The 115343-nt window shown below is 44.6% G+C and carries 97 protein-coding genes and 2 tRNA genes (1 of these 99 cut by a window edge); 34 read left to right on the top strand and 65 right to left on the bottom strand.

Features of this window, described 5'->3' with window-relative positions; all coding sequences use genetic code 11:
• Positions 1 to 303: 303 nt before the first annotated feature.
• The 4 genes from CLV42_RS03445 (at position 304) to CLV42_RS03430 (ending at position 3220) form a co-directional block, all read left to right on the top strand.
• The gene (locus CLV42_RS03445) at positions 304 to 621 is read left to right on the top strand and encodes a carboxypeptidase-like regulatory domain-containing protein (protein WP_106600479.1); all 318 of its coding nucleotides are present in this window, start codon (positions 304 to 306) and stop codon (positions 619 to 621) included.
• 154 nt (positions 622 to 775) lie between these two features.
• Positions 776 to 1534 carry a head GIN domain-containing protein gene (locus CLV42_RS03440; protein ID WP_106600478.1) on the top strand — a complete coding sequence of 253 codons (759 nt, stop codon included), beginning with the start codon at positions 776 to 778 and terminating at the stop codon, positions 1532 to 1534.
• 20 nt (positions 1535 to 1554) lie between these two features.
• Positions 1555 to 2226 carry an RNA polymerase sigma factor gene (locus tag CLV42_RS03435; RefSeq protein WP_106600477.1) on the top strand — a complete coding sequence of 224 codons (672 nt, stop codon included), beginning with the start codon at positions 1555 to 1557 and terminating at the stop codon, positions 2224 to 2226.
• A gap of 4 nt (positions 2227 to 2230) precedes the next feature.
• Positions 2231 to 3220, top strand: a complete 990-nt coding sequence (locus CLV42_RS03430; protein ID WP_106600476.1) for a FecR family protein — start codon at positions 2231 to 2233, stop codon at positions 3218 to 3220.
• Between the two features lie 64 nt (positions 3221 to 3284).
• On the opposite strand, the gene CLV42_RS34250 is transcribed toward CLV42_RS03430, so the two are convergent.
• From CLV42_RS34250 to CLV42_RS03390, 7 genes are all read right to left on the bottom strand, one after another.
• A complete protein-coding gene (locus CLV42_RS34250) occupies positions 3285 to 4529 on the bottom strand; it encodes a 2'-5' RNA ligase family protein (RefSeq protein WP_245901442.1) in 1245 nt (414 codons plus the stop codon).
• A gap of 9 nt (positions 4530 to 4538) precedes the next feature.
• The gene (kynU, locus tag CLV42_RS03415; protein WP_106600475.1) at positions 4539 to 5804 is read right to left on the bottom strand and encodes a kynureninase; all 1266 of its coding nucleotides are present in this window, start codon (positions 5802 to 5804) and stop codon (positions 4539 to 4541) included.
• Positions 5805 to 5920: 116 nt separating this feature from the next.
• On the bottom strand, positions 5921 to 6706 hold the full coding sequence (locus tag CLV42_RS03410; RefSeq protein WP_106600474.1) for a TIGR00266 family protein: 786 nt from the start codon (positions 6704 to 6706) through the stop codon (positions 5921 to 5923).
• Positions 6707 to 6880: 174 nt separating this feature from the next.
• Positions 6881 to 10441 (bottom strand): efflux RND transporter permease subunit, encoded by a 3561-nt coding sequence (locus tag CLV42_RS03405; RefSeq protein ID WP_106600473.1) that lies wholly within the window; start codon positions 10439 to 10441, stop codon positions 6881 to 6883.
• Between the two features lie 17 nt (positions 10442 to 10458).
• Entirely contained in the window at positions 10459 to 11565 is a 1107-nt protein-coding gene (locus CLV42_RS03400) for an efflux RND transporter periplasmic adaptor subunit (RefSeq protein WP_106600472.1), read from the bottom strand.
• A 35-nt stretch (positions 11566 to 11600) separates the two neighbouring features.
• The gene (locus CLV42_RS03395; protein ID WP_170117373.1) at positions 11601 to 12968 is read right to left on the bottom strand and encodes a TolC family protein; all 1368 of its coding nucleotides are present in this window, start codon (positions 12966 to 12968) and stop codon (positions 11601 to 11603) included.
• A gap of 13 nt (positions 12969 to 12981) precedes the next feature.
• On the bottom strand, positions 12982 to 13593 hold the full coding sequence (locus CLV42_RS03390) for a TetR/AcrR family transcriptional regulator (RefSeq protein WP_106600470.1): 612 nt from the start codon (positions 13591 to 13593) through the stop codon (positions 12982 to 12984).
• Positions 13594 to 13922: 329 nt separating this feature from the next.
• Here CLV42_RS03390 and CLV42_RS03385 point away from each other — a divergent pair, with 329 nt between their 5' ends.
• The 7 genes from CLV42_RS03385 (at position 13923) to CLV42_RS03355 (ending at position 21985) form a co-directional block, all read left to right on the top strand.
• Entirely contained in the window at positions 13923 to 14561 is a 639-nt protein-coding gene (locus CLV42_RS03385; protein WP_106600469.1) for a DUF502 domain-containing protein, read from the top strand.
• Between the two features lie 77 nt (positions 14562 to 14638).
• Positions 14639 to 15583, top strand: coding sequence for a zinc dependent phospholipase C family protein (locus CLV42_RS03380; RefSeq protein ID WP_106600468.1), 945 nt, complete (start codon positions 14639 to 14641; stop codon positions 15581 to 15583).
• A gap of 183 nt (positions 15584 to 15766) precedes the next feature.
• Positions 15767 to 16837, top strand: a complete 1071-nt coding sequence (gene serC / locus CLV42_RS03375; protein ID WP_106600467.1) for a 3-phosphoserine/phosphohydroxythreonine transaminase — start codon at positions 15767 to 15769, stop codon at positions 16835 to 16837.
• A gap of 142 nt (positions 16838 to 16979) precedes the next feature.
• Positions 16980 to 18221 (top strand): DUF1015 domain-containing protein, encoded by a 1242-nt coding sequence (locus CLV42_RS03370; protein WP_106600466.1) that lies wholly within the window; start codon positions 16980 to 16982, stop codon positions 18219 to 18221.
• A 307-nt stretch (positions 18222 to 18528) separates the two neighbouring features.
• Positions 18529 to 19608, top strand: a complete 1080-nt coding sequence (locus CLV42_RS03365) for a tetratricopeptide repeat protein (RefSeq protein WP_170117372.1) — start codon at positions 18529 to 18531, stop codon at positions 19606 to 19608.
• 40 nt (positions 19609 to 19648) lie between these two features.
• Positions 19649 to 21307: a phenylacetic acid degradation protein PaaN gene (gene paaN / locus CLV42_RS03360; protein ID WP_106600464.1), complete on the top strand. Its 1659-nt coding sequence runs from the start codon at positions 19649 to 19651 to the stop codon at positions 21305 to 21307.
• A 15-nt stretch (positions 21308 to 21322) separates the two neighbouring features.
• A complete protein-coding gene (locus tag CLV42_RS03355) occupies positions 21323 to 21985 on the top strand; it encodes a YceI family protein (RefSeq protein WP_106600463.1) in 663 nt (220 codons plus the stop codon).
• Positions 21986 to 22039: 54 nt separating this feature from the next.
• Here the strand turns inward: CLV42_RS03355 and CLV42_RS03350 are convergent, their stop codons facing one another.
• Positions 22040 to 23860, bottom strand: coding sequence for a serine hydrolase (locus CLV42_RS03350; RefSeq protein ID WP_106600462.1), 1821 nt, complete (start codon positions 23858 to 23860; stop codon positions 22040 to 22042).
• Positions 23861 to 23936: 76 nt separating this feature from the next.
• A complete protein-coding gene (locus CLV42_RS03345; protein WP_106600461.1) occupies positions 23937 to 24305 on the bottom strand; it encodes a winged helix-turn-helix transcriptional regulator in 369 nt (122 codons plus the stop codon).
• 204 nt (positions 24306 to 24509) lie between these two features.
• On the opposite strand from CLV42_RS03345, the gene CLV42_RS03340 reads away from it, so the two are divergent.
• The 3 genes from CLV42_RS03340 (at position 24510) to CLV42_RS03330 (ending at position 27291) form a co-directional block, all read left to right on the top strand.
• On the top strand, positions 24510 to 25637 hold the full coding sequence (locus CLV42_RS03340) for an alpha/beta hydrolase (protein ID WP_106600460.1): 1128 nt from the start codon (positions 24510 to 24512) through the stop codon (positions 25635 to 25637).
• Positions 25638 to 25763: 126 nt separating this feature from the next.
• On the top strand, positions 25764 to 26513 hold the full coding sequence (locus CLV42_RS03335; protein WP_106600459.1) for a carboxypeptidase-like regulatory domain-containing protein: 750 nt from the start codon (positions 25764 to 25766) through the stop codon (positions 26511 to 26513).
• Between the two features lie 28 nt (positions 26514 to 26541).
• Entirely contained in the window at positions 26542 to 27291 is a 750-nt protein-coding gene (locus tag CLV42_RS03330; RefSeq protein WP_106600458.1) for a carboxypeptidase-like regulatory domain-containing protein, read from the top strand.
• Between the two features lie 43 nt (positions 27292 to 27334).
• Here CLV42_RS03330 and CLV42_RS03325 read toward each other — a convergent pair whose 3' ends face one another.
• Complete coding sequence (locus tag CLV42_RS03325) at positions 27335 to 27697, bottom strand: cupin domain-containing protein (protein WP_106600457.1); 363 nt, start codon at positions 27695 to 27697, stop codon at positions 27335 to 27337.
• A gap of 401 nt (positions 27698 to 28098) precedes the next feature.
• Here CLV42_RS03325 and CLV42_RS03320 point away from each other — a divergent pair, with 401 nt between their 5' ends.
• Positions 28099 to 29259: an iron-containing alcohol dehydrogenase gene (locus CLV42_RS03320; protein ID WP_106600456.1), complete on the top strand. Its 1161-nt coding sequence runs from the start codon at positions 28099 to 28101 to the stop codon at positions 29257 to 29259.
• Positions 29260 to 29332: 73 nt separating this feature from the next.
• On the opposite strand, the gene CLV42_RS03315 is transcribed toward CLV42_RS03320, so the two are convergent.
• The 3 genes from CLV42_RS03315 to CLV42_RS03305 are packed head-to-tail and all read right to left on the bottom strand — an operon-like array spanning position 29333 to position 34841.
• A complete protein-coding gene (locus CLV42_RS03315; protein WP_106600455.1) occupies positions 29333 to 32734 on the bottom strand; it encodes an ATP-binding protein in 3402 nt (1133 codons plus the stop codon).
• Between the two features lie 29 nt (positions 32735 to 32763).
• A complete protein-coding gene (locus CLV42_RS03310; RefSeq protein WP_106600454.1) occupies positions 32764 to 33357 on the bottom strand; it encodes a DUF4194 domain-containing protein in 594 nt (197 codons plus the stop codon).
• 14 nt (positions 33358 to 33371) lie between these two features.
• Positions 33372 to 34841: a DUF3375 domain-containing protein gene (locus CLV42_RS03305; protein ID WP_106600453.1), complete on the bottom strand. Its 1470-nt coding sequence runs from the start codon at positions 34839 to 34841 to the stop codon at positions 33372 to 33374.
• Positions 34842 to 35032: 191 nt separating this feature from the next.
• Here CLV42_RS03305 and CLV42_RS03300 point away from each other — a divergent pair, with 191 nt between their 5' ends.
• Both CLV42_RS03300 and CLV42_RS03295 read left to right on the top strand, forming a co-directional pair.
• The gene (locus CLV42_RS03300) at positions 35033 to 35572 is read left to right on the top strand and encodes an SRPBCC family protein (RefSeq protein ID WP_106600452.1); all 540 of its coding nucleotides are present in this window, start codon (positions 35033 to 35035) and stop codon (positions 35570 to 35572) included.
• A 182-nt stretch (positions 35573 to 35754) separates the two neighbouring features.
• Positions 35755 to 36669 (top strand): glycosyltransferase family 2 protein, encoded by a 915-nt coding sequence (locus CLV42_RS03295; protein ID WP_106600451.1) that lies wholly within the window; start codon positions 35755 to 35757, stop codon positions 36667 to 36669.
• Positions 36670 to 36777: 108 nt separating this feature from the next.
• Here the strand turns inward: CLV42_RS03295 and CLV42_RS03290 are convergent.
• The 3 genes from CLV42_RS03290 to CLV42_RS03280 all read right to left on the bottom strand — a co-directional run bounded on the left by CLV42_RS03290 (position 36778) and on the right by CLV42_RS03280 (position 38300).
• Positions 36778 to 36849 (bottom strand) — tRNA-Arg (locus tag CLV42_RS03290).
• Positions 36850 to 36933: 84 nt separating this feature from the next.
• Complete coding sequence (locus CLV42_RS03285) at positions 36934 to 37509, bottom strand: MarC family protein (RefSeq protein ID WP_245901440.1); 576 nt, start codon at positions 37507 to 37509, stop codon at positions 36934 to 36936.
• 140 nt (positions 37510 to 37649) lie between these two features.
• Positions 37650 to 38300, bottom strand: a complete 651-nt coding sequence (locus CLV42_RS03280) for a tetratricopeptide repeat protein (protein WP_106600450.1) — start codon at positions 38298 to 38300, stop codon at positions 37650 to 37652.
• Between the two features lie 156 nt (positions 38301 to 38456).
• Here CLV42_RS03280 and CLV42_RS03275 point away from each other — a divergent pair, with 156 nt between their 5' ends.
• The 5 genes from CLV42_RS03275 to CLV42_RS03255 all read left to right on the top strand — a co-directional run bounded on the left by CLV42_RS03275 (position 38457) and on the right by CLV42_RS03255 (position 43042).
• On the top strand, positions 38457 to 39131 hold the full coding sequence (locus CLV42_RS03275; RefSeq protein WP_106600449.1) for a FadR/GntR family transcriptional regulator: 675 nt from the start codon (positions 38457 to 38459) through the stop codon (positions 39129 to 39131).
• A gap of 6 nt (positions 39132 to 39137) precedes the next feature.
• Positions 39138 to 40370, top strand: a complete 1233-nt coding sequence (locus tag CLV42_RS03270; protein ID WP_106600448.1) for an MFS transporter — start codon at positions 39138 to 39140, stop codon at positions 40368 to 40370.
• A 371-nt stretch (positions 40371 to 40741) separates the two neighbouring features.
• Positions 40742 to 41032 (top strand): 2TM domain-containing protein, encoded by a 291-nt coding sequence (locus CLV42_RS03265; RefSeq protein ID WP_106600447.1) that lies wholly within the window; start codon positions 40742 to 40744, stop codon positions 41030 to 41032.
• Between the two features lie 69 nt (positions 41033 to 41101).
• On the top strand, positions 41102 to 42910 hold the full coding sequence (locus CLV42_RS03260) for an AMP-dependent synthetase/ligase (RefSeq protein WP_170117371.1): 1809 nt from the start codon (positions 41102 to 41104) through the stop codon (positions 42908 to 42910).
• A gap of 60 nt (positions 42911 to 42970) precedes the next feature.
• A tRNA-Arg gene (locus CLV42_RS03255) sits at positions 42971 to 43042 on the top strand.
• 238 nt (positions 43043 to 43280) lie between these two features.
• Here CLV42_RS03255 and CLV42_RS03250 read toward each other — a convergent pair.
• Entirely contained in the window at positions 43281 to 43631 is a 351-nt protein-coding gene (locus tag CLV42_RS03250; protein ID WP_106600445.1) for a winged helix-turn-helix transcriptional regulator, read from the bottom strand.
• 69 nt (positions 43632 to 43700) lie between these two features.
• Here CLV42_RS03250 and CLV42_RS03245 point away from each other — a divergent pair, with 69 nt between their 5' ends.
• The gene (locus CLV42_RS03245; RefSeq protein WP_106600444.1) at positions 43701 to 44561 is read left to right on the top strand and encodes an SDR family NAD(P)-dependent oxidoreductase; all 861 of its coding nucleotides are present in this window, start codon (positions 43701 to 43703) and stop codon (positions 44559 to 44561) included.
• 416 nt (positions 44562 to 44977) lie between these two features.
• Here CLV42_RS03245 and CLV42_RS03240 read toward each other — a convergent pair whose 3' ends face one another.
• Positions 44978 to 46693 carry an FAD-dependent monooxygenase gene (locus CLV42_RS03240; RefSeq protein WP_106600443.1) on the bottom strand — a complete coding sequence of 572 codons (1716 nt, stop codon included), beginning with the start codon at positions 46691 to 46693 and terminating at the stop codon, positions 44978 to 44980.
• 92 nt (positions 46694 to 46785) lie between these two features.
• On the opposite strand from CLV42_RS03240, the gene CLV42_RS03235 reads away from it, so the two are divergent.
• Positions 46786 to 47745, top strand: coding sequence for a helix-turn-helix transcriptional regulator (locus CLV42_RS03235; RefSeq protein WP_106600442.1), 960 nt, complete (start codon positions 46786 to 46788; stop codon positions 47743 to 47745).
• 26 nt (positions 47746 to 47771) lie between these two features.
• Here CLV42_RS03235 and CLV42_RS03230 read toward each other — a convergent pair whose 3' ends face one another.
• A complete protein-coding gene (locus tag CLV42_RS03230) occupies positions 47772 to 47906 on the bottom strand; it encodes an SDR family NAD(P)-dependent oxidoreductase (RefSeq protein WP_245901438.1) in 135 nt (44 codons plus the stop codon).
• 226 nt (positions 47907 to 48132) lie between these two features.
• On the bottom strand, positions 48133 to 49992 hold the full coding sequence (locus CLV42_RS03225; RefSeq protein WP_106600441.1) for a hypothetical protein: 1860 nt from the start codon (positions 49990 to 49992) through the stop codon (positions 48133 to 48135).
• A 102-nt stretch (positions 49993 to 50094) separates the two neighbouring features.
• Between CLV42_RS03225 and CLV42_RS03220 the strand changes: the two genes are divergently transcribed.
• The 3 genes from CLV42_RS03220 (at position 50095) to CLV42_RS03210 (ending at position 52536) form a co-directional block, all read left to right on the top strand.
• A complete protein-coding gene (locus CLV42_RS03220; protein ID WP_106600717.1) occupies positions 50095 to 50748 on the top strand; it encodes an alpha/beta hydrolase family protein in 654 nt (217 codons plus the stop codon).
• A gap of 105 nt (positions 50749 to 50853) precedes the next feature.
• The gene (locus CLV42_RS03215; protein ID WP_106600440.1) at positions 50854 to 51663 is read left to right on the top strand and encodes an SDR family oxidoreductase; all 810 of its coding nucleotides are present in this window, start codon (positions 50854 to 50856) and stop codon (positions 51661 to 51663) included.
• A gap of 69 nt (positions 51664 to 51732) precedes the next feature.
• Complete coding sequence (locus tag CLV42_RS03210) at positions 51733 to 52536, top strand: helix-turn-helix domain-containing protein (protein ID WP_106600439.1); 804 nt, start codon at positions 51733 to 51735, stop codon at positions 52534 to 52536.
• 69 nt (positions 52537 to 52605) lie between these two features.
• On the opposite strand, the gene CLV42_RS03205 is transcribed toward CLV42_RS03210, so the two are convergent.
• The 6 genes from CLV42_RS03205 to CLV42_RS03180 form a co-directional block, all read right to left on the bottom strand.
• Positions 52606 to 53394: a carbon-nitrogen hydrolase family protein gene (locus tag CLV42_RS03205; RefSeq protein ID WP_106600716.1), complete on the bottom strand. Its 789-nt coding sequence runs from the start codon at positions 53392 to 53394 to the stop codon at positions 52606 to 52608.
• Between the two features lie 108 nt (positions 53395 to 53502).
• Complete coding sequence (locus CLV42_RS03200; protein ID WP_106600438.1) at positions 53503 to 54294, bottom strand: ester cyclase; 792 nt, start codon at positions 54292 to 54294, stop codon at positions 53503 to 53505.
• 321 nt (positions 54295 to 54615) lie between these two features.
• Complete coding sequence (locus CLV42_RS03195; RefSeq protein WP_106600437.1) at positions 54616 to 55404, bottom strand: PhzF family phenazine biosynthesis protein; 789 nt, start codon at positions 55402 to 55404, stop codon at positions 54616 to 54618.
• A gap of 71 nt (positions 55405 to 55475) precedes the next feature.
• Positions 55476 to 55757 carry a hypothetical protein gene (locus CLV42_RS03190; protein ID WP_106600436.1) on the bottom strand — a complete coding sequence of 94 codons (282 nt, stop codon included), beginning with the start codon at positions 55755 to 55757 and terminating at the stop codon, positions 55476 to 55478.
• 167 nt (positions 55758 to 55924) lie between these two features.
• Positions 55925 to 56338 (bottom strand): MarR family winged helix-turn-helix transcriptional regulator, encoded by a 414-nt coding sequence (locus CLV42_RS03185; protein ID WP_106600435.1) that lies wholly within the window; start codon positions 56336 to 56338, stop codon positions 55925 to 55927.
• A 23-nt stretch (positions 56339 to 56361) separates the two neighbouring features.
• Positions 56362 to 57357, bottom strand: a complete 996-nt coding sequence (locus CLV42_RS03180) for an AraC family transcriptional regulator (protein WP_106600434.1) — start codon at positions 57355 to 57357, stop codon at positions 56362 to 56364.
• A 104-nt stretch (positions 57358 to 57461) separates the two neighbouring features.
• Here CLV42_RS03180 and CLV42_RS03175 point away from each other — a divergent pair, with 104 nt between their 5' ends.
• A complete protein-coding gene (locus CLV42_RS03175; RefSeq protein WP_106600433.1) occupies positions 57462 to 57860 on the top strand; it encodes a nuclear transport factor 2 family protein in 399 nt (132 codons plus the stop codon).
• A 42-nt stretch (positions 57861 to 57902) separates the two neighbouring features.
• The gene (locus tag CLV42_RS03170) at positions 57903 to 58379 is read left to right on the top strand and encodes a hypothetical protein (protein ID WP_106600432.1); all 477 of its coding nucleotides are present in this window, start codon (positions 57903 to 57905) and stop codon (positions 58377 to 58379) included.
• Positions 58380 to 58486: 107 nt separating this feature from the next.
• Here CLV42_RS03170 and CLV42_RS03165 read toward each other — a convergent pair whose 3' ends face one another.
• The 6 genes from CLV42_RS03165 to CLV42_RS03140 all read right to left on the bottom strand — a co-directional run bounded on the left by CLV42_RS03165 (position 58487) and on the right by CLV42_RS03140 (position 67432).
• The gene (locus tag CLV42_RS03165; RefSeq protein ID WP_106600431.1) at positions 58487 to 59902 is read right to left on the bottom strand and encodes a PKD-like family lipoprotein; all 1416 of its coding nucleotides are present in this window, start codon (positions 59900 to 59902) and stop codon (positions 58487 to 58489) included.
• A gap of 15 nt (positions 59903 to 59917) precedes the next feature.
• Positions 59918 to 60748, bottom strand: coding sequence for a DUF4843 domain-containing protein (locus CLV42_RS03160; protein WP_106600430.1), 831 nt, complete (start codon positions 60746 to 60748; stop codon positions 59918 to 59920).
• A gap of 15 nt (positions 60749 to 60763) precedes the next feature.
• Positions 60764 to 62227 (bottom strand): RagB/SusD family nutrient uptake outer membrane protein, encoded by a 1464-nt coding sequence (locus CLV42_RS03155; RefSeq protein ID WP_106600429.1) that lies wholly within the window; start codon positions 62225 to 62227, stop codon positions 60764 to 60766.
• 11 nt (positions 62228 to 62238) lie between these two features.
• Positions 62239 to 65661, bottom strand: coding sequence for a SusC/RagA family TonB-linked outer membrane protein (locus CLV42_RS03150; RefSeq protein WP_245901436.1), 3423 nt, complete (start codon positions 65659 to 65661; stop codon positions 62239 to 62241).
• Between the two features lie 65 nt (positions 65662 to 65726).
• Positions 65727 to 66725: a FecR family protein gene (locus tag CLV42_RS03145; protein WP_106600427.1), complete on the bottom strand. Its 999-nt coding sequence runs from the start codon at positions 66723 to 66725 to the stop codon at positions 65727 to 65729.
• Between the two features lie 98 nt (positions 66726 to 66823).
• On the bottom strand, positions 66824 to 67432 hold the full coding sequence (locus CLV42_RS03140; RefSeq protein WP_106600426.1) for an RNA polymerase sigma factor: 609 nt from the start codon (positions 67430 to 67432) through the stop codon (positions 66824 to 66826).
• 124 nt (positions 67433 to 67556) lie between these two features.
• On the opposite strand from CLV42_RS03140, the gene CLV42_RS03135 reads away from it, so the two are divergent.
• Positions 67557 to 67892 carry a hypothetical protein gene (locus CLV42_RS03135; RefSeq protein WP_106600425.1) on the top strand — a complete coding sequence of 112 codons (336 nt, stop codon included), beginning with the start codon at positions 67557 to 67559 and terminating at the stop codon, positions 67890 to 67892.
• A gap of 59 nt (positions 67893 to 67951) precedes the next feature.
• Here the strand turns inward: CLV42_RS03135 and CLV42_RS03130 are convergent, their stop codons facing one another.
• From CLV42_RS03130 to CLV42_RS03015, 24 genes are all read right to left on the bottom strand, one after another.
• Positions 67952 to 69853: an ABC-F family ATP-binding cassette domain-containing protein gene (locus CLV42_RS03130; protein WP_106600424.1), complete on the bottom strand. Its 1902-nt coding sequence runs from the start codon at positions 69851 to 69853 to the stop codon at positions 67952 to 67954.
• 98 nt (positions 69854 to 69951) lie between these two features.
• On the bottom strand, positions 69952 to 71526 hold the full coding sequence (locus CLV42_RS03125; protein WP_106600423.1) for a hypothetical protein: 1575 nt from the start codon (positions 71524 to 71526) through the stop codon (positions 69952 to 69954).
• Positions 71527 to 71690: 164 nt separating this feature from the next.
• A complete protein-coding gene (fcl, locus tag CLV42_RS03120; RefSeq protein ID WP_106600422.1) occupies positions 71691 to 72620 on the bottom strand; it encodes a GDP-L-fucose synthase in 930 nt (309 codons plus the stop codon).
• Between the two features lie 3 nt (positions 72621 to 72623).
• A complete protein-coding gene (gmd, locus tag CLV42_RS03115; RefSeq protein WP_106600421.1) occupies positions 72624 to 73736 on the bottom strand; it encodes a GDP-mannose 4,6-dehydratase in 1113 nt (370 codons plus the stop codon).
• A 34-nt stretch (positions 73737 to 73770) separates the two neighbouring features.
• A complete protein-coding gene (locus CLV42_RS03110; RefSeq protein WP_170117370.1) occupies positions 73771 to 75099 on the bottom strand; it encodes a glycosyl hydrolase family 28-related protein in 1329 nt (442 codons plus the stop codon).
• 10 nt (positions 75100 to 75109) lie between these two features.
• Positions 75110 to 76192 (bottom strand): DUF1972 domain-containing protein, encoded by a 1083-nt coding sequence (locus CLV42_RS03105; protein ID WP_106600419.1) that lies wholly within the window; start codon positions 76190 to 76192, stop codon positions 75110 to 75112.
• Between the two features lie 24 nt (positions 76193 to 76216).
• Positions 76217 to 77362, bottom strand: a complete 1146-nt coding sequence (locus tag CLV42_RS03100) for a glycosyltransferase family 4 protein (RefSeq protein ID WP_106600418.1) — start codon at positions 77360 to 77362, stop codon at positions 76217 to 76219.
• A gap of 16 nt (positions 77363 to 77378) precedes the next feature.
• Positions 77379 to 78299: a glycosyltransferase family 4 protein gene (locus tag CLV42_RS03095; protein WP_170117369.1), complete on the bottom strand. Its 921-nt coding sequence runs from the start codon at positions 78297 to 78299 to the stop codon at positions 77379 to 77381.
• A gap of 113 nt (positions 78300 to 78412) precedes the next feature.
• A complete protein-coding gene (locus CLV42_RS03090; RefSeq protein WP_106600416.1) occupies positions 78413 to 79486 on the bottom strand; it encodes an EpsG family protein in 1074 nt (357 codons plus the stop codon).
• Positions 79486 to 80532, bottom strand: coding sequence for a glycosyltransferase family 4 protein (locus CLV42_RS03085; RefSeq protein WP_170117368.1), 1047 nt, complete (start codon positions 80530 to 80532; stop codon positions 79486 to 79488). Before CLV42_RS03085 ends, CLV42_RS03090 begins: the two co-directional genes overlap by 1 nt.
• Positions 80533 to 80573: 41 nt before the next feature.
• Positions 80574 to 81725 carry a hypothetical protein gene (locus tag CLV42_RS03080; protein ID WP_106600414.1) on the bottom strand — a complete coding sequence of 384 codons (1152 nt, stop codon included), beginning with the start codon at positions 81723 to 81725 and terminating at the stop codon, positions 80574 to 80576.
• On the bottom strand, positions 81722 to 83008 hold the full coding sequence (locus CLV42_RS03075) for a lipopolysaccharide biosynthesis protein (protein ID WP_106600413.1): 1287 nt from the start codon (positions 83006 to 83008) through the stop codon (positions 81722 to 81724). Before CLV42_RS03075 ends, CLV42_RS03080 begins: the two co-directional genes overlap by 4 nt.
• A gap of 8 nt (positions 83009 to 83016) precedes the next feature.
• Positions 83017 to 84216 (bottom strand): sialidase family protein, encoded by a 1200-nt coding sequence (locus tag CLV42_RS03070; protein WP_106600412.1) that lies wholly within the window; start codon positions 84214 to 84216, stop codon positions 83017 to 83019.
• A 17-nt stretch (positions 84217 to 84233) separates the two neighbouring features.
• The gene (locus CLV42_RS03065; protein ID WP_106600411.1) at positions 84234 to 84923 is read right to left on the bottom strand and encodes an acylneuraminate cytidylyltransferase family protein; all 690 of its coding nucleotides are present in this window, start codon (positions 84921 to 84923) and stop codon (positions 84234 to 84236) included.
• Positions 84924 to 84933: 10 nt separating this feature from the next.
• Positions 84934 to 85986, bottom strand: a complete 1053-nt coding sequence (locus CLV42_RS03060; protein WP_106600410.1) for a nucleotidyltransferase family protein — start codon at positions 85984 to 85986, stop codon at positions 84934 to 84936.
• The gene (neuC, locus tag CLV42_RS03055; RefSeq protein ID WP_106600409.1) at positions 85987 to 87144 is read right to left on the bottom strand and encodes a UDP-N-acetylglucosamine 2-epimerase; all 1158 of its coding nucleotides are present in this window, start codon (positions 87142 to 87144) and stop codon (positions 85987 to 85989) included.
• Complete coding sequence (gene neuB, locus CLV42_RS03050) at positions 87141 to 88145, bottom strand: N-acetylneuraminate synthase (RefSeq protein ID WP_106600408.1); 1005 nt, start codon at positions 88143 to 88145, stop codon at positions 87141 to 87143. The genes neuC and neuB overlap by 4 nt, the downstream gene beginning before the upstream one ends.
• Before the next feature lie 29 nt (positions 88146 to 88174).
• A complete protein-coding gene (locus tag CLV42_RS03045) occupies positions 88175 to 88810 on the bottom strand; it encodes an acetyltransferase (protein WP_211303378.1) in 636 nt (211 codons plus the stop codon).
• A 43-nt stretch (positions 88811 to 88853) separates the two neighbouring features.
• Complete coding sequence (locus CLV42_RS03040; RefSeq protein WP_106600407.1) at positions 88854 to 90002, bottom strand: LegC family aminotransferase; 1149 nt, start codon at positions 90000 to 90002, stop codon at positions 88854 to 88856.
• Between the two features lie 6 nt (positions 90003 to 90008).
• Complete coding sequence (locus CLV42_RS03035) at positions 90009 to 91007, bottom strand: NAD-dependent 4,6-dehydratase LegB (protein ID WP_106600406.1); 999 nt, start codon at positions 91005 to 91007, stop codon at positions 90009 to 90011.
• A 55-nt stretch (positions 91008 to 91062) separates the two neighbouring features.
• Positions 91063 to 92139, bottom strand: coding sequence for a GumC domain-containing protein (locus CLV42_RS03030; protein WP_106600405.1), 1077 nt, complete (start codon positions 92137 to 92139; stop codon positions 91063 to 91065).
• Between the two features lie 50 nt (positions 92140 to 92189).
• On the bottom strand, positions 92190 to 94682 hold the full coding sequence (locus CLV42_RS03025; RefSeq protein ID WP_106600404.1) for an SLBB domain-containing protein: 2493 nt from the start codon (positions 94680 to 94682) through the stop codon (positions 92190 to 92192).
• A gap of 375 nt (positions 94683 to 95057) precedes the next feature.
• The gene (locus tag CLV42_RS03020; protein ID WP_146154300.1) at positions 95058 to 95930 is read right to left on the bottom strand and encodes a hypothetical protein; all 873 of its coding nucleotides are present in this window, start codon (positions 95928 to 95930) and stop codon (positions 95058 to 95060) included.
• Positions 95931 to 95947: 17 nt separating this feature from the next.
• Positions 95948 to 96577 carry an NAD(P)-binding protein gene (locus CLV42_RS03015; protein ID WP_245901434.1) on the bottom strand — a complete coding sequence of 210 codons (630 nt, stop codon included), beginning with the start codon at positions 96575 to 96577 and terminating at the stop codon, positions 95948 to 95950.
• 406 nt (positions 96578 to 96983) lie between these two features.
• On the opposite strand from CLV42_RS03015, the gene CLV42_RS03010 reads away from it, so the two are divergent.
• Positions 96984 to 97472 carry an RNA polymerase sigma factor gene (locus tag CLV42_RS03010; RefSeq protein ID WP_106600402.1) on the top strand — a complete coding sequence of 163 codons (489 nt, stop codon included), beginning with the start codon at positions 96984 to 96986 and terminating at the stop codon, positions 97470 to 97472.
• On the opposite strand, the gene CLV42_RS03005 is transcribed toward CLV42_RS03010, so the two are convergent.
• The 6 genes from CLV42_RS03005 to CLV42_RS02980 form a co-directional block, all read right to left on the bottom strand.
• On the bottom strand, positions 97469 to 98635 hold the full coding sequence (locus tag CLV42_RS03005) for a sterol desaturase family protein (RefSeq protein ID WP_245901432.1): 1167 nt from the start codon (positions 98633 to 98635) through the stop codon (positions 97469 to 97471). The genes CLV42_RS03010 and CLV42_RS03005 overlap by 4 nt on opposite strands.
• Positions 98636 to 98853: 218 nt before the next feature.
• On the bottom strand, positions 98854 to 99915 hold the full coding sequence (locus CLV42_RS03000) for an AAA family ATPase (RefSeq protein WP_245901430.1): 1062 nt from the start codon (positions 99913 to 99915) through the stop codon (positions 98854 to 98856).
• Between the two features lie 722 nt (positions 99916 to 100637).
• On the bottom strand, positions 100638 to 101267 hold the full coding sequence (locus tag CLV42_RS02995) for a DinB family protein (protein ID WP_106600399.1): 630 nt from the start codon (positions 101265 to 101267) through the stop codon (positions 100638 to 100640).
• 805 nt (positions 101268 to 102072) lie between these two features.
• Positions 102073 to 103155, bottom strand: a complete 1083-nt coding sequence (locus CLV42_RS02990; protein ID WP_106600398.1) for a PA0069 family radical SAM protein — start codon at positions 103153 to 103155, stop codon at positions 102073 to 102075.
• Between the two features lie 50 nt (positions 103156 to 103205).
• Positions 103206 to 104987 carry a MutS-related protein gene (locus CLV42_RS02985; RefSeq protein ID WP_106600397.1) on the bottom strand — a complete coding sequence of 594 codons (1782 nt, stop codon included), beginning with the start codon at positions 104985 to 104987 and terminating at the stop codon, positions 103206 to 103208.
• Between the two features lie 99 nt (positions 104988 to 105086).
• Entirely contained in the window at positions 105087 to 106520 is a 1434-nt protein-coding gene (locus tag CLV42_RS02980; RefSeq protein ID WP_106600396.1) for a glycoside hydrolase family 125 protein, read from the bottom strand.
• Positions 106521 to 106694: 174 nt separating this feature from the next.
• Here CLV42_RS02980 and CLV42_RS02975 point away from each other — a divergent pair, with 174 nt between their 5' ends.
• The 3 genes from CLV42_RS02975 (at position 106695) to CLV42_RS02965 (ending at position 113502) form a co-directional block, all read left to right on the top strand.
• Positions 106695 to 110021 carry a methylmalonyl-CoA mutase family protein gene (locus CLV42_RS02975; protein WP_106600395.1) on the top strand — a complete coding sequence of 1109 codons (3327 nt, stop codon included), beginning with the start codon at positions 106695 to 106697 and terminating at the stop codon, positions 110019 to 110021.
• 908 nt (positions 110022 to 110929) lie between these two features.
• Positions 110930 to 113053 (top strand): NAD-dependent DNA ligase LigA, encoded by a 2124-nt coding sequence (ligA, locus tag CLV42_RS02970; RefSeq protein WP_106600394.1) that lies wholly within the window; start codon positions 110930 to 110932, stop codon positions 113051 to 113053.
• 8 nt (positions 113054 to 113061) lie between these two features.
• Positions 113062 to 113502, top strand: coding sequence for a nucleoside deaminase (locus tag CLV42_RS02965; protein WP_106600393.1), 441 nt, complete (start codon positions 113062 to 113064; stop codon positions 113500 to 113502).
• A gap of 65 nt (positions 113503 to 113567) precedes the next feature.
• Here the strand turns inward: CLV42_RS02965 and CLV42_RS02960 are convergent, their stop codons facing one another.
• The 3 genes from CLV42_RS02960 to CLV42_RS34125 all read right to left on the bottom strand — a co-directional run.
• Complete coding sequence (locus CLV42_RS02960; protein WP_106600392.1) at positions 113568 to 114494, bottom strand: SPFH domain-containing protein; 927 nt, start codon at positions 114492 to 114494, stop codon at positions 113568 to 113570.
• A gap of 145 nt (positions 114495 to 114639) precedes the next feature.
• Positions 114640 to 114849, bottom strand: a complete 210-nt coding sequence (locus CLV42_RS02955) for a hypothetical protein (RefSeq protein ID WP_106600391.1) — start codon at positions 114847 to 114849, stop codon at positions 114640 to 114642.
• A 153-nt stretch (positions 114850 to 115002) separates the two neighbouring features.
• Positions 115003 to 115343 carry the final stretch of a LuxR C-terminal-related transcriptional regulator gene (locus tag CLV42_RS34125; RefSeq protein ID WP_106600390.1) on the bottom strand. The gene runs 364 nt beyond the window's last position, so only the last 341 of its 705 coding nucleotides appear in the window; the start codon falls outside the window, past its right edge; the stop codon is at positions 115003 to 115005.

Below are 115343 nucleotides of genomic sequence, written 5' to 3'. Positions count from 1 at the left end.
AATAGATAGATAGTTCAAAAAGCCCGCACAAATGTGCGGGCTTTTTGTTGGCAGGATGCGCCATTTTGTTGTCCCGTTTCTCCATTCTGACATGACCATTTTGCACGGGTTGTCAGGCATTTGTTAAGGCTGGCCTTTTTACTGTTAAAGCCTTCGTAAAGGAATGTTAAAAACTGCCACATAATTTTATTACAGCGCCGGTGGCATGGTAATTGATTTTTAATACACAGTTCTTTAGATCATATATCTCAAGCAATATGCTTCGCACCACAGACCATTGTATCACCTTATAAATCTGATAAAATGAGATCAGTCAGAGTAAGCATATTCGCCCTGGCAGCTGCAGCTGTGGCAGTGCTCGCCTTCCGCAATACGGATGGAGGCACCATATCCGGTAAAGTAGCTCCTCTCGATGGAGCCAGTATGGTCTGGGCCATCAGGGGCGCGGATTCACTGAAAACGGACATAGCTGATGGAACATTCAGTGTGCAGGGCGCAGAGGAAGGCACTTACACAGTGATCATTGATGCGAAACAGCCTTTTAAGAATGTGACCATCTCTAATGTGAAAGTAGAAGTAGGAAAAGTGACCGACCTGGGCGAGATAAGATTAGAACAATAAACAATAAATAACGAAAGCAATAGTTGGTTTTCATAGGGGTTAATCAAAAAGCCGGTTCCATACGTCTGTATGGCCGGCTCTTTTTTATGTCATATTTCACCTTTCTAGGGGTAGCTGCTCCCTCCACCGTTATAATGTAAAGCCCCTTTGACATATGAAAAAGACCAATAATAGAAAAAGTGTTCTCCATGATAGGTGGAAAACGATCGGATGGGAATTACTCCTGCTGGCAGTCTTTAATATTATGCTGGCATCATGCGACAGAGAGCGGTTGTCCGGCTCCGGATACGTGATCAGTGAAACCCGGGAAACAGGTGTGTTCACTGATGTAGAAGTGGATGGTCCCATGCATGTACATCTGCAGCAGGGCCCTCCTACCCCGCTACAGATCACGGCAGAAGACAACCTGATACGCGTCATCGATACCTATGTGAGTGGTACCACACTGCATATACGCATTAAAAGTGGCGTAAGCGTGCATAGCACCAGGGACATTGACATTTATCTTAAATCCGCTACCTACAATTCCGTATTTTTCGCCGGTTCAGGTAGTGTCGAGAGTCTGGATACTATCAGAACAGAGCGGTTTGAATATAAACTGGCAGGTAGTGGTAATGCCCGGTTTCCGATTGTGACCAACAGGCTGGAAACAGAGATTGAAGGAAGCGGTAGTGTACAGTTAAACGGCAGCGCCCATACTTTCTACAGTAATATCGACGGCAGCGGAGACGTACGCGGGATGGACTTTTATTGTGAGGACGCCGATATATCCGTCAAAGGTTCCGGCGGACATACACTGAATGTATCCAACTCCCTCGATGTCAGCATACGAGGTAGTGGAGAAGTGAAATACAGAGGTACCGCAGTTGTCAGAACAGATATCTCCGGATCAGGAAAAGTCATTAAATTATAATTTTTTCGAAAGCGTCACACATGCAGGCTAGCTACATAGCAGCATTTTCAGGTACTGCCAGCAGTTTTGTGAGCAGGAATAAGGACAAAACCTATTTTTGTACTATGCCAGAAAATGCACAACTACAAAAACTTTTACAGGAGAATGAAGAGGCATTCATGGAAGCCCTCTTCAGGACCTATTTTTCCTTTGTCTGTAAGACAATTTACCGCATTGTTCAGGACAATGCAACCGCTGAAGATCTTGCACAGGATGTGTTTATCAAGATCTGGAACCGCCGCTCAGAGCTTCAGCAGGTTTATTTTAAAGCTTATTTGCATAGAGCAGGTATTAATATGGCACTGGATTATATTGACAAGAACAAACGCAGAGGTGTTCATATGCCGATAGAGGACTATATGGAACCTGTTCAGGCAGCCCCGACGGGCGGCAGTCTGCAGCAAACCACCCGGCATATACAGCAGGCTATTGATAAGCTTCCTGAGAAATGCAGGGAGATATTCATACTCAGCCGTTATGAAGAACTTTCCTACAAAGAAATTGCGAGCACACTTAATATATCAGTTAAAACAGTGGAAAACCAGATGATCACCGCTTTAAAGAAACTCAGGGTATCCTTACAGGACTACCTGCAGGTGATTGTGCTATTCCTGGCAGGCGCCGCTATTTATCCTTTACTTTTACAATTTTAAGAGCATGTCGTACACCTTTGACCATATAGAATCGTTGATCGTGCGCTCGCTGGAAGGCGGTATTACTCCGGCAGAGCAGGAAGAGCTGCAAAGCTGGCTGGAGGAAGATGACGCCAACCGCCGGTATTATAGTGAGCTGCAAAAGACCTGGGACCTGACCGGTACCGCAGACGCGGACATCGCACCAGATATCGAGGCCAACTGGGCCAGCTTCAACAGTAAGTTGCAGACCAACATCAGCAGCCAGCCAACCGGTATTGTTCGTAGTTTCCGCTGGTATGCGCTCCGTGCTGCAGCTGCCGTTCTTCTACTGGGAGGCGCCTCCACCGCCTGGTACATGTTGAATGCTCCCAGGCAGATCACAGTGCAGACGGCTGCTAATGAAACCAACATCATTGTCCTGCCCGATGGTACCAAAGCATTTATCAATAAGAACAGCAGCCTGCGTTATGCCAGCAACTTCAATAAAGGAGAAAGAACCATCCACCTCGAAGGAGAAGCCTATTTTGATGTTGTAAAGGACGAGGCCCATCCGTTTGTAGTATATACCTCCCGAACAAGAACACAGGTATTGGGCACCACTTTCGATGTAAAGGCTTATGCTGTTCAACCAGTAGAAGTGTTTGTGCTCAGTGGAAAGGTGGCTGTATCAGACCAGGAAAAGGAGTCAAAAGAAGTTGTGTTGACAGAAGGCAGGAAAGTGACCTTGGGCAAAGACCAGCAACTGGCAGAAGATGCCATTTCCAATCGCGATTTCATTGCATGGAAGGATAATATCATGGTCTTTAATGATGAGCCTATCCGTAATGTGATCAGGAAAGTAGAAGCTTTATATGGGGTAAAGATCGTTGCGGAGGAAAGTGTAGCTGATTATTCCATCAAGACGAGGATAACGCCTGATGAGCCGCTGGAACAGATACTGGATGTAATTGCAGCGAGTGCTTCAGCCAGCTGGGAGAAAGAGGGCAATGTATATAAGCTGAACAGAAAATAAAGAAAGCAGTAAATAAACGAAATAAAAAAGGTGGTCTATCAAACAGACCACCTTTTTTATTTTATCAGGCTCCTCCCAGTTTGCATTTCTGCAAAACTTCCCAGGATTTGCCATTATGACGGAGGAAGTACAGGTTATTCACCTTGAAGGTTGCTTTATACTCCTGATTTTCGTACTCAGGCCATGCTTTTTCAAACTGCGCATCTTCCAGGTCTTTGAAGGCCACGGTTACGTGCGGAGTGAAGCCGGTACGTGCCAGCATAGTACTGAAACCAAATTCCTTACGCAGGAAGTTGATCAGCTGTCTGTGCAGGGCGCTCATGGTTTCGCTCTTCTCCACGTTAATGAACAGAACGCGGTTCTGTTTATTCGGGAAGGTACCGAAACCATTGAGGGAAACCTCAAATGGAGCTTGTGATTTGGCAAATTCTGCCAGTTCATCACAGAAAGCTTTTTCCAGTGCCGGATCTGCTGTGAAAGGAACCTGGAGGGTGATATGCGGCAGTACTTTCAGCGCATATAATGGTCCGTATTTCTCAGCAAACTCCTGCTTTATTTTAATGATCTCCTTACCTACTTCAGCAGTAGGGAGTAAGGCGATAAAGTAAATCTTGTTATCAGGTTTTGGTGTAAACGGTTTTCTACCGCCACCAAAGGCCGGACGGCCGCCACCACGGTTGTAGCCACCGCCACCACCGCCGCCGCGATTGTAACCACCGCCGCCGCCGCCACGATTGTAGCCGCCACCACCGCCACCGCGATCGTAACCACCACCGCCGCCGCCACGATTGTAGCCGCCACCACCGCCACCGCGATCGTAACCACCACCGCCGCCGCCGCCACGATTGTAGCCGCCACCACCGCCACCGCGGTCGTAACCACCACCGCCGCCGCCACGGTCGTAACCGCCGCCACCGCCACCGCGATTGTAACCACCGCCACCGCCATCACGGTCGCCATAGCCACCTCCACGGTTGTAGCCGCCACCACCGCCACCGCGGTCGTAACCACCACCTCCACCATCACGGTCGTAGCCACCGCCACCGCCGTAGCCACCATTATCGCGCGGGCGATATCCACCGCCACTGCCGCCATCACGATCCCCACGATTGTAACCGCCGCCGCCTTCACGGTCAGAGTTAAAAGGTCTATCATTATCCCGGTTATAACCGCCGGGTCTACCCTCTCTTTCACTATTAAAATCGGGTTTGAAGTAACCGCTTGGTCTCTCCTTATTGGGATCTTGGTCTTTGTCTGCACCAGGAGGAGAGTAGGGCCTGCGGGGGCGTTCGTTTCTCTCAAAAGTCATCTTACTTAATTAAGCGTTTGAATCAATATTAGCTATGATTTCATAAAAATGAAATACGTCTCCATAAGAGTTATATAAGGGCGCCGGTGAAATGCGAATTACTCCGGGTTCCCGCCAGTCGACGATTATACCGGCGTCAGTCATCTTTTGTTGGATTTCTCTCCCTTTATCATGGAAAAGCAAAGATAATTGAGCACCGCGTTCCTTACAATTTTTTGGCGTAATTATTTCAAATTTTATGTTTTCTATATGTTTTAACAGGAATTCAAGATAATTGGTGAGTTTAATGCTCTTATCTCTTAAAGCTGCCATCCCAGCGGACTCAAAAAGTTCCAGTGAGGCTTTTAATGCTACCATGTTAAATACCTGAGCCGTGCTAATTTGCCAGCCTTCTGCACGGCTTTTGGGTTTAAAACCCTTCTCCATTTTAAAACGGGTACTTTCTTCGTTGCCCCACCAGCCACCTAGTCGTTGCCGGTTTGTATCTCGGGCATGTCTTTCATGTATAAATGCTCCACCTACAGCGCCGGGGCCTCCATTTAAATACTTATATGAGCACCAAACGGCAAAATCTACTTCCCAGTCGTGTAACTTCAAAGGTACGTTTCCTACTACGTGCGCCAGGTCGAACCCGGCTACAGCCCCAACTCTATGGGCCGCTTTCGTAATGGACTGCATATTAAACAATTGGCCGGTATAATAGTTTATTCCCCCCAATAATATTATTGCTAAGCTACTACTTTCCCGCGCAATAATCTCAAAAATATCTTCCTCTCGTATTAAATATTCACCTGCCCGGGGAGCTACTTCTATTATCGCCGTTTCCGGATCAAAACCATGCATCCGTACCTGTGTTTCAACAGCATATTGATCGCTGGGAAAAGCCCCAGCCTCCATCAATACTTTAAACCGCTGCTTTGTCGGACGGTAAAAACTCATCAGTAACAAATGTAAGTTCACTGTAAGTGTATTCATTACTGTCAGCTCTTCCTGGCTGGCTCCAACTATATCAATTAACGGTTTACTGCAATATTGCTGATAATAAAGCCATGGATTCTCCGCATTCCAATATCCTTCTACTGCATGATGTTGCCAATCAGTCAATTCCTGTTCTATGGCTGGTCTTACTTTTTTGGGCTGTAATCCTAAAGAGTTTCCGCAAAAATAAATCGCATCCTTTCCATTTCTCTGGGGAAAATAAAACTGTTCCCTGTGCGTCTTTAATGGGTCCGATTGGTCCTGCTCTTCAGCAAACTGCCTTGATAGTTCAAACATATTTCAAAATTCCAGGTTTCTCTTACCTGATCCCGTTAATTCCTGTACTCTACTTAAAAAAATGAGTACTTTTCCTGCCTTGTGGCAAACGGAACCGTTATAACGTGCCTATCAAATCAATCTCCGTCCAGTAAATTGCCTAAGCCTCCCAGTATACTACCTTCTTCCTTGCGTTTTCCTGTACCGTAAGAAACCAGTCTTGCGGCCATTCTGCTGATAGGTAAGGATTGTATCCAGACTTTACCCGGACCTCTTAATGTGGCAAAGAACAAACCTTCGCCGCCGAAAACCATATTCCTGATGCCTCTTACAAATTCAACGTCAAATTGTACCCCTGAAGTATATGCTACCACACATCCGGTATCAATTTTTAATACCTGTCCCGGCAGTAACTGCTTCTCTATCACCATACCCCCAGCATGCACAAATGCCATACCATCTCCTTCCAGCTTCTCCATAATGAAGCCTTCCCCGCCAAAAATGCCGGTTCCTAATTTTCTCTGCCACTCAATGCCAATACTAACACCTTTCGCTGCACATAGGAACGCATCCTTCTGACAAATCACCCTACCGCCCATCTGCGCCAGGTCCATTGGGATGATCTTACCGGGATAAGGAGCCGCAAAACTAACTTTCTGCTTGCCATTGCCCATATTGGTAAACGCAGTCATGAACAGGCTCTCACCCGTCAATATCCGCTTACCGGCTGACATTAATTTACCTAAAAGTCCCTGATTAGATTGTGAACCATCCCCGAACATTGTTTGCATCTGAATCTCCTGGTCCATCATCATAAAACTGCCGCTTTCAGCAATGGCAGTTTCCTGTGGGTCCAGCTCTATCTCGACAATCTGTATTTCTTCGCCATAGATACGGTAATCTATTTCATGGTTGCGTCGCATAGCGTATTGATATAATTTATCAGGTTAACAATAATGGTTCTCGTACATCAAAAATAAGTAATTGAAGCCGCAGTCAATTGTTAAAATTTGTTAAGGTGAAAAAAAAGAAACCGTCCCGTGGATACGGGACGGTACCTGTTAAACCTACAACTGTTACACTGTATATAGTGTGAACTAAACTCTTTCGTGTATCTTCTTGTCTTGATGATGCCTGTGCGCCTGCTTTTCTGTCTCATCATTCCCGTTCGGGAAGAAGTGATAAGGCTTTGGCGATACATATGTTGGATCGTGCAGCTTGCGTACCTGTTCCTTCCCCATCACCACCTTCAGCACCAGCACCAGGAAAGGCACGTATTTCAGCGCACGTGGCATTTTATAATAGTCCAGTACGTCAATGGAACGCTTATTCATGGCATACATCACCGGTACCAGGATCAGGGTCAGGAAAGTGGCAAACACCAGTCCATACACCATCGTCCAGGCCAGCGGGCCCCAGAATGCTACGTTATCACCTCCGAAGAAGATATGTGGTTCAAATGAGGAGAATAAGCTGGCAAAGTCAATGTTGAACCCTACCGCCAGCGGTATCAGACCCAGAATCGCTGCAATAGCGGTCAGCAATACCGGCGTCATGCGGGTTCTTCCTGCTTCCACTACCGCCTCATATACCGGCATCTTCTGTTGTACCAGCAGGTCAGTGAACTCTACCAGTACGATACCGTTACGGACCACAATACCCGCCAGCGCCATGATACCCACACCGGTCATTACTATCGAAATATCCATTCCAAAGATGGCAAAGCCCAGGAACACACCAATGATCGAGAACAATATCTCCATGAAAATAACAAGCGGACGTCCAATAGAGTTGAACTGGGTCACCATGATCATCAGGATCAGACCAAAGGCCCCCACCATTGCAAGCCCCAGGAAGTTGGAGGTTTCCTGCTGGTCTTCCTGCTCACCCGTCATTTTCACCGTAATACCCGGCGATTTCGGGAAGTCGTTCAACGCTGTCTGGATCTGCTGTACTACCTCATTGGTATTAAAGCCTGTCAGTACATTGGAATATAATGTCACAACACGCTTCTGATCGATACGTTTGATACTTGCATAAGTATTGGAGTATTTAATATCTGCTACCGCGGATAATGGCACCTGGCGGATCGCTCCCGCCATATTCATATCGCGGTATACGAGGTTCAGGTTCATCAGGGTATTGATATTATTACGCTGATCTTCTTTGAACCTTACCATGATCTTGTAATCATCTTCCGGATCACGGAACTTGGATACTTCCTGTCCATACAACGCGGTACGCAATGCCATACCGATTGTAGTCGTGGAAATACCTTCCCTGTTGGCGCGCTCACGATCAATATTCACCAGGATCTCAGGCTTATTGCTCTGGAAATCTGATTTCAGCTCCTCTACTCCTCCTATCTGCAGAGAGTCCAGGTAACGTTTTATTTTGGTAGATGCTGCCGTCAGCTCTTCAAATTCATCGCCGGCAATTTCAATGTTGATCGGTTTACCTGTTGGCGGACCGCCCTGCTCCTGTTCCACTGTAATATCAACACCCGGAATACCTCTCACCGCTCCGCGGATCTTATCGAGATATTGTACGGTTGATTGTCCGTTACGTTTACCAAATTCCACAAAGGCTACTGTTACCTTACCCTTATGTGGCTGCACACTCATATCCATCTGTGAAGGATCGCCTGCACCTACTGCTACGTTGGAGATGATAGACTCTACGATCGGGTTCTTCTGCCCTACTACAGCAATGATCTTATTCTCAATGATGTGTGTGACAGAGTCCGTATACTTCTGATCAGTACCCATCGGCAGCTCGATATAGGTATAGATAAAGTTCGGATCTGCCTGTGGGAAGAACACTACTTTGGGGCTGCGGATCACAGTCAGCATAATACTGAACACCAGCAATCCGAAAGTACCAACTACTATCCATATAGGACGCCATCCTACAAGACACCACTTGAGGATACGTTTATAACGTTCCTGCACACGTGGCCATACATTGCTCTGGAAACGACGGGCTACGCCGCCCAGCCAGAAGCGCTCGAGCACGATCATCAGATACAGGAATATCGTGAAGTTGCCAACACCGGTATTGCCACCCGCATACCCCATGAGGGCGATAAAAGCGAATACGATGCTAAGTATCGTGAACTTCCTGCTGAATCGCGGCTTAGGATGATTCTCTCCTTCATGACGGTCCATGAAGTCAACCGCAAACACAGGATTTATAATATAAGCTACTATCAATGAAGCACCCAGCGTAGTGATCAGCGTTACCGGCAGGAAGAACATAAATTTACCGATAATGCCAGGCCAGAATAGCAGTGGGACGAACGGTGCCAATACTGTCAGCGTTCCAGAGAACACCGGCAGGAATACCTCACCTGCGGCTACCTTGGCAGCTTTCACAATACCCAGGTCTTTCCTTTCATAGAAGATACGATGTACGTTTTCAATCACCACGATCGCGTCATCCACCACAATACCCAATGCCAGCAGGAAAGAGAACAACACCATCATGTTCAGTGTGAAGTCAAATGCAGGCATCAGCAGGAACGCGATAAACATAGAGATCGGTACTGACATCGCCACGAAGATCGCATTCACAGCACCCATGAAGAACATCAGGATCACTGTTACCAGCAAGAAGCCGATGATGATCGTATTGATCAGATCATGCAGCGTAACACGTGTGGAGTTAGACTGATCTGCCGTGATCGTCACATCAAGTCCGGCAGGCAGATAATCCTTCTTCATTTCGTCAATGATCACACGGATCTTATCTGAAGCATCGATCAGGTTCTTACCGCTTTGTTTGATCACGTTCAGCGTGATCACATTCTTTCCATCCAGACGCGCATAACTCTCCTGTTCTTCAAAACCATCCACTACTTCTGCGATGTCTTTCAGATATACTACGGCACCGGACATACTACGTATAACGATATCACGGATCTTTGATGCATCCTTGTATTCACCTTTTACGCTCAATGTACGCTTCTGTCCATCCATAGACACCAGACCACCGGAGATGGTACGGTTCTCCATTGCAACAGCGTTCGCGACATCATCAAAACTGATCCTTGCCGCATCCATTTTGTATTTGTCTACATTGATCTGGATCTCTCTTTCCAGCGCACCAACGATGTCCACACGGGTGATCTCATTCAATGCCTCGATACGGTCCTGCATTTCGTCTGCATACTTCTTGAGCGACTGCAGGTCAAAATCGCCGGACAGGTTCACGTTCATGATAGGTATCTGCGATACATCTATCTTGATGATCTGTGGCTCCTGTGTGAGAGGATTAGGCAGGTCCTTCTTCGCATCATCTACTTTCTCACGCACTTCCTGCCGTGCCGTTTCCATATTCTCACTGGCTTCAAATTCAATGGTGATGGCAGAGTAATCCTGCATGGATGTACTCTTGATAGATTTCACACCAGAGATTCCTCCCAGTTGTTTTTCGATGGGTTTTGTTACCAGTGTCTCCATATCTTCAGGAGAAGTACCACTATAAACAGTACTGATATAGAACTGGGGGAACACTACCTCCGGAAATTGTTCCTTCGGCAGGCTCTGATAAGATAGTATACCAGCAAGGGCCAGGATAAAGGTGGCAACATAAATGCTCACCTTATTATCTATCGACCAGCTGGTGGGTTTAAATTCTTTATTCAGGTTGTCTTGCATAAACCAGTTTTAGAGTATTAAAGCTGGATAAGGTCATTGTCGTTCAATCCCTGGTAACCGATAGTTACTATCTGTTCACCAGCCTGCAGTCCGCCCTTGATTTCAGCCTTATCATTATAAGTGCGTCCCATTTCGATCTCTCTTCTTTTAGCGATCAGCTTACCGCCCTTATTCTCGGCGAGGATCACATAAGGTTTACCCAGGGAATACTGGATAATGTTCACAGGTATTACTACCGCCTTTGGCGCTACATAATCCACTATCTTCAAACGTGCGATCATATTCGGGCGCAGCTCAGGATCATTCTGTAATGGTATTTCCACTTTGATGGTACGGCTTACAGGATCAATTGTTTTTGAAGCAAAGCCAATTCTTGTACGAGTCTGTTTATTAATATCAGGAAAATCCAGTATCACCTGGTCGCCGGTTTTCACTTTACTGGCGTAGCCTTCAGCAACGTTTGCCACTACACGCAGGTTACTGCCATTTACCACACGGAAGGCCGCGCTGCCTGGAGCCGCATTATCACCCAGCTTAATGATCACCGCATCTACAGTACCATTGATTGGGGATATTATCCTTGCTTGTCCCATCTGGTCCTGCAGGGTAGCGATTCTCCTTTCGAGTGATTCCTTCTGGTTTTTTGCATTCAGGTACTGTACTTCAGAACCGATCTTCTGATTCCACAGGTTCTGCTGTTTCTGGAACATGGTCGTAGCCAGGTCCAGCTGCGTATGCAGTTCCGCCATATTGGCTCTCAGTATCTGATCGTCTACCTGTGCCAGCGCCTGCCCTTTGCTTACAGACTGGCCTTCTTTCACATGTATGGCAGTAATGATGCCAGGCACTTTGGAAGACACATTCACATTTTCTCTTGCGTCAATGCTTCCTTGTACATCTATGTAGTGTTCAAATAGCGTATCATCGACAGGAGTTACTACCACTGCTTTCTTTTTCTGTTCGGTAGTATCTACTTTCTTTACAGTCTTTTCCAGTGTAGCGATCTGTTGTTTCAGATCAGCTTCCTTTTTTTTCAGTTCCGCCAGTTTGGCCTCAGGCGTAGGCTCGCCACAAGCGGCCATAAGAGCGACGATCAAAAGAGCGGGACGATATATCTTGGACATATAATAAAGAGTTAATAGTTAGTTGTAGTATTCGCTTACAGTTTGCCGTACGCTTTAAGGTAATCCACTTTCGCGATCGCGGCATTGTACAGCGCGTTGAAGTAATTATTCTGTGCTGTGAGCAGTTCATTTTCTGCGGTGCTCATTTCCAGACTGGATCCAACCCCTTCACGATATTTGATCTGTGTGGTATTGTATACTTCCTGTGCCAGCTGCATATTACTTTCCTGCGCTTCCAGTGTCAGGATATTATTCCTGAGATTGGAAGTCGATTGTGCCTGTTCCATATCAATGCCCAGCTTAGTATTCTCCAGACTGATCTCAGCTTTCTTTACCTGCAGGAATGCCTGATCTTCTTTACGTCTGCGCTGCAAACCGCCGAAAATAGTGAACGACAGGTTTACCCCATATCCGACATAACCATACCAGGTCTGACGGTCAAAATAGTTGAACACATCACTTGCGCGGCTCATACCGGCTGTACTGAAGAGGGACAGTGTAGGCAGTACCTGCATCTTATAACGTTTCAGATCATATTCATACGCCTTCCTTTGGTCCTGCAGTAACTGGTATTCGATGCGTTGTGAATAATCAAAGTGTTCAGATGCTACGGCAGATTTGATCTCTGTCGTTGTGAGCGTATCTGTGAGCGTGATAGGCTGCTGAATAGGCATGCCCATCTGATATTTCAATGCAGCAATACCTACTTCTGTTACATTACGGAGCTTTGTTTCTTCTGTGCGGAGATTGGTGAGCTGTACTACCAGCCTGTCTACATCCAGCTTTTCAGCAAGGCCGTTCTTATATATCTCCCTGGTTTCACTCAGCAGTTTATCCAGGTTGGTGATGTTATTGGTAAGGATGTCCAGGGCACGACGCGCGGAAAGTACATTATAATATGCCTTGTACACGTTCACCTTTACATCGATCTCGGATTTCTGTACGCTTTTAGCGGCCAGCTGTTCCAGTGTTTGGCGAGCCTGCAGGGCAACCAGTACGCTGGGATCGAACAACACCTGTTTCAGTGTTATTTCACCGATCACATTGAACTTCAGTCCGAATGAGAACGGCACCAGCGTGCCTTTTGGTACAGTGTCACTGAAGTTGGATGCATCGATCAGTTGTTTCTGTACAATAGGATTATGCTGGAAAGTTCCTGAACCAGCCAGGCTGGGAAGAGCCATGCCGCTTACTTCTTTATTCTTTGCCAGTTGGACGAGTTCATCCAGTTTGGCGGTACGCACAGTCGCCTGGTTGGCAAGCGCGTAATCAACTGCCTGTTTTACAGACAGCGGGACATTTTCCTGCAGAGGGGGTTTTGCCTGCTGCTGGGCCGTCCCATAGTGAAAGATCATCAGCAGCAGGAGCCCGGTCAAACTCACGTGCTTTTTGTCGAGTTGCATAAAGGTCATTGGTTTATTTCTGTAGTTGTAGTTTGTTCTCTTCTACGCGTTTATAGCCTTCAGGCGATACCAGGCCATACAGGAAATGTTCCAGCACAATGCACTGCACTTTACTCATATCATATTTCCCATAAGGAAATATGTCTGGCTGAAAACATAACATAGAGGTAGCCATGCGATACTGTGTCATAATTCCAATGTCGAAGTCTGACCGGTACAGCCCTTCACGCACACCTCTCTCAAGATTTTGTCTTACGGTTTTCTGCATATTGGTGTTCATATACTCCTGGAACACCTGGTAAGCTTTGGTATGAAACTTTTGAAGATCGAACAGGATAATCGGGTTCATGTTACGGAAGCTCTGGTCCATCATTTTCATGACCAGGAACAGTTCATCAATTGCATTTGAGGCCAGCTCCTGATTTTCAATACACTCTTTATCCATTCTGTTGAGGTAACGGCTAATGGCGTGTACCACCAGTTCATCCTTATCAGCAAAATGTGCATACAGGGTCTTTTTTGATACACCCATGCGCTGGGCGATATCATCCATGGTAATTGAGCGTGTTCCGAATTGACAGAACAGACTGAATGCAGTATCCAGAATACGTTCCTGTATTTCCATTTTGTGATTGTATGTGCGTTCTTGGTTTTGTCTTTAAGTCCTGATAATGGCGGCTAATTATTCCATTCTGGCTTCATAGTTTCCGGTGGTCTCCAACTGATTTGCGATGCTGGAACAAAACTATGGAAACTTTTTAAACCACAAAAGTTTCCAACGTAATTATTTTTAATATAGTTATCCAGTACAAGTCCCTTTATTCGATAAGGCATTGTTTTACAGGTTTGTACAGATCCACTCCAAAGGATAAAATAAACGATGTAACTTTGACGCCGTCAGATATTCAATTTCCTGGGGTTCCCGGATTATTCACGTATCTACATTTAAACAATATGTCTCCTAAAAAACGTTTTAGGCTTCTGGCGGCCCGCATATTACGGTATTTCTTCCAGGGCTTACTGATATTGGCCCCCATTGGCGTTACCGCGCTGACACTGTACTGGGTTTTTATTACCATCGATAATATCATTCCCAAAGACATCGTACCCTTGGAAACTCCGCTGAAATACCTTCGTTATAAGGGGGTAGGCTTTGTGTTGGTACTGGTATTGGTCGTTACGGTCGGCTATCTTAGCTCCTCCTTTATTGTAAGCCGTATTTTTTCATTGTTTGACCACCTGCTGGAAAGGACGCCATTCATTAAATATATATACACCTCTGTCAAGGATGTCTTTGATGCTTTTGTAGGCGAGAAAAAGAAATTTGACCATCCTGTATTGGTACAGATCTATGGTGTGGACGTCTGGGAAATGGGTTTCATTACCCAGGCAGATGTATCCAGCCTGGGCCTGGAGGGATATACGGCTGTATATGTACCTCATGCCTACGCCATTACGGGGAAGGTATTTATGGTGCCTGTCAGCAAGGTAAGGCCGCTGACAAATATCTCAGCAGGCGAGGCGATGAAGTTTGCTGTGAGTGGCGGTGTAACGAACATTGATGTGCACGAGAAAAAGGAAGCACACGCTTAATATCAATATTTTTATCTAATATTATAACGGAGCCACACAGGCTCCGTTTTTTGTTACCCAAATATTAAAAAACAATCATGCACCAAATCTGCTGGACGATCAGTCTGTTGACCATCCTTTCTCTGCCTGCTCATGGCTGGGGTTTCTTTGCACATCAGCGTATTAACCGGCTGGCGGTATTTACATTACCTCCGGATATGCTGGTATTCTACAAACCCAACCTGGAATACCTGGCCACACATGCCACAGATGCAGATAAAAGAAGATATATCATCCCGGAAGAAGGCCCGCGGCATTATATAGATATCGATCATTACGGGCAGGCACCTTTTCCTGAATTGCCCCACTCCTGGCAGGAGGCAGTATTGCGTTTCACAACTGATACACTCAACAGGTATGGTATCCTGCCATGGTATATTTCACAGATGATGTCCAGGCTGACAAAGGCTTTCCTGGACAATGATGCAGACAGGATCATCAAACTTAGTGCTGATATTGGCCATTATGTAGGCGATGCGCATGTACCACTGCATGCATGCTCTAATCACAACGGGCAACTGACAGGACAACAGGGCATCCACGGGTTGTGGGAATCCAGCATCCCCGAATTGATGGCAGATAGAACCTTTCGGTACTGGACAGGGAAGGCACATTATGTAAAAGATATCAGTGTCAACACCTGGCAAATTGTGCTTGAAAGCGCCATGGCAGCAGATACTGTGCTGCAGCTTGAAAAGATATTAAGCAACAGGTATACATCCGGCAGGAAATTTGCGTACGAGAAGCGCAATGGAAAACTTGTAAGAAACTACGCAACAGCTTATGTCAGGAGTTATCACTCCATGTTAGGGGATATGGTAGAACGCCGTATGAGGGACGCAATCAACACTACAGCCAGCTATTGGTATACCGCCTGGGTAAACGCAGGCATGCCAGCCTTAAACAAGCTTCAGCACTGCAAAGTAGCCGATGAGCCTATTGGCCGTATGGCAACGGATATGATTGGCCGACAGGAGGATTAAAAACCTGTCCCAATTAATTTCGATTTTAAAAAAATATAAATTATCTTTGTTAGTACTATCTTTTTAGCCTTATCCTACACGCGTTCAGCATCATAAGTGAAATGCCATACTTTTTTTTCCATTCCTCTGACAAAACCAAACAAAGTGGAACAAGCAAACAATTTATTTAACTTAGAACGACCTATGAAGGTGCACAATTTTAACGCAGGGCCTTCCATATTGCCGAATGAAGTGCTGTACAAGGCCAGTAAAGCTTTGATTGACTTTGAAGGTTCAGGGATGTCAATTTTAGAAATAGGGCATAGAACACCGCTGTTTCAGGCTGTACTGGATGAGGCAAGAGAGCTTGTAAAAGAGCTGATGCAACTCGATGACGACTTCGAGGTGCTTTATCTTCACGGGGGGGCGAGTACGCAGTTCATGCAGATACCCATGAACCTCCTTGAAAATGATAGTACGGCATCTTACATCGATACCGGTGTATGGAGCAATAAGGCAATCAAAGAAGCCAAATTATATGGCTTCGTGGATATAGCTGCCAGTTCTAAAGACAGCAGTTATAATCACATCCCCAAACAGTTTAATATTTCCCCGAAATCTTCGTATCTGCACATTACGACCAATAACACCATTTATGGTACGCAGTGGCACAAGATCCCGGAAACAACTGTTCCTCTCATAGCGGATATGAGTAGTGATATTCTGAGCCGTCCCATGGACTTTAATAAGTTCTCACTCATCTATGCAGGTGCGCAAAAGAACATGGGTGCTGCAGGTACTACACTCGTTGCTGTTCGTAAAAGCATATTAGGTAAGGTAAGTCGTAAGATCCCTACCATTCTGGATTACCGCAACCATATTGAGAACGGTTCAATGTTAAACACCCCTCCTGTATTTGCAATCTATATCTCCATGCTCACTCTCCGCTGGCTGAAAGACCAGGGTGGTGCAGTTGCTATGGAGAAACAAAATGAAAAGAAAGCAGCACTGCTCTATAACGAGATCGATCAGAACCCGCTGTTCCGTGGTACTGTACAGAAAGAAGACAGGAGCCGTATGAACGTATCGTTCATTATGGATAAACCTGAGCTGGAGGAAGAGTTCCTGAAATTCTGCAAGAAAGAAGATATAGTAGGCATCAAAGGACACCGCCTGGTAGGTGGCTTCCGCGCCTCTCTCTATAATGCACTGCCTTATGAAAGTGTGGAAGTACTGGTGGAAGCCATGAAGTACTTCAGCCTCAAAAAGGCATAGTAACTTAGTAGATAGTAATATCATATAAACAAAGGGTCCTGTTCAATACAGGGCCCTTTGTTTATTCTCCAAACTAAACACAGACAAGTACTTAGACGGGAAAAATTAATTAATTACTTTTGCGGCCTAACAATCTAATATCATGGCAATCATCAGACCGTTCAGAGGACTAAGACCTACTCCGGAACTTGCAGACAAAGTTGCTGCACGCCCTTACGATGTGCTTAGCGCAGCAGAGGCCAAAGCAGAAGCTGCCGGTAACCAGTACTCGTTTTACCATGTTTCCAAATCGGAAATTGACCTTCCGGAGGGTACCGATGTATACAGCCAGGCTGTATATGATAAAGCCGCAGAAAACCTGCAGAAATTTATCAAAGAAGGAACCCTTTTCCAGGATGATGCTCCCTGCTATTATATCTACCGTCTTATCATGCATGGTCGCACGCAGACAGGACTCGTATGTGCATCTTCCGTGTCTGATTATAACATGGGCATTATTAAGAAGCATGAATTTACGCGTCCTGACAAAGAACTGGACCGTATCAACAATATCAAGACCACCCGCGCGCAGACAGGAAATGTATTCCTGGCCTATAACGATGTTCCTGAAGTGAACGCCCTCATAGACCATTGGATACATGCTCATACACCGGCATACGACTTTACTGCTGCTGACGGCATCCAGCATACCGTTTGGGTAGTGAACGATCCTGCCGCTGTAAATGAGATCACTTCTCTGTTCTCCTCCAAAGTTCCTCACACCTATATTGCCGACGGCCATCACCGTGCTGCATCTGCTTCCCTGGTACAGAAGGAATTTGAAGAAAAGCAGAAGATCTCTATGGATGACCCTGCCAATTACTTCCTGACCACTATCTTCCCCGCCAGCCAGCTGGTTATACTGGATTATAACAGGCTGGTAAAAGACCTCAACGGGCTATCCAAAGAAGCACTGCTTTCCCGCCTGGAATATGACTTTACAGTAGAATCTATCGGTCACCTGCCACAACAGCCTGCCATGCTGCATGAATTCAGCATGTACCTGGAAAGCACCTGGTACCGCCTGGTAGCCAAAGAAGGTACCTACACTACAGATCCTATCGGTATCCTGGATGTGACCATCCTGTCCAATAATGTCCTGGATAAGATCCTGGGTATCAAAGACCAGCGTACCGACAAGCGTATCGACTTCGTAGGCGGTATCCGCGGTTTGCAGGAGCTGGTAAAAAGAGTGGATAGCGGTGAAATGAAGGTCGCTTTTGCCCTGTATCCGGTTACCATTCAGCAGTTGTTCGACATCGCCGACAGTGGCAACGTAATGCCTCCGAAAAGCACCTGGTTCGAACCTAAACTGCGTGATGGACTGATCTCCCAGATGATTTAAGTTTCTTTACCATACATTATAACGCCTGCCGGGAAGTCTCCATCTTCCTGGCAGGCGTTCCTGTTTCTAACCTTATCATAGCTTGAGGATAGTATAGAGGTTCGGTGGAGGCTATAGGACTCCGTCAGGAGTCCCAGTGTTTGTAGCCCGGGGTGATAACCCCGGGGAGACGGAAATGGATGCCCCTTCCCGGGGAACAAGCAGAGAATAAGCAGAGAAGACGTAGAGAAGAAACAAGGTATTCTCCCCTCCCTTCTGAATGTTTGGCACATTTTTTCTTTATTTTTACAGCAAACGTCTGACAGGCATGAATATGAGGGCATCTTTATTGAAAATGGGCTTATTTACGGCCATATTATTTTCATCTGTAATAAGTGCATCTGCCCAGAATGCACAGGAATTGTATACTACAGCGACTGGATTTATACGCGATGGCGACTATTCTAATGCTATTTTGGTCCTGAACCAGGCATTACAACAGGAACCGGATAATATTGAGTTCAAGAAACAACTCGGTTTTGCCTATTATCTCCAGGGAGATATGAACAAGGCGAAGAACATAATAGAGCCCTTGCTGAACAAGAAAGAAGCCGACGAACAAACTTTCCAGATAGCCGGGAATATTTATCAATCCAGGCAGGAATGGAAAACAGCTCAGAAGCTGTATGAAAAAGCATTACGTAAATTCCCGGAAAGCGGGGAGCTGTATAATGACAACGGACAATTGCTCATGTTCCTGAAGGTATTTGAAGGAGGTATGGGCAGTTACCTGAAGGGCATTGAAAAAGCCCCTAATTTCTCCAGTAACTACTATAATGCCATCAAGGCTTATACGTACATGAATAACCCGGTGTGGGTGATCATTTACGGGGAAATATTTGTGAACCTGGAAAGCTACACCGCCCGGACGGCAGAAGTAAGGACCCTTTTGCTGGATGCTTATAAATCTTTGTACAACGACCCTACCCTGTTGTCAAAGGCGATAGAAGACGAGAACGATCAGAAAAGCAGGAAGAAATCAGTTGCTGACTTCATCAACTCTTACAAAGCGTCCATGGGTAAACAAGCCAGTGTTGTAATGTCAGGAATAGATCCGGAAACGCTGATCATGCTGCGTACGCGTTTTCTCCTGGACTGGTACAACTTTGCCGGTGTAAAGTTCCCGTACGCACTGTTCGACTTTCAGCGCAGCCTGTTGAAACAGGGTATGTTTGAAGCTTATAATCAGTGGATCTTCGGCCCGGTAGCCAATCAGCCGGCCTACAGAGCCTGGACCACCATGCATAAAGCAGAATACGATACTTTTCTGCAATATCAACGCAATCACCCATTGAAGCTAAGACCGGACGAGTATTACAATGACAACAAGTTTTCATTGGTGAGGTGATTGGGCCAATAGCAGGTTAATCAATCCACAAATTCCACATATGTTTAACATCAAGCACCAAAACACAATTGAAAGCGCCGTAAAGGCGAATCATGAACGGGCATTCTATTCCCAGTACCCGGAACACCCCAAAGCCTATGGTGAAAATGCAGCAGAACAGGGCGAAGCCCGTTATAAAGACCTGCTGCAGAAACCTTATGGGCAATTGCTGCAAACAGGAGAAACTACCTGGGCAGGAGAAGAAGTGTCTCCCTTTACCCAGGAAGCCCTGGGCATTACTTATCCACTGTTCACGGCAGATGAACTGGTAAGCAGAGCAATAACAGCCGCCCCACAGTGGCGTAATACGCAGGTAGACGTACGGGCCGATATTCTGGTAGAAACCCTGGAAAATATTAAAGAGCGTTTCTTTGATATCGCTTATGCCACTATGCATACCACCGGTCAGAGTTTCATGATGAGTTTCCAGGCATCCGGACCGCATGCTAACGACAGGGCATTGGAGGCGATTGCCATGGGGTATCATGAAGGCAGCCGTTACCCCGCTTCCCTGATCTGGGAAAAACCTATGGGCAAAACATCCCTGCAACTGAAAAAGAATTTCCGGGCTATTCCGAAAGGCGTAGGACTGGTGATCGGGTGTTCCACTTTCCCGGTGTGGAACTCACTACCAGGCATATATGCCGACCTGGTAACCGGCAATCCCGTGATCGTAAAACCTCATCCCAAAGCCATCCTGCCAATTGCCATAGTGGTAAGCGCTATCCAGCAGGTTTTACAGGAAAAAGGCTTTAGTCCTAATCTCTGCCAGCTGGCGCCAGATATTGCTGCAGCTCCTATCACCAAGGCGCTGTGCGAACATCCTGGCATTCAGCTGATAGACTATACCGGCAGCAGCCAGTTCGGGAATTATGTGGAATCCCTGGCCCACAAGACCGTTTTCACGGAAAAGGCCGGAGTGAACTCAGTCATACTGGACAGTGTGGCAGATGTTGACGCTGTAATGCAGAACCTGGCATTTTCTGTATCTCTCTATTCGGGGCAAATGTGTACCGCTCCGCAGAACTTTTTCATCCCCGCACAGGGTATTAACACTGCTGGAGGAAAACTGTCCTTTGACGAAGTGGTACAGAGATTCAAAGATGCTGTTGTAAGCCTCGTAAACAACCCTAAAATGGGAGCAGGTACACTTGGTGCCTTACAGAATGAAAACACGCTGGAAAGGGCGCATAATGCCGGTAAACTGGGTGCAAAAGTGATCCTCGAAGGACAACCACTGATAAATGAAGAGTTTACCCATGCACGTGGGTACACACCTGCAATACTGGAAGTAAGCAGTGAAGACAGACCTATCTTCGAACAGGAATTATTTGGCCCGGTTTTATTGCTCATAAAAACGAAGGATACCAATGAATCTATTCAGCTGGCCCGGCAAATGGCGCAGCAGCATGGAGCTATTACCTGCGCGGCCTATACCACCAGTCCTGAGGTGAAAGAAAAGATAACTGAGGAGATGAATAGTGTATTTACACCAGTATCATTTAACTTTACCGGATTCATCTGGGTAAACCAACACGCTGCATTCTCTGATTTTCATGTGACAGGAGGTAATCCTGCGGGAAATGCGAGCTTCACTAACCCGGAATTCATACTGAGAAGATTTGTATGGGTAGGGAACCGGGAAGTGGCCGGTAGCTGATCGAATAATTTGTTTATGAAATATATACTTTCCATCATGCTGATCATTTTTGTGGCTGCCTGCGAACAGGCCCCCAAAGCTGATAAAGCAACTATTACAGAAGCTCATCCGGTAAAGGAGAGCGTAGGAAGCCCGTACCTGGTAGATACAGTTAACAGCGAGTTACAGTGGATCGGCACCAAACCTACCGGTAAACATGTCGGCCATTTTAAGATACAGGAAGGAAAGCTGTTGGTAAAAGACACCGCCATTACCGGTGGAAATATCATTATAAAAATGAATTCCCTCGAAAACATGGACCTGTCTAAAACAGATACCATTCTGCAGCGTAAGCTGGAAAACGAGCTGAAAGGCCCGCTGTTCTTTGATGTGACCAATTTCCCGGTAGCCACTTTCGAGATCACCAGTGTGTCGGATTTTTCTCCCTCTGTAGGGAATGAAGTATTAATGAAGAACGCAAATTATACGATACAGGGCAATCTGACTATCAAGAATATCACTAAAAATATCTCTTTCCCTGCCATCATCAGATTTGAAAAGGGTGAGATAACAGCCCTGGCCAACTTCAATATTGATCGGACCCTCTGGGGAATGACCTACAGGGCGGACAAGTCCATGCAGGATAAACTGATCAATTCTGTTGTGAACATCCAGTTCACACTGAAAGCGAAGAGATAAACGAAGTCGATATAAAAAGGAAAGCCGCGAAGAACTTCGCGGCTTTCCTTTTTATTATTTCTTCTTGTCTGCTTTGAACCTTCCATTGGGTTGAACAGACGTCAGTCCCGTCACATCCCCTTTCTCATTTACATTAAATTCTATCGTAAAGCCCTGCACATCTTTCAGGCTGAATTTATCTTTTTCTACAGGCACCAGTGTATAATCCGTTTGACCTGGCACATCCAGCATCAGCTGATCCTCTCCTTTGATATGAACGGTGGCTTCCATACCACCAAACAGATATATACCGATGTACTTCTGTAATGTTGCTTTATTAAGCGGGATTGGCTTCGCTATTCTGTTAAATATCACGGGCTCTTTCACATTCAGGTCTGCTTCAGCACTGGCGATATCGCCGTTGATATCTGTATTGAATTTTATTTTTGTGCCGCCTGCTGTACTATCGATCCCCGTTTCTTTATCTACGTTATATGTTTGAAAAATATCGTACGCTACGTGTTTAAGATGCTCTTTACTATCTGGCAGCAATGCGAATAATGAATCATTCTGGACGATCACTTCAAACTTGCCGAAAGCGTTATTGGCATAATTACCGGCATAATCCTTCAGATCTTTCCGGATCACATCAGCACCCTTTACCTTCGCTACAGCCGCTGTGTCATTCTTTTTATCCCCCTTGTTTTTAGCTCTCATCTCATTCAGCTGCTTCACTGCAGTATCGCTCCAGGCATAATATTTCACCCCTAATAATCTGTCTGAGAATATGTTTCTGAGAAGGTAGGGTACCGGGGAACCGCTTTGATTGCTCAGGATGATAATACCAATGCTGTCAGATGGATAAAAGCAGGTACTGGCTGTAAATCCATCTATGTTACCGCCATGTTCCACCTGGTAATGCCCATGATAAGTAGACAACATCCATCCCAGGCCATAACTGCCTCCATGGATATCAGGCATCTCTTTACCGGGCCTGCCACCGCCAATTGGCATCTGTGCACTGCTAGCTTCTGTCACATAAGCCGCAGGCAGTATCTGCTTCCCGTTTGATTTACCGCCATTGATCCAGGCTATTACCCATTTCGCCATATCGTTCACACAGCTGTTGATGCTACCAGCAGGACCTATAACGTTGATATTCTTATACGGCACCTTTTTAACTATACTGTCTTTTTCGACTTCATACCCCAGGGAGGCGTCTTCCACTTTAAAGCCCTGCAGGGAGGTGGTACTGTGGGACATCCCCAGACTATCAAAGATGCGTGTCTTAATATTATCCTCCCAGCTTTTACCGGTTAACTTTTCAGCCACTACTCCCTGTGCCATGAACATGAAATTGTTGTACTGCCACTTATATCGTAATGGCTCATTAGGCACCATATACCGGATGCGATACAAAAGGGAATCCCTGGTGGTCGCGCCGAAATAGTACCAGGATAGGTCATAGCGGGACAGGCCCGTACGATGGCTCATCATATCACGCAGTGTAACATGGGCGTTCAGATCATCGTTGTTAAATACAAGTTCGGGGAGATACTGACGTACCGGGGTTTCGAAATCCAGCTTACCTTCCTGCCTTAATATCCCGAGCAGGCCGGAAGTAAAGGCTTTGGTACAGGATCCGATGGCAAAAACGGTATTGGGGGTAACGGGCAGTTTTTTCTCATAATCCCGATAGCCGAAACCTTTGGCATAGATGATCTTATCTTTTTCTACGACGGCAATAGCCACACCAGCGGTATGCCAGTCCTGCAAGACCTTGTCCACGATCTTGTCTATACCGGCAAAACGTTGTTGCTGCAGTTTATCAGTAGATTGGGCACTGGCGGAAAGGGTGGCCAGCAAGAGGCTTAGATACAGGCTAACTTTTTTCATTGTGGGTGTTTAGTTAGCCTAAAATAACGAAAGATTATTTAAATCCGGAGTTCTTCATAACGTGGAAGTTAGTTGCTCAGGCAGAGACAGCCTTATCATCATAAATCAGATGTGAAAAATCACACAGTTTACCAAGCAGATTACATAGTTCCACGCCATGTTCAGTCAGTGCGTAGGTCACTTTGGGTGGCATGCCCGGGAACTGATGGCGGGTAATTAATCCGCTTTTTTCCAGGGTTTTCAGCCTGTCTGATAAAATATGATCGGTAATATAGGCCAGCTCTTCACGTATACCGGAAAAACGGTTATTACCTTCCTCTATACAAAAGAGGACGTCTGTAGTCCACCGTCTGCTCATAGTAAACAGCAGCTCATTCAGCGGACATTTGTTTTCCAGGTAGGACTGGTTCTGGAAGTTTGATGAATTCGTTTTTCTTTCAGCCATATACACACATTTTTTTATACGATTCCCTCAATTTACTGCGATTGTCTTAGAAGTCAAAGCGGTTTTGGATGGATGGCTGGACGCCTGGAAAACGCTTCATTCGTATCTTTACGCAAAATAGTATACCTGACAATAAAGCTGCCCTTATATCCTTGTTCCGGCGGGAATGGCAGGCAGGCATTATCTGTTCAGTAAAAATTGAATATGATCCGTTTGACATTAATTTTCATCGCTTTCCTGGTATCCCTTTTAGCCGTCTTTAGAGCGCCTACCTATCATTTATGGTTGCTGGCAATTGGTGTGGCTGAATTTGCCTGGGTATTTATCACTATCACCTTTGTATTGCTGGTAGCAGGGTTCATTTCCCAGAAATATCAGCTGGCAGGTACACTATTGGGAATCATCACCCTTTTTATACTCCTCTCCCCCATTTTCAGGGCCTATATCATGGCAAGAGCACTACCGGCGGCATTGGATACCGCCCTGGGAGAAAACGATCGTGATAGCAGCGCAACGCCATTCAGCCTCCTGACTATGCTGACGGACTATCCGCAGCAGCCGGTCCCTACGAAGACCCTCACTTACCGCAAGGACGATCTGCCTTCTTCCACACTGGATTTTTATCCCGCACAGCAGGCAGGCCTGCGCCCCTGTGTAGTCGTGATACATGGAGGCTCCTGGAGCAGTGGCGACAGCAAACAATTACCTGAACTGAATAATTACCTGGCGCAGGCAGGATACCATGTAGCATCTGTCAATTACAGGCTGGCGCCAGCCTATCTCTGTCCGACACCCATAGAGGATGTATACGCTGCCATGGACTACCTCCGCGAACACGCAGCAGCCCTTCACATAGATACCAGCAACTTTGTACTATTGGGCCGCTCCGCCGGAGCACAGATCGCACTGTTGGCGGCATACCGTCAAAAAGTACCAGGGCTAAAAGGTGTCATAGATTTCTACGGTCCAGCGGATATGGTATGGGGATATTCATTACCCGCCAATCCCCTGGTAATGGATTCGCGCAAAGTATTGGAGAACTACCTGGGAGGTACCTATAGCGCTGTTCCCGCCAATTATGCCGCCAGTTCGCCAATAGAATTTGCGGATAGACAAGCAATGCCTACACTCATTATACACGGGGAAAATGATCCCTTAGTTGCCTATGAGCACAGCATCAGGCTTAATAAGAAACTGACAGACAATGGTACCAAACATTACTTCCTTTCTCTCCCCTGGGCTACACATGGATTTGACTATAATCTGAAAGGGCCGGGAGGGCAACTGTCTACTTATGCAGTGGATAGGTTTCTGCGGAATATAACACAGTAACGTTCAGCTATTTGAAAAGTCCGGGGTAAGATCTCCGGACTTTTTTTGTTGCTTTTATGCAATTTGATAGTTTGCTGCATCCTATAGCTGTATTGATCACTGTTCCCTATCATCAAGAATATTGGTATGAAAACACAATCATCAGTTATCCTGTCAATTTCCCAGCCTTGTCATGAATCATGGAATGAAATGACACCTACAGATAAAGGCAGGTTTTGTCAAAGCTGTCAGAAGACAGTAACTGACTTCTCAACACTAACTGACGCGCAGCTTATTGAATTATTGAAGAATAAACAGGCAAGTGCATGTGGACGATTTACTGCCAGTCAGTTAAACAGAGTAGTTAATGCACCAGTTCCGATGAAGCACCGTAGACCTTTTATATCTATCGCAGCTATTGTTGCTGCACTGACCATTACAATACCGTCAGTGAAAGCTGCAACATCTCTGGATAAAGTAGAACAGACAACAGATAAAGAAGATAAACTGACAAAGGGCAACGTTGCCCATGAAGCGCCAACAGGTTTCATTTCAGGTGTAGTAAAAGGAGATGATGATAACTTACCCCTGTCGGGTGCAACTGTAAGAATAAAGGATACGAATATCGGTACAGTGACAGATCAATCCGGGCAATTCAAACTACGTATCCCCGATGATGCTAAGAAAAAAGTGATCATACTTGAGGTTAGATATTTGGGTTATGAAATAAAGACGGTTAAAGTTAATTTAAAGAAGTCTTTCCGTTCAATTAAGATATATCTCACCGTAGACACGTCTATGTTGGGTAAATATGGTATTCATTTCAATCCCAATGACAAAAAGGAACTCTCTCTGTGGGAGAAATTCAGTGGTGCTGTGAAAGGTATTTTCAGTTAATGGTCAAACTCAAATTTATACAACTGCTATGAACCAACAAGCTTCCTTCATCATATCTATTCCTACACCTTGCCATGAATCATGGAATGAAATGTCTCCTGTAGATAAAGGCAGATTCTGTCAAAGCTGTCAGAAGACAGTAACTGATTTTTCAGGCATGAGTGATCAGCAAATCATTTCATTGCTCAAAAACAGGCAAGGAGAGGTTTGTGGACGCTTTCACACAGAACAACTGAACAGAGAGCTTCGTCTGCCTGCTTACACTAAGAAGCATCCTTTTGCACCAGTGGCAGCAATGGTGGCAGCCTTGACTATCGCTATTCCATCGGTACAGGCGAAAAATAATGTAGAGAAAATACAGCTGGCATCTGACGGATTGAACGCTATACCTCAACAAACAGATACCTTGCCACATATAAGAGGTATTGTAATAGACAGCACAGATAAAGCGGCTCTTCCTGCAGCAACCATCCTATTGGAAGGACGAAAAATACATACCTATACAGACATTTACGGGCGGTTCGATTTACAACTTCCACAGAATTACAAGGAAAAAACAGTTAAGTTGAAAGTATTGTATATCGGTTATTTCACGAAGGAGTTTGTTATTCCACTAACCAATGGCATTAGCTATGCCGAATTCTCAATGCAAAGAGACACGCGCACAATGGAAGCAGTGATGGTTGGAGCAGTTACAACTATACAGGCACCTTCGACAACATCGAAACCTAATGCCTGGCAACGTTTTAAATATAAAGTGGGGCATCTTTTCCAATGACGCCCCACTCTATGTAATCTGTTCCTGGTAGTTATGATATCACTTACAGTGCGTCAGGCACAAAATTAAAATCCACTCCCTCCTTAAAAGTCACATACACCCTTCTCCACGGTTGATCATCGATCAGTTCCCACTTATGACCCGTGCCATAGGTATCCATGGCAATCAGTATATCCCCAGGTCTTAGGGTAAACTGTTCCCCCAGGTAAGTCTCAAACAACAAAGTCCCGGATAAGGTAATGACATATTGAGTGGTCGGTGCAGGATGCCAGTCGTAAGTAGAACGCGGGGCAGTTTCGTTAAACATGATGGAATCTGCTTCATTGACATCGCGATGTGCTACTGTCCCTACCGTAAAATGAGAATGTCCGTCTTCGCCTGTGTATAGTTTATATGCTCTGATCATAGTCCGTATGTCCTGTTTTCATGCACAAGATAGAACTGTTAAATCTAAAGTTTTGCTAAAATAGGAGCACCCTTTATGGATTTACACTGTCAAAACTGCGTTCTTACAGAAAGATGATTCCTATCACCCTCTTTTGACACATAATTGATTAAGTCAATATTTTATCTGACTAATAATCAAATAATAACAAAACAACGCAGCATCTTCATCAGCGTATAATTGACAATGTCAAACATGCATTTCTCGCCATTATGACATATTTAAAGCCAGCTTACGCTCGTATTTTTCCACCTGTGCGCAACTATTTATTGCAGTAGCATGTTAATCATAATGCACATGGTTTTACATTTACTTTGTGTCAGGAAGAGTATACAACAGATATCTTAACAAACAGTGCCCACATGTTAAATTTCGAATTCAGGAACCCAACGAAGATCTTATTTGGCAAAGGACAGATTGCCAATCTCCCAAAGGAAATCCCCGCTGGAGCAAAACTATTGATGCTTTATGGTGGTGGCAGTATTAAACAGAATGGTATTTATGATCAGGTAAAAGAGGCCTTACAGGGATTTACCGTACTGGAATTCAGCGGTATTCCGGCCAACCCCGAATACGAGGTATTACTGAAGGCTCTTAAAGTGATCAAGGATGAAAAGATCGACTTTATGCTGGCAGTCGGTGGAGGCTCCGTTATCGACGGCGTCAAATTCCTCTCCTCCGCCGCCCTTTATGAAGGCGACAACCCCTGGGATATCCTCTCCAAAAAAGTCGTTACCAAAAAGGGATTACCGTTTGGTACCGTGCTCACATTACCGGCTACAGGTTCAGAAATGAATTCCGGCGCGGTGATCAGCAGAAAGGAGACACAGGAGAAGTTCTCTATGGGCGGTCCCGGATTATTCCCGCAGTTCTCCGTCCTGGACCCTCAGGTGGTAGCTTCTATTCCAAAACGTCAGCTGGCTAATGGCATTACAGATGCTTTCACCCATGTACTGGAACAATATATGACCTACCCTGCCGGCGCCATGTTGCAGGACAGGATTGCAGAAAGTATTATGCAGACGCTCATAGAGGTTGCGCCCAGGGTCATAAAAGACCCATCCGATTATGAAGCAGCTGCCAATTTTATGTGGAGCTGCACCATGGCCCTCAATGGCCTGATACAGAAAGGTGTGCCTACCGATTGGGCCATACATGCTATGGGCCATGAACTGACCGCGATGTTTGGAATAGATCATGCCAGGACACTGGCCATTATTGCGCCCTCCCATTACCGCTACAACTTCAGCGGTAAAAAAGAGAAACTGGCCCAATATGCCGAACGTGTCTGGAATGTAACGGCTATGAGCCTCGAAGAACAGGCTACCGCCGGTATAAAGATGACAGAGGAATTCTTCCATTCCCTCGACATAGACACCAGACTGTCTGAGTATACCGGATCGTATGAAGGAACGGCTCAGATCATCTCCCGGAGATTCACAGAAAGAGGCTGGAATGGCCTGGGTGAAAGGAAGGCATTAACGCCAGATGATGTTGAGAAGATCGTAGAGATGAGTTATTGAGGAAAATAAAAACTCCGTCAGCGCTCCTTTTAAAAGGATGGCTGACGGAGTTAAAAATGTATAGCCCCGTATACTAGACCGCGACGCCGGTACCCTCCATCTTGTTCTGCAATTCTTTCACAGTCATATTATACAACACGCTGTGACGCCCATTCACACGCTGCACCAGGTGCACATGTGCAATGAAATGCTGTACGATCTGGATCTTATCGCTCGGCGTAACCACGAGCAATTGCAGGTGTAACTGTTTACAAAGCTCCATCAGGTAAGTTGCTTTCTCCTCATCCTGGTTACTGAAACTCTCATCCACCGCAATGAACCGCAGGCTACGCGCATTCTTTCCTTCCCGGGTGATACCAAACTGGTAAGCAATAGCACTACACAGGATGGTATATGTCAGCTGTGCTTTTTCACCACCCGACAACTGTCCCATCTGCCTGTATATCTTCTTGGATTCATTCGTTTCCCTGAAGCGTTCATCTGCCCAGAACTCAAACCAGTTACGGGCATCCAGCACGCGGTGGCGATATGCTTCACTCTCATCCAATGCAGCAATAAGTGGCATTACCTTTTCCCGGAAATGCTGTGCTTTCTCTTCAAAGCTGCTCTGCTGCCAGTTGGCCGCCTGTGGTAAAGCATCCAGCAAACGCCCCTTGAACTCCCTTGCTTCAGAACCGGAAGCGACCGGTCTTTTCACCAGCTGGATATAGGTATCCGGCAGGCGGTTGAAGTTGATACCACTCAGGGAATGGTTCAGCTTCTGGATCGTATTGGAGATATCACGCTCCCACTTCTCCATTTCCTCATTCAGTCCACCGATCTTATAAGTGATGGTAACGTTGATATAACTTTCGAAGTCCTTCTTGAATCCTGGCAGGTTATCGTTCGTCAGTTTATTCAGCCATTCGATATATTCTGTAGCATGCACTGCATCATCGGAGAAGGCCTGTACATCCGCTATCCAGTCCGGGAACTTCTGTATGACTTCGGCAGAAGGGCTCTTCAGACGATTGATACTTCTGTTCAGCATCACCTCTTCCTTATGACGGGCATCTTCTGACAGCTTGAGGTCCTGCTCCTTGTTCTCACGGAGAGATTTATAAATAGCAGCGATGTTCTCCAATGTCACGTTACCTAACAGGTGACTATGCTGCTGCTGGAAGTTCAGCAGTTCATCCTTATCAGCTTCTGTAATGTGCTGTAACAAGTGTTGCATCGCCTGTTGCTCTTCTTCCATATCGGCGATGTTCCGCTGTTCCAGTGCCTCATTTCTGATCAGCATTGCCTGTGCCTCCCCGTTATCTTCCTTCTGCCTTTCAATATCCAACAATTGTTGTTTCAATGCATCCAGTTCCTGGTTTTCATCTGTCAGTGAGCCTATCTGCTCCTGCGCTTTACGAATACTCTTCTGGATCTTAGCGACATTGATCTCGTCGAATCCTTTATGTTCTTTCAAACGTCCTATTGCATAGAACTGTTTCTGTAAACGGCCGGATCTTGACTTGCAGGTCTGCAGGATCTCGTTGGATGCAGTGATCGCTTCATTCAGCTTATTCCTTTTGGAGATCAGTGCATCTTTTTTACGCTCGTTGTTCCAACCCATTACATAACGGGAAGCATCATTACTGTTACTCCTGTCGTCTTTCTCGTGCCTGTCACGGTTCTTGATCAGTCCTTCCACAGTGATCGCCATATCGTGGCGTTGCAGCGCTTTCTCATCATTCACACACACATAGCTGAACTGCTGGATGATCTGTTGCTGTACCCAGGGACTCAATTTATGATCAGGATGGAAATCAAGTTTGTGATATACGGTATCATCTTCAGGATACAGCGTCAAAGCAGATTCCTTGATCTGATAATATATCAGGCGTGTACGCAGGTTGTTATTGTTTACATAAGAAGTTACCTTCTTGTAATGTTTCTCTGGCACCAACAGACGCAGCGAGAAAGAGTGCAGTAGTTTTTCGAGGGCAGGCTGCCATTCAATTTCCTCTGCCTTCACCTGTATCAGTTCCCCGGCAAACAGGATCTCGCTCACATCGATCTTCAGGTTGTTACAGATCTCTTTACGTAATGCAACCAGGTGGGAGGGGATGTTGTTGCGTGACTGATGCAGCATCTCTATCTCCTTTTCCAGGGTTTCTTTTTCACCCTCCGCACGTTCTTTCACCCTTTTGGCGCTATACTCATCTTCTTCATTGAGGCGCTGTTCTGTTTCCAGTTTCAGGGAAGTACGATGTACTTCCTTCAGTATCCGCTGATAGGTTGCTTCATCATTCAGGTCATTTTCCTTCAGGTGCAAAGTATCACACCAGGCGGAAAAGTCTTTCAGGTTCTCTTCTGTTTCCTCGCGTTTCCGCTCCAGGTCCTGGATCTCTTTTTCCAGTTGCTGCAGACGCTGTCCTGCTTTATTCTGTTCCAGGAGGTTCAGGGTAGTACGTTCCTGTTCCAGCAAGTCAGCCATGTTGATCTTCGCCTCTTCTATTTTCTTCCGGAGTGTCTGTACTTCCTGCCGGCGTTCCAGCAGTGCCTGTGTCAGCAGCTGATTCCGTGTAAAGCTGTTCCAGATCGTAGCAGTATTTAACTCCTGTCTCAGCTGGGTGATGGTAGTCTGATAGGAAGAGAAGTTCTCATAATGTTCCCTCACAGGCTCCAGCAGGCGGATCTGCTCTTCTGCTTTTTCTATATTACGCTGAGCGTCCAGCAAGGTAGTGAGGTGTTTCTTGAGATCCTGGAACTGTTCTTCCATATTGCGCGGCTCCAGCATATTGGTGCGGATGAAGTCATCCAGGTTCCCCAATACCTTGATACCCACTGTCTGGTTGAACAGCTGTAATGCCTGTATGCTTTGCATACCCAGGGCATCCACCATACGTTGTGCGTATTTGCTGGCAGCGTCGAACCATTCCACCTGCCTGCGACCGCCCCTGTTGTATAACTGGTCGATACGGCGTTTCCAGTTACCGCCCAGGTCAAAGGGGCTGAAATCATCAGCAATGTGCATAGCACGATGGGCCACACCGAAGATCTTACGCATATCTCCGTTCACAAAATATCTCACCTGGAAGAGCGTCACTGCCTGATCAGATTCATTTGCAAAGTTGGCCAGCAGGATGCTGTAGGCGTCTTCCTTGCTTTCTCTCAGGTAAAGAGTTTTGGTGATGCCAGTCGCTTCGTTATTGACCATGCCATATCCACCCAGTACATAGGAATCTTCTGTTCTGTCGCCCTTCTTCTCACTACCACTACTCTGGTTATAAAAACGGTATTTCTTTTCCGGTACCATCAGTGTCAGCAGGGCATCAATGAAAGTGGTCTTGCCACTACCATTGGCACCTGTCAGCAAACTGGTGTCACCATTAGGTTTGATACTATGTATATGTTCATCAAATGTACCCCAGTTGAATACTTCCATGTATTGCAAGCGGAATCCACTTTTATGATTATCAGTACTAAAAACGTCTAACTGCATTGTGCTAATAAAAGGTTTTTACAGGTATGTTATTCAGCAGGTACGGCATTTCCGGCATGCGCCATCAACTGCTGCTGAAAGTTTTCCAGTGCTTCACTGTCCACTTTTGCTTTGATGATCTTCCTGATCCTGAACTTCTGCTCGTCTATCATTTCATGGTTTTCCATTTTATGCAGGAAACCGCTTTCTTCTACTTTATCTATTAACCTGTCTATTTCTTTCAGGAATTTGATACGGCTGGCGCCTTCCTTAAAGAAGAGCTCTGCGTACTCTTTTATTTCCCGCCGTTTCTTGATGAGTTCACGGGATGCGGATTCACTGATCTCAAATTCAGCCATCATTTCCCTTAGCAATACCAGCATAATACTTTCTTCATAGCTGAAAGAACGTCTTTGTGTCCAGCTTACATATGCTTCATCATCTTCAGAAAGTGCATGTTTTACAAAAGCGTAGCCATCCTGTTCATCCAGTACGAGGAGCAATCCCAGTTGCTGCAGGAAACCGGTCAGTTCCACCTTGTATTGCAGCAATTTTTCCCAGGCACCTTTCTCTACGTATTCCACAGGGCCTTTCAGCAGTTTCACTACTACTGATGCATAAGGTAATATTTTAGATGTACTCATAATAGTCGGCGCTGTTATTTACCAAATAATAAATAGGGAACTTCCACAAATCTTGTCTTTTCCGCATTCAGGGGAATCAGCTCTGTCGTGTTTTTCACGATATATGCACGGCTGGCTTTCTCCCGCAGGAAATCATAATAACTGATGATCTCTGCCAGGCCATTCTCCAGCGGAGAATGTTCCAGCACCTCTTTCAGCGTAGCCGTCTGCTTATCTTTCAGTGCATGCTCCACTTTCTCCCATAGCTGTTTCCGGCTGATAAAGGAAGTATTGAGTAACCGGCTGAACCTTGTAACATCTTCGATCTGCTCTGTAGCATTTGCCGGCTGTTTCACATCGACAATTGTTTTCTTTTGTTCCAGCGCCAGTTTCTTTTCCATTACCATCCGGATGCCAGCACTATCATCCAAAGTAATGCCACAATCAATATTGTCATCTTCTTCAATCAGGTCGAAGACAAATTCCTTGATACCATTGATCTGCTTCCGCAGGCGTCTATGTCTGGCTATTTCTTTTTCGGAGATAATACGGCTGAGCTTTTCTGCCATTTTATCGTTGGCATCATACACGGTTTTGCCCTGCTGTAGCAGCATGGATTTGATATTCTGCAGGAATTGTTCATCACCGCTGATCTTTCTTTCCGTTATGGTGTGCAGCAACTGGTCGGTGAGCTCCCGCCATTCTTCCTGTCCCGCGCGGGATATCAGGAAGTCCCAGAACGCATAAAAGCTCTTACCCTGGTTACTATTGCGCAAAGAGTCATATGCTTCGAAGGCGAACCCGATAATAGCGCCTTTGCTCTGTTCTGCCTTGGTATGCTGCTCTACAATAGTACGGTGGATAGCCTTGAAATTATCCTCCACTTCCCGGAAATCACTAATCAACTCATAACACAGGCGGGTAAACAACTCCAGGCGTTCTTCCACCTGGGCGTTGTTGTACCTGTCTGGTACAATACCCAGTTCCAGGGCTTTGATCTCTTTATCGATATCCGCCCGTTTGTTCTTCAGTATTTCGAGTTTTTTGGCCCTGTCGTCTTCTGTGTTCTCCACGATATCCCGTAAGGAGTTGAATAACAGCTTAAAACGGCTTTCTGTACCTACGTGCTGGCGTAGTTGTAAGGTCTGCATCCACTGGAACACCTTCTCGGTGTAGGCGCTGAGCTGATACTGGGTATTACCCTCCGCATCCGGAAGGTCCTGCAGGAGCCTTTTCTGTACCCAGTTCAGGATATATTTACGGGCGCGGGTTTCCTCATCCTCTCCAAAGTTGATCTTTGCTTCTTCCAGGTCTTCGGTTCCATCGTCCTGTTGGCCCAGGGTTTCGGCCAGCAGGCGTACCAGCTGTACCTCAGAAATTGAAAATCTGTTCTCCTCTTTAAAAACACCATATAAGAAGGGTAAGATCCAGTGCGTATTACGCAACCGCAACATCTGTATAGCTGGCGAGGTGGATATTAACCAATATAGATCGTCTTTATTCATAAAAATCCCCAAAGGTCTGTAAGTTGGAGAAAAAAAATGGATTTGAGAACGGATGTGGATAATGGGATCTTATCAGGCGCATGTTATGGCAGGAATAAGACAAACTATGCTAAAAACAATTCCTACTTTACGTTGTTGATACAAATCAAAAAGGCCTAAAAGGCCATTTCACGTAACTTAAACCTACACACATGAAAGCATTAAAGAAAATCCTGCTCGTCATCGTTGTTCTGATTGCTATTGTATTGATTCTCGCTGCCTTCACTAAAAAACGTTATGGCGTTGAACGGGAAGTAGTGATCAATAAACCTAAACAGGAAGTTTTTGACTACATCAAACTCCTGAAAAACCAGGACAACTACAGTAAATGGGCCATGATGGATCCTGCAATGAAAAAGACCTATACAGGTACCGATGGTACTGTCGGTTTTGTTTCAGCCTGGGACAGCGATAAAAAAGACGTAGGTAAAGGTGAACAGGAGATTAAAAAGATCGCTGAAGGTGAAAAGATCGATTTTGAATTACGGTTCTATAAACCCTTTGAATCTACCGAACAGGCGTATATGCAAACGGAAGCCGTTTCCCCAACCTCCACCAAGGTAAAATGGGGTTTCAACGGGCATATGAATTATCCGATGAACCTCATGCTGTTATGCATGGATTTTGAAAAAATGATCGGTGATGACCTGCAAACCGGGCTTACCAACCTCAAATCGAACTTAGAGAAATAATCGAACTGATTGAATATAAGCGCTGATGATAGCTCCAACTATCTTCAGCGCTTTTTTATTCCGGTACAGACGAGGTTGTCCAAGTACAGGCCGTTTTCTATGCAAATCTGAATAATATCAATACTTTTACGCCGCTGAACCGGGTCATACCGGACTATTTTTAATAGTACTTTTCTTTTTCTATGTCTGGCGAAATAAAACCGCTTCCTCTCGTATCGATCGTGATGGCTACCTACAATGGAGCAAGATTCCTGGAAGCACAAATGGATTCGCTGCTTGCGCAAACCTATCCCAATATTGAGATCGTAGCTGTAGATGACTGCAGTAAGGATAATACGGTTGAAATCCTTGAAAGGTATGCTGCTAAACATAGCCACATCCGTGTATTCCGGAATGCTTCCAATCTTGGTTACACCAGGAATTTCGAAAAAGCAGTTAGTCTCGCTACAGGGGAGTATATCTCCTTCTCCGACCAGGACGATATATGGCAACCTGAAAAGACAACATTGTTAATGAACGCGATAGGCGATCATCCTATGGTCTATAGCGATTCCCAGCTGGTGTCTGAGGATCTGCAGCCGCTGTGGAAACATTCTGACCTTAAGCACCAAACACCATTTGACAGTTGCCTGTATTTTGCCACAGACAACTGCGTAGCAGGCCATTCCCTTATCATGAAAAGGGCTATCGCTGTTGCAGCCATGCCTTATCCAAGAGAAGCGGCTTATGACCTCTGGCTGCCGTTCTTCGCCACATTACATGGTGAGATTAAATACATCAATACTGCATTTGTACAGTGGAGGCAACACAGTTCCAATATTACTGGTGGGAAACTTGATCTGCAGGCAAAACTCAGGGATACAAGGACCATATTCAGCCTGTTCCGCGATGCATGTCCTGCAGCATTGGATAAGGAAAGAAAGATCTTTCAGGAGCTGTATGATAGTTATGGAAGTTATTCTCTTGCGAACAACTTTAAACGTATGCAACTGTTCTTCACGCATCAACGTTATTTCCTGGGAATGAAAAAGCGGAATGCTTTCAGGAAGTTTCTCTTTTGCATAAAGATGTTCTTCAAAATGAGGCCACATGCATAAATGGAGCCAGGAAGAACGTGAAGTCTATCCGAAGGAGAAATCAACAATATCATGCTAACGCAGCATAAATAAGAAAGGACAGCTGGCAAACCAACTGTCCTTTTTAAGTAGCCTCGACAGGAATCGAACCTGTATCTGGAGCTTCGGAAACTCTTATACTATCCATTGTACTACGAGGCCTGAAGCCATCCTGTTCACCAGGAAAGGAAGGCAAAACTAATGTATTTAACGATCAATTACAAAAGCCCCTCTACTTATTTTCAATCACATATTCAGGTTGCTCTTGAAGATCTTCACGGCAATCGCCAGCAGGATCACGCCAAAAAACTTACGTACCACCATTAACCCCGCTTTGCCCAGGATGCGTTCTATCCAGCTCAGAGAGCGCAGTACGACGTAAATGATCACCAGGTTCAAAAGGATACCCGCTAATATATTTACTTCCTCATAGTTGGCTTTGAGCGACATAATGGTGGTCAGGGTACCGGAACCGGCTATCAGCGGGAAGGCAATAGGAATCAGGCTGCCTGTTTTAGTATCTTTCTCGCTTTTGAAAAACTCCACCCCCAGGATCATTTCCAGACCGATCACAAAGATTACGATAGAACCAGCTACTGCAAAGGAGTGAATATCTACGCTCAGCAGGTTCAGGAATGGTTTACCTACCAGGAGGAACAGCACCATCAGGAAGCCTGAGGCGATAGTAGCCTTTCCTGAGTCGATATGGCCCAACTTTTCCTTCAGCGATATCAGCACGGGAATAGATCCCACAATATCGATAACTGCAAAAAGCGTAAAGGTAATAGCCAGAATCTGGTCAAAGCTGAACAAACCGAACATAGGATTAGTGTGTTTTGGACAAAAATAAGGTTTAATTGGTTATTACATATTTCAATATAGTATCATAGATACGAATAATTACAGCAATAAGAAAAGGCGTCCCGTTTATGCAGGACGCCTTTTCTTTTATAAGCAGGTCATCAACCGGGCATACGGGAGATGTATTTGTCCATTTCTTTTATCTGGCTTACTATCTGTGCGGTAGTTGGCTTTTGTGCCTTAGCCCTGCGGAAGTAATCTTTTGCTGTTTTAAAGTCCCTGCGGCTCATGGCAATGGAAGCCAGGGTAAGCAGTGCAGCAGCAGTATTTTCTTTGTCAGGCAGCCCCATTCTCACTGCTTTCTTGAGGTTCTGGTCGGCTTCCTTCATGTCGTTCTTCTGGTAAGCGATGGTTCCCAGCTGGAAGTACTGCATACCTTCGTATTCCTTCATCGGGCTACCGGATTTAATACTCTGGCGGATCGTTGCTTCTGCTTTGTCCAGGTCTTTATTGTACATCGCCATATTACTCTGCATGAAGTAATACACAGAGCGGATCGGTTTGTAGAGCAGTTTAGGGAAAGCGATCTTGTTCATCATTCCCATCGCCTTATCAATGTCACCGGCTTCAACCGCTTCCTGTACCAGCCTCATTGGGCCGAACATGAAGTGTGTAACCAGACATACCACACCAATCAGCAGCAGAATAGTAGCTTCCCACCAACCTATGGTTATTCCCAGTGCAATACCACCTAACAGGAAGATAATACCCAATGGCAGACGATATAGAATAAAAAAGTTAAATGCTTTCATTTGTGAATCTTGTTTTAAAAATCAGGTGGAACCCCTTACAAAGTTGCACGTTTTATAGCTTATTTCTTATAAGAGGCGCAAAGATAAATAAAAAAGATGTGGGGATATCAGGAGATTAGTTACCTTTGAATCATCAGATGATATGATGATTAGCTTATGACGTCTATTAAGAGAAATAGCCTTGCCGACGAAGTGGCCCAGCGGTTGCAGGAGCAGATATCTCTCGGCACTTACAAGCCGGGAGAGAAGTTACCTACAGAACCTGCTTTAATGCAGGCTTACGGCGTGGGCCGGTCGTCCATACGGGAGGCTGTACGCATACTGGCCAACAGTGGTGTACTACGTGTACAACAGGGACTGGGTACCTTCGTCGAAGCCAGTGCCGGTATTGAAGAGCCTTTCCCTCAACGGATAAAACGGGCCACTATAGATGATCTGGATGAAGTACGGCAGTTGCTGGAAATGAAGATAGCGCAGAAAGCTGCCGTCAACAGAACGGCGGAAGACATTGAGAAAATAGAAGTATATCTGAAAAAGAGAAAGGAGACCGCTGCCGCGGATGATACAGCCGGCGCCATTGAGGCTGATATCAATTTCCACGTTGCCATTGCAGAGTCGTCAGGCAACAGTATTCTGACAGACCTCTATAAAACGGTGGCGCACCACTTGAAAAATCACTTTATAACTCAGTTTAAAAATGCTGAGAGTTTCAGAGAAACCCAGCATTTGCATAAGCACCTTTTAAACAGCATCATTGCCCAGGATGCCCAAAAGGCGTGGCAATGGGCACAACGTATTACCCAACATAATAACGACGAGCCAGCAAAGTAAAAAGTCATGGAAAAAACAATACAGGAAACCGCTAAAGCGCAGGCACAGCAGGCCGCGCAGAATACCGTATTCTCTATTCTGATCGCGCTCAGCTTCTCCCATCTGATCAATGACACCATACAGTCACTGATACCTGCCATCTACCCTATCGTCAAAGACTCCCTTCATCTTTCTTTCAGTCAGATAGGGCTGATCACGCTCACCTATCAGCTTACGGCGTCCCTGCTGCAACCGCTGGTAGGGTTTTATACAGACAAAAATCCCAAACCCTATTCATTGGCCATTGGTATGGGCTTTACCTTACTGGGATTGATCAGCCTTTCCCAGGCGCACCATTTTTACCTGGTGTTATTATCTGTTGCGCTGGTGGGCGTAGGCTCCTCTATCTTCCATCCCGAGGCTTCCCGCCTGGCTTATATGGCCTCCGGCGGCAGGCATGGTATGGCGCAATCGCTTTTTCAGCTGGGAGGCAATGCAGGCAGCTCACTCGGCCCGTTACTCGCAGCGCTGATCATTGTACCGAAAGGACAGTCCAGCATCAGCTGGTTCTCATTAGCTGCATTACTGGCGATAGTGGTAATGCTCAATATCGGATCATGGTATAAAAACAATACGCATCGCATCCGTAGCAAATCGAAAGGTGCGGATGCTGCAATACATGTACAGTTACCGAGGGGAAAAGTCATTTTTGCACTGAGCATATTGCTGGTGCTGATCTTCTCCAAATACTTCTACATGGCTAGTATGACCAGCTACTATACCTTCTACCTCATGGATAAGTTCCATGTGTCTGTAGCAAGTGCACAAGTATATCTCTTCATCTTCCTGTTTGCCATTGCTGCAGGTACTTTCATCGGAGGTCCGGTAGGCGACCGTATAGGACGCAAGTATGTGATCTGGATATCGATATTGGGTGTGGCGCCGTTCTCACTCCTGTTGCCACATGCTAACCTGTTGTGGACCTCCGTACTTAGTGTATTTATTGGCGTGATCCTGTCATCTGCCTTTTCTGCTATTCTTGTTTATGCACAGGAACTGGTGCCGGGCAAGGTAGGTATGATCGCCGGATTGTTCTTCGGACTTGCATTTGGCATGGGAGGTATTGGTTCTGCGCTACTGGGAAAACTGGCCGACAAAACCAGCATTGCCTATGTATTTGATGTATGTGCCTATCTGCCTTTAATAGGGTTGCTTACTGGTCTGTTGCCCGATGTGGAACGTGCAGGTAAATCAAAATAAAAACCAGCTCACCAGTCCCTGTTGGCAAAAAAGGACTTTTGTCACCTGGGACTGGTGAGTGCATTATTAGATAAAACGCTCTGGGTTTCATCAATTAAATAACCATTAAGACACAATCTTTAAATATGTATATGCAATGAAGTTTAAGCAATAAGTTTATATGTGATTCGTGGAATGCCGGGAAAAATATTTTGTATCGCGTTATGCAGTCTGTCCATCAGGTCGTTAACCAAAATTATATAGTGCTGCTGAAATAACATTGCAGTTCCAGGCTGGACAATGTTTTTCCTCTTTTTTATTGCTACCCCTCTGCCGACTGGTACTTTTCAGGAAAAATCGCTACATTTAATCGGGGCTTAAATCTTATACATATGGAACCAAATTCTCAACGAGACGAACAACTTTGGAAAATCGCCAGGTTAAGGGCGAAATTCAAAACATCCCTGATTATTTATCTTGTTATGAATGCCTTTTTCTGGGGACTCTGGCTAGCCACCGGAGCCTATGAACATGGTGGTACGCCATGGCCCGTATGGCCTGCAATTGGCTGGGGGCTTGGACTGGCATTTCAGTACTTTAATGCCTGGCATCGCGATCCATTCGGAGATGCAGTAAAAGAGTATGAAAAATTATTGGAGGAAAAGCAACGCAGGGGCATATAAATCCCCATCCACCTTTCATAAATTCCACTGCCTTGATAAAAGGTATTTAACGTAAGCCAGATCTACAATATGGAGCAGCCACGCAGATTATTTGATGTCATTGAGCACCAGCTAAAGAATTTCCCAAAGTCAGACATGCTGGTAGGAAAAGAAAACAATGTCTGGAAAAAGTACAGCACACAGGAAGTAGCCGATCTTACACTCCGTTTTAGTGCAGGGCTGCTGCAACTTGGCATAGGCCAGGGAGACACGACTCCTGAAGGCTCGGACAAGATTGCAATAGTATCCCCTAACCGCCCCGAGTGGATGCTAACAGACCTGGCCTGTCAACAGGCAGGTGCTGTGCTTGCGCCGTTATATCCGACAATCAGCGAACATGAAACGGAGTTCATCCTGAATGATTCAGGAGCTTCTATTCTGTTCGTAAGCGGGCAGGATATGCTTGATAAGATCACACCTATACGTCATAAATTAACCCATCTCAAAGAGATCTTCTCTTTTACTAAAATTGCAGGTTGCCGACACTGGAGTGAGATCCCCGATATGGCTAAACAGGAAGATATTGACAGGATAAAAGTTATCCGGGAGAAAATAGATCCTGAACAACTGGCTACCATCATCTATACTTCAGGTACTACCGGTACGCCTAAAGGAGTTATGCTGAATCACAGGAATATCATGAGTAATGTGACAGCATGTATCCCTTATCTGCCGGTAAGCCAGGAAGCAAGGGCACTCAGCTTTCTGCCTCTCAATCACGTTTTCGAACGTATGGTGACTTATGTATACCTTACTGCAGGAGTACCTATTTACTATGCAGAAAGCATGGATACCATCGCCGATAACCTGCGTGAGGTGAAGCCCAGCATATTTACGACAGTGCCGCGCTTACTGGAAAAAGTATATGAAAAGATCATGTCCAAAGGGCTGGAATTAAAGGGTATCAAACGTGCTCTTTTCTTCTGGTCAGTAGAACTGGGCAAGAAATATGAGATCAATAAATCCCTTGGCTGGTGGTATAACTTCCAGTTGTCTATCGCCAATAAACTTGTCTTCAAGAAATGGCGGGAAGCCCTGGGAGGTAATATAGACGCTGTTGTTGTTGGTTCTGCTGCCTGCCAGGTAAGGTTATTAAAAATATTTACCGCTGCCAATATTCCTATTCTGGAGGGATATGGCCTTACTGAAACATCTCCCGTGATCAGTGTGAATCGGGTAGATGTAAAAGACCGTATGTTTGGAACTGTAGGACCGCTCATCAGCAATGTGGAAGTTAAAATAGCAGAAGATGGCGAGATCCTCTGCAAAGGTCCGAACATCACTCTCGGGTACTACAAACGCCCCGATCTGACTGCCGACGCTATCAAAGATGGCTGGTTCCACACCGGCGACATCGGCGTACTCGTCAACAATCAGTTCCTGAAGATCACAGACCGCAAAAAGGAGCTCTTTAAGACCTCCGGCGGTAAGTTCGTGGCTCCGCAGCCTATCGAGAATAAATTCAAGGAATCACCCTTTATTGAGCAGATTATGGTGGTAGGGGAAGGACGCAAATTTACAGGCGCCCTGATCGTACCTTCTTTCCCTCAACTGGAGAGCTGGGCTGCTAAAAAAGGACTCCCTTCCTCTTCTCATGAAGAACTGCTGCAAAACGATGATATTCAACAGCTTTACCAACAGGTCGTTGAGAAATATAACCAGTATTTCAGTCACATAGAGCAGATCAAGAAGTTTGAACTGCTGCCCAGGGAATGGACGATTGCCAACGGAGAACTCTCCCCTACCCTTAAGGTAAAGCGGAAAGTAATTACCCAGAAATACGATCAACAGATTGAGAAAATTTATAATAGTAGCATGAGTGGGCAAATTTTGAGCTGAGTGCTCGAAATATATAAAAAACGTTTACTTTTGCACTCCACTTTAGGGTTCGTGCCCTATGGCCCGGTAGTTCAATGGATAGAATAGAAGTTTCCTAAACTTTAGATACAAGTTCGATTCTTGTCCGGGCTACTGAGAATGTAAAAAGCTGCTTTAGGGCAGCTTTTTTGTTATTGGGAATTTGGGTATTTGTCAAATCAAGGCCGTCATTCTGAACGCAACGCATGGAGTGAAGAATCTCCAGGCCAGGTTATAATATGTTGTAAAAAGGTCATAGTGTCTCGCTACGACCAGTGGTATAACACGTACCTGACATTTTTGCATTGCCTTTTCCTGCAGCTCACTATGTTGCCAGCGATGCAACGAGTGATTACGCAGGTTTTATCTTTTTCAACATTGCACGGTGGTTCTCACCCCACTTAATCATTTCATCCACCATTGGTTTTAAACTCTTGCAATACGGCGTGACCGTGTAGCTCACAGTAACGGGTAGGGAGTCATACACAGTGCGCACTACTAACCTGTTTTCTTCCAGATCTTTGAGTTCTTTGGAAAGTACGCGGGTAGTGATATTGGGTACGGCGCGCTGGATGTCGCGAAAGCGATTATTGCCGTTATTGATGGCTATCATGATGGGCAGTTTCCATTTGCCACTGATCACGAACAGTGTGTCTTGTACATACTTAATTTTCTGCTCGATGCTTAATTCCTTTTTCGCCATTTTGGTATCCTTTAGGTAACTGGCATCAAAAGTATACCATTATACCGGTAGCTTTGTAAAAAAGTAAGAATGGGAAAAACGGTACTGATCACAGGTGCTACCAGTGGCATTGGCAAGGCGGCAGCACTGGCGCTCGCGCAACGAGGCTACCAGGTAATAGTCCATGGAAGAAATCCTGGAAAAACGGAAGTGATAAGGAAGGAGATCATTGCCGAGAGCGGAAACGATCAGGTTAGTGTGGTAACGGCCGACCTCTACAGCCTGGCGGACATTCGCAGGATGTGTGCCGATATACATGAGCGGTATTCGAGGATTGATATACTGATCAACAATGCGGGCGGTCTGATGGGTAAAAGCCGGGAGACCAGCCAGGAGAATTTTGAAAAGACATTTGCAGTCAATGTCCTGGCCCCGTTCCTGATCACTCACTTATTGATGGATTTGCTGGTAAAGAGCGACGATGCCCGCATTATCAATGTAGCGTCTAATTCTCACCAGTTAAATGCAAAGCCTGATTTTGGCGATATACAGTTGGAAAAACAGTATAACCCATTGCGGGCATACGGAAATGCGAAGTTATTCCTGATCTGGAATACTCAGCACCTGGTGGGGCAGTTGCAGCGGGATAGTATTACCAATGTGAGGGCGTATACGCTTCATCCGGGCGCAGTGGCGACCAGTTTTGGTGTTGGCAGTGATCTTGGCCCGATACTGAATTTTGTCAGCAAGCTGGCTCGTTCTTTCTTCAAAAGCCCTGAGTCGGGTGCAGATACCATAGTATACCTGGCGACTGCTGAAAATGTGCCTGGCAAGTCAGGCGATTATTTTGTAGATAGGAAACCGGCTAAGAAAAGCATGAAATATTTCACGGCGGAGCGCGAACACCTCATTTGGAACTATTGTCTGGAGCAAACCGGTTTACACCGGTAATCACGGTATAGTGGCGAGTTTATAATAACAAAATGCGCCGAATAGCGCACTTTGCTATGACATTTGACAAAAGGTAAAGTTTAAAGACTTGTAATCAGATTTGTGGAAATTCAGATTTCATTGGGTAAATCCGGGCAAAGAAGTCCAGTAAATAGTTCGACAAATTGCTTGGCGGGGCTACGAAAGAAGCGAAATAATATTACTATCATTTCGCTTTTATTTTTAAGTAAATGCCTCATTGTAACTGAAATAGGACATTATCTGCTTTTTGTTTTAAATGATGCTTTTTTCTGCAAAATCCGCCGTCGAACCCATTTACAGCTCGCCAAACGAACCGGTATTCAGCATCTTATGATTAAACGATTGGCGCCAACTCCTACAGTTCCAATAAGGAATACAGGAATCGAACGCTGTAATCACAGGCCCAATATTTTTAATAAGGATCGCTTAAAATTGCTACCTGAGTCAGCTTTTTGTTCTTTACATCTCCAGGCTACAAATCCATCAGGCCTGATCAATAAGGCACCGCTCGTGGTGATATCCAGTACTTTGTTGACAGTTTTTTCTTTATAGTCCAACGCACCATCGGGACTGATACTGTATACGGGAATGCCTATTTTAAACTCATCTTGAATTTGTGTAGCTAACTGTTTCCATAAATCATTATCCGGTCCTGTAAGTAGTACAAAACTTTCACCCATTAAGTCAAGTGTAGATATTTTCTGCTGCTGATAATTTACCCATAAATGAGGTATCCGGGTACCAGGCTGTCCTTTTAGCAGATCAGTTCTTTTAGACTGGCTGCCTGTATCTCCGGCACATATAGCCGAAGACGAATAAATCATATCGGGTATGCCCATCAGGTACCCTAATTTTTTCATCGGCAGTTTAGGAAATAATTGATTCAACCCAAGCTTGCTAACAACGATCACGCTCAGGAAGGAAAACATCCATTTCCTGTTTATTTTTTTAATCAGTCCATATTCATCGGCCATTTCGCCAGATGTCTCTGCATTGTATTGGCCGATAGATTGCCGTTCGGTCGAATAAGTATGTAACAGAGATTCTTTTGCAATACCTTTTAGTACCAACGCCAGTTTCCAGGCCAGGTTATGAACATCCTGTATCCCGGTATTAGCTCCTTTTCCACCGTATGGAGGCATAATGTGAGCAGCATCGCCTGCCAGGAAGACGCTGCCATGCTGCATTTCAGTTACTGCTTTTACTGTAGGTTGCCAGGGCAATACGCTAATAATGGAGATCGTCACATTGGGTAAACCAATCACTTTTTGCAGGATAGCAATTAATTTCTCATTCGTAAAATCTTCCGGCTTTTCACCTTTTGCGGTGTCGTAGTATAAATGGTAAACCCAACGGTCGCTATTATCGATAGATGTGAGCATTCCACGTAGGCCCGGTTCCTCTATCCGCAAGATGCTAAACTCCCTGCCTGCTACAAATTCACGCAGATTAGCTTTGAAATAAACATTTAACAGGTCTCCCAAAACGCCACGACCAACTGTAGTTGCGCATAGGGTTTCCCGTATCCGGCTTTTAGCGCCATCGGCTGCGATCATATAGTTGGCTTCAATCGTTTCTGCCTGGCCAGTCTCTCTATCCCTTATCACAGCCACAACTGAATTCCTGGTTTGGTGGAAAGAAACCAGCTCCGTATAAAAGCGGAGATCGCCCCCACGCTCCCTGGCAGCGGCCAGCAAGATAGGTTCTGAAATATCCTGGGTACAACGCGCACCGGCTTCAGGACTTTGGGCAGTCAGTGCTTCCAATCCTTTTATCTGCATCGGGCCAGCTATTTTTTGCTTTTTAGGCTTCTTGTTTTTTAGCGTGGCAAACAATGAGCTGCCTGTATGAATACCCCAGGCTGCTGCCAATGCTGCTCCGGCTTTACGTATAGACTCGCTCAATTGCAGTTCGCGGTAGAGTTCCATGGTCCTGACATCGAAACCACGGGCTCTTGGATGTATAGAAGTGGTTTTATGCCGCTCTATCAATATGGGCACAATATCATGCTTAAGCAGGAACAATGCAGCACTCAGGCCAGAGATCCCGCCGCCTACGATTAAAACACTTGTCTTTTTTATAGTTTGTGTATTGAAAATACGCTCGTTCATTTCAATGTAATTTTATGCAAAGTTGTCCGTTTCAATTATGGGAAAAGTGCATATATTGAATTATTTAGTACCATCTCTGCAATCATTTTACTATGGAAGAACAAAAAGAGCCTGAGCAGTTCAGTATAGAAAGGCTGATAGCCATACCAAGAGGTGTAATGCATGAATATAACATTCCGCTCAGGGACAGGCAGGGTCATATTAAACTGGCTATCACCGATTCTGCCGGTATTGTAGATGGCACCATGATTGCAGAGAAATCAGTCCAGCCTTTGTCGCACTATAACGGCACCGCCTTTGTAGAAATGAACTTCATGTTAGAAGGTAATATCAGCCAAACGTATGACGGACTTTTAACCAAACATCATTATAATAAAGGCTACCATAATATCCTGTTTAACCCCTACAGCACAGAGACAAATCAGTTGATGACAACGGGCAGGCATCGCATATTCAGCATTCACCTGTTACCAGAGCGCATGGCGGACTTGCTTCGCGATTACCTTCCGGAATTTCATTCGCTGGCCAATAAAATTGAAAAAGGCGAACGATTCGTAATGCACGCCCCTGCAAATAGTATGGATCACAGGCTGAAGTACTTGCTACATACTTTCTGGGACTCGCCGCTTCAATCCGGTCTCGGGAAATTGTATTTTGATTCACGGATATTGGAATTGTTCAGCAGGCAGTTTGAAATATTGGCAGGGCCAATTAAGAAAATTCCGGAAATCGGAAAAGCAGATCTGGAAAGATTATATTATGTAAAGGAGCTTATTTTAAATAACCTGGAGACGCCACCCTCGCTAAAATCCTTGTCTGATCAGAGTGGGCTGACGGAGCTAAAACTGAAGAAGCAGTTCAAAATGGTTTTTAACCAAAGTATTTATGGATTTCTGTGTGACGAAAGATTAAGACGCGCCCGGCAGATGATACTGGAAGGCGAAAAGAACATCTCCACAATAGCTTATGAATTGGGATATGCCCATCCTCAGCATTTTCACCGTGCCTTTAAAAAGCAATTTGGTGTTACGCCTAAAAGCCTTTTGAGATAGAAAACACCGGGCAGTGTTAGTAATCCTTACCGATAACAAAAGCTGCTCTGATGGCGGCTTTTTTGATTTCCCCAAACGGTATGCCCTTCCCGGATCAGTTTTTTTGCAGCATCTTTACCCATTCCGGAACTTGCACCTGTTATTAAGATTACTTTTTTCATTTTCTGATTATTTATACTGCAAATTTCACATGAATGGGGGCGGTGCTGTTAATACGAATGCGGGAAAGTTGTATACTAATTCTCTTTTGGGGGATTAAAGGCATATGACCTACAGCTTTTGTAGGTAAACTTGTGAAAGTTCAAATTTTAATGGGTAAATCCGGGTAAAGAAGTCCGGCAAGTAGTTAATTTCTCAAACAGGCTTTGCCTCTTCTATCATTTGGCTTTATGGTGCCGCCATATAATCGGGAATATAGATGACATCAGACACCGGATTAGGAGACCATGCCAGGTAAATAATCTTCACACCGTTCACCATCACAAAGTTTTCGCTTTCGGCAATCCCTCCCACAGCACCAGATCTCGGCAATGACTTCGCCCAGTACCTTTGCAGCACCTGGTTCATGATGGCAAATTCTACTTCTTTTTGTGTTCCCGCGATACCCGGATGAGTATGGAGGCCCTGTTGATGGAATCTGTAAGCATGTCCCGATCCAATAGTAAAAGTTACATTCGATATTTTAACAGTACTTGTATGTTCTCTATTTTCCTGCCCTTCGTTACGCACATAATGAAGCGCAGCTGCTTGCTCCAGCGGCGATTTTGTTGATTGATGAATGGCAGTGGTAGCACCTCCTATCATCTCAATCTGCGCATCAGCAGATAACCTCATGAAACGGTCCCAGAATAAACTTTCCACGCTCAAAAGTTTGAAATTATCGCCGCCCACACTCTGAGAAGGCATCGCCGTGTTTCCAAACTTCTTACTCCTCAGCTTTTTCTTCAGTTCATTAAATTGTTTCTGATACCATTTCTTGATATTTCCCGTCGTCTCATAAGGCCTGCTCTCTTCTTTGAGCTTCTCCATTTCCTTGTCCGCCGTATTTATCTTATTCGAAAGATAGCTATACACATTCTGTACATCCGCATAACCACTTTCCATCACAACGTCGCGGTTTGTCATCCCATTTCCGTTTTCTTCGTGAGGTATCTGTGTTGCTATCTTCGAACCGGCAAAGTTCCGGTTTATAAACAGTAATTTCTGATTCTCCGGTAATCTACGGAAATAGCTGAGGGCCTTAGGTTTAAAAAGCCCCCGGTTATGGCGATCTGCCATAAATGCTTCAACACTGGCGTATTTTGGAGCTTCCTCCAGGCCAGCACTTCCCCCAACCAGTTCATTTGTATATTCCTTATCGGGATCCGCCTGTCCAAGCGCAAAACGACGATAGATCTGTGCAGCACTCTCTCTTTCCTCAGCTGAATCAGGGTCCCAGCGGCTAACCCTTTCCTCTTCTGCTGCTTGCTCCCCTGTCGTACGCTCCCACTTGTATTCTATGTGATGCCTGCCAATCTGTAACTCAATAGTGGCATTGATAATATGACTGGCGGAGTTCTTCTCCCGGAGGATTGCAGTGATACCACCCTTTTTCGCCGTTCGCATGCGATCAGATAATTGAGCACTCCCTGTCATGGTAGAGGAGCCAAATGTTGTCAGGAACACGCCTTCCCCGTCGTCCCAACTTCCGGGCCGTATATATACCGTTCTGTCATCCGTTTTAGGCGGATATCCTTCAAAGCCGCGATGCAGCTCCTCTATAGTATTTAGTTCTTCGGGAGTAAGTGTATTCATTTTACCAACAACCGGAGGCGCTACGTCACGTCCCCATAACTCCGCTATCTGACCTAACAGCGCAGGCCTCTGATCTTCATTGTTGCCGCCCCTTTTTCCTTCCTCCCGGAAAGAAAGCTTATCCAGTGATACTAGTCGGAGATTCTTTTCGCCATCTACTTTCACTTTCACAGTATTTAAGGCTTCCATAAACTTAAATATTACGCCTTTTGTTATCTTCCCGCCCTCATTAATGTCGACTGCAGCTCCCACTCCGGCCCTTGCCTCCTCTTTACTTAAGACCAATTGAACAACAGGGCCACTGTTATCAACAAATGGCTGGTTTTCAGCATCCAAAGACATCTTCTGAAAAGGTATTACCGCCGGCATAGCAATACCGGTCGCGCCTGTATGATACGCTGCTGAACGGGTAGAGTGATTAGTTGCCGGAATACTACCATGTTCTCTGGGCATAGGGATGGGTTTATAATCCTCACAAAATAGCATATTCAACTGGCAATTAGATCCGGGCTCTCCATAAAAGCATGCATGATATCATTTAACTTTGCATTCATCATGAGTACACAATCCTTCAAACTGGAAGTTTCCCCTACAGTGGGCACCGTCTCCGCCAAATACATCACTCCGGCCAAACCGGAATGTATCTTCACACTGGCACATGGAGCAGGAGCCGGCATGGATCATATCTTCATGGAAACACTGGCGGAAGCACTTTCCAAAGTAGGCATCGCTACTTTACGATTCAATTTCCCCTTTACTGAAAACAAAAAAGGCAGGCCTGACTCTCCAGCTGTTGCACATGCAACCATAGAGGCTGCTATTAAAAAAGCCCATGAATTAGCCCCTAAACTACCGCTATTTGCCTCCGGCAAATCTTTCGGTGGGAGAATGAGTTCACAATACTTAGCTGCCCATTCGGATAATAATGTTGCGGGTATCGTCTTCTATGGCTTTCCACTCCATCCTGCAGGCAAGCCGTCTATAGAGCGTGCAGATCATCTGAAGGAAATAAAGATGCCCATGCTTTTCCTGCAGGGCTCAAAAGATACTCTGGCCACCTGGGACCTGATTGAAAGTGTATGTAGTTCTCTGAAAAAAGCCACCCTGGTAAAACTGGAAGGAGCAGATCATTCCTTTAAAGCAGGAAAGAAAGATGTGATGTCATTACTGGTGGATGAGACAAAGAAGTGGGTGGAGAAAAGACTGTAGACAATTTACTGCCTGAACTTTTTACCCATATTCTTTGAACTTTACAACAATCCCCTCCTGCCCAATCCTCGCTTTCTTTGTATCACAAAACCAAACGAAAGCAACATGAAAACAATATTCATTACAGGAACTTCCAGTGGTCTCGGAAAAGCAGCGGTCCGTTTATTTCACGATCATGGCTGGAAGGTGATTGCCACTATGCGCAATATCGAAAAAGGTAAGGAATTCAGCGATCTGGAAAGGGTAACTGTTCTACCACTGGATATTGCAGATCCTACACAGATCAATTCCACCGTTTCACAGGCTATTAAGCTGGGCAATATAGATGTGGTATTAAACAATGCCGCTTATGGTATTATAGGCCCCCTGGAAGGTGTGAGCAACGAGGAACTGATAAAACAGGTTGACACCAACTTGTTAGGCGCTATCAGGATCACACAGGCATTTATACCCCATTTCAGAACTAAGAAAAGCGGTATGTTTGTTAATATAACCTCCATTGCAGGGCTGGTTACCTTCCCGTTCGACAGTATATATCATACCGTAAAATGGGGATTAGAGGCCTTCAGCGAGGCAATGACCTATGAATTGGCGCCATGGGGCATCAGTGTCAAAACTGTAGCACCAGGTTTTATAAGATCAGCGTTTGCGTCAAATATAGTTCTCTCAACTACTGAGCCTTACAAGGAATTACTCGACCGGTATATGAAGGTTGTAAAAGGTATGATGGATCCTACAACAAGTGGCTTAACCTCTGAAGAAGTGGCCGCAATAGTCTACGATGCAGTGACAGATGGAAAGGATCAGGTACATTATACTGCAGGTGCTGACGCAGAAAGTATGTACGAAAGACGGCTAAAAGTGGGTCCTGAGATATCCCGTCAGGAGATGTCAGCAATGTTTTTAGGACAGTAAATAATTACGGTTCATTTAACAAGGTTATTGGTATAGGGCAATAACCTTGTTTCAACCACATCCAATATCATGGCTAATACAACAGATCCAAATCTGCCTCAGATCGTTTATTCCTGCGTTTCCAAAAGGATTGTAGATGGCGAGTTGTTCATTCGCCAGCACGTAATAGATTATATTATTTCTGGTGTATCAGAGGTTCATTTCGGTGGTAAGAAGCAACTTTATAAAGCTGGTGACTTCCGCTTTGCAGTTAAAAACAGGCTAAGCAAATTTATAAAGCAACCTCCTGAAGGTGGTGAGTATCGGTCAGTATCCATCTGTATTGATCAGGATGTCCTGCTGGAACTGTCCGCACCATATCAACGGAGCATTTCAGCTACGCAGCATTATGATAATGTATTTCTGTTGCGCCCTAACAGACTTTTCAAAAACTATATTGATTCGCTATTACCATACCTGGAACATAGTAATCAAATCACTGGTGAATTATTGAAAACAAAGATCAAAGAAGCGGTGCTTATTTTCCTGGATGCAAATCCCGATTTGAAACACCTGCTTTTTGATTTCAGCGAACCGGGTAAAATAGATCTGCAGGCCTTTATGGAAGAACATTATCAATATGATGGAGACCTGCAGTACTTCGCATATCTCACTGGTCGTAGTATCTCTACTTTCAAACGCGACTTTGAAAAGATATACCATACCACTCCAGGGAAATGGTTAATACAGAAAAAACTGGAAGCCGCACATTTGCTTTTAAAAGAAAGGAAAATGAAACCAACTGATGTATATCTCGAAGTCGGCTTTAACGACTACTCACATTTCTTTTCCGCTTTTAAGAAGTCATTCGGTATTGCACCTTCAATGGTCTGATGCCTTAACTACGGCCCCATTCATCCAATGTCATTACAGATGCCTGAGATTGGAACAATGGTTATACTATCAACGATAAAGCGCATTCTTAAATCGCTTCGCTAATAATCCTGTTGCCAATGAAGGATCAATACCAACTACTATTACACCAACTCTTCCATAAGCTTCATGTTTGATGCAAGTACCATCAGGCGCAACTACAGAAGATGCTGCGTCAGGATAGCTGGACGCATAATTGGAGCTGGCCATATAAATGGTATTTTCCATCGCTCTCAGCATGATCGCTTTTTCATAATAAGGATTCTCTTTACTACCCCATTCTTTAGGCAGTACACCTTCCGTATTGCTTCCTCCGAAGTGAGGAAAAAATACAATCTTAGCGTCCCGCTGTGCGGACCATCTGACAGATTCAGGATAACGGAATCCTTCATGGCAGATGGTGATACCAAACTTCACCCCATTTATTTCAAATAGCTGTCGCTCAGTTCCTGCTTCCCAAAAGTTGTCCTCTGTAGGATCTAACTGATTCTTGGACTGAAAACCTAACACCTCCCCACTGGCAGCCACCACAAAAGCCACGTTCAGTAATTTCCCTTCATGATGCCAGTCCATCGGGACGATAATAGCGATAGCATTTTCAGCAGCGATGGTACATACCTTATTCAATGCAGCCTGCAACTTTTCGGCAGAGCGATCTTCCGCTTCATATCCCATGCCCGGATAACCAGGAAGATATGATTCAGGAAAGCAGATAATTTCCGCCTGTTCTGCCGCTGCATCTTTTACTAATTTTTCAAGCCAGTATACTCCGTCATTGATGGATTTGGGAAAGGGAGGAGAAGCCAGTGCAATTTTCATATGCAAGTCTTTGTAAGATGCAAAGTTAATCTTATCGGCCAAATATTACGGTCTTTACGCGACTGGCAACATTGTAAACAATTGATACTGGCTACCCCTCCCCCGTCTTTACTGCGCCATAAACTCCTTATAAACCCCTCTTTCAATAGTTATATTCAACCGCTTCAGCATCGCCGGCATATCAAACCCTTCTTTCTTATACGACGCCTGTACCGTCTCTCTCGCCTGTTCGAATGCGGCCTTATTACCCCACACAGCCACCGTTACAAAAACAAATTTCCCTTCATTATCCGTATAACTGTAAGCGGCATCTCTGACAAAGCCAGGCAGTGTTTTGATAAGACCGCGGTTGACCTTCACCCTTTCCAGGAATTCATTTACAGCAGTATTGGGAACAGTGAATCTGTCAATGAAAATGACATTATCCGGACTACCATTGATATTGCGGGGTAATACACCCAGTTCTTGTAAAAAGCCTAAGCGATCAGTCAGTGTTTCACTGTGAATGACCTTGCCATCTTTCAATTCATATGCCACTACACCATTACTTGCTACGCCTCTTCCCGTAGCCGGAATATGCTGGAATGTGCCAAGGTGTGTGCCCTGAAATTGCTGAAATACCACCACCTTATTACCTTCAGCGACCATATCTTTTACTTTCCAGTGTGCGTCGGGGAATGCGTCCGTCAACCCTGTAACCACCTGTTTAAAATCGGGGCCATCATAATCGGCCGATATCAACTCGGGAAGTAAAGCTATATTTCTTTTGTTCATTGCCTCCTCATAGAGTTTTCTGATTACTTCTTTGTTTTGCATATTAACCTCCTTTTTGTCTGCAACCTGGGCGATGCTCATCTGTGATAATAACACCGTCGACACCAGGTATAGTAAGCTTTTCATTGATTTTTGTTTTTACAAAGTTACCAGTGGCAGGGGGGCAGGAATTGTAAAAAATCATTGATTTAGGCATTATATGCATCACCTTGGGATGGCAAAGGGATATGCGAGCGCCCTTCGTGGTTCCACGGCAAAGTCAGGGCCTCTATTTAACCTGGATATAAGTTGCATACAACCAGCATATGACTTGCATATTCCTACGTTCTTCCTCCGTTTTTAAACGGAGGAAGATGCAAGTCATATGCAACTCACATGCTAGTTTGATTCAATGAAAAAGGGGCTCAGATATGGCCCCTTTTTAATTCTGTTTATTCTACCTAAACGTCATATCCAGCATTTTCCTGCGGAATATGTACACGCATTTCCCGCTATCAGCACACGCTCCTCCATATCCGTACAATAAAGCGTTCCTACCCTCTCCGATAGCTGCCGGGCAGTTAATTCCTGCTTCTGTAAGCGCTCACTCCAGTAGGGAATAAGTGAACAATGAGCAGATCCGGTAACCGGGTCTTCCAATATAGAAGCCTGGGGCGTAAAAAAGCGGGAAACAAAGTCGCAATCCGTCCCCTGAGCTGTAACAATGACCCCGCCCGGATCCAGGTTGATCTGGTCCAGCACCTGCCGGTCGATCCGGATATCCCGGATGTCACTTTCAGCCCCATAAACCAGTACATAATCCCTTGCCTTTAATACGGCCAACGGCTGCCTGTCCAAAGCCCTGCGGATCACATCCGGCAGGACCGCCTCCACAGGTTTCCGGGAAGGGAAGTCAAGCACATACAGGTCACCCTTAAAGCTGACCTCCAGCGGACCACTGGCAGAGCTAAACAATATTTTGTCCTTTTTGTAACCCAGGATTGTCTTTATCACATGTGCCGTTGCCAGTGTGGCATGTCCGCAAAGGTCCATTTCTATTTCGGGGGTGAACCAGCGTAAAGAGAAACCGTCTCCTTCAGGAATGAAAAAAGCCGTCTCTGCTACCGCATTTTCCCTGGCCAGCAGCAATAGCTGCTCATCAGGCAGCCAGGTTTCCAGAGGCACCACACAGGCCGGATTTCCACCAAAAACGTGGTCTGTAAAAGCATCCACCTGGTATAAGTCAAGTTCGGTCATATCAAGTATCGGGTTTAAACAGAGAAAGCCAGCATATGCTGACTTTCTCTAATAATTTTTAAACTGATCAGTTATTCTTCGTCTTCATCATCATACTCATCCTCTTCCAGCCATTCGAGATAGGAATAATACCATTCTTCCAGCTGGTCGAGCAGTTCTTCCTTCTTACCGGGAGCATTTTTGAAGTACTCATCCACATTATCAACCTCTGCCACAATATCAATATAAGCTTTCTCTTCGTCTTCTTCTACCCGTTTAGCGAAGAAACGTGGTTGCTCTGTATGAAAGATATATTCATTATCAGGATCCGTAACGGGATCATCTGCAATCATAAACTTGGGTAACTTTGCCATATTAAGATATTTTTATTGATAAGAACCACGATTTAAAGACCAGACAAAAATATCGATAAATCATTTACAGCACAAAAACAGTTTTTCCCCTTATACCCCCTATTATCCCTGCGAACTGACCACAACTGCAGCGTCATTTACAGGGATACAAATCTATCCACCGGTCACTATTGATGCACTATATTTTCTATGATCCTGTTCAGTACACTGAGAGTTAGCTTATACTCATCATCCGTGATTCCACGCATCATATGTGCAGCCCTTTCCTGCTGTAACGTTGCAAGATTTTTATATGCCTCCTCTCCTGCTGCGGTAAGCGTACAGGTATCCTCTGCTCCCATCACTACCCAGCCACGATCAGCGAATGACTGTATGATCTCTCCGAATTCCTGTACGGTCACGAAGTTCTTTACTTCCTGAAAAAACTGCCAGGTATTAATGCGCCCACGCTCTGCGATATTCCGTATCACCATCCAGTGAAAACGTGTGATGGAAAGGTCTTTGAAAACATCATTCATGTAAGATGTAATTTGCTGATCGGCCTCTTTGAGGTACCAGCCAATAGGCTTGTTAGCTTCCATAGTTATGCTTTGTAAACGTTGTATTATTCTTTTTGAAAACTGACTGGCGTTCTGCCTGTCCATCTCTTAAATGCTCGCGTAAAAGCACTCAGTTCATTATATCCCAACATATATGAGATCTCTTTCACCGGATAACCGCCCTCCTCGAGGTAATGAATAGCCAATGATTTCCTGACTTCATCGGCAACATCCTGGTAGCTGATACCTTCTTCCTTCAGTTTGCGTTGTAAGGTTCTGGGACTTACATTAAAATTAGCGGCGATCTCATTTAACGAAGGTATGCCAAGATACGCATTGGTCAGCAGGAAATGGCGGACCTTTTCACCCAATACACCTTCCGTTACTGTTATACTTTCATGCACCTTTCGCAACAAAGCCTGCTGGATGTCATAATTAGCTGTAAGTAGCGCCTCCCGCTGGTATTCCCCGTCAAATACAAGCGCATATTCAGCAGCGCTCTTTTCTACGGCACAACGGAATACCCTTGTATATTCTTCTTCATTTTCCAGGCGATAAGGTAAGCGTACAGCTACAGGTTTTATTTTCCGGAGTAACAAACCATCCAATTCATGTACAACAAAGACCATGAATAATTCCAGCGTCTGGCGAAAGGAAAAAGTATCCGGCCTTTCCGTTAAGGGTAAAAAGCGAATCGTAAAAACAGTGTTGGAAGATTCCACCTTTATTCTGAACAAATCGGTCAGCAGATGTGATAATGATGCTGCCTTTTCCACGGCCATTCCTACCGTATCGCTTGTCCTGATAATTTCTCCGACAATACCCAATGCCGACAATTGTAAGGATTCTCCGAAATGCAATCCGAATAAGCGATCGTCTGACAACTGGCTGGCCTGTTGCCATAATGCATCCAGTTGCTGATTACTGACAGTATAACCAGCGTCGGCTTTCAGCACGGCCAGGTCTATTCCTGACAAGCGACAGAGCTGTGTGGCGGGAATATCGCGCAGCACCGCATAGGCTATCAGGTTCAACACAAAATGTCTACGGCTATTCTCCATAACATGTCGTCAAATGGTAATTGTTTGTCGTATAAAGATAATAACGCCCGGGCGTACAGGAAATAGTTTTGCAATAACAAATCACTCAACTAAAAACAAACAATATGGAAAATCAAGCTAAACAAGTAGTTACCCAATTTCTGACTGCAGTGCAACAAGGCGATAACCAAACACTGGCAGCATTACTGGATACCGCCATCGAATGGGATCAACCCGGTAACAACCGCTTCTCTGGTATAAAGAACAATGTAACAGAGGTCTTCCAGATGGTGGGCGGTATGTTTGAAGTGACCGCCAATACCCTCCGACTGGCAGAAATTAAATCGGTCACCACCAATGGCAACAGTGTGGCCTGCCTCATTCGCTGGACAGCAACAAAGCCCGGCGGACAGCAACTGGATGTGGATAACACAGACGTGTATACAGTAACAGGCGGTCGGATCGTAAAAGCCCGGATCTATTCTTCAGATATTGCACAGGAAGATAATTTCTGGGGCAAGTAACTTACTGGCACACTATTCGTTCTATAAGGCAAAACTTGTTACATGAAACCATATTTTGTAGCTGCAGCCTTATTTACGATGTTCAGTTGTCAGCCACCTGCCAGTAATACACCAGAGACGGAAGAGCAGGACACCAGCACCGTAATGGTCACAGCGTCGGTAGAAACACCAGATCAACAGTGTTATACCAGGATCTCCGGAAAGGATACGGCCTATCTTGAATTTGAGATTAAGAAGGACACGGTCTACGGACGACTGGAATATCATTTGTTCGAAAAAGATAAAAATGTTGGCGGTATCAAAGGCACCATTGCTGATAATATCATTAAGGCTGAATATAACTTTATGAGCGAAGGCACTTTCAGCAAAAGACCTGTAATATTTAAAGTGGAAAACAGCCAGATATTTGAGGCGATACCATCTTCTTTTGATGCCCAGGGTATTCCTGTATTCGACAAAGATCAAAGCAAACTAAAGTTTGAACACGATCCTTTTATAAAAGGCGCCTGCAAATTTTAATAACCGGCATAACCGAAATGATAAAGCCCCGCGAAAAGTATCGCGGGGCTTTTGGTTGTAGGGTTAATGGTTGGTTAAGTAGGATTAATAGGATAGGATAAAAAATATCATTGTCTGACGAAGACATCAATTACTTTTCCGGGCAGGCCATTTACCTGACTGAGTATATTACCATATTTTCCGGTACTGATATCAAGTGTATAAATACTGCTTTCCGTGCCTGCAATAAGCTTATTGCCATCCTCCTGTATCTTTATCATTGTCACCTGCTTTCCACCGAAATTCGCCTCCAGCTGTTTCAACTCCTGGTTAATTGGATTATAACGGTAGATCTTATCGTTGGAAGTGAAATAGAATGTACCTACAGGAGATGACTGCCATTTGGTTTGCGCAGTCAGGAGGCTATCACCTTTAAATTTCCGTTTATATCCTGTTTTGAAACGCGAGTTTCCTTTCAGGAAATCAATACCAAACTTCAGTTCATAAGTCTGACCACTGCTGTCACAAAATGCATACACATCATTCTCCGTGATCTTCTCCAACTCCAACAGGTCCATCTTAAGGTTCTTCGGGTTAAAGAGCGAATCTTCCTGAATGTATTCTGTCCCGAAATAGGTAGTCGGATCAAAACGCAGGAAACATTTCTTTACCTTATCAAATCCAAGATAATAAGCACCATCATTTGTGTAGGCATAGACCAGGTCCGGGGCCAGGTTATAATTGCCCGGTACAGGATTGCTGAAGTAACCATAATAAGTACCGAATGGCGCCGTCTCCGTAGTACCTACATACAGTTTTTCATTCAGCACCGCAGTAGTAGTTCCGTTAAACAAGCGCTGGAAATAACTTGGAAGCAGTTCACCAGGGGGATCGTAAAAATTCTCTTTCAGGTACTTCATCCGTTTCAGGTCATCGCTGTTAATTTCCACCGCAGGATGCGCAGCATCGCCACAAACAATCCAGTAAGCAAAATTTACATTCATATAGCTGGTATTCCTTAACGGAATGATCTGTAAAGGATTTGTTCCAAGGTTCTCCCCGTTAATTGACGGATAAAGGTCAGACTGTACCTTACCATCCGGTTTAATGAAAGATAATTTTGCCTGTCCGCCCTCGTCAGTCAACACAAGCGTTCCGGTCGTAAATGCGGTTTTACCACTAATGACAAACTTGTAGTAATACTGCATACCGATTGCGTTATCTCTTACGATCAGCAAAGCATTATACCTTTTCGCGCTCAGGCCATAAAGCATTCTTAATTCCTTGCCTTCATGATCATCAGAGCGTGCCTCCTCAGGAATGTCTATTTTCCAATAACAGGTCAGATCAGTCCTTCCCTCCGGCAACACCACTTTAGGAGATATGATCAGGCTGTCTCCTGTAAACACAGTATACAAGGTATCCAGATTGGAGACAACTGGTTCCCCCAGTTTTATGTAATCATAGTTCCCTTTGTCTTTGAAGCACGCCGAAAGAAAAGGAGCCAGCAAGGCTATCAGTATATATAGATGTATTCTTTTCATTGTATAGGATTTAACTTAGACACGGTTACCATTTTCATCTTTGAAATAATACCGGCCATCATCGGGATTCTTTTCCAGGCGGTATTTGATATCAGGATTCTTACTACTATAGAAGTAATAATACCCGTCTGCTTCCATCGTGATCACATACCCTTCTTCCGGATATTGCTGTACCCATTTAAACGGATCCAGCAGGAAAGATTTGAAACGTCTTGTATGATACAACGCCTTGGGTATCATGTTGAAGTCCTGGAAATTGGTACCGAGTTCAGTGGTACCTGATACCCTGATAAACAACTCATGTTTTACCCTCGAATATTCACCCAATTCACCTGCCCAGGCATCCCACCAGTTTGGTTTCTCCAAGCGGTTGGAAAACTTCACGAGGCCTTTATTCTGCAAGGTGAACGCTACTCCCAGATCTTCCGAGGGTTGCAACGTAAGTCCGATAGTCAGTGTTTTGGTTTTCAGGAGGGTATCCTTGTTCAATAGGATCAATGGCACCATACATATGCCGGAGTCTGCAGACATAATGTACTTATCCTTTAAAGGAACATAATGTACATTTGCAATTGCCGTTGTACTACTATCTACCGTTTTTAATATGAATGCCCGGTCCCGCTTTACACGAAAACCTGATATCCGCACCGGGATAAATACCGTGTCTTCCCCTTTATCAGGAAAATAGGCAAAAGAATAAAGAAGGCTATCTGTTTTATCATCATCCACATCAGGCAGAAAATCGAAATAGACATTCTCCGTAGTATTGAATAAAGGCGTTTCTTCTTTCTTGCAGGCAAGACATACCATACAGCAAAGAACACCGAATAATATATATTTTTTCATCTGGCCGTAGGTTTATTATCTGTTACCAAATTGGATTTCGTCGTCTGGCAGTGGCAGTACAAACATCTTATTTGTAGCGGCATAGCTAGCACCCGCCAGTCCGGTAACCGGTCTGTTCAAACGTTTATACATATAGAAGATCTGCCCTTCACCATAAAATTCTTTCCGACATTCTTTCACCAGTTCTGTCATGAACACATCTTTAGACGGCTGGTCGGTGATAGCAGTACCAATGCCCCTGTAGAACCTAACAGTGTTAAAGTATCCCCATGCCTTTACTGGGTCGGTATCAAAAGTGCATTCTGCAGCGATGTAGTACATCTCGCTCAAACGCAGTGCAGGCGCCATCTGATAATGAATATTGGCGTCGCCGTCCCTGTAATACTTTTCAAGTTGCATACGGACCCCCAATCCCCCGCTCTGTTCACTGAACCATTGCTTATAACGGAAATCCTCACCGCCAACACTGCCTGTTTCATAAATATTCTGTCCTTCTACGGACGTAATAAACAGTGCATTCTCTCCATCGCGGAAACGGCTATTCAATGCGCCGGATGTATTCGGAATATACCACCCAAATACCAGCTCCTTGTACAGAATGCGGTCCTTCTTTTCATCATCGGGATTCAGGAAATCATTCTGACGTGTCCACGGGAATTTATTGGAGTTGATCACTTCCAATGCATTAGCGAGTGCGTTTGCCTTATCGCCTTTGTATAAATATATGCGGGCCAGCTCTCCACACACAGCATAGTAGTTCATCCGATGGCGGCGATTCTGCAGGAACAGGGGACCGTTTTGTTCGGTACTGGAATCTTTTACCGGATACCCAACCTTGTACCCTGCGTCCAGGATGGGATCAGACACTTTCAACAACTCTTTTGCCGCAGTCAGGTCAAGGATAGCTGTATCCAGCAAGCCCTTTACGGTAGACATCGGCGTTATCTTATTGGTAAAGTCTGTTACATAGGGAATAGCCCGGGCATTCGGATCACTCACATAAGAAGGACCAAATAAACGCAGCAGGTCAAAATGAAGATATGCGCGCAAGGCCAGCGCCTCGCCCTTTATCAGTTCGTATTCCCTGCCTGTGAAAACACTCTTTTTCTCGTCTATATGCGACAATATCAGATTACTGTTGGCGATTGCCGCATACAATGCTTTCCATGCATCATCCCTTCTGCTGATAAAAAATTCATCATTATAATTATAAAGCGCGGTCTGTTTGTATGCCTGCGGATCTTTGCTCGTGATAACGTAGTTCTGTGCCAGCACATCGAGGAAACCACAGGTGATCTCTTTACCATAACTATCCTCTCTTGCACAACGGCTGTAAACACCATTTAACGCCTCTTCAAAACCGGCCTGTGAGCTGAACAGCACACCTTGTGCTATGTCAGATTGCGGTGTTACATCCAGCCATTTCTTACACGAAACAAGGCCTGCCACCACTATTATGAGTAAGTAATATTTCTTCATCTTGTTTCTTTTTAGAACTGAGTGGATAATGAGAATGTGAATGTTCTCGCAAACGGATAATCAATACCTCTTTCTGCCTGTATAGTGGAGGTTCTCCACACATCATTCAGGTTCAGTGCGCAACGCAGATTGTTCATTTTATAACGCCTGGCTACTGCTGAGGGAACGTTGTAAGCGAGATAAACTGATCTCAGTTCTATCACATTATCGCGTTGTACAAAACGGGAAGACGTACGGGTAGAACCGTGATCTGCTATGTCTTTGTACAATGCGTGATCGCCTGGTTTCTTCCAACGGGAATCCAGTACACGCTGGTCAACATTGTAACGAGGATCAGCGTTCTCCACACGGTCTACCAGGGTCTGATTATAAAGGTCTCCGCCTCCTTTGCCATAGAACCTTACTTCTGCTATCCAGTTTTTATAGTACATGCCAGCACCAAACGTGCCTTCTACCTTCGTTGTCATATCTCCTACAGGCACCATGTCTTTCACACTATAGGTATGTGTATAAGTGCCGTCTTTTTTAACGAAGATCTCTTTACCATTTTCGGGATCAATTCCCATTGATCTCACAGCATAAATAGTGTTGAGAGATTCGCCTTCTTTAAAGCGCAATAGTGGGACAGAATTCAGGTTAGCATCAGATTCCTGCTTATCATCCACTTTATCGTTGTAACTCTTCAGCGCATTGGAGATTTTGGTGATCTTATTTTTATTGGTCACCAGGTTTGCAAACATGTTGAAAGACCAGTCCTTTCCTCGCAGCACTGTACTGCGGACAGTTAATTCGAAGCCCCTGTTGATCATTTCTCCCAGGTTGGCTTTGTATTCAGTAAAACCGGCGGATGGAGGTACAATGATATCCGCCAGCAGGTCCTTGGTTAATTTATAGTAGTAACGTGGGTTCACATAAATTCTTCCATTGAACAGGTCCAGTTCAACGCTGGCATCATAGTTCTTTGTACGCTGCCATTTCAGTGCTGAGTTGCCATAAGCCTTGAATACAGCGCCCACGCCTGTAGAATACCAGTCACTGCTGTAATACTGGTAAGTGGTATTGGATAAATAGGACGGGAAAGACACGTCACCGGTTACACCGGTAGTAGCCCTTAGTGTAAGCTGGGAGATCACATTACGGTTAATGAATTTTTCATTATGAACATTATACCCGATACCGTAAGACCAGAAGCTGGCCATCCTGGAATCAGTACCAAATTTCGAAGAACCATCCAGGCGGATAGTACCATCCATCAGGAACTTGTTCTTATAGGAATAGTTGGCGTAAAGGAAGGAACCTACCAGCCTGTCCTGGGTAAACTCTCCGTCGGGAGAGCCATCTATTTCATAACGGCGTGCAAATCCTATCTGGGAAAACCTATCATTGGAGAATCCCTGTGCTACAAATGTTTTCCTGTCATTAGACCTGTTCTGGATATTGGTAGCCAATGAAAAGTTGAGGAAGCTCTGACGGATCTGCTTTGAATAACTTAGCGTCAGACTTCCATCTGCCTGCCAGAAGTCTTCATCGGAAAAAGTGTATTTACCACGATCTTTCAGCCCATCGCCGGTTACAGAAAAGTATTCGTTACTTAGAGGTGATACAAACTTATCGGCCGTAGATCTTCTTTTCGTAAGACTGATCTGTCCTCTTAATCTCAATGCAGGATTAATGGTCCATTCACCGGAAAAAGCATCCATGAATTCCACATATTCAGATTTCTCCACGCTTCCCGTAGTAGCTTCATACAGTGGATTCAACACAGGGTCAGTCTTCGGTGAAGCAGCAGCTCCTGTGCGGTAACTCCATTTATCAATTTCACGCATCAGCCGGCCGGTAGAATCCGTCATCGGATAGTAGGGGTTCATTCTTACATAGTTTGAGAACTCCCGGTAAGGAGACTCCCTTCCATCTACCTGCGATATGGAGATCTGGTTCCTGAACTGTATTTTATTCTGTACATTATAAGACAGCGAAGCGGCCAGTCCGTAGCGCTTTCTGTAAGAACCTTTCATCACCCCGTCGTTGGTTTGATATCGTACATCAATACCATATTTTACAACCGGGGTTCCTCCTTCAAGATACAGGGAATGCTTATGTCCCAGATCTACCTGCAGCGGCTGAGATATCCAGTAGGTGTTCACCCCGCTCAGTACATTCTTCTTTTTATTATAGTACTGCATTTCCAGATCAAGAGGGTTGCTTACCTCATCAGACACATACAATTTCGCCAGTCGCTCATATTCCAGTTTGTCGGCCGCATTCAACACATGATAATCTGAAAGATCAGGCGCATTTAAGGTCATCTCATAGCCATAGTTCACCGTGAGCTTCCCTTCCTTTGGCGTCTTGGTACGTATCACAACAACCCCATTCGCTGCCCTGGAACCGTAGATCGCAGTTGCGGCAGCATCTTTCAATAAAGTAAGGGAAGCAATCCTGTTCGGATCAAGGTCAAAGATGGTTTGCACATTCACTTCATAACCATCCAATATAAAAGTAGGCTGATTGGTTACTCCTGTCAGCATACTGTTCCTGGTTAATTTGGAAACATCGGCACTGGGAAGCGCCGTAGTACCTCTTACATTAATATTCGGTATCCTGTTAGGATTAGATCCAAGGATATTATTCTCTACCAGTTTAAACGAAGGGTCATAGGCCTGCAGGCTACTGAGCACGTTCTGAGGATTTACCCTTTTCACATCATCAGCTGTCAATACAGTGGCTATACCTGTAAAGCTCTCTTTCTTGATTTCATAATATCCTGTTACCACCACATCTTTTACAGCCTGTACATCTGTTTTCAGGCGAACATTCAGGACTGTCTGTCCCTTCAGTACGATCTCCTGCGATTTAAAACCGATGAAGCTGAAAACGATATGTGCATTTTCAGGAACATTCTTCAGCTCATACTTACCGTCATTACTGGTATGTACACCATTGTTAGTTCCTTTTACTACTACAGTTACACCTGGCAGCGATATGCCTGCATCATCTGTTACTGTGCCGGTGATGGTAAGTATAACAGGCTTTTGCTGTTCTGTTGTTTCTCTCTTTTCAGCAGGCGGCACAGGTTTGGGGGCAGGAGCCGGAGGATCCTGTTTGTATATGACATATACATTCGCCCCAGCTTCTTCTGCTTCCAACTTAAGTGGCTTCAGAAACCGGTTCAGATACTGTACAAAATTTTCAGACGCTGCTTTCGCGGCAGGTGGTTCTGTCTGAATATTCCCGATAAGCTGACCGATGTAGTTGATCCTTACTTTGTACTTAGCCTCCAATGAAACAAGGACCTCTTTCAATGATTGCCGTCCGGCATCATGTTGGCTAGTACTCATCGACGAAAACAGCTGCTGCTGTTGATAATAATGGTTCTTATCCGCTGCATATCCCATGACAGGCAATAGTAACAATAGGGCAGCACGACTCCCCATACACCTAAAGTGATTTTCAGGCATAAGCAATACATTAAGATTTGGTTGATTTTATGAACTAGACGCTATTGGTTGTTTTTTCTCCTGATACTATAACTGTTATTGTCCTTTTTTTCGATAACCACATGTAAGGAACGAGACAAAGTCCTGAAAAAGATTGCTACATCCGACATCGGTATACTACCTGTAAATAACTCTTTCTGTAAATCCTGACCTTCTATATTTAAATTGATCCCAAGGTTTTCCTGTAACACTATAGCGACTTCCGCTATAGGCGTTTCATTAAAAACGAACATATTATCAAGCCATGCATTGTAATCTGCAGGGTTTACGTTTCTGCGGGATAGCTGGTGGGTAGCTGTAGAATAGCTCACCATTTCACCCGGTTTTATTTTAATATCCTGCTGATCTTCTCCATTCAGTTTTAACTTTATAGCCCCATTATTTAATATTACGCGCGTCATCACCCTTCTTGTATTCACGTTAAATTCAGTACCTATTACCTGTACATCTACATCTGATGTATGTACCAGGAAGGGGCCATTGTTCCTATCGTGAACAACAGAGAAAAAGCCTTCTCCATTCAGCCATATTTCGCGTGTTCCATTTCTGTTGATACTACATCTGAGTGTAGAATTGGCATTCAACCTGACCACAGAGCTATCCGGCAATACTATTTTCTTCGTCTCGCCATAAGTGGTGGCATAGTTAAGCACGACAGCCTTCCCCCGATGCAGGAAGAGCCAGCCGGCAACAGCAATTACTCCCAGGAAAACTGCGGCATAACGCCACACGGTAAAGGCAGTCTTCTTCTGAGGAGTTTCCCGGATGGTATAGGCAATCCGGCTCCAGACTTCTGCCTGATCTTCTGTAGTAGGTGTGTATTCCTCAGTACCTATCATTAATAGTACATCACGGGCCTCCTCCAATGTATTACATTGATCAGGGTTTTCACACATCCAGGTTTCCCAGAAAAGCTTAGTATCATGGTCCGGATGTTCGACCCATTTACGAAACAATTCATCATGCAGAAAATCCTTTACTGTGTAATCTTTATAATCCATAGACGGGCGCTACTCAGCTAAGCTTTAAATAGTAAAGCAATGAGATCGAAAAAACTTAGCGTTATTTTCGATCTTTTTTTAAAAAAATCTATAAAATATTAGAAACTCGTGTGTTGATCTCCCCAGAAAATGATCAAAACCATCAATTCCCCACTATGATTTTTGAGATAATTCAATGCTTTTGATAATAATACGTATGTGGAGTTGACACTTAGTGACATAATTTCGGCTGTTTCCTGGGTAGACAGTCCCTCGTAATATCGCAGGTAGAGAATTTCTTTCTGGCGTTTAGGCAATTGGTCAATCACCCGGCGCAATTTCCGTTTCTGCTCATCGAGAGATTGCTCATCGATCAACTTTTGTTCATGCGAAGGCATATGGGAATGATTATCAATCCCTAAACTGCCAAACAGGCTGAATATCCCTTCTTTCCGGATGTGTTTTGCAATATTCCTTTTAAGACTGGCGAACAGGTAAAACCTGATATTGTCTGTGACGGAGAGATTAGCCCTGCTATGCCACAGTGTAGCAAAGAGGTCGTGTATGCAGTCTTTTACCCGGCTGCTATCCGCATGTAACTTCATCCCATACTTATATAACGATGGGAACCATGTATTATAAATGAAGGCTAAAGCGCCCTCATCCCCATTTATCAGCCTGCTCCAAAGCTCCTGATCTGAAAGGTCGGTATACCAGATCTCCTCCAACTATTACCTTTTAAATTATACTATATCATATATGGTGGCCTCTAAAAATATGGAAGATGTTGCTGGCATCAAAATTGAATAATAAGATTCATATTCACTTTACACAACTTTTAAAATTAATGCTATGAACTCAATAACACTGCGTAAAGGGCTGTTGGCCGTTACTATTACGGCATCAGCGCTATTCTTTGGTCAGCAGGGTATCGCCCAGGGTATAGACAGCACAGCGAAAAAAATAGGCAGGAAAACAGCCGCAGTGGCTAATAAAACCGCCAACAAAACTGCTTCTGTTGCCGTGAAAGGGGCCATGAAGATCACAGATAAGACCTATAAAGGCAAGGAAGGTCCTAATGGGGAAACTGTATATATCGATAAAAAAGACAGAAAATATTATGTGGATGACAAGGGTAAAAAGGTTTATCTGAAGGCATCCGAGATACATGATAAGGTACAAAAGTGACAAAAACAGTAAAGGGACGCCGGAATGGACGTCCCTTACTATCTTTATTATTAATACAGTTAACTCATCTCACTAAGCTCCAGCCAACGCAGACCTTTTTCATCCAGCAACTGAAGTATTTCCCCGACACGGCGGGATAGTGGTTCCAGTTGTTCATAAGGCAGGTCTCCTGCTCCCATCTTTGCATCTATCTCTTTCTTTTCTGCCTCCAGTGCTGCGATGTCTTTCTCCAGCAGTTCCAGTTCACGTTTTTCCTTAAAGGACATTTTTTTGGCCTCCGCTACAGGAACAGCTGCTACTACCGCCTTCTCAGGAGTTTTATTTTCATTACGGGCCTCTTCCTTGTCCTTTTCGGAACGGTCCTTCTCCCATTCTCTGTACTGGGTATAGTTACCAGGGAAATCACGTACTTCCCCTCCTCCTTCAAACACAAACAGGTGATCTACCAGTTTGTCCATAAAATACCTGTCGTGGCTTACGATAATGATACAACCCTGGTAAGACAGCAGGAACTCCTCCAGGATGCTCAGCGTTGGCAGGTCGAGGTCATTCGTAGGTTCATCCAATACCAGGAAGTTCGGATTGCGGAACAGGATGCTTAGCAGATGCAACCTCCTCTTCTCTCCTCCACTCAGCTTGGAGATGTAGGTATATTGCTTTTCAGGTGTGAAGAGGAACAACTGCAGGAACTGTGCGGCGCTCACCTTTGTGCCGTCTGCCAGGGGAAAGTTTTCGGCAATGTTCTTGACGAACTCTATCACCCGCATATCTTCTTTTACAATCAATCCACGCTGGTCGTAGTTACCAAACACCACGGTCTCTCCGGTATTGATCTTACCGGAATCAGGCTGTTCCAGTCCGAGCAGCATATTTACGAAAGTAGATTTCCCTACTCCATTCTTTCCTACTACTCCTACCCGTTCTCCTTTCTTGAAGGTATAGTCAAAACCTTTCAGGATCTTCAGGTCACCAAAGGACTTATATACTTTCTTCAGCTCAATGATTTTTCCACCCAGACGGGTCATTTTCACATTCAGTTCCAGCTGCTGTTTTTCCAGCCGAACGCTAGCCCTTTCCTTTACATCTTCAAAAGCGTCTATACGGGATTTGGATTTTGTAGTACGTGCCTTGGGCTGTTTCCTGATCCATTCCAGTTCTTTACGGAATACGTTCCTGGCCTTTTCCACACTGGCCCTGTCTTGTTCCTCGCGGGTGGCCTTCTTTTCCAGGTAGTTCTCGTAATCTCCTTTATATATGAACAGCTGTTGCTGGTCAATTTCCATAATCTCGTTACAAACACTGTCCAGGAAGTAACGGTCGTGCGTTACCAGCAAGAGGGTCACATTCTCCTGGTCCAGGTAATTTTCCAGCCATTCGATCATACTAACGTCCAGGTGGTTGGTAGGTTCGTCCATGATCAGGAGGGTATGGCGGTGTTCAAACCCGATATCTATTAACACCTTGGCAAGTGCGACACGTTTCAGCTGTCCTCCGGAAAGGCTGCCCATTTTCTGGTCCAGGTGGTGGATATTCAGTTTCCCTAGTATCTGCTTCACTTTGGAATCAAAATGCCAGGCGTTCAGCTCATCCATACGCTCAATAGCTTTGGTCAGCTTATCAATGTCCGGCTCCCCTTCCTCGTCGTCGGTCAATATCTCATAGTCCCTGATGGCGGCCAGTACCGGGTGGGACTGGGAGAATATATTCTCAGAAATAGATTTTCCAGGCTCAAACGCAGATTGCTGCTCCAGCATTACCACCGTCACGTCCTTGTGGATCCAGACAGTACCGGCGTCCGGCGATTCCTGCCCACACAGGATGCGGAGCAATGTAGATTTACCGGCGCCATTGAGGGCAACCAGTGCGATCTTATCTCCTTCTTCTATATGGAAAGAAATGTCCTTGAAAAGCGGCCCTGCGCCAAAAGTCTTCGTGAGTCCTTCTACGGTAACATAATGCATGGCGCGAAGTTAGTAAAATGTCAGGATGCCTCGCAGACGGGAAATAAAAAAGCCTCCCGGCTGACCAGGAGGCTCTCAACAATATATTTATCAATTACTTACAAATCATAATACAACTGACGGAAAGAACTTCTCAGTCCCACCTGGAAAATCAGTTCATTGGTCTTCCACTGATTATTGCTTTCTCTTCTGGCGGTGACGGATGCTTCCAATCGCAGGTTATACTTCGGGTTCAGCAGGTAAGCAGCGGTTCCCTGTACATATAACAGCGTGGTCTTAAGTCCCTGCCCGATGTGGTTGCCGAAATCCACTGTACGGGTGAAGTAGGATTTATTGATGTCCTTCCCGTAATTCACACCTGCCGTATCCAGTCCGTACTTAGCCAGGGTGATCTGTCCACGGAGGAACAGGCGCTTATACCTATAGTCAGCAATATTCACCCATTCCACAAAGTTAGCCCCCATAGGATGTGCCAATGGTTGATTATAGTGACCATAGTTATTCAGGGTTGTACGCTGGGAGTATGTATACGGCCTTGCCGCATTCACCTCAGTCAGGAAGTTCAGGTTACTCACCTTAAAGAGGTTGTTGGAACGAAAACCTACCTGGCCACCATATTTGTTAGCCCACCAGCCTTTACCGGCAGTTATTTCACTGAACTTGAATTCATCGAGGATGAACTGTCCGTAGAAGGTACTGTTCCGGGACGGTGCATACTTGACATTCAGACCTAAGAGGGCATTATCAGGAGAACCTACAGAGAATTCCACCGGACGGAGGAAAACGATCGGGTTCAGGTAACTGGCATCAAATCCACGTTTGCCGGTGGAATCAGAATCCTGCCAGATCACCGCTTCAAATAATCCAATGGAGATCTTCTTGCTTACATTCCAGTCGAGGTAATTAAATACACCCCATTTCTTCCTGTAACCATTATCGTAAGAGGCCTTCGGATATTGCATATCTATAAACTGGGCCCACATGGTGGTATACTGTACCCTGCCTAAGTTGGCAATAATTTTCAGGAAAGGATAGTTAAAAGAAGCATCAGACAGTAACATAGAACGATATCCATCACCGATGAAATTCTTGTCGTATCCCAGTTGGAACACAAAATGTCTTCCTGCCTTATAATCGATCAATGCGGAGGAATACGCATAGTCAAATGCGGTATTGTGGGAATAGCCCTTCCACTCTCCCTGCCCTGGTACGATCTTGTTGACCCGGCCAAACGCATCGAGGTAGGCAGGCATCTTAGCCTGGTTCTCATAGAACTCTGCCCGGAATGTCAGGTTCTTTCCGATAGTACCACCAGCAATAACGCCACGGGTATTTACCCATGTTGTACCACGATCACTGCTATGACCTACTATAAGATCCGGGAGGATGCTGGCGTAAAATGTGTAGTCGTCTTCGTGAACTTCCAGCAGATGTTCACGAAACAGTTTCCGGTAAAGCCAGCTCTGCTTACGCATCGTATCTCCTTTTGGAAGATCGAAGCTTGGCTCAATAGAGTAATCTCTCAGTGAAGAGTGATACTTGGTGCTGTCTGAACCGGATTGGTAAAAGCCCAGTGAGTACTGGCGCCCGATACTTTGTGCATGTGCCGTATAGCTAAAAGGGATACTTAAGCAAACCAGAACAAACACAGGGGTGATACATTTCTTGAACATAAAGGAAAGAATTTGCTTGCCGCTGCAAATATAAGCGTTTAGCAGATTTGGCCATAGTACTATATTCTATTGATTAATTCCTCTCTTTTATACTTTATCGTTAAAGTTCATGTTTTCCAAAAGTCAAAGATGAAATCAATCATAGGTACCCGGGAGCATTCACATTAAAATACGGTGTCTTTAATATCTGCATACACGCTGGCAATCCCTTCCTCTAACCCAATAGTGGCCTTCCATCCAAAACCATGCAGTTTACTTACATCCATCAGTTTTCTGGGTGTGCCATCTGGTTTAGAAGTATCGAATACCAGTTCTCCTTCATAACCTGTTATCTTCTTCACCAGCAATGCCAGGTCTTTGATACTGATATCTTCTCCTACGCCTATATTAACCAGACCTTCTTCATTATAGTGTTGCATGAGATAGAAACATGCATCTGCCATATCATCGGCATGCAGAAACTCACGTAAAGGCGTACCTGTTCCCCATACTACCACTTCTGCAGCATTGTTCTTCTTCGCCTCATGGAATTTCCGCAGCAATGCCGGGAGCACATGTGAGTTTTTCAGATCATAATTATCGTTGGGGCCATACAGGTTCGTTGGCATTACCGATACGAAGTTACAGTCATATTGCGCCCGGTATGCATCACACATTTTAATACCTGCGATCTTTGCAATGGCATATGGTTCATTCGTAGGCTCCAGTAAACCTGTCAGCAGGTACTCTTCCTTCAGTGGCTGGGGCGCCAGTTTAGGATATATACAGGAAGACCCCAGGAACATCAGCTTCTTCACATTATTCAGATAAGCATGATGGATCACGTTATTCTGGATCATGATGTTCTCATAAATGAACTCGGCCCTGAAAGTGTTATTTGCAACGATGCCCCCTACTTTGGCAGCCGCCAGGAAAACATAGTCCGGACGCTCTTCGGCAAAAAATGCCGCAGTCGCTTCCTGGTTACGCAAGTCCAGTTGTGCGGAAGTCCTGGTCACAATATTATTAAAGCCATCCTTCTGTAAGCGCCTCACAATGGCGGAGCCTACCATTCCCCTGTGCCCGGCTACATAGATCTTATCCGTTTGTTTCATAGTCTATTCGTATTGACTGAATATCTTAAATCCTGCTTCTTTCAGTAGTTTTTCCCTGCGGAACAATTCCAGATCTGCATGCACCATCTCTTTCACCAGGGCCGGCAGATCATATTTAGGCTGCCATCCCAGCTTCGTCTGTGCTTTGGTAGGGTCACCAATTAAAAGGTCCACTTCCGTGGGCCTGAAATATCTTGGATCGATAGCGACAACTTCCTGTCCTGGCTGTACAGCAGTCAGGTGTCCTTCCACACTTCTGACAATGCCTTTTTCATGAACACCTTCCCCTGTGAATTCCACTTCTATGCCTGCTTCTTCAAAAGCCATCCTGATGAAATCCCTCACAGGAGTAGTGATACCAGTGGCGATCACATAATCTTCGGGTTGGTCCTGCTGCAGGATACGCCACATAGCCTCTACATAATCCTTCGCATGTCCCCAGTCACGCCGTGCGTTCAGGTTACCCATATATAACTTGTCCTGCATTCCCAGCGCAATCTGTGCTACCCCACGGGTGATCTTCCTGGTTACAAAAGTCTCCCCACGCAGCGGGCTTTCGTGATTGAACAGGATGCCATTGCATGCATACATATTATAGGCCTCCCGGTAGTTGACCGTGATCCAGTACGCATACATTTTAGCTACCGCATAAGGGGAGCGCGGGTAGAAAGGGGTTCTTTCTGACTGTGGCACTTCCTGTACTAAACCGTACAGCTCAGAAGTAGATGCCTGGTATATTTTGGTTTTCTGTGTTAAGCCTAATAAACGTACTGCTTCAAGTATCCTCAGTGTGCCTATACCATCAGCATTGGCGGTGTATTCAGGTGTTTCAAAGCTCACCTGCACATGACTCATAGCGCCAAGGTTGTATATCTCATCCGGCTGCACCTGCTGGATAATGCGAATCAGGTTCGTGGAGTCGGTAAGATCTCCATAATGCAGTCTGAAACGCACATCCTCATCCTGGGGATTCTGGTAGAGGTGATCGATACGGTCTGTGTTGAACAGGGAGCTACGGCGTTTTATACCGTGTACGTTATAGCCCTGAGCAAGTAATAGTTCACTTAAATAAGCTCCATCCTGGCCAGTAATGCCGGTAATTAAAGCAGTCTTCATATTTGGAGTTCAGTTATCAAACAAATATAGCTATTTACAAAGCCAGATTTGTATTACTGTTTGTGAGCTTATTATTAGATTTTATAAAATCCGCTTTTATGTTCTTATTAAAGTTGAGATTAACGTTCTTGTAGACTTCATTGGTCATCTTCTGAGGCTTCTTATCATAGTAAACCCCCACTTTACTTTTTGTCAGGTTGTTGAACTGATTGTCGCTTACCTGCAGATTATCTTCATACACCTTCAGAAAAGAATTACCAATTATGCCCGAATTAGGCGTCATATTAAATGTATTGCCGGAAATAACGGAATTCTGCCTGGTATCGTTTTCTGAATAGAAGGAGATCAGGGATCTTTCATCCTTACTTCTTACTCTTATCAATTGAGGGTTGTCGGGAATACCTTCATTACTGAGGTAGTTATTGACAATAGATATCGGCTTCTGCGGACCTGTATGCAGATTTCCATATACGCATATAGAAAAATCAGACCCTATCAATTTATTATTCCTGATCATATGTCCACCGAAATCACCTTCCAGGTGAATATCCCTGTCATAACCGCTCACGGTATTCTTTTCGATAGTAGCATCGTCACAGTTATATTCGATCACAATTCCGGCACGGCCAAACTGTTTGGTGACTGCCAGGTCATTGACGATCTGGTTACGGAGTATGGAAATATTGGTCGCGTTGTTCACATAAACACCATCGCCATATTCATCAGAAGGTCCGCCATTGGGTGTAGGCGGATTTGCGCCCCAACAATTAAGAATTTTATTGTCGGTTATATTAACATTGGTAAATCTGTTTGCAATCGGATTCTTCTGATAATTCCAGTTACGCACATTAATCCCTTCTCCGTATATATTTCTTACTGTCAGATTGCTGACAGACACAGACTTTAAGTTAAAGCAGGCCACGCCGCTGGCGTACATATCATGCTTCCCGAAGTAAGGATGGCTGGATGAATAGGGAACGTTATTTCCCACCAGCTCCAACTGACTCAATTGTACATTACCGGCAGGTTTATTCGGGTCGGACTCAAAAACAAAAATGCTTTCGAGCTTATCCGTAACAATCACAGGATAATTCCCCTTTGCATCTGGTTGTCCTTTTACCGACAAGGGATTATTGTCTTTTAAATAAAAATAGATGGCTTTGTTGATCCTGTATTTCCCTGGCGTTAGTACGGCAACCCCGTTATTTGCATAGGCATCCTTGATACAACTTTGGATAGCCGCTTTATCGTCCGTCACACCATCCCCCTTTGCCCCATAGTCTTTCAGATAAAATTCTTTCTTTTGTGCGGTGAGCTGATACCAACTTAATACTATGATTATCAGCGAAAAGATCTTCTTCATGACAATTGATTTAGATGCAGAATTCATCTCTATACTTAGCAATAATTATGCTCCATTTATAGCGTTCATCTGCAACTCTTTTCATGTCAAGGGCTATTTCCGCTCTCCTACCTTCACTAACTGATTGATAAACAGATACTAATTCGCTTGCTGAAGAAAAATACAAGGCTTTGTTCTGGGTAGAATATATATTATAATTAACAGAATAAGCCAATACCGGTAGTTCAAGACACATGGCTTCAACAAGTGAGGGATTTGTACCTCCAGCAGAATGTCCGTGTATGTACATATAACAATTCTGCCTCAATTCATTCAATGCCTTAATATCATAAATAGGGGGGGTAAGGCGCAGATTGGGATACTGTGTATACTTTTCATACAGCGACTTGGAATATTGGCTGTTAAACCAATTGCCTACTAATACCAGTTGCCTGGAGGGCATTGTTGAAAATGCCTGCAGGATCATTTCGATATTATTCTCGGGTTCTATACGACACACGGAAAAAGCATACCCATCTTCAACTGTGGATAGCGGCCTGCTTATTTCACCGGTTATTACATGATCTCCTCCGTACTCGATCAATACGCCCTCACATTGATAACTATTTCTCAGGTGGTTTCTGATCTCTTCGTTGTCTGCAATGATAACATCAGCAAATTTCACCCCAACCGCTTCTGAGGCCTTCAGGTATTTCCTTGCCAGGCCGTTCCATTTTGCTCTTTTCCATTCGAGACCATCAATATGCAGTATGATCTTTTTCCGGCTAATTAACTTTATTACCGGAAGAATAAATGCTCCCGAGACACCTAATACCAGTAACACATCTGAAATGAACAATGCCCATATAACTGAAACTACATCATATAAGATACTTTGTAATCCATTTGCCGCAAGAGGAAGATATACCTTCTTTACACTACCATTATCCTTTTCACGCTCAGATTTCGGGTACGCCTTTTTGCTGCAAAAAACTGTAAAACTGAATTCATGAGACAGTCTTGTGACCAGCTGTTCCGCCAATGTCTCAAATCCACCATATCTCGCAGGGATGCCTACAGTACCAATAATTGCAATTCGTTTTTTAGATTTCAATTCCTTTATGTTTATAACAGATGATTATATCAGCTTATTGCTACTGTAAAGCTTCATATTCTCGTCAATTATTTTATACAGTTCAAAGTGCTCTTTAATGTAATTACAGCTATTGGCCCCCATTTTATCCCTGAGCGTCTTATCGTTGATCAGTTGCTTTGTGTATTCGGTCATCTTACTCACATCACCAAACGGCACTACATATCCTGTCACGCCATCCACCACCACTTCACTGCATCCCGCTACATTGTACGTAATAATCGGCCTGCCCACAGCTCCTGCTTCCAATAGTGATTTGGGTAACCCTTCTCTCCAGGATGGCAGAATTACAATATCCGCCTGCTTATATACATCGGACATCTTCCGCTGATTACCCAGCCATTTCACCCAACCGTTCTCCTGCCATTTTTCTATTTCTTCCTTCTTTATAGCAAAAGGGTGACCTTCATCAATACCACCACAAAGTTGAAATTCTACTTGCTGTTTGATGGTTTTGTCTGCTTTAACATTTTTTGCAATCTCCACAAACTCATATACTCCTTTAGAGGAAAGCATCTTACCTGGCAGCAGGATTCTCAGTACATCTCCTGCCGGTAATGGTGTAAAATCGAAATCGGTTAACTTAACGCCACAACCTTTAATTACATGCCCATTTGTTTGGTCTACAATCCCGTAGTGCTCAAATAATTTGTAGTCTGTTGTATTCTGAAATATTGCAATAACTCTCTTGTTCTTATAGATCCACTTTGACAACAGTAGCAACAACCTCCTTAGGATCTTTGTCTTATAGTTATCTACCGTAAATAAATACCCTAAACCTGTATAAGTATTGAAAATAACAGCTTTGGTCCTGAGGCCGGCCAATGTACCCAACATGATAATCTTCAGGCCTAGCTGGTGGATCACTGCAGGAGCTTCCTGTTTATAAATATTACTGATTTGCCATATATTCTTTAACACCTGCAGCGGTCCCAGTCCAAATCGCCCCATGGGGAGCGCATGGAAAACGAAACCCAATTGCCGGATCTCTTCCGAACGCCCTGTATCAGCAGCTAGTACATGAATCTCAAAGCCTCTTTCCTGCATAATTTGCGCCTGTTCCTTACGATTCGTAAGAAAAAAAACGTCTATATTAGTTACTATAAAGGCTTTAGGTCTGGTATTATTCATCTGGCAATATTAATATTTATTTAGCTTTCTCTACATACAGCCGGTTGTATAGGGTTATTTTATCATTCCATCTGAATCTATTCAATATGCTTTCTCTGTGTGACAAAAGTTGTTGTCTGTCTGGTATATCTGAAATCCTCTCAATATCATAAGAAAATATCCTGTCCAAAAATATCTCAGGGAATGCTCCTTTCCAGGGCACAAGAGGCACAGCATCACAGGCCAGGGCTTCAAGGCACACCAGCCCAAAAGCTTCCGATTCACAGGCGCTGATAAAATAATCAGCCGCACTGTAATATGCGGGAATCTCTTTAAAGTTCACCTGCTTTATCAGGATAACACTGTCGGTCAGTTTTAATGCCGCAATTTCGTTTTGTACAGCTTCATATAAATCGCCATCACCAATAAAAATTAGTTTACTGTTTCCATTTCTCTTTTTTATCTCCGCAAAGAAACGGATCACATTTAAAGGCTTCTTATAGTCGATCATCCGCCCAACACTGATGTAGACAACTTCGTTGCTTAACATCAGTTCTTCCTTCACGTTGGTCAGGCCTCTATTTACATTATCAAATTGTGTTTCGTCATAACCATTATGCACTACCACCGGGTTAACATTGAAACGCCGGAATATCTCCTGCCGGCAATATTCTGAAACAGTAGTAACACAGACCGCTCTCCCCGCCACAAGCCGCAGCAAACCAACTTCCAATATGTAATAGATCCAGCTTGTCAGGCTGCCTTTTTTCTCTTCAGTAGATGCAAAGTGGATGGTATAGATATATTTACAGCCGAAAAAACTTGCAACATATGCCGCTATTCCAAACTTCGCTGAATTGACATGAACGATATCATAACGCCTGACAAAATCAACGACCGACCTGATACGAAACCAGATAGCGTGTAATACAAAAAAAGGCCCGCCCTTCTTCCTCATTGGTTTATCCAAAAGAACAAAATCAATCTCTTCCTTGTGGTTTGAAAAGTATCTGGTAAAGGCACTATTTATACTTTCCAGGTGTGGCTCAAAACAGACTCTAACTCCCATAATCAGTCCAGTAAATATGTTTTATATGGATTATACGCTTCATATGCCTGCGCAGGGCCAAACAACCTATTGATAGATACTGCCGCATTGAGTACAAGCAGCCCAACCACTACAAGCCGCTCCGCCCGCCTCCTCATCAGTGCAAGTATACAAGGTAGAATAATGGCTTCCAGTATTCGGAAATAAGCAGATGTTCTCTGCGCAAATTCCGACACAGAATTGAATACCAGATACAGCATCAGGCCGTAGAAATAGAGCATCAGAAAAGGCTCATAAAAGGCAAATCTTTCGCTTAATGGCTTTCTGTATGCTAAAGCCATTCCCATTATAATTATTCTGAGTATAATAGATGAGTTAATTCCTAACTTCTTGGCAGATGCATCTGATACAAGAATATTGGCCACTTTATCCTGTGCGCCACTTATGGGGAGTATGGAAATAACTTTCGCCAGAATCACCCCAAGATCTATAAAAGTAAAACACAACCCGAAAGCAATAAATGCAACGATAGTGGTTGTTTTCCATTGGTGATTGCAGAGATAGTATACGGGGAGTGTAACAATTGCGGAGTAGTGAATGCAGAAGGCCATCAAAAAGAGAAGCGCAAACTGCCCCTTCTTCTTCTCCATAGCAGCGGTAAATGCAAATGTCACTATTCCTATTGCAAGCCCTTGCCTCATCTGCCCCATTTCTTTTACAATAAAATAGGAGGAGTAATAGATCAGTAGCGACAAAAATATGTAAGGCGAGTACTTTCTGAAAAAAATCCCATACAGTACAATAGAGCAACATGCCACAAACAAGAGAAAAGCATTGAAACCGAATCCACCAAACAAATAGCAGATCAGTGCCCATCCTATCTCTATTTGTACTCCAAACAGGTCGCCGGAGGAAGCGTAAGAGAATATATCTTTATACGTTTCATAGTCAAAGCCCATCATTCTCGTTCCCGCAAAAACGGCAAGAAAGATCAGAATGAAGATATAAAATGCATTCTGCATCTTTCGCAGGTCTACATGCAAGCTTTCAACAAAACTAAACGCAGAAAGAGCTATCGTGATTAAGTAATAAATCATTATACAAGAATTTCAGTCCATTTTTTAACAATGCTGTTTCTTGAAAATTTGCCGGAATTAATTATTGATTGCTTGCCCATTTTTTCTCTCAAAGATTCATCTGCCATCAACTGCTGCAATTTTTCGCTAAAGGCGGCCTTATCAAAAGCAGGAATCAAAAATCCATTATATCCATCCTCTACCACTTCTTTGGGCCCGGTCTCACAGTTAAAGGCAATCAACGGCAATCCGGCAGACTGTGCCTCTATAAGTACCAGGGGCAATCCCTCATATCTCGAAGTCATTGCATACACAGATGCAGTGGCATAATACTTCGTTATTTCCTTCGTTGCTTTCACAAATTCGACACTCACTCCAATGCCCAATCTCTCTGTCTGATCTTTCAGTGCTTCTTCATCCTCACCATTACCAACTATGATCAGTTTCCAGTCATGATACTTTTTATATACTTCCGCCCAGATGTCAAGCATCATATCAAACCCTTTCTGATATGTCAGACGGCCTACGCACAACAGCGTCTTATTATCATAAGTAGTAACCGGTGGCATATCAATTGTTGTCGGATTATATATGCATACTACCTTATCAGTCTTCTTTTTATAGTCGCTGAAGTCTTTCTGGGTTAAGGTAACGATCCTGTCAGCAAACCGTATGCCCAGATGTCTCGCTAAACTTACAACGGGTCCCTTTACGGTCAGATTAAAATGCTCCCATCCTATTACCTTTACCTTATTAAACAGTTTCAGGGGAACTGTAAAAATACACAAGTCCATTCCCACCCCGATGATATAATCAAGGTGTTTTGTATTCTTTATCAGCGATCTGAGTACACTGAAATAATCCTTTAATGTTCCATCAGGCTTTTCTGTAAGATATCTGACTACTACTCTGCTATCCAGTTTGTAAAAGCTCTCCCCACTCTTAAACATGCATAGCACTTCCACCTCGCAGTCAACCTCCGCGAGCGCATTTGCCAATACACTTGTTACACGCTCAGTACCGCCAGACTTCGATAATGTATTAATAAAAAAACCTATCTTCTTCATAAAACCTGATTTCATTGTAATTAAGGATCTCCCTGAAGAGATCAATTCAGTTGCAGGGTATCTTTAATTACATCATAGTTCTGCTTAGCAGACGTACCTTTTATGTATTTTTTCTCAAAACGCTCATAACTCGCCATATCCACATCACGCAGCGTCAACTCTTCCTGGTCATCAATGTTTATCAGACTGCAATGAAGGTTCTGTGCATATAACTCCATCATATAATGAACGATCTGCATTGCAAAGGATTTAGCCCTGGCAAATTTAAACTCATTCATTGTCAATAAAGCCAGTTGCTTTCTATACAGTACCGCATAAAACATGGAGATACTGTGATGGGTAAATACTACAGTGCTTTGGGCCACCAACGCGTTTGTCTTTCCCTTTATAACCGTCCGGCCGTTGAATTCATCCTTATAAGATGATTTAGGATGTGCCGCAATAATAACCGGAATCCCGAGTTTTGCCTCTGCTTTATCGAAGAACTCATTCAGCTTCCGGTAATATACTCCGGCACTTAGTATGTCAGAGTTCAGTCGCTTAAAATCCGGATGGTTCGGCAGCATGACATCTAAAAACACGGCATACTTTTGCTCTCCTGCCGCAGCATCATCTGACAAACCACCTTCCTGAAAAATGTCAAAATCATGGTGATTCAAAGAAATTACCTTCCGTTCACTATCCACCTGTTTTTGGCCTACCGCAAATAAAATAGCGGGTGGACGAATATCAATCCATTTTGCATAGATATCAAAAGCTTTCCTGCTGACCACTCTTACACCTGCATAATAAAGCTTCAGGAAATTGAAGGTTTTCAGGTCGTCAAGCAACTTCCTCTTTACAGAGATAGCGGGAATGTTACTATACCAGTCAATGGAAAACAATTGTTCTTTATACTGTTTCAACAATTGAAAAACAGGTATTGTATCCCAGTTGAACCATAGCTCCACACAAATCCAGGCACCTTTTGCCCGCTCTTCCAACAGTTGTTTTAGTTGATCCAACTGTGTGACATCTCTGAAGTATACTTCACTGATTTCATTGTTGAGCGCTGCACGGTTCGCATATTTAACGATATGCCTTACACACCAGTATTCTATTTCAATACCATCTTCACAGAACCTCTCCAGATAATAATTCTTTTTAATAGTATCCGTAAGCGGGTCGTGGCTTATGAAAATGATTTTCTTCATACCTTAATCTTCTTGAAATTAAACCAGGGCATCGCATAAACGTGAACACTCAGATACCACACCACAATAAAATTTACCACGCACACGATGAAACTCGAATAAGCAGCGCCAATCGGACCAATGTATTTCACCAGCAGGTAAGACAATATCAATTGCAGAATAGACAATGAAGAGGTGACTATTGCCAGCTTCGCTGTCTTCTTTGAATAAAATATATAAATCCCCACTATCAGGTACATTCCCTGGAAAGCCTGCGTGAACATAGCCCAGCCTATATATTTGGCTGATTCAAGGTAACGTACTGAGAGGAAATGATACACGATGAAATAGGATATGAACGAAAAGACCAGCGCCAGTAACAGCACAGCCAGCATATATATGTAAGTAAATTTAACAAGCTTGCCTTTTTGCTCAGGTTGATTGCTTGCCAGTAATTTATAGACATACGGCACATATGCATTGTGGAAAGCCATTACAAGAAAGGACAGCAACAGGCCAAACTGAAATCCCGTTGAATAAAGACCGGCTTCAGCTACGCCGTAAAATTTAGTTATATATATCCTGTCAATACCTGTGCGGATCCATATACCTAATGTATGAGGGATCATTGGCAAGCCAAAGGCCAGCGCATCTCTCATATACTTCTTGTTGATGCTGAGTTTTAAATAGCCACGCTTGAACAACACAAACATACTGACTATAAAAAAAAGCACGGAAGTAATAATCATTGCGCCGATACGACCATCCGCTCCCAGCCGCATATAGGCCAGGAAGAAAACAGTAAGACAAATATTAATAGCGCTTTGTGCAATCTGGTACCCGCCAAACGCGAGTGGTTTCTCTTCCAGCCGCCAAAGATCAAGGTTGATGGCAGTTCCTCCCTGGCTTGCTGCAACAAGCACACCTACGAACAGGAATAACGGCGCTATGGTCGTTAACGAAGAAACGTAGCCTGCAGTTACCCCCACTATTAGCCCAACAATAACTGTGGCGCAAAAGATAATAATAAATATACTGCTGATATATTCGGCTATTTCTTCCTTTGAGTAGTGATAGAAGTTTGCCGCCATTGCGCCATTTAAATTCAGCCCTACAAAAATGAGCAGGACAGAAATATAAACGTTATAATTCGATACAACACCGTAATCTGCAGGCGACAAATAATGCGTCAGGAAAGGAAGTAATAAAAAAGGAATTGCCTTATTAATTGCGTCAGTAATCGTATAAATAATACTTTTCTGAAATAAAGGATGTTTAATTATATTCTTACTGACCAATTTCATGTTCACAACTATTTAATCAGATTCTTCAAAGACAATTTGTCAAAATAAACGATCGGCTTATAAGAGTTATCTCTTATTGCATATGTCACAAAAACAGTATCGTGACGATCATTGTATATAGTAGGATATAAATAGTTCAGATCCCTGTTACTACGTAGATTAGTAGGATTCAACCACTCATTGCCCCCGGTTATGCTGTACGCAAATGTAAGTGGATTCCTGTTATTGGTGCCTGGTGTATAAACAGCGTTGTTCCAGATCATAATAAGAGAGTCCGTACGGTTTAAGCTTTTTACAACCTGTGGAGATTCCGGCGTATTGATACCGGACTTATAGAGACCGCTCCATGTTGCTCCATTGTCCGTGCTTTTGGAGAAGTAAATAAACCCTTGTCTGGTACGTATATTCATTTTGAGCGTTCCGTTTTTATCTATAGCAGTCACTCCTGGTTCCATCAGCGCAAAATAGGTCTTTAGATACTTAGACTTTAACCAGGTCTTCCCCATGTCATCAGAATAGTAACAAAAAACTACCTGCTGGTCGAACTCTTTTGAAATGTTCTTTGCAAAGGCGACAGGAAGAATAATTCTCTTGTTATTAATAATCGCCCTGTCATTATTCAAAATGTGATAGCCCTGGGTGGTGTTGATCATTCTTGGATCTCCCCAGGTTTCACCATTATCCTGGGACTCCTTGATATAAAGATCAATTTTTGCATCACTGTGCTTTACCGTGAAAATCAGCAACAGCTTCTTGGCACCGATCCTTAGTAAATTAGGATTCATGGTGTTGATTGTAGCTATATTTTCCTGTAACACGAATTCCGGAGCCCAGGTTTTACCGTTGTCCGTACTCTTTCGGGCTACAATATCTGAATGCATGAAGTCATCAAACCCGTTGGGCTGATAACGCGTACATGCAATCATCAATGAGCTGTCATTCAGCCTGATTACTGACGCATATGCGTATGCGCCTGATTTTACATTGTCCGGCACGAATAGTGCCTGGCTCTTAACGGGCATTTCAGTAACACCTCCAATGAGCTTAATGTCTGAATCAAACAGCGGTGAATCCTGGATATCCTCATAGAACTTTTGATTGTTCTCTTTGGTGCATGCTGTTGTGAATGTCAGTACAGTTATAAATAATAATGCCTGGCAGGTGGGAGAAATGGACTTGATCGAAGGTAAAAAGCTTCTAAGTTTCATAGTATAAAAGATGGCATTTATAGGAATGTTTTTTTGCTTATTAAAAACTCTGAGAATTCCCAATCCAATGGAGTGTCTATATCTACTGACTCAGCCTCTTCCATAATATATTTTCTTATTTTCTTAAACTGGTTAAGAGGGCTGCGTTTTAATGACTCTATATTTATTACATAAATAGCTCCGTTATATTCCCATACCCGGGGGCAATCCTGCCGTCTTATAAAATTGCCCTGCTTTGATTTAACAAGGTATCCGTCACTGTCCTCTTCAAATAAAACGGTGTAAGGGTTAGCTTTTGTTTCTTTTACTGATACAACCATATCCAGGTCTGGGCTGAAGGCCTGCAACGCTTCACGGATATTGTCTGTAGTTCTAAAGGGGCTTGTTGGCTGCAATATGACAAGTACATCAAAAAAACGTCCTTGTTTTTCGTAAAACTCTATCGCATGAAGACATACTTCATAAGTACCGGAATTATCTTCCGCCAGGTAGGCCGGCCGTAAAAACGGAACACTTACCCCATTTGCTTCCACCACGGCTTTAATATCTTCCGCATCGGTGGAAATGCAGATGTTCTCTATTGCTGTTAAAGGCTTCACAGCATCTATGGCATAGTTGATCAATGGCTTTCCTCCTAGGGACTTGATATTCTTTCCAGGCACTCCTTTGGACCCTCCCCGCGCTGGAATAAGAAATAATGTTTTCATCGGATAAACATCATAGATTTAAGTGCTTAATATCCTCCTGCGCTTTTTTGTAATCATCCATTCTTCCAATGTCCAACCAATAACCAAGAATAGGAAAGGTGATCAGCTTTTTGCCTTTCCCAATCAGCTCTTCTATTAAGTCCGTCACATTAAAAAACTCATTATGCGGAACATGTTCCAGCATTTCACTCTTCATCAGGTAAATACCGGCATTTGAATAGTAAGTATACCTTGGTTTCTCCTTCAATGAAGCGATCCTGTTGTGTTCATCTGTCTCCATGACTGCGTATGGGATGTCTACATGATAGCTGATAGCAGCTACTGACATGTCTGCATTCTGTTCAATGAAATCATTGTAGAATTCATGGAAGTCAATATCAGTCAGGATATCTGAATTCATGATCAACAGATGTTCCTTACTATAGTTCTTCACCTTCTTTGCCGCACCGATTGTTCCCATTGGGAAGTCTTCTTCTATATAATTGATGGTAGCGCCCTTTGCATATCCGTCACCAAAATAATCCCTGATCTTATGTCCCAGGTAGTTGATGCTGAGATATATATTATCAACTCCATGGTTGATAAGGCGATCTATGTTGTGTTCTATTATTGGTTTTGGGCCAACTTTCAGCAATGGTTTAGGCGTATCTTCTGTCAGGGGAAGCAAGCGCTGGCCTTTCCCACCGGCCATCAATACCGCTTCTACCGGTATTGTTCTTCTCAGATGCTCCAGGTCAAGAATACCAAGAATGTTCATTTCTTCATTCACTACCGGAATAAAGCGCAAGTTGCGCTCCTTGAACGCTTTCAACTCCTGGGAGGTTGGTTGAAATGAGAAAACAAACTTGCAGGGATAGTGACCAGCTTTATTAATGGGATCATTTACATTCACATCCTGCAGCAAGCCTCTTCTGATATCTCCATCTGTGATAGAGCCCAGTAAACAACCTTTTTCGTCAGCAATGAACAATACGCCGTTCACCAGGCCAAGTTGGTCCAGCTGCTTTAAAGCATCTTTAATATTAGCATTGCTATTGATGATATAACGTTCCCAGTTCTTCATTTACAGATCGTAAAATTTCTTCTTAATGTTTTTGATTTCAATAAACTGACCCAGCTTATCAATAATCTTACCAGTTGTCTGCCCATCGCCGTAAGGATTATTTACCTGCCGGCAGAACTCCCGGAATTCCGATGACAGTGCTTTTTTCAATCCCTGTTTTATGGAAGCTTCATCTGGCGCTACCTGGATAACGCTTTCTGCTGCCATACGCCCACCCTGCCTGTCTCCTATATTTAACGTAGGGATCCTGAAAGAAGGTACTTCAATAATACCACTTGAAGAATTACCTACCACCGCCTTTACGTATGGTATTAACGACAAATAACGTTTCTGACCGAGCGAAGGGAAAGCATAAATACGACTGCGGTATTGCTTTTCCAGCTCTTTTATCTGATCAATAATCACTCTTCCGTCGGTATCTGCATTAGGATAGGTGATCACGATCTGAAGCCCTTCGGTGTCAATCAATGCACGGACTAACGCAGCAAACTGGTCTGCCGCACTGTTCTTCTCCAGCGTGACCGGATGATATGTGACCAGCACCGTAGGCTGAGACAGATCAATACCCAGATTTTCCTCTAGTTCCTGTTGGGTCATCCGGGGCAGGTGCATAATACTGTCTATACCGATTGCACCGACGTTAAACACTCTTTCCGGCGCTTCTCCAAGTTGTATCACTCTCTTCCTGTAAGTCTCTGTTGCAGTAAAATGCAGATAGGACATCTTGGTGATAGCATGACGAAATGCTTCATCCATAGCACCTTCTGTGGTTTCCCCTCCATTGAGGTGAATAATAGGTAGCTGCGCAATATAAGCAGCAGTTGCCGCAGCAAAAGCTTCAAACCTGTCGCCGAGTATCACTACCCAATGGGGTTGCAAGGCGTTAAAGGCATCTGCAAAACCGATCATTCCCAATCCGGTGGACTTTGTAACGCCTGCTGCAGTATCGCTTGATAACAGCATATCTACCTTCACATCAATGTGAAATCCATCTGCTTCGATCTGCTTGTACGTAAGACCAAATTCCGGAGAAAGATGCATCCCGGTTACCAACAACTGCAATTGAAGGTCTTTCCGTTCCCTGATAGCTTTCATCAGCGGTAACAGTAGCCCGTATTCAGCGCGGGTGCCCGTCACTATACAGATCTTTCTTATCATAGCTCTATCAACTCATCTGTCTGAAAATCCCTTCCGGCTTTCTTGCCTAATACATCATACCACAACATCGGGCTGATCCCATTTCCAGGTCGCTTTACTGTTATATTGTCCTCTGTCAGTACTTCTCCCGCCTTTATATCCCTAGCCGCCACTATACTTTTCCTCGCAATCGTTTTATTCTTTGTTTCTGATTTTGAAGGTGTCTTTTCGCCGCTACCTAATGCTTTTTCCGTGTTCCGGATAGCACTTACCATTGCTTTCAGTTCCTGTGGATCAAGAGATGCGGCATGGTCAGGCCCTTCCATCGTTTTGTCTATTGTGTAGTGTTTCTCTATCACAGTAGCTCCCAATGCGACTGCAGCCACAGGCGCCTCAATACCAGGGGTATGGTCAGAATATCCTATCCTGATGTTGAACTCTTTTTCAATGCTTTGCATTGCCTTGAGATTGGCATCTTCAAAAGGAGTAGGATATTCCGTATTACAATGTAATACTACAATATTCTCCTTCTTCGCGCCATGGTCCTGCAACACTTTCAATGCAGCATGAATTTCAGACATTTCAGACATCCCGGTCGATACGATGAGCTGTTCAAAGCTCTTCGCCATCTTTATCAGGTAAGGCATGTTGGTCAGTTCTCCTGAGGGGATCTTGCCATAGGTCATGCCCAGGGATTTCAGAAAATCGATACTTGGGAAATCAAATGGCGTGGAAAGAAACATAATATGCTTACTGTCAGCATAATTCCTCAACTCTTCAAACTGATCAAACTTCAGCTCTAACCGCCTGATCATATTCAGCTGGTTTTCTGCTGCATCAGTGCTTGCTTTCTGATATGCCGCTTTTTCCGCAAATTTTGACACCAGCTTTTCAGCAATGAATGTCTGAAACTTCACTGCATCTGCCTTTGCATCTGCTGCAATATCGATCAGCTGTTTGGCAAGCGTCATATCACCGTTATGATTTACTCCTGCCTCCGCTATTATGAATACTTTCTCCATGTTTGTTCCAAGTTAGTTGTGATCCTCTTTTATTTTCCGGCAACATCTTCTGGTTCATTCATCCGGAGGATCCTTCCCGGATTTCCTACCACTACTGCATAATCAGGTACATCTCTTATAATGACCGATCCCGCACCAATAGTTGCCCATTTTCCTATCTTAATACCTTGTATTATTGTTGCCCCTATGCCTACATGTGTTCCTTCCCCCACCTGAACATTACCTGCAAGAGCGACATTGGGAGAAATATGTACGTAATTGGCCAACACACAATCATGATCAACAGAACAATTGGTATTAATAATTACATGATCACCGATCCGTACTTCACTATTGACACTTACACCAGCCATCACCACTGTTCCGTTGCCGATTGTACAACGGGAAGATATATTGGCAGATGGGTGAATAACGGTAGCCCAATTAGCTGATAGCTTCCTAGCAAGTTTCCTGCGCACAGCATTATTCCCTACTGCTATGATCATAGCCGAATCAGCCGCCTTATAGTCATCATTTAGATTACCAGACACCGGGTAACCCAACAACTGTGTTGCAGCGCCATACTCGTCGTAGATACCGGCACAACGGCGCTCGTTTACTTCCAGCAGTTCCAGTATCACTTTTGCATGACCGCCAGCGCCGTAAAGAAATATTTTTCTGGTCATTTCCGGGGACATCTTCTACATTTGATTATGCTTACCACCGATTTCATTTCCTTACACTGCTTGGTATATTCACCACCCGCTCTTCCAGCCATTCTGCATTACTAAGATCACCATGCTGACAATGGGCATACATAGGTAACCTGTTCATTAAACGCCAGATCGGGCGTGTCATCACTTTATTATCATTACTTTCTTTCAGAAAAGCCTGCTGCTGTGCATGATCCTGGAAAATGACCGTGTTCAGCCAGTAATTCGCCTTTGTGCCGTACATTTCTTTCACATAAGAAACGGATGAACCCTGAAAGAAGTTACTATACATTTCCGCCAGCTCACGTTTATTTGCCAGCATAGCATCCAGTTGCTCCAGTTGAGCACAGGCCAGCGCTGCATTCAGATTGGGCATACGATAATTATATCCTATGTCATCGTGCACAAATTCGTAAGCGTGAGGGATCTTTGCTGTTGTGGATAAATGTTTCGCTTTCTTTGCAATAGCTTCGTCATTAGTAACAATAGCTCCGCCGCCCCCACAAGTCACTGTTTTATTTCCATTAAAGCTGAAGGTACCGATCAAACCGAAAGTACCCGTATGCTTGTCTCCTACATAACTCCCCAATGACTCCGCAGCGTCTTCCACGAGCGGGATATTATATTTACTGCAAACCGCAGCCAGTTCACTGATCCTTAGGGGGAAACCAAACGTATGCATTGGAACGCAAGCTGCTATTCGCCTGCCACTGGTTTTATTAATGCATTCCCCGTTTGCATTGACCATTACATGTTCTTCCAGAAATGCCTGTAACGCAGCAGGAGACAATCCCATTGTATCTTTATCTACATCCGTAAAAACAGGTATGGCTCCGGCATGTGCAATGGCGTTGGCAGTAGCCACGAATGTGAGCGACTGTGTAATCACCTCCTCTCCATATTTCACCCCTGCCAGTACAAGTGCCAGATGCAACGCTGTTGTACCATTTACAGTAGCAATGGCATACCTGGCGCCGGTGATCTCTGTCATCATTTCTTCAAAGCGTGTCACATAAGCACCTACAGAAGAAACAAAGGTAGAGTCGATCGTATCAGTAACGTATTCCTTTTCTTTCCCGCCAAAAAATGGTGCATGTAGCGGAATAAATCCTTCCGCGTCGTTAAAAGTACGTCTGATAAAGTTTAGTATATGTGAAGTTTCCATTAAGTACTAAATATTATAAATATCCGCTTTATAGCTCTTTAAGTTCTCTGCCGATCTGAACCACTCGATCGTTTCCATTAGCCCATCTCTAAAAGTATATTGTGGCTTCCAGGATGTATACTGACTGATTTTTTCCTTAGATCCGTACAACCGGAAAACCTCGCTCTTTTCCGGGCGAAGTCTGGCCGTGTCTTCAACAATTCTGGCAGATGGATTGATGATATCGATCAGCAACCCGGCCAGTTCGCCTATACTGATCTCTGATTCTGTCGCAATATTACAATCCTGGCCTATCAAAGCCTCGGATTTAGCAATTTCAACAAAGCCATTGACAGTATCCTTCACATACACCAGGTCTCTGGTAGGCTTCAGATCTCCCAACTGGATCTCTGTTTTGCCGTTCAGTAACTGCGTAATGACAGTAGGAATAATAGCTCTTGCCGACTGCCTTGGTCCATAAGTATTAAAAGGACGAACAATCGTAACCGGTAAGTTAAAGCTGCGGTAAAATGATTCAGCAATACAATCCGCGCCTATCTTGGAAGCGGAATAAGGCGATTGTGGCTGACGCGGATGTTTCTCATCAATAGGTATATAGGTAGCAGTACCATACACCTCTGATGTGGAAGTAACAAGCACCCTTTCTATTCCCAGGTCCTTTGCCGCCTGTACAATGTTCAGTGTGCCCTTAATATTGGTATCAATGTAAGAATCTGGTGAATGATAACTGAAGGGAATAGCGATCAACGCTGCGAGATGAAATACCACATCAACTCCTTTCATCGCTGTTCTCACACCATTCGGATCCCTGACGTCTCCAGGAAATACATCCAGCTTTCCCAGGGTGTCTTTTGAAAAAGTATCTAACCATCCCCAGCTATTGAATGAATTGTAATTCACAAAAGCCCTGACATTACAGCCCTCTTGTAAAAGGCGCTCTACCAGGTGACTCCCAATAAATCCATCAGCACCGGTAATTAAAACTTTTTTATTCTTCAGTTCCATTGATATGCAATTATGCTATGCTTTCGCTTTGAAAATTATAGATCACGTTATCAGATTAGCTGGCCAGCATCTCCCGGTAAAGCCTTCTGAATACCAGTATGAATACTATCAGAAAACCTCCCAGCAAGCCTCCGAGTAGCAGGCCTTTAAACTTCCCGAACCGCTTCTTTTCCAGCGGCAGAATAGGCCTGTCCACCACCTGTACGATCGGTGTCTCCTGCGCCATTGTCAGCTTGCTCAGTTCCAGGTTTTTAATTACTTCGGCATACATCGTCTGCAGCACTATCTTATCCCTCGCTATCAGCTCTCCTTTTACAGAAGATACCTGTCTTACCGGGTTAAGATTCACATCCTGTACTGCTGCCAATGTATAGGTCTTTTTATTTAATTGGTCCTGTAGCGAATCTGCCATAGCCTGCAGCTTATCTACACTTACCTTTGAACGTTTGGTTTTCGTATAAGTATAAAACTCTGCAGCCTCATTGACCAGGTATTCTGTAAAGACTTTAGAGAACAATTCGTTCTCTGCAGTAGTCGTCACTTTTATAAAACTTAATTTCTTATCGGGTTTTGTAATTTCCAGCTCCTTCTCAAGGAGGTATTTATGGATCTTGTTTAACAAACTGTCCTGAAGCAGGGTAAACGTTTTGCGATCCTGCCCTACAGGATAGGTTATCGCCTTCAGGCTGGAATCCTTATCCAGCTTTTCTCTCCAGTGGGAAGTATTGATATACCAGGTTACCAGGGTCATTTTCTTCCCATTCTCAGAGATGGGTGTCAGCAAGGCCTGCTCGATAATAAACCTTGAACGCAGGAACTCCATGATGTTATCACCTTCAAACAGCCCGCTACCGGTACCACCACCCAGATCTAACCCAAATTGGCTGGCGATTCCTGAATAGGCAGCCAGACCTGCTGGCTTACTATCTTCCAGTACGAACGTTAATTCTCCTACATACCGTGCCTTGCTGAACAGGGAAAACACAAGCCCAAGCCCGGCGCCTGTCAATCCAAATACGACAATAATCAACCATTTGCTGAGCAGGTATTTCCACCAGTCATGCAGTTTTAATACTAATTCCTTTAAAGATATTTCGTCGCTTTTCTTCGCGGCGTCATTCGTTATTTCCATACAGCTAAATGCATTAAGAATATATGATCCATATCAGATGCATTGATCTACTATTTTGTTGAATTGATAATTGTAACCACTATCAATGCTAAAGACGCCAATGCACTGGCCAATCCTACTGTAGCTGCTGCTGACAGTCCTTTCCTTTCAGGTTTGGCAGGTACATATATTTCCGCTCCTGGTTTTACTTTCGGATAACTGTTGAAGAATAACATCTTCCTTGTGCTTTTCACTTCACCATTCGCGTATACGATATAACTTCTTCTCTTCAGTGCCTGAGAAGTAAAACCACCGGCGCCACGCACGTAACTTCTGAAGGAAAAGCCATTGTCAAACCGTACTTTCTTAGGGAAATATACTTCTCCGAACAATTGTACGGTCTGTAATTTCTTAGGTATCCTGATCACATCTCCCTCTTCCAGGTACAGGTCATATTTGGAACCTGGATGCTCCAGGATCTCTTCCAGCTGTATACCCAGCAATTGCTGGTTACGCTCCACTGTTGCACGTGTTCTGGCAACGTCGATACTATCCTTCACTTTATTATTGAATACTTCCAGCTTGCTCAGCAGGAAAGTACTGTCCTGTTCATTGATAAAAGTTCTCCGTAATAACAGCGCGCCTTCTGCAGAGGCTTCCGGACGTAGACCACCCGCTCTTTTGATAAGGTCTGATATACGTTCCTTCTTGGTATTAATGGCATAAAGACCCGGATAAACAACCTCGCCATTTACCTGCACATTTGCCTGCTGACTATAAGAAGGAGATCTGCGCACTACTACTTCGTCAAAAGGATGCAACACATAAGATGCTGCTTCCGGACTACCTGACAAGTCTGCATTGATGTCAAACTGATCGGTGATAGCCATCCTGATATCTGTAGAATCAAACGCTTCTCTTGTACGGATACGACGGGATATTTCCACATGTTTAAGGCTGGCAGCATCCCTGAGCCCACCTGCCATCAGGATAAGATCTTCCAGACGCATACTATCACCATAACTAAAATATCCGGGGTTATTTACTTCTCCTGCAATCTTCACCATGTACGGTTCCCTGATAGCCAGCTTGGAAAATATGACAACGCTGTCTTCCCGCTGTAAAGCCGGATTATTTTTTCCTTCTATTGCATCCAGCACGTTAAAGTTGATAAAGGCTGGTGTAAAATCTTCCTGTAATCTGCGGATCACGCCACGGGAGGTAGCCGCTACTTCCTGGATACCGTCAGCACGTTTAATGAGATCTCCCACTGTCATCTTCTCTTCCAGCGCATATTCGCCCGGATGGAACACCGCCCCTGCGATAGTTACGCGATTCGTATAACGGCTTATAATTGAATCCACATAGAATTTATCACCCGACTTCAAACGGAAAAAGGCCACAGAATCTACCGGTATATTTACAAACTCTCTTGCTTTACTGGTAATACGTAATGCGCGGATCACATCCCGGAAAGAATTATCCGTATATCCACCGGAAAAATCAATCACCTGTTGCAGGGTTTCGTTTTCTTTTGTCTCGAAAATAGCAGGGCGTTTGATTTCACCCAACAGTTCCACCCTCATTTTATAAGGGTTCACCTTTACGATGTCCTGGTCCTGTAGCACCACGTTGTTCGTGAGGTCTCCATGCAGAAGGAAATCATACAGGTCAAAGCTGGCAAACTTTCTCCCGTTACGGATCACATCTATACTTCTGAAAGAGCCATTTTCATCAGGACCGCCAGACACATATAAGGCATTCGCCACAGTTGCCAGCGATGGTAATGTATAGGTACCCGGACGGGTGATCTCACCGATCAGGGTCACTTTAATACTACGGATATTTCCCAGCGATACCTGCACGGAAGTATTGCCGGTTTTAATACCCCCATAAATAGTACTCAGCTGTTTAGTGATACGTGTTCTGGCTTCCTCAATGGTAAGACCGTTCACATAAACCGGTCCCAAGTAAGGAATCCTGATATACCCTTCGGGAGTCACTTTTAATACATTCTGCACCTCGGAATAGCCATATACATCAATAATCAGTTCATCGTCCGCTGCAATCCTGTAATTGGAAGGGGTTGCCATACGTAAGTTTGGCTCGAATGTGAGGTTCTGGTTGCTAAACAATTCAGTACCAAAGATCTTTCTGCGGCGCTGTTCCTTTTCAAAATCTTCCTTGTCCTTGATCTGTTTATACATTTCACGCCAGTAATAAATCGTATCTGACGGTCCGCTGTATTGCCTGCCGGAAGTATCTGAACTGAAAATATCATTCCCTCTGGCAGAAGTAAGCTCCTTATCGAGGTTTAACTGCGTAATACGCGCCTTTAACTTTGACACTTCAACATCGGGAATTCCCCTCTGAGCTGCATAGTCGTCTATCTGGGAATAATTGACGCCCTTTGACTTCATCTGAGCCACTATCTGCCTGATCTGATCATCAGAAAGATTATCCACCTTCATCTGGCTCATTTGTACCTGCATACCTGACTGAGCATGAACACAATAGCCAAAAGTCATCAGTAACAGTTGCAGCAGTAATATTCTTTTTAGCATGAATTTATCGGATAACAAATATTCGGATTAATATTATATTGACCAATGCCCCTCTGTTGCCTGGAATTTCTCTTAAGAAAAATCAGGTGCAAATCTATTAAAAATAACATATAAATATTAACATAGTGGAAACCAATTAAATAATTGTCATATGAGGACAGAAAAAGCCTAAAGGAGGCATTTATGCCTGTTAGCACCTTATACTCAATCATCAACAATTATCAATCGTTTACATATATATGTAACGTATGTCCGCTCAACAGTTACAACGGAAAACTTTCAGCTGTCATATTAATAGAAAAAGGGATCCTTTTTAAAGATCCCAGTTATTCAGAAACCGTGCCACGGTATCATATTTAACTCATTAACAAAATATTACGCCTTCACAAAGATCTGCGTAACATCCTTTTCAAACTCCTGTTCTTCTTTATAGATCCACTCCCTGTAAGATGCAAAATTGCCGATATGCTGGTCATAGTCCGTCAGGCAGGAATTAATCAGCTTCACGATCTCCGGAATATTGCTCCTCCTGTCCGCGATCTTATACTGCTCCGGCAGGGGTACATCTTCGTGGAAAGCAGCAGAACCTTTTTTACCCGTAATCACGCAACACTTATAAATGGCAGCCTCCCTGGGGAACCGGTCCTTACCGGGATGGTGACCGAAGTCGATATACACCATAGATTCCTTTAAGAGGTCTCCTACCTGGGCAGGTGTCAGTTTTTGCAAAGGTATCCACCTCGAACCGGGCATCGCTGCCATGATCTTTTTGGTAAAGCGGAATCCTTTCAGTGGATTATATAATATCTGGGGCTTCTTGGCAGTCAGGTCAACCTCACGGGAGGATTTCAGGAAATCTGCATTCAGGTAGTCAGACAGATATATTGCATCTATCTTCCATTGCTTTAAAAAGTCGAGGGCATATGCAGACTGCGCAAGGTGATAGTTGAATTTACCCTTCACTTTACCATTGAGTGTAACGGCCCTGTGTAACCATTTTATTTTCAGCTTCCGGATCATCCGGTAGTGTTTCGGCGCTTCAATGGCCTTGAACAGGTTGTCCACACTCAGCCACCAGGCACATTTCCGTATCTTTTTGAACTGATCAGCAAAATAGAAATATAACTCAGGGATGATAACCAGGTTCTCTTCCCGGTCTTCTACCTCCGTCACATACTTACAGTTGTATTTGAGATAGTTCTCGCTCACGGGCTGCGCTACATTATTGGGATAGTAGTACATCGCCACATCAAAACCTCTTTCTCCTAACTTATAAGCCAGCTGAGCAAACCCTTCGTCAGCTTATTATATCCGCCGATAGGAATGCCCTGGTACCTGTCATTGAAGTAGTTATTATTGTAGGCGAACCGTAAAGGGAGACGTTTGATAATAAATGCCGGCAGTTCACTGGCCTTTCTGCCCCACTGTTTCTCTGTATACCCTTTGATCAGCTTCTCATATATGTCCGGTCCTACCAGCGAAAGCGCCTGCTCTTCCAGGTTCTGTGGTTCCGTGATATTCAGATCTGCCACCTGCCTGTCAATGATGGCCTTTGCCTCCTGCGGGGTTTTCACTTTCCACAGCTGATGGAAGGTATTCATGTTGAATGGCAGGTTGTACAACTCATCCTTGTATACTGCCAGTGGTGAATTCACGTAGTTATTGAACGCTACAAAGGAATTGACGTAGTCCCAGATAGGCTTATCGTTGGTATGGAAAATGTGAGCACCATACTTGTGTACATTAATACCATTGACATTCTCACAATAGATGTTGCCACCGCTATGCGGACGGCGGTCTATCACAAGCACTTTTTTTCCCGCCTTCCTGCATTCATGTGCAAATACCGACCCGAACAATCCACTCCCCACAATTAAAACATCAAATTCAGTCATTCATTCAGTTTTGTGCCCGGCTCCTGCAATGTACAGGGGGACTATCTATCTCTATGGAAATTTATGGTGTAACACGGCCGTTCGCATAAGCGCACGTAACACCTTTCGAATATAACTAGGCTGTAAAAAGTCTCGTTGGTATAGGCCTGACTTCTAAAAATATCATTTGCTGGTGACGAACTACAGTCTTAAATATCCGGCTGTAAAGCTATTAAAAATAACATATAAATATTAACATAATGAAAACCAGTCATATTGTTCCATAAGAGTCCCGGATACGCTATTTTTTTCCTACAACTCAATCCAGCCGCGGCTGTTTCTACGTTTGTATCTTTAAATATGCAGGCCGGGTGCCTGAGCGACAATACAATTCAAATCCCAAATCTACAACTAACTCCCCAAGGCCATGAGCTTTCAGACATTCCAGGTACAACTGTTAGAAAACGCTGATTTTCTTAAGCCAGTAGCAATGGCATTAACTAAAGACCCGGAGGCAGCAAAGGACCTCTACCAGGAAACATTATATAAAGCACTGAAAAACAAAGACAAATATCTCGAAGGAAGTAATATCCGGGCCTGGTTATATACCATCATGCGCAACCTCTTCATCAACGATTACAGGAGATCTGCAAAATATTCCAGCTCACTGGAACTCACGCCCAATATCACAAACAATACATTGGCGGATGTGAATGCAGAGAATATGATCCGTACCAAAGAAATAAAGGGAACCCTGTACAAGCTCCCTTTATCTTTTAAGAAGCCGCTCCTGCTGTATTGCGACGGCTTCAAATACCATGAAATTGCGGAAATGCTGCATGAGCCTATGGGCACAGTCAAAAGCAGGATACACCTTGCCCGCAAACTGTTGTGTACTACCATGTCCCGCCACTAGCGCTTTCCGCCATACACCAGCTGTAGATACCTTTTTTCGATACTCGAACGGTAAAGGAAAAAGGGAAGCTGTACAATAGCGAAAACCAACAGCAACAAAGGATGCGGCCATATATAAAATAAGGCCGTAAAGGTGACTACCAGTCTCGCATATTCCAGGAAAAACACCCAGCGCCGTTGTTCCATAATAGCGCCAACGTTCACCAATGTCAGTAAAATAACCAGGGTAGTGCATACCTGGGCAAAAACAGGTATATAGTTTTCAAATAACAGGAAGAGGAACAACAGCAGTAGAATGGCGCCCATTTGCCATACCACATATTGCTGCAGTTTCTTTGACGCACCCGTGGTGGTGTTACGGAACAGGAATCGCTCTTCCAGCTTTGGACGAATTTCCGGATCTATATGATCAGGCTTGCCGAACACTACATGCCAACGCGCTTTGAAGCCTTTGGTTTGTTTTAACGTATAGAATATTTCAAGGATGAAATGAAAATGCTGCCACAGGAAGCTATGGCTGTCCAGGGGCTTTGTTAGTCCGTATTCCGGTTCTTCCTCTTCCTGGGCAAATGTACCGAACAGCTTGTCCCATATAATGAAGACGTCCCCATAGTTCCTGTCCAGGTATTTATCATTGGATGCGTGGTGCACCCGGTGATGGGAAGGCGTTACGAAGATGTATTCAAGAATACCCAGCTTACCAATAGTCCGGGTATGGATAAAGAAAGGATAAATGCCATGTACCAGCTGCACACTGATAATCATTGCTGCGGGGAAACCGATCACCGGCAGCACTGACCAGAAGCACATCCTGAAAAAAGCCTGGAATACAGTGATACGCGCCGACACGGTATAATTGAAATCTTCACTCTGGTGATGGACCACATGTGCCGCCCAGAGCAGGTTCACTTCATGTGCCAGACGATGGTACCAATACCAGATAAAATCTGTGAGGATGAGCAGGGCTATCCAGAGCAAGACGCTGGATCTGATGTTAAACACGCCGAAATGGTGCTGCAGGTAATCATAGATAAAATAGAAAATACCTACTGTAAAGGTATCCAGCAGTCTTTCTGCGATACCGATGTTAATGTTGCTGACTGTACTACTGAAGCCGAAATAGTTCTTCCCCGTTTTCCGCGCCACCAGATATTCTATTCCCATCAGTCCAAGGAATAACGGAACGGCCCAAGCCATGTGATTTAAATGCACTTGATATAGTTTCGATTACAGATAAAATCTCTATTGCTTGGTGGCCAACGGAGTGAAATCAAAACAATATTACAATTTTTCTCACATATTAGTCCATCATTTTTGTAGACAAATAAAAAAGCCAATTACAAACGTGTAGTAAACCACACGTCTGCAATTGGTATCAGGTGTTAGAATTGGGCGCGAAAACCGATTGGGATCTCCTTCTTCTCAAAAGAAGGTTCATGCTGGTTCATGACCTCTGCAATGGTCATAGGCTGACTGATAACAGTATTATATCCCTGTTTACCAGACAGTTGCTGCGCTTTGCGAACGGAGAGTTTACCAAATTCATATTTGGCAATAAGCCTTCCTTTACGCATCAGCGCTCCGTCTATCTGGGAAAGATCACTGTTGAAAGTACATACTACCTGTACATTCATACAGTCTGCCAGCAGACCGTCAGACAGATTTAACAGGTTGGACACGGATGAATTACCCGATGTTTTCCTGTCCATGATAATGTTCTCAGCATCTTCAATGACCAGAATCGTATTGGGATTGTCGATCAAAAGGTCTATAAAGTCTGGCGACATGATATTCGCTGCCACCGCGGGCGACAGGAACAATACGCGTTTCTTCAGGCGTCCGATCAGGTAACGCAGGTAAGTGGTCTTACCTGTACCGGGCAATCCGTGCAATAGCACAATACCTTTGTCATCATTTGTATTCAGCCGTTTATAGATCAGCTGATCTATTGCGGTAAAATCATCCTCATAATATAATGAAAGGTCCAGCTTCGTTCTTTTAAACTCCATGGCTTTCAGTGTCAGTCCACGTTCTCCCGTGGTGATGAGATTGATCTCATACTTCTTACGCTTTTCACGGGTACGGTATTTACGTACCAAAGCTGTCACTTCTGCTATCAAGTCCGGAGATGTGCCATTATGCAGGATCTCACAATAATCATCTCCGAATTCAATTACACTTTCATTATTCAGTACGATCAGGGCAAGATCATGTTTATATTCTTTGTCTTTATCACCGATCTCTTCTCTGATGTAAATTTTTACGATACGGTCTGCGAATGCTTTTTTAAATGCGTCCAGCGACTTCTCGCCATTTATAGTATAAATAAAATTGACATTAGGCAAAGCATTAAAATAATACAGGTACAGGGATTTGCTTTCCATTAATCCGTTCCCAAAAATATTATCTCCTCCTATCACCCGCTGCGGTAAAATATTCTCCATGCTGTTCAAATAAGTATGCAAATGTACATGTTGGTTATCATATACCGGAACGCTCCTGGCGTCCGGCAATGACAACGGGGGGTTAATACAAATTAAGACGAAAACAATCTGTTAATGACTGAAGAAGGTTCAATTTAAGCGGGGTAAGAATACCCCGCTTTACGTTAACTAATTGTACCTACTCAATCCAAAATATCATAAAAAAACCCGGTCAGTTTACACAGACCGGGCCAATAACGTTAACGTATATACTACGTCATCGCATACCTGGTCTGATTAGTGCTGATGTTAGCAGCACTATGCTCCAATACGCAGACTGGCCCTGGTTACTATGTCTTTTTATCCGTTTGCCTTTCATTCAGTTTTGCTGAAAAGAAAAAGCCCCGGGGCCTTGGTCCCGGGGCTTTATATATGCTAATAAGTTTTTCTCATTTAAACTTATAACATGCCCGGAACCCGCTGCAACCACCCTTCTCAAAGGATGCTGGCGTTGTGTTCATGTGAATTTGTGTATTGAGCATGTTATTAAATAGTTTATTCGTTAATGATAGTGCAAATATATATCGATTATTGGAACTTTAACAATTTTTTTGCACTTTTTTCTTTAAAGTTTTCTACTGCTATTACTATCCGCGCTATAAAAATACCGGTGGCATTCAGCCACCGGTGCTTATTTTACTCAAAGGGTGCCCAAAACAACAGACGATGAGAGGTCGACCTATTTATATCAATAACATGCTTTCTGCTTCTTCGTCAGGAGCATTCACTGTATCGTTTGTCACCACATCATCTTCTGCTGATGCTCCTTCATATTGCTTAGCCAAACGTTGCATCTGGCGGATGTGCCGTTCAATGTGTTTGGTAAGGAAATAGATATATTGATAGATATCCAGTTTACCCAAATGGTTCACAGACATGTTGGTCAATACCAGCATACCTTCGCCATTTTTCAGCAAACTAAGGTTATACATACATTGTGCGAACTGTTGTTTGAGCAACACCCTGATATCTCTCATATCCTGCAAACCACTTGGTTCCAGATGTTCTGGTCTGATCCAGCCGAATGAACGGCTGCCAATCACGTCAATCTTATCGAACTTATCCTGGTAGTCTGCCGGTAAGATAATCGCATTTGCAGAACGTTTACGTTCCAATGCTCTGCGTGTGCTCTTGTTAATAATAAGCAACAGAAAATAGTTAGTCAGGCTGATATGCTCCAGCACCTCCCGGATATTCCAATGGTTTGTATCCGGTTTAAAGTGTAGCAGGTCCAAATCTTTTTCGAACCAGGTGTCTAACTCCCTGAAGTTGGTAAGCAATGCCTCTCTTACTGATTGAATTACGTTTCTCATGATCTATCGGTTTGGGGTTATGCACCTGACCAGCTCCACTTTCTGTACGGCTCTGGCACATAACAGTATTTATTGAATATTTATAAAAAAACCCGGCTCCATCAAATGGGCCGGGTAGCATATACATAAGTTCTATGTTTGACTACACACTATACCCATTAGGCTTCCTTAAGGCGAAGCCATCCTTTCGTACACTGACCGCCGGCTTTACCAGGCGATATATATACCTTACAGTTATCTCACAGTTGTCTTGCTCAATCATTGTTTAGATTCTTCTAAAGCAAAAGGTCCCGCAATCTCTGCGGGACCTTTGTTATATCATTTGATAACTTGAATTCGTTAACAATTGGTGCAACATACCCGCAACCTACTTCTGGCCTGCTTTTGCTTACAGGACATCGCCGAAATAGTATATTCTGGATTGCGTTTCATTTTTTATTTATTGCTTACACAAAGATATTTTTTATTTTTTTTATTTCCGCATTTTAACTAATAAACTTTTTCTATACCCACATCAATTTTTTGTTAACAGGTAGGTATACTCATAATTAAAATGCTCCTGCGCCCGTCCAGACCATCTTCCCGCCGTCCCGCGACTTAAAACTGATCTACATCATAGATATATCTTGTGTTGCAATAAAGTTAGTATGTGCGAAAAGTACATTTGTTCCCCATCCTGCTACACCAGACAGTCGCTATTCACTCAATTTCATAACTGGTCCTTCCCTACTCTCGGCCGGCACGGTCTCCTCAGAACAATCCTAATTGCCCCTCGGTTCAGCACTACCTCGCCCCAACCTGGCCCTCAGAACAATTTCAACTGCACCTGCGGACGTTCAAACAGCGATGTATTGAACTCAAAACGTTCCTGGTTCATTCCCAGTCTTTTCGTGTGCACCTTGAATTGTTGCCGGATCATATCTGCAATATTCCCTGCTCCTCTCATCCGCCGGCCGAAATCACTGTCATTCACATGGCCATCATGCAGGCTCTCTATCTGATGCCATACTTTATCGGCCCTGTCAGGAAAGTTCTTATACAACCAGTCATTGAATATGATCTTCACCGCATCATTCAGGCGAACGACAGTATACCCTGCAAACTTCGCACCATTTGCCGCAGCTGCTTCCAATAAAGCTGGCATCTCATGATCATTTAGTCCCGGTATCATCGGTGCAGTCATTACCCCTACCGGAATACCCAGGTCACTCAGTTCCTTCACGATCTTCAGACGCTGTGCTGCGGTGGTAGTGCGCGGCTCCATCTTCTGCCGCAGATCCTCCTGCATAGTGGTGATAGATACGTATACACATACCAGGTTATGCTGCGCCATCTGCTGCAGGATATATTTATCTCTCAGCACCAGCGAGTTCTTTGTAATAATACCAATAGGCTGCTTATAATCCAGTGCTATAGCCAGCAACTGGCGGGTCAGGAACATCTTCCTTTCCAGCGGCTGATAACAGTCCGTATTGCCGGAAAGGGAAATAGGTTTGGGTACCCAGTTCTTATTATCGAGGAATTTCTTCAACAATTCCGGTGCATTCCGCTTCACCACGATCTTCCGTTCAAAATCAAGTCCCGCGCTCATACCCCAGAACTGATGCGCATTACGCGCATAGCAATAGATACAACCATGTTCACAGCCCTGGTAAGGATTCATAGAATACCACATCCCTACATCCGGGCTGTCCACTTTATTGACCAGCGTTTTTGCATGCTCCTCCAGTATCTGGGTAGGCACATCTGCCTGCCACCACTCATCGATACCTTCCACATGCTCCTGCGCATACTCATTCCGGAGATACTTGTTCTTAGGATTTAACTGGGCTCCACGTCCTTTGTAATAGGGATTTTCAGGAATCCCCTCCTGAAATGGCAAGGTCATACAGCTAATATTTTTAGTAAAAATACTAAATTAATTAGCTATTTACCAAATCATATTATTTCCATCTTTTGCATGAGGAAAGTCGCATTCTTATTACGCGCTACACCTTCCCGGATGCGGTAATCGAAGAATAGCTGATCATCTTTAATGGTACTCTCAAAACAATAATTACGGATACGCTGAGGATAGGTCTCCTCCATATGTCCCAGCTCCAGGTCATGCGTGGCAATCATTCCCAGGCAGTGATACTGCAGGAAATGTTCTATCAGCCGCCGGGAACCTGCCAGTTTATCTTCGGAGTTGGTGCCTTTCAATATTTCATCCAGCAGGATAAATACCGGCGCGCCGCTCCTAAGCACTCCCACTATCTGTTGCAGACGTAATAGCTCCGCCTGGAAATAGGACGTATGCTTGGCTATGGAATCTTTGATACGCATAGAGGTCATGATCTGCATCGGACTACAGGCAAAGCTGGCAGCACATACCGGCATTCCGCGAAGCCCCAGCACCAGGTTACTACCCACGCTGCGCAGGAAGGTGCTCTTTCCGCTCATATTAGACCCTGTAATGATCAGGAACTGTTGTGGAGCACCGATACCAATATCATTACGTACGCACTCCGCCGCCGGGATCAGTGGATGCCCCACACCGGTGGCCACCAGCTGGGTCTCATTATCGTTAATAGAAGGATAAATATATTCCGGATGATTATAGGCAAATGTGGCCATACTGTTCCAGACCTCCATTTTCTCGATCACATCCAGCCAGCCAGGCAATTCGTTCTTATAACGGGATTTCCATTTTTCAAGGGCTATTATACAATGCAGATCATATAATACCAATGAATTCAGGAATACACCTATCAGCAGGTTCAGACGCTGATCCAGCGCATTGCAGATCTTCGCCAGTTGACTCAGCGCTGTTTTCGCGGCAAGGGCCTGCTCATGCTGCGCTCTCAGCAGCGTCGCATTTTCTGCCTTTTCCATACTGATCAACTGCAGCAGCCATGATAGCTTACCAAATGTCTTCTCCTTATTGGAAATGAGCTGATGTTGCGCATTTACCTTCTTTATCTGCGATCCCAGTATAATCCAGTTCACACAGAGGAAAAAAGTGAACACATAATATTCGTCCGCTACAAAATAATATACCGCTCCTCCCAACAACAGCAGGGGCATTAACCAGCGTGCAATGTTGATCCACTTTTCATTCAGGAATTCATATGGCATGGATAACCACCTATACAGGCCGGGTATATCCTCGGGCTGTTCCCCTATCAGCGATGCATGCGCAGCAAACAACTGCCGGAATTTAAACCGCGGTGTCAGCTCCCGCACTACCTCCTGTTGTTGCCTGATGTGTACTGCGTCCATCAGGGGTTGTTTCAATGCATCTGCCAGCGCTTTCGCTCCCATTAATGTGCCGGTACGGTTCATATGCGCATAAAGGGAAGCCTGGCCGAATACGTCGAGATCGCCGGTATAAGGATGCTGCTCATCTCCAAACCGGTTGCCGTCATCAAAACCCGATTGCCCTGTAGCCGCCAGCCGCCATTCCTTTTCATTCAGATCCAGCAATGTTTTAAGCAGAGCCAGTTTCTCCTGTTGTGAAAGGTAACGCACCAGTACCACGACAAACGCCGCTAGTGGAAGCAATCCTGTCAGTAACCAGGTATAGTCAAAATCGCTGCGGAAGAATTTATATCCGCAGAAAAGGACACCTGCAAAACATAACAGCCTTATCCAGCCCAGCGCACTTAATCGCCGCTGTACTTGTGTCATTTCTGATTTATAATCGTTGATCTGCTGTTCGTAAATGGCTAAAGGGGCCATGGGTTATCGCATTAAGGTGAAGATTAAAACAGTCCTAAAAATACTCATCCTTCGCTTGTATACGAAGGATGAGCACTAAAAGAGATATATGAAATCGGTTTATGCATATTGTCTTTTCAACAGCTCCGGATGCTCTTTGCTTATTTTCAGCAGCAGTTCACCGAACAGTGTATTGGCCCATGCAAACCATTTACGGGTGTATTTGGTTGGATCATCTTTATGATAGGACTCGTGGATGAAACCTGTGCCACCATCTGTATTACGCAGTGTTTTCAGACATTCCGCAATTTCTTCCGGATTGCTGGTGGTCAGCGCCTTCATGATAATACTCATCGGCCAGATAAAATCAGGTCCGGTATGCGGACTACCTACACCATCACCATATTTACCCTTGTAGAACCAGCAATGGAAAGTGCTCCATACAAAGTGACGGGCATTCTGGTATAATGGATCATCCACAGTGGTATATCCCAGGTAAGGAATAGACAACAGGCTTGGTACGTTGGTATCGTCCAGGAACAGGCGGTTACCATAACCATCTACTTCCAGGGGATACATATGCCCCAGCTGCGGATGCTCTACGATAGCGTATGCCTTGATCGCCCTGTCCACTTCGTCGGCCAGGTCGCGGCACTCTTTTGCAAAAGCAGCATCTTTGAACACCACTTCACTGATCTCAGTCAGCTGACGCAGGGATACTACGGCAAACATATTGGAAGGGATCAGGAAAGGGAAAACGGTCGCATCGTCAGAAGGACGGAAGATAGACACGATCAGCCCCACCGGCTGCATAGGTGCGCCCCAGCCACTATTTGGAACAGTGTCTGACTGAACCGGCGTTTTACGCTGGAACTTATAAGGGCCTTTGCCTTCCTTACGCTGTTGCTCCTTGAACGTTTTCACGATCGACTTAGCCGCCTTTTTATAGTTGTCGTCCAGCACGCTGGCATCACCACTCTCTTTCCAGTAGTTGTAAGCCAGACGTACGGTATAACAGAGGGAGTCAATTTCCCATTTACGCTCGTGCAGTTCCGGCTTCATTTCAGTCAGGTCAGAATCCCATTCGCTACCGGTTGGCCCTTCGTTGAAGGCATTCGCATAAGGATCGATCAGGATACATTTTGTCTGCCTGTTCACCACCCCTGCAATCAGTTGTTTCAGTTTGTCGTCCTCTTTTATCAGGGACAGGTAAGGCCACACCTGCGCAGTGGAGTCACGCAGCCACATCGCATGGATATCGCCGGTCAATACGAAGGTGTCCGGACGGCCCTTTTCCACTTTGAACTGTACGGTAGTGTCCAGTGTGTTAGGGAAACAGTTCTCGAACATCCAGGCCAGTTTAGGATCTGCGATCTGTTGTTTAATTGCTGCGATTGTTTTTTCTACGGCCTCGCTGGTGAACTTACGTTGTGCCAGCGGCGGACGTTGGGATACATAATCTGCCGTCATACCCAGTACTGCCTTTGGAAAACCCAGCGCCACAGCGCCTGCCAGCAAACTGCTGTTCCTGATAAAATCTCGTCTTGCCACCATTTCTGATATAGATTTTCTATTACGATTGCCTTTGTTTCTACGAAATGCAACTCATAAACGTGAATAATGGCTGTAAAATAAAAAAATGTGTGAATATTCCGCAGTTACGATTTTCGTAAATTACATCCCTAACCGGCCCCACGTTGCCATAATACGTTCAAACACCAGAACAATATGACTGACAATTCATCACATAAGATCCGTATCGTTACGGCGGCTTCCCTTTTTGACGGCCATGACGCAGCGATTAACATCATGCGGCGCATCATGCAGACAAAAGGCGCGGAAGTGATTCACCTGGGGCATAACCGTTCAGCTGCAGAAATTGTGGACTGTGCCATCCAGGAAGATGCCCAGGGTATTGCCATCACTTCTTATCAAGGTGGTCACCTTGAATTTTTCAAGTACATGTATGACCTCCTCCACGAGAAGGGCTGCGGTCATATTAAGATATTCGGCGGAGGCGGGGGGACCATCCTCCCTTCCGAGATCGAAGAATTACACCGTTATGGCATCACCCGCCTCTATTCCCCCGACGACGGCCGTCATATGGGCCTGGAAGGTATGATAGAAGATGTGATCCGCCAGTGTGATTTTCCTACCACTACGGGGCTGAATGGACATCTGCATGAACTGCCTTCCCGCAATGACAAACTAATAGCGCAGGCTATTACCGTTGCAGAAAATGATCATCTGAGTACTCCTCTTCCTCCTGCAGAAACAGGCAAGGGCGTGATACTGGGCATCACCGGTACCGGAGGCGCAGGTAAGAGTAGTGTGACTGATGAAATTGTACGGCGTTTCCTGCATAGCTTTGATAAAAAGACGATTGCCGTTATTTCTGTGGATCCTTCTAAAAAGAAGACCGGCGGCGCACTACTGGGTGACCGTATCAGGATGAATGCCATCCATCATCCCCGGGCCTACATGCGCTCCCTCGCCACTCGTGAGAGCGATAAAGCTGTCAGCGCGCATGTACAGGAAGCACTTGATATCTGTAAGACTGCCGGTTTTGACCTGATCATCCTCGAAACTTCCGGTATTGGCCAGAGCGATACGGCTATCACCGATTACTGTGATGTTGCCCTCTATGTAATGACACCGGAATACGGCGCCGCTTCTCAGCTGGAGAAGATCAATATGCTGGACTATGCCGATGTCATCGTTATCAACAAATTCGACAAAGCCGGCGCACTGGATGCCCTGCATGATGTGCGCAAACAATATAAACGTAACCACGGACTATGGACCACCGCTGATGATCAGCTGCCTGTTATCGGTACCATCGCCTCCCAGTTCAATGACCATGGCATCAATCAGCTGTTCGAAAAACTGCTGGCCGTGATAGGAGAAAAGACCAACGTCCGCTTTGGCGACGTGACCCATGAAACGGCAGACGCTACCACTACCAAATCCCAGATTATCCCTCCTGCCCGCACCCGTTACCTGGCAGAGATCAGTGAAAGCATCGGGGACTATGGCCAATGGGTAGAGGAACAGTGTGGTATCGCTACCCGCCTGTACCAGCTGCAAGGAGCTGCCGCTCTCTTACATGCATCGCAACAGGCAGCCTTGGCGGATATTGCCAACCAGCTGCGTACACAGCTCCACCCGGAATGTCAGCAACTGATAGACAAGTGGCCCGACCTGCAAAAACAGTACAGTGCTGAATTTTACGAATACCAGGTGAGGGATAAAGTGATCAGACAGCCGCTTTACAGCGAAAGCCTGTCACAGTCCTCCATTCCCAAGATCAGCCTTCCGCGGTATAAGGACTGGGGCGATATTCTTCGCTGGCAGCTCACCGAAAATGTGCCGGGAGAATTCCCATACGCTGCAGGTGTATTCCCACTGAAAAGAGAGGGAGAAGATCCTACCCGTATGTTTGCGGGCGAAGGCGGTCCTGAACGCACCAATAAACGCTTTCATTATGTATCCATTGACCAGCCGGCGAAACGCCTCAGCACCGCCTTTGACAGCGTGACCCTCTATGGAGAGGATCCTGCTCACCGGCCAGACATCTATGGTAAGGTGGGTAACTCGGGGGTAAGCATCGCTACCGTTGATGATGCGAAAAAACTATACAGTGGTTTCGATCTCTGCGATCCGAAGACCTCCGTATCTATGACCATCAACGGTCCCGCCCCCATCCTGCTGGCCTTCTTTATGAATGCAGCTATCGATCAGCAATGTGAAAAGTATATAGCACAACACGGACTGACCGATAAAGTAAATGCCATCATCAAAGAAAAATTCAAAGACCATCCGCTGCCACACTATAACGGAGACCTTCCGGCAGGCAACAATGGACTGGGCCTTCAGCTCCTGGGTATTTCCGGAGACGAAGTACTGGAACACGAGGTCTACGAAAAGATAAAAGCCCATGCGCTGAGCACCGCTCGTGGCACAGTACAGGCAGACATTCTAAAAGAAGACCAGGCGCAGAACACCTGTATTTTCTCCACGGAATTTGCCCTTAAACTAATGGGAGATGTACAGGAGTATTTCATCAAACAGAAAGTTCGCAATTTCTATTCTGTCAGCATCTCCGGTTACCATATTGCCGAAGCGGGAGCCAATCCGATCACACAGCTGGCCTTTACGCTGGCAAACGGTTTCACCTATGTGGAATATTACTTGAGCCGCGGCATGCACATAGATGATTTTGCGCCCAACTTATCTTTCTTCTTCAGTAATGGTATGGACCCGGAATATGCGGTTATCGGCCGCGTGGCAAGACGCATCTGGGCAAAAGCCATCAAGTATAAATACAAGGGCAATGACCGTTCACAGAAACTGAAATATCATATTCAGACCTCCGGACGTAGTCTGCATGCCCAGGAGATAGATTTCAACGATATCCGGACTACGCTCCAGGCATTATATGCCATCTACGACAACTGTAACTCACTGCACACCAACGCCTACGATGAGGCCATTACCACGCCCACAGAAGAAAGCGTACGCAGGGCTATGGCCATCCAGCTGATCATCAACCGGGAACTGGGTACTGCTAAGAATGAGAATCCTGTACAAGGCTCTTTCTTCATAGAAGACCTGACCGACCTGGTGGAAGAAGCCGTACTGGCCGAGTTCAACCGCCTCACGGAAAGAGGTGGCGTATTAGGCGCCATGGAAAGAATGTATCAGCGGAACAAGATCCAGGAAGAAAGCCTCCATTATGAAATGCTGAAACATACCGGTGAATATCCTATCGTAGGTGTGAACACTTTCCTGAATAAGAAGGGCTCCCCTACTGTCATTCCCGGTGAAGTGATCCGTTCTACACAAGAGGAAAAAGAGTTCCAGATCAACACCCTCACGGCCTTCCGCAAGCGACACGAACACCGCAGCGCGGCAGCGCTCAAACAGCTGCAGGAAGTGGCGGTCAATAACGGGAACCTGTTCGAGGCCCTGATGGAAACAGTAAAACACTGCTCCCTGGGACAGATCACCCACGCCTTGTATGAAGTCGGAGGCCAGTACAGGAGGAATATGTAAGCCTTGACTTCTATGTTGCAGGAGCTGCTCCTTTCCTGCGTGTAGGCGCAGCTCCACTGATTATGTTTGCTGACACAATATTAGCGCGATTATTTTCGTGACTCCGGTCGATGTCCACAGGACACCGGCATGTGTGAATAGAGATCATATCGCTGTCCTATAAGCTCAATATTTGCTTCAATACCAAAACCAGTTCCCCGTTTCCTTACGTATTCGTTTCGATAAACTTTGAGATAGCTTTATCCTGCGTTCATCTTCCGTTAAAGACGGAGCATGAACGCAGGATAAAGTAATCTCAAAGCTTATCGGAACGAATCTCAATCGAACAGGAAGTTTGGGCCTTGGTGACAACCTGCCCTAAAATAAAATGCCCCTGCATAAATTATTTATGCAGGGGAAGAAAATCTCACAAATACAATACGCAATGCAAGATTTCATTGACGTGGAATTAGATAATATTTTACGTGGAATCTATATACGTGGAACTTATAAAGGCTAATATTCTAACATGGAATTACATAAAAGCATTAACGCAGAATCATAAAAGCATTAACATGGAAATTTATAAAAGCAATTTTTAACGTAACATGGAAATATAATAAAAGCAATACGGTCAAAAATCTACATTTCTTCGTTCTTTTGAATTTCAGGTAGCGGGTTTTCAAAATTGGCACTTGCTACGGCAGAAATTCTGACTTAAATTTTGGTCCTTTCAGATACTTTCGTTTCGTTACACAATCTTAATTAAATTTTTGTTAATAAAAAACTTTTTTAACATCTTTTTCTGAAAAAAAATAAACGCGAACGGCAGGTAATCTGACTAAAATCGGCCACCACAGAGCATTTAAAATCATTTTCACCTATAACTTTCAAAGTATTTGTATTTTACACTCTGATAGTATTTTCATATGTATACGAAAGAAATAGAAATCACTTTGCTACAATTAGCAAAGGACCTGTTAAGAAAATTGCAGCAAAAAGAAACCATTCAGGATCTGGACGAAACCCTGGATGGCCTGCGCCGGGTGATCATTTACAATGACTGGCGCTATTATGTGCAAAGCGACCCCGTTTTAAGTGATTACGAATATGATCAGTTGTATGCCTGGTTGAAAGAACTGGAAACCGGCAATCCAGACAAAGTCAGCGCAGATTCCCCCACCCAACGTGTAGCTCAGGGCCTCACAAAAGCCTTCCCCACAGTACAGCACCTGGTACCCATGCTGAGCCTGGAAAACTCTTATGACGCAGACGACCTGAATGACTGGGACCGCAAGGCCAGGGAGATCAGTGGTTTGAGTGAAATAGAATACTGTATCGAGCCGAAGTTCGACGGCGCCAGCATTTCATTAATATATGAGAACGATAAACTTACCAGGGGCGCTACCCGCGGCGATGGCGTATCTGGTGAAGATATTACCACCAACATCCGGCAGATCCGCTCTATTCCCCTGGGCGCCAGTTTCGCCGCTCATGGTATCCAGACTATTGAGATAAGAGGAGAAGTTCTGATCAATAAAAATACTTTCAAAGCCTATAACGAACAGCGCGCGGCAGACAATCTGCCGCCACTGGCCAATCCGCGTAATGCCGCCTCCGGATCCCTTCGTATGGTGGATCCCCGCGAGGTAGCCAAACGCGGGCTGGAAGCGTTCCTCTATCATATGAGCTATCATACTATGGAAGATGGAAAGAGGGAACCGGAAGAGATCAGGACACACAGCAATACACTTCAAATGTTATCACAGCTGGGCTTCCGCTCACCTGCAAAAGAAATGAAAGTCGTGAAAGGTATTCAGGCTGTCATTGACTATGTACTGGAATTCGAAAAGGAAAGAGACAGCCTGCCATACGAGATAGACGGCATGGTGATCAAAGTGAATGATTATGCCCTGCAGGACCGCCTGGGTATGACCACACATCATCCCCGCTGGGCCATGGCTTATAAGTTCAAGGCCAGACAGGCCACCAGTAAGCTGCGGAAAGTAGAATTCCAGGTGGGAAGAACCGGCTCTGTTACGCCAGTAGCGAAAATTGATCCTGTTCCTATCGGTGGTGTTACGGTGGGTTCCATTTCCCTTTTTAACGAGGATGTGGTGCGTGAAAAAGATCTCAAGATCGGGGATACGGTACTGGTTGAAAGAGCGGGTGATGTGATCCCTTACATTGTAAAATCGCTGGCCGACCTGCGTGACGGCTCAGAAGAAGATATCAAGTTCCCCACTAAATGCCCCGTTTGCAATGAGCCGCTGTTCAAGCCGGAGGGTGAAAGCGTATGGCGATGCATCAACCTGAACTGTGAAGCACAGGTGGTGGAAAGAATGATCCACTTTGTTAGTAAAGATGCTATGGACATCCGCAGCCTGGGTGAAAGCAATGTACGCAAGTTCTACAGCCTGGGCCTGATGAAAGACATCCCAGGTATTTATAAGATGGATTTCGGCAAACTGGAACAACTTGAAGGTTTTGGAAAGAAATCGCTCACCAATCTGCAGGCTGCTATAGAGCAGTCTAAAACACAGCCATTACACCGCCTGGTGTTTGGACTGGGCGTACGCTATGTGGGAGAGACTACCGCTAAAACACTGGCGAACGCAGTCAATCACCTGCTGGACTATAAAGAATGGACGGAAGAACAATTGCTGGAGCTGGAAGATATCGGGCCTAAAGTAGCAGGTAGTATCAAACAGTTCTTCCAGACAGAAGACAATATTCACATGCTGCAGGAATTGGAAACATTGGGTGTAAACCTAAAAAGCACCAGGGCTGATCATCCTGCCGGCGGCAGCCTGGATGGGCAGACCTTCTTATTCACCGGTACACTCAACAAACTGAAACGCAGTGATGCAGAAGCAATGGTGGAAGAACAGGGAGGAAAGATCCTCAGCGGTGTAAGTAGTAAACTGAACTTCCTGGTAGTGGGTGACGATGCGGGCAGCAAGCTGGAAAAGGCGAAAAAGATCAACACCATCAGAATACTGAGTGAAGATGATTTCCTGAACCTGATCCAATCTCCCACCACACCAGAATAAACAGGTATATGGACGATAAATATTACATGCAACAGGCACTCCGGGAGGCCAAAAAAGCTTTTGATGACGGGGAAGTTCCTGTGGGCGCTATCGTGGTGATGAGCGATAAAATAATAGGTAAAGGTTATAACCAGGTAGAAAGGCTGAACGATTGTACCGCACATGCGGAAATGATCGCCTTAACATCTGCATTCAATTACCTTGGCAGTAAATACCTGATGGAGGCTACGCTGTATGTTACACTGGAACCTTGCCTGATGTGCGCAGGCGCCCTTTACTGGAGCAAGATCGGGCGTATTGTATATGCCGCGAAGGATGATAAGAACAGCTACCGTAAAGTAGCAGGCGATACTTCTCCTTTCCATCCTAAAACAAAATTAGAGCAAGGCCCTTGTGAGGAGGAAAGCCTTCAGCTTGTCAAGACCTTTTTCGAACAAAGAAGACTATAAAACAACACCGGGGTTATCTTCATCAGATACCCCCGGTTGCTTTTACTTTTTAAGAAGATCATTGGTTATTTTCTGTTCTCCATCAGTTTATTCATGGCCATCATCTGCTGCATGGTATGATCCATACCTTCAGATGAACCGTCCAGGAAGATCACATTACCTTTGGAGTTTTCCGCAAAATGTTTGATCGCTTCTGTCCACATGGAGAAGAGGATCACAGAAGTATCCAGGTTAGCCTGCTGCATTTCCTTAGCCGCCATAGTCATACCCTTCGCTACCTCTTCACGGAACAGCGCCACACCCATACCGCGTAACTGTGCTGCCTGACGTTCTGCCTCCGCAGCGATCTTGATAGCGTTACCATCTGCTTCAGCCGCTTTGGTTTTGGTGATCAGTAATGCCTGGCCTTCATTCTCAGCCGCTGCTTTCAGGTTATTGGAGGCTACCACCTGCGCCATAGATTTCATGATGGCCTCATCGAAAGTGATGTCGTTCATTTGCAGGTCCTGCAGATGATATCCCCAGTCTTCCAGGGTCTTGTCAATCTGCTCTTTTACGTGCTCGGTAATATCACGACGCAATCCCAGTACTTCCGACTGGCGTTTGGTCGCCACAAAACCACGGATAGAACCTTCAATAGTACGGATCAGGGCCTGCATGAAGCTGCGCTCATCTACGAATTTGAAAGCAACATTCTTCAGGGTCTGTTCATCCTGGTTCCATACAGAATACAACAGCATGGCCTTGAAATAAACATTGGCCTGATCAATAGTAATAGCCTGGAATTCCAGTTCCACAGAACGGTTCTGGATAGAGATACGTTTAAATACTTTCTCAATCAGAGGGACCTTGAAATTGAGCCCGGGGAATAACACGCGGTTGTACTTTCCGAAAATTGTGGTGACGCCGATCGTACCCTGCTGTACTGTCACGAAGCTGGAAAAGATGATCAGTACAAGTAATACGGCGATGATAATGTATACAGTACCCATATATTGGAGTTTATGGGTATAAATGTATGATAAAAGACGGCAATATGGAAATGACTTTAGATGAGAAAGTTAATATTTAAAGAAGATACAAACAACGGACGAAAGCCGGGTCAAAAACACAACGAATGAAGAAAAAATGCTTTACTTATATCCTTTGTTTTCTTCTGAAATAAATATAGACGTCATCAAGTTCAATCTGCTTCAGTTGATAGGCCAGACGGGTTTTAAGATCTCCCGTCTCATCTTTTATCTTTTTATATTGAAATTTTAACGCTTCATATCTTGCAGTTATCTCCTCCGCCGTTGCTGAACCGTCAAGCTGCAGTATACTCAATGCACTTTCCTCTGTAATCATGGCAATAGGGGTTTCAGAATGTCTTTCTAACGTTTTAAATCTGTTTCGGTTAATGCCACTAAATTAGTCGAGTTTGTTTTGGGTTCAAATACCCAAGCTTGGGTATTTTTATACCGCCGGCCTGTACCTGGACAGTATCAAATATTACACAAATTATTGATAACCAACCTTTCTTGCCAGAGCTATCAGCTCGGTCGTATTCCGGACTTTCAGTTTGATCCTGATGTTCTTCCGGTGGGTTTCAACGGTATACCGGCTCAGGTTCAGTTCTGCAGCTATCTCTTTATTATTCAATCCTTTAACGGTTAGTTTCAGGATATCGCGCTCACGGAGTGTCAGCTTACTGATCACGTCTTCATGCTTACGACGCATAACGTCCAGCATAGCTTCCGCCAACTGGTCATTCGTGTCCATCGCCATGGTCATATCCACAAATGCACAGATCACTTCTTTTACATTTCCGTGTTCATCCCGGGTATACGGAATGGCCATCC

The organism is Chitinophaga ginsengisoli (assembly GCF_003014595.1).
Lineage (GTDB): Bacteria > Bacteroidota > Bacteroidia > Chitinophagales > Chitinophagaceae > Chitinophaga > Chitinophaga ginsengisoli.
The sequence above is the reverse complement of the archived record's forward strand: the minus strand, read 5'-3'. Positions and strand labels throughout refer to the sequence as shown.

Excerpts from the sequence above, each read along its gene's own strand:
- CLV42_RS03355 (WP_106600463.1), top strand. The coding sequence starts at position 21,323 with ATGAAATATATACTTTCCATCATGCTGATCATTTTTGTGGCTGCCTGC.
- CLV42_RS03430 (WP_106600476.1), top strand. The coding sequence starts at position 2,231 with ATGTCGTACACCTTTGACCATATAGAATCGTTGATCGTGCGCTCGCTG.
- CLV42_RS03345 (WP_106600461.1), bottom strand. The coding sequence starts at position 24,305 with ATGGCTGAAAGAAAAACGAATTCATCAAACTTCCAGAACCAGTCCTAC.
- CLV42_RS03280 (WP_106600450.1), bottom strand. The coding sequence starts at position 38,300 with ATGAAAGCATTTAACTTTTTTATTCTATATCGTCTGCCATTGGGTATT.
- CLV42_RS03350 (WP_106600462.1), bottom strand. The coding sequence starts at position 23,860 with ATGAAAAAAGTTAGCCTGTATCTAAGCCTCTTGCTGGCCACCCTTTCC.
- CLV42_RS03265 (WP_106600447.1), top strand. The coding sequence starts at position 40,742 with ATGGAACCAAATTCTCAACGAGACGAACAACTTTGGAAAATCGCCAGG.
- CLV42_RS02975 (WP_106600395.1), top strand. The coding sequence starts at position 106,695 with ATGACTGACAATTCATCACATAAGATCCGTATCGTTACGGCGGCTTCC.
- CLV42_RS03215 (WP_106600440.1), top strand. The coding sequence starts at position 50,854 with ATGAAAACAATATTCATTACAGGAACTTCCAGTGGTCTCGGAAAAGCA.
- CLV42_RS03400 (WP_106600472.1), bottom strand. The coding sequence starts at position 11,565 with ATGTCCAAGATATATCGTCCCGCTCTTTTGATCGTCGCTCTTATGGCC.
- CLV42_RS03320 (WP_106600456.1), top strand. The coding sequence starts at position 28,099 with ATGTTAAATTTCGAATTCAGGAACCCAACGAAGATCTTATTTGGCAAA.
- CLV42_RS03230 (WP_245901438.1), bottom strand. The coding sequence starts at position 47,906 with ATGAAAAAAGTAATCTTAATAACAGGTGCAAGTTCCGGAATGGGTAAA.
- CLV42_RS03210 (WP_106600439.1), top strand. The coding sequence starts at position 51,733 with ATGGCTAATACAACAGATCCAAATCTGCCTCAGATCGTTTATTCCTGC.
- CLV42_RS03445 (WP_106600479.1), top strand. The coding sequence starts at position 304 with ATGAGATCAGTCAGAGTAAGCATATTCGCCCTGGCAGCTGCAGCTGTG.
- CLV42_RS03325 (WP_106600457.1), bottom strand. The coding sequence starts at position 27,697 with ATGATCAGAGCATATAAACTATACACAGGCGAAGACGGACATTCTCAT.
- CLV42_RS03200 (WP_106600438.1), bottom strand. The coding sequence starts at position 54,294 with ATGAAAAGCTTACTATACCTGGTGTCGACGGTGTTATTATCACAGATG.
- CLV42_RS03235 (WP_106600442.1), top strand. The coding sequence starts at position 46,786 with ATGGAAGAACAAAAAGAGCCTGAGCAGTTCAGTATAGAAAGGCTGATA.
- CLV42_RS03435 (WP_106600477.1), top strand. The coding sequence starts at position 1,555 with ATGCAGGCTAGCTACATAGCAGCATTTTCAGGTACTGCCAGCAGTTTT.
- CLV42_RS03125 (WP_106600423.1), bottom strand. The coding sequence starts at position 71,526 with ATGTTCAAGAAATGTATCACCCCTGTGTTTGTTCTGGTTTGCTTAAGT.
- CLV42_RS03150 (WP_245901436.1), bottom strand. The coding sequence starts at position 65,661 with ATGGGGAGTCGTGCTGCCCTATTGTTACTATTGCCTGTCATGGGATAT.
- CLV42_RS03225 (WP_106600441.1), bottom strand. The coding sequence starts at position 49,992 with ATGCCCAGAGAACATGGTAGTATTCCGGCAACTAATCACTCTACCCGT.
- kynU (WP_106600475.1), bottom strand. The coding sequence starts at position 5,804 with ATGTTTGAACTATCAAGGCAGTTTGCTGAAGAGCAGGACCAATCGGAC.
- CLV42_RS03085 (WP_170117368.1), bottom strand. The coding sequence starts at position 80,532 with ATGAAGAAGATAGGTTTTTTTATTAATACATTATCGAAGTCTGGCGGT.
- CLV42_RS03190 (WP_106600436.1), bottom strand. The coding sequence starts at position 55,757 with ATGGCAAAGTTACCCAAGTTTATGATTGCAGATGATCCCGTTACGGAT.
- CLV42_RS02995 (WP_106600399.1), bottom strand. The coding sequence starts at position 101,267 with ATGAGAAACGTAATTCAATCAGTAAGAGAGGCATTGCTTACCAACTTC.
- CLV42_RS03410 (WP_106600474.1), bottom strand. The coding sequence starts at position 6,706 with ATGCGACGCAACCATGAAATAGATTACCGTATCTATGGCGAAGAAATA.
- CLV42_RS03065 (WP_106600411.1), bottom strand. The coding sequence starts at position 84,923 with ATGAAAACATTATTTCTTATTCCAGCGCGGGGAGGGTCCAAAGGAGTG.
- CLV42_RS03370 (WP_106600466.1), top strand. The coding sequence starts at position 16,980 with ATGGCAATCATCAGACCGTTCAGAGGACTAAGACCTACTCCGGAACTT.
- CLV42_RS03340 (WP_106600460.1), top strand. The coding sequence starts at position 24,510 with ATGATCCGTTTGACATTAATTTTCATCGCTTTCCTGGTATCCCTTTTA.
- CLV42_RS03145 (WP_106600427.1), bottom strand. The coding sequence starts at position 66,725 with ATGGATTATAAAGATTACACAGTAAAGGATTTTCTGCATGATGAATTG.
- CLV42_RS03110 (WP_170117370.1), bottom strand. The coding sequence starts at position 75,099 with ATGAAGAAGATCTTTTCGCTGATAATCATAGTATTAAGTTGGTATCAG.
- CLV42_RS03330 (WP_106600458.1), top strand. The coding sequence starts at position 26,542 with ATGAACCAACAAGCTTCCTTCATCATATCTATTCCTACACCTTGCCAT.
- CLV42_RS03035 (WP_106600406.1), bottom strand. The coding sequence starts at position 91,007 with ATGGAACTGAAGAATAAAAAAGTTTTAATTACCGGTGCTGATGGATTT.
- CLV42_RS03015 (WP_245901434.1), bottom strand. The coding sequence starts at position 96,577 with ATGACTGAATTTGATGTTTTAATTGTGGGGAGTGGATTGTTCGGGTCG.
- CLV42_RS02980 (WP_106600396.1), bottom strand. The coding sequence starts at position 106,520 with ATGGTGGCAAGACGAGATTTTATCAGGAACAGCAGTTTGCTGGCAGGC.
- CLV42_RS03245 (WP_106600444.1), top strand. The coding sequence starts at position 43,701 with ATGGGAAAAACGGTACTGATCACAGGTGCTACCAGTGGCATTGGCAAG.
- CLV42_RS03220 (WP_106600717.1), top strand. The coding sequence starts at position 50,095 with ATGAGTACACAATCCTTCAAACTGGAAGTTTCCCCTACAGTGGGCACC.
- CLV42_RS03180 (WP_106600434.1), bottom strand. The coding sequence starts at position 57,357 with ATGGAGAATAGCCGTAGACATTTTGTGTTGAACCTGATAGCCTATGCG.
- CLV42_RS03040 (WP_106600407.1), bottom strand. The coding sequence starts at position 90,002 with ATGGAAACTTCACATATACTAAACTTTATCAGACGTACTTTTAACGAC.
- CLV42_RS03045 (WP_211303378.1), bottom strand. The coding sequence starts at position 88,810 with ATGACCAGAAAAATATTTCTTTACGGCGCTGGCGGTCATGCAAAAGTG.
- CLV42_RS03080 (WP_106600414.1), bottom strand. The coding sequence starts at position 81,725 with ATGAAGAAAATCATTTTCATAAGCCACGACCCGCTTACGGATACTATT.
- neuB (WP_106600408.1), bottom strand. The coding sequence starts at position 88,145 with ATGGAGAAAGTATTCATAATAGCGGAGGCAGGAGTAAATCATAACGGT.
- CLV42_RS03380 (WP_106600468.1), top strand. The coding sequence starts at position 14,639 with ATGCACCAAATCTGCTGGACGATCAGTCTGTTGACCATCCTTTCTCTG.
- CLV42_RS03095 (WP_170117369.1), bottom strand. The coding sequence starts at position 78,299 with ATGAGGAAGAAGGGCGGGCCTTTTTTTGTATTACACGCTATCTGGTTT.
- CLV42_RS03060 (WP_106600410.1), bottom strand. The coding sequence starts at position 85,986 with ATGAAGAACTGGGAACGTTATATCATCAATAGCAATGCTAATATTAAA.
- CLV42_RS03295 (WP_106600451.1), top strand. The coding sequence starts at position 35,755 with ATGTCTGGCGAAATAAAACCGCTTCCTCTCGTATCGATCGTGATGGCT.
- gmd (WP_106600421.1), bottom strand. The coding sequence starts at position 73,736 with ATGAAGACTGCTTTAATTACCGGCATTACTGGCCAGGATGGAGCTTAT.
- fcl (WP_106600422.1), bottom strand. The coding sequence starts at position 72,620 with ATGAAACAAACGGATAAGATCTATGTAGCCGGGCACAGGGGAATGGTA.
- CLV42_RS03315 (WP_106600455.1), bottom strand. The coding sequence starts at position 32,734 with ATGCAGTTAGACGTTTTTAGTACTGATAATCATAAAAGTGGATTCCGC.
- CLV42_RS03090 (WP_106600416.1), bottom strand. The coding sequence starts at position 79,486 with ATGATTTATTACTTAATCACGATAGCTCTTTCTGCGTTTAGTTTTGTT.
- CLV42_RS03075 (WP_106600413.1), bottom strand. The coding sequence starts at position 83,008 with ATGAAATTGGTCAGTAAGAATATAATTAAACATCCTTTATTTCAGAAA.
- CLV42_RS03025 (WP_106600404.1), bottom strand. The coding sequence starts at position 94,682 with ATGCTAAAAAGAATATTACTGCTGCAACTGTTACTGATGACTTTTGGC.
- CLV42_RS03165 (WP_106600431.1), bottom strand. The coding sequence starts at position 59,902 with ATGAAAAGAATACATCTATATATACTGATAGCCTTGCTGGCTCCTTTT.
- CLV42_RS03305 (WP_106600453.1), bottom strand. The coding sequence starts at position 34,841 with ATGAATAAAGACGATCTATATTGGTTAATATCCACCTCGCCAGCTATA.
- CLV42_RS03395 (WP_170117373.1), bottom strand. The coding sequence starts at position 12,968 with ATGCAACTCGACAAAAAGCACGTGAGTTTGACCGGGCTCCTGCTGCTG.
- CLV42_RS03030 (WP_106600405.1), bottom strand. The coding sequence starts at position 92,139 with ATGGAAATAACGAATGACGCCGCGAAGAAAAGCGACGAAATATCTTTA.
- serC (WP_106600467.1), top strand. The coding sequence starts at position 15,767 with ATGAAGGTGCACAATTTTAACGCAGGGCCTTCCATATTGCCGAATGAA.
- CLV42_RS03170 (WP_106600432.1), top strand. The coding sequence starts at position 57,903 with ATGAAACCATATTTTGTAGCTGCAGCCTTATTTACGATGTTCAGTTGT.
- CLV42_RS02960 (WP_106600392.1), bottom strand. The coding sequence starts at position 114,494 with ATGGGTACTGTATACATTATCATCGCCGTATTACTTGTACTGATCATC.
- CLV42_RS03440 (WP_106600478.1), top strand. The coding sequence starts at position 776 with ATGAAAAAGACCAATAATAGAAAAAGTGTTCTCCATGATAGGTGGAAA.
- CLV42_RS03005 (WP_245901432.1), bottom strand. The coding sequence starts at position 98,635 with ATGGGAATAGAATATCTGGTGGCGCGGAAAACGGGGAAGAACTATTTC.
- CLV42_RS03240 (WP_106600443.1), bottom strand. The coding sequence starts at position 46,693 with ATGAACGAGCGTATTTTCAATACACAAACTATAAAAAAGACAAGTGTT.
- CLV42_RS03270 (WP_106600448.1), top strand. The coding sequence starts at position 39,138 with ATGGAAAAAACAATACAGGAAACCGCTAAAGCGCAGGCACAGCAGGCC.
- CLV42_RS03275 (WP_106600449.1), top strand. The coding sequence starts at position 38,457 with ATGACGTCTATTAAGAGAAATAGCCTTGCCGACGAAGTGGCCCAGCGG.
- paaN (WP_106600464.1), top strand. The coding sequence starts at position 19,649 with ATGTTTAACATCAAGCACCAAAACACAATTGAAAGCGCCGTAAAGGCG.
- CLV42_RS03285 (WP_245901440.1), bottom strand. The coding sequence starts at position 37,509 with ATGTTCGGTTTGTTCAGCTTTGACCAGATTCTGGCTATTACCTTTACG.
- CLV42_RS03310 (WP_106600454.1), bottom strand. The coding sequence starts at position 33,357 with ATGAGTACATCTAAAATATTACCTTATGCATCAGTAGTAGTGAAACTG.
- CLV42_RS03195 (WP_106600437.1), bottom strand. The coding sequence starts at position 55,404 with ATGACCGAACTTGACTTATACCAGGTGGATGCTTTTACAGACCACGTT.
- CLV42_RS02985 (WP_106600397.1), bottom strand. The coding sequence starts at position 104,987 with ATGGCCCCTTTAGCCATTTACGAACAGCAGATCAACGATTATAAATCA.
- CLV42_RS02965 (WP_106600393.1), top strand. The coding sequence starts at position 113,062 with ATGGACGATAAATATTACATGCAACAGGCACTCCGGGAGGCCAAAAAA.
- CLV42_RS03185 (WP_106600435.1), bottom strand. The coding sequence starts at position 56,338 with ATGGAAGCTAACAAGCCTATTGGCTGGTACCTCAAAGAGGCCGATCAG.
- CLV42_RS02955 (WP_106600391.1), bottom strand. The coding sequence starts at position 114,849 with ATGATTACAGAGGAAAGTGCATTGAGTATACTGCAGCTTGACGGTTCA.
- CLV42_RS03175 (WP_106600433.1), top strand. The coding sequence starts at position 57,462 with ATGGAAAATCAAGCTAAACAAGTAGTTACCCAATTTCTGACTGCAGTG.
- CLV42_RS03000 (WP_245901430.1), bottom strand. The coding sequence starts at position 99,915 with ATGGAGAATATTTTACCGCAGCGGGTGATAGGAGGAGATAATATTTTT.
- CLV42_RS02990 (WP_106600398.1), bottom strand. The coding sequence starts at position 103,155 with ATGACCTTGCCATTTCAGGAGGGGATTCCTGAAAATCCCTATTACAAA.
- ligA (WP_106600394.1), top strand. The coding sequence starts at position 110,930 with ATGTATACGAAAGAAATAGAAATCACTTTGCTACAATTAGCAAAGGAC.
- CLV42_RS03390 (WP_106600470.1), bottom strand. The coding sequence starts at position 13,593 with ATGGAAATACAGGAACGTATTCTGGATACTGCATTCAGTCTGTTCTGT.
- CLV42_RS34250 (WP_245901442.1), bottom strand. The coding sequence starts at position 4,529 with ATGACTTTTGAGAGAAACGAACGCCCCCGCAGGCCCTACTCTCCTCCT.
- CLV42_RS03070 (WP_106600412.1), bottom strand. The coding sequence starts at position 84,216 with ATGAAACTTAGAAGCTTTTTACCTTCGATCAAGTCCATTTCTCCCACC.
- CLV42_RS03010 (WP_106600402.1), top strand. The coding sequence starts at position 96,984 with ATGAGCTTTCAGACATTCCAGGTACAACTGTTAGAAAACGCTGATTTT.
- CLV42_RS03205 (WP_106600716.1), bottom strand. The coding sequence starts at position 53,394 with ATGAAAATTGCACTGGCTTCTCCTCCCTTTCCCAAATCCATCAATGAC.
- CLV42_RS03405 (WP_106600473.1), bottom strand. The coding sequence starts at position 10,441 with ATGCAAGACAACCTGAATAAAGAATTTAAACCCACCAGCTGGTCGATA.
- CLV42_RS03365 (WP_170117372.1), top strand. The coding sequence starts at position 18,529 with ATGAATATGAGGGCATCTTTATTGAAAATGGGCTTATTTACGGCCATA.
- CLV42_RS03385 (WP_106600469.1), top strand. The coding sequence starts at position 13,923 with ATGTCTCCTAAAAAACGTTTTAGGCTTCTGGCGGCCCGCATATTACGG.
- CLV42_RS03250 (WP_106600445.1), bottom strand. The coding sequence starts at position 43,631 with ATGGCGAAAAAGGAATTAAGCATCGAGCAGAAAATTAAGTATGTACAA.
- CLV42_RS03260 (WP_170117371.1), top strand. The coding sequence starts at position 41,102 with ATGGAGCAGCCACGCAGATTATTTGATGTCATTGAGCACCAGCTAAAG.
- CLV42_RS03160 (WP_106600430.1), bottom strand. The coding sequence starts at position 60,748 with ATGAAAAAATATATATTATTCGGTGTTCTTTGCTGTATGGTATGTCTT.
- neuC (WP_106600409.1), bottom strand. The coding sequence starts at position 87,144 with ATGATAAGAAAGATCTGTATAGTGACGGGCACCCGCGCTGAATACGGG.
- CLV42_RS03135 (WP_106600425.1), top strand. The coding sequence starts at position 67,557 with ATGAACTCAATAACACTGCGTAAAGGGCTGTTGGCCGTTACTATTACG.
- CLV42_RS03155 (WP_106600429.1), bottom strand. The coding sequence starts at position 62,227 with ATGAAGAAATATTACTTACTCATAATAGTGGTGGCAGGCCTTGTTTCG.
- CLV42_RS03335 (WP_106600459.1), top strand. The coding sequence starts at position 25,764 with ATGAAAACACAATCATCAGTTATCCTGTCAATTTCCCAGCCTTGTCAT.
- CLV42_RS03300 (WP_106600452.1), top strand. The coding sequence starts at position 35,033 with ATGAAAGCATTAAAGAAAATCCTGCTCGTCATCGTTGTTCTGATTGCT.
- CLV42_RS03100 (WP_106600418.1), bottom strand. The coding sequence starts at position 77,362 with ATGAATAATACCAGACCTAAAGCCTTTATAGTAACTAATATAGACGTT.
- CLV42_RS03130 (WP_106600424.1), bottom strand. The coding sequence starts at position 69,853 with ATGCATTATGTTACCGTAGAAGGACTCACGAAGACTTTTGGCGCAGGG.